Below are 87907 nucleotides of genomic sequence, written 5' to 3'. Positions count from 1 at the left end.
GCTCGGGCTCGATCGAGGACGCCGGGAGCGCTCCACAAGCCCGGCTTCGCCTTCCGAAAGATAGCGGGCGATCAGCTTATGGCCGCACGTCCGCCCGATCCCGAACTGTCGGCAAAGCGCGCTTACATTCGCGCCCTCCATCGACGCCAATCGGACAAATTCCAGTCTCTGGCTCACCACGCTTCTGTCCCCGAACGGCATCCCGAATCTCCTGCGCCAAACGCAAGAAACTGTTCGCGATGTCTCCGAACACCTGTTCGCGATGTCTCCGGTCCAAACACACTATATGGGGAGAAGGTGCCGGCAGGCGGATGAGAGGCAGCGCAGACGTCGAAATTGACGTTTGACCTAGGATGTCATCTACCCAACCGCCTTTGCAGGTTCACCCTGTTGAAACGCGGCCAGCGCCGCCTTCAACCCATCCGGTCCCGCCGCGACCATCTGCGGCGTCGGTGAGAAGCCGGCGCCGAGCATCTTGCGGCCGAGCATGTGGTCGCCGGGGCGGTTGACCGATTCGATGCCGAGCATCCGGTCGCCGGCATAGTGGTAGATCGAGAACTTGTTGTCGGGCAGGTCGCCGAGCACGACATGGCTGTCGCCGCCGGCGGTCAGCCCGACCATCTGCAGCTTCATGTCGCCAATGTCCGACCAGAACCATGGTACCGCCGAATAGGCGTCCGCGTGGCCTGATATCGTGCGGGCCGCGAGGCGCGCCTGGTCGGTGGCGTTCTGCACCGATTCCAGCCGCACGTCGCCGCCGGTGAACCAGTGCCGGTAGGACGCGGCGTCGCCGATGGCCAGGATTTCCGGCACCGAGCTGCGCATCTGGTGATCGACGCGGATGCCGTTGGCGATGGCAAGGCCGGCATCTTGCGCCAGTTCGACATTCGGCACGGCGCCGATGCCGACGATAACCATGCGCGCCGGCAGCCTTTCGCCTGACGAGGTGATCGCGGCCGTGGCATGGCCGTTTTCGCCTTCGAGCCTTGCAATCGAGGTGCCGGTGAGGATGCGCACGCCTGCCGCTTCCAGCCTGTGCCGGACATGGCTCGCCACCAACGGTGCCACGGCGCGGCCGAGCAGCCGGTCGACCGCTTCCACCACCGTTACCGTGCGGCCGGCCGCGCGCAGCGTCGCGGCGATTTCCAGCCCGATAAAGCCACCGCCGAGGATGACGACATCCTGGCTACGCACGCTCAAGTCCCGGATCAGCCGCGCATCGGCAAGCGAGCGCAGCGACAAGACGCCGAACAGGTCCGAGCCGGGCAGTGGCAGGACACGCGGGCGCGATCCGGTTGCCAGGATCAGATGGTCGAAGGCGAGCGCACCGCCGCCCGATATTTCCAGGCGGCGTCCGCCGGCATCGATACGCTCGATCCGAACGCCCGCCCGGTAGTCGATGGCGCTGCCGGTATAAAAGGCCTCGCCACGCAAGGGCTGCGGTTTGGCCTCGGCATCCTTGATGAAGGTCTTCGACAGCGGCGGCTTGTGGTAGGGCAGCTCGTTCTCGTCACTGATCAGGATCACCGGTCCGTCATAGCCGTCCTCGCGCAGACTGGCGGCCGCCTGCACGCCCGCATGACCCGCACCGACAATGACCACGCCGTTCTTCATCGCATTCCAATCCCGATTCGATTCTAGGACGCCTCACCAGGTGGCAATTGTCTGACGCCGCCGCAAGACGGCGTTTGCGGGTCGCACCCGGAATGGCGGCTGTCAATCATACAGTTCCGAAGTCAGCTCGGTGCAGCAAAGGTGTAAAGTTGAGCATTCTAGTTTAGAATAATTCTAAACTATTGTTTCAATTGGATTTTCCTGTCGATTTTCATTGACTTCCATCGGCGTCGAAGCTTTATGGAAGCCTGCGCATTGGCGCATCCCTTTGATGTCTGGGCCTTGAACCCGTTCGATTGGAGGCATTTTGGTGTCTTTCTTCCCTGAACCGCGCGACAGAGCGGCACGCCTTTTGGCAGGTGGCATGCACATGGCCTCGCGCCGGTCGCCGCGCGCGCCTTTTATGGAATTCCCAAAAAACTGGAGAGCGATAATGACAGCACGATATGGCTGCAGGCTTGCGGCAATTGGTGCCACGGCGCTGCTGACGGCGGCGGTGTTCGTGCTGCCTGCCAGGGCGGAAACCGATGCGAAAGCGGTTATCAAGACCTATGCCGATATCGGGCTCGCCAAATATGAGGATTCGCTGACCACGGCGCAGGCGCTCGACAAGGCAGTCGATGCGTTGCTTGCCAATCCGTCGGCTGAAACCCTCGGCGCTGCGCGCGACGCCTGGAAGGCATCGCGCGTGCCCTACCAGCAGACCGAGGTCTATCGCTTCGGCAACAAGATCGTCGATGATTGGGAAGGCAAGGTGAATTCCTGGCCGCTGGACGAAGGCCTGATCGACTATGTCGCCAAAAGCTATGGCACAGAGTCGGACGCGAATTCGCTCTATACGGCCAATGTGATCGCCAACAAGGAAATCGAGATCAACGGCAAGAAGGTCGACGCCTCGAAGCTTTCGCCGGAGTTCCTGTCCGGCACGCTGCAGGAGGCCGGCGGGATCGAGGCCAATGTCGCCACCGGCTATCACGCCATCGAATTCCTGCTCTGGGGCCAGGATCTGCACGGCACCGGCCCGGGCGCCGGCGAGCGCCCCTACACCGACTACGACCTCAAGAACTGCACCGGCGGCAATTGCGACCGCCGGGCCGAGTATCTGAAGTCGGCCAGCACGCTTCTGGTTTCGGACCTGCAGGAAATGGTCGGAAACTGGAAGGAAGACGGCGCGGCGCGCAAGAACCTGGTCGATGGCGAGCCGAACACGGCGATATCTGTCATCCTCACCGGCATGGGTTCGCTGTCCTATGGTGAACTGGCGGGCGAGCGCATGAAGCTCGGCCTGTTGCTGCACGATCCGGAAGAGGAGCAGGACTGCTTCTCCGACAACACCCACAATTCGCATCTCTATGACGCCATCGGCATTCGTGCCGCCTACCTCGCCAGTTACACACGCCTCGATGGCACGGTGGTTTCTGGACCTTCGGTGCATGACATGGTCAAGGCGGCTGATCCGGCGATCGACAAGGAACTGTCCGACAAACTCGATGTCACCGTCGCCAAGATGGAGGCGATCAAGGCGCGGGCCGAGGCCGGCGAGGCCTATGACCAGCAGATCGCCGAGGGCAACACCGAGGGCAATGCGACGGTGCAGGCAGCGATCGACGCGCTGATCGACCAGACCAAGTCGATCGAACGCGCCGTCGGCTCGCTGAAACTCAATGCCATCGCCTTCGAGGGTTCCGACAGCCTCGACGCACCCGACAAGGTGTTCAAGTAAGGCCTGGAGCCCGATCCGGAGCCGCGCGATCGGCTTCGGAATAGGGTTCCGGCAGAAAATTAAGCCACACGGCGCGGGAGGCGCCGTCAGCCATCCGAGCACTGTAAATGCTGATCTGCCATTGCAACATCATCACGGAGAAGGAGATCGAGCAGACGATCATCGGGCTGCTGGACCAGGATCCCTGGCAACTGATTGTGCCGGCAAAAATCTACCACACGATGCAAAAGCGCGGTCGCTGTTGCGGCTGCTTCCCGAATGTGGTGGAAACGATCATTCGGGTCACCGAAAATTACCACGCCCGCTCGGAGGCGAGCGGCGTGGATATCGTTTCACACCTGGATCGCGTCAGAGGCCTGCGCGTCCAATACGGGAGCAGAATCCATGAAAGGCGAAAGTCAGATCATCGAGCGGCTTAACGAGGCGCTCTTTCTGGAACTCGGTGCCGTCAACCAATATTGGGTGCATTTCCGTCTGCTGGAGGACTGGGGATACACCAAGCTCGCAAAGAAGGAGCGGGCGGAATCGATCGAGGAAATGCATCATGCCGACAGGCTCATCGCCCGTATCATCTTCCTTGAAGGCCATCCGAACCTGCAGTCCGTGGCGCCGCTGCGCATCGGGCAGAACGTCAAGGAAGTGCTCGAATCCGACCTTGCCGGCGAATATGACGCGCGCACTGCCTACAAGCGTTCGCGCGAGATCTGCCACGAAGTGGGCGACTACGTGACGATGAAGCTGTTCGAGGATCTGCTGGCTGACGAGGAAGGTCACATCGACTTCCTCGAGACGCAGCTCGACCTGCTCGCCTCGATCGGCGAGGAGAAGTATGGCCAGCTCAACGCCGACCCGGCCAACGAGGCGGAGTAAAGGCATGCAGGAATGCGGCGCCTCTTAGAATTCTTGCGCCGCTTGCGGCGGGCCGCCGGCTCGCCGCCTCTCCTGAAAAGACCAGCCGTACCGGCTCGTCGGCGCTACACCATTCCAACTTCTTGTTTTGGCGCGATTCCCAAGGGAAAGGGCTATGCGCTTTTCCCGGGAAGACCGTTTCACACCTTTCCTGGAATTGCTCTTGTGTTGGCGCTGACATCGTCCGCGATTGCCGGCGACCTTCAGCCGGCGGGGCTCACCACTGTGCGCAGCGACCTCAATGCCAAGGATCAGGCGCGTGTCACCGCCGTCACCAGGCCAACCACGGATTTCTCCAGACCCGAGCCGTTCGAGTTGATGCAAGGTGGTGCCGGCACATCTGAGAAAGACGTCGGCCGCGACGCCTTCTCGCAATCCTCGGCCAACCTCACCTTCGAGGAAGAGGGCACCTTCAAGCTCGGCAACGCTTTGTTTCGCAAGAACTGGGTGTCGTCGCCATCCTCGACACAGGCGTCGGACGGGCTTGGTCCGCTGTTCAACGAACGCGCCTGCCAGAACTGTCATCTGAAGGACGGCCGCGGCCGTCCGCCGCAAGGCGATGCCGGCACCACCTCGATGTTCCTGCGGCTCGCGCGGGAGGCGAGTAGTGCTGAAGAGAAGGCAGCCATCGCCGGCCATCGACTGCTCAATTTCCCCGATCCCGTCTATGGAGCGCAGTTGCAGGAGCTGGCGGTGCCCGGACTGCGCGGCGAAGGCCGCATGCATGTCGATTATCAGGAACGTAAGGTGGAACTGACGGATGGCGCCGTGGTTTTCCTGCGCAAGCCCAGCTACTCCGTCACCGAGCTCGGCTACGGGCCGCTCGATACGCGCACGACGCTATCGCCGCGCCTGACACCGCCAATGATCGGCCTTGGCCTGATAGAGCAGATCGCTCCAGCTGACATTCTCGCTCACGCTGACCCGGATGATCGTGATGGTGGCGGGATTTCCGGCAAACCGAACATCGTGCGCGACAGCCATAGCGGGGAGTTGACGCTTGGCCGTTTCGGCTGGAAGGCGCAGACCGCGTTGATCCGCCAGCAGGCGGCGGATGCCTTTGCCGGCGACATCGGCATCTCGACACCGGAAGAGCCGAAACATTGGGGCGATTGCACCGCCGCCGAAGCAAAATGCCTCGCAATGCCGAACGGCGTGCAGGCGCGCCTGGGTCAGGTCGAGGCGCCGTCACCCGTGATGGATCTCGTCATCTTCTATTCGCAGAACCTTGCCGTACCGGCGCGCCGCGATCTCGCTGCGCCTGATGTGCTGGCCGGCAAGAAGGTCTTTTATGAGATCGGCTGCGCTTCCTGCCACACGCCGAAATTCGTTACTCGTCGCGATGCGCCCAACAAGGCGCAGGCCTTCCAGCTGATCTGGCCCTATTCCGATTTCCTGCTGCACGACATGGGGCCGGACCTTGCCGACGGCCAGTCGGTGGGCGATGCGACGGGCAGCGAGTGGCGCACCCCGCCGCTGTGGGGGATCGGCCTCACCCAGACCGTCAACGGCAATTCCTTCTTTCTGCACGATGGCCGCGCGCGCAGCCTGACCGAGGCGATCCTGTGGCATGGTGGCGAGGCGCAGAGCGCGCGCGACCGCTTTGCCGCCGCCAATGCGGGCGAGCGTGATGCGCTGGTCAAATTCCTGGAGTCACTGTGATGCTGAAGCGCTCTGCCCTGCTTTTCGTCCTGCCGCTGGCCTTGCTGGGCGTTTCCCCGGCATCGGCTGCGGTGAAGGCCTCCGACATCATCCAGAGGGCGATCGACGGCTTTGTCCGGCCAGCCTATGCCGACCTGCACGAGCATGCACAAGTTCTGGCGAAAGCGGTGCACAAGCTCTGCGAAGCGCCCTCCCAAGGCGAACTCGAAACCGCACGGGCTGAATTCTCCGCCACCGTCCATGCCTGGTCGTCAGCCGAGATCATCGGCTTCGGGCCGATCAAGGAGAACAACCGGCTGGAGCGCATGCTCTACTGGCCGGATCGCAAGGGCCTCGGCCTGAAGCAGGTGCAGGCGGCGCTGGCGGACAAAGACCCGAGCGCCACCGATCCAGCACAACTGGCAGGCAAGAGTATTGCCATGCAAGGGCTCGGCGCGCTGGAATTCGTGCTATACGGCGACGGCGCCGATGCGCTGACTGGCAAGGATAATCCCTATCGCTGCGCCTACGGCGCCGCGGTCGCCGGCAATATCGAAGCCATGGCCGGCGAGGTCAGCGCAGCCTGGAACAAGCCGGATGGCTTTGCCGCGCTCTGGGCCAATCCGGGGCCACAGAACGCGCTCTACCGCGACGGCAATGAAGCGGTGACCGAACTGGCCGGTGTTTTCATCAACGAACTGGAAATGGTGAGGGATGTCCGCCTGAAAGGCTTCCTTGGCGGCAAGCCCGGTGCGGACAAGCCGAAGCAGGCGATCTACTGGCGGTCGCAAAACACCGCCAATTCGCTGGCCGGAAATCTCGCCGGCATCGATACGCTGTTCCAGGCCTCGAAGCTTGGCGATGCATTGCCTGAAGATGAGCGCTGGATGGCAGAGTCGATCCATATCCAGCTGGCCAACGGTGTCGCTACGGCGAACTCCATTCAGGGTCCGATCGACAAGACGCTTGCCGACCCGGCTCTGCGCGAAAAACTCGAGCATCTCGCTCTGATCACCTCCAGCCTGTCGACCCTTATCGGCACCAGGCTGACCGCCGAATTCGGCCTCACCGCCGGATTTTCATCGCTGGACGGGGATTGAGCCTTGAAAACCTCGCTCATCGATCGCCGGGACTTCCTCAGAGCCGCGGGCATCGGCTTTGCCGCCGCGATGGCGCCGCCGGCATGGGCGGCAACGCTTGCTGCTGACGCTGTCTTCGCCACCGCTTTCGTCAAGCGCGACGGTAGTTTTGGCGCCGCCGTCCTGTCCGAGGCCGGCAAGGTGTTGCATGCGATCGATCTGCCCGACCGCGGCCATGACGTCACCTTCGATCCCATATCGAGGCGTTCGGTGGTCTTCGCCCGCCAGCCCGGCACATTTGCCGTGGTGTTCGATCATTCGGGCCGTGACGCGCCGCAGACCGTCGCCAGCGTCACCGGCCGACACTTCTTCGGCCATGGCGTGTTCTCGCCCGACGGCGCCCTGCTCTATGCCACCGAGAACGACTTCGACAATGCTGCCGGCGTCGTCGGAGTCTACGATGCGCGGGCGAAATTCAGTCGCATCGGCGAGTTCCCGACCCATGGCATGGGGCCGCACGAGCTTCTGTTGCTGGGCGATGGCAGGACGATCGCGGTCGCCAATGGTGGCATCGAGACCCATCCCGACTACGGTCGCGCCGAGCTCAACATCGCCACCATGAAGCCGTCCTACGTGTTGATCGACCGCGTCTCCGGCGATCTCATCGAAAAGCATGAATTGCCTGCCGCGCTGCACCAGCTGTCTATCCGCCACATGGACACCGACCCATCCGGCACCGTCTGGTTCGGCTGCCAGTATCGGGGGGCGGCCACTGACCGGCCGCTGCTGGTCGGCCGCGCTGCCCGTGGCAAGGAGTTGGCTTTGCTCGACATGCCGCAGGACATATTATCCGGCTTCCGCAACTATATCGGTTCGGTCGCCGCCAATCCTTTGGCCGGCACCGTCGCCGTCTCGTCACCGGAAGGCAATTCGCTTGTCGTGATCGATGCCGCCAGCGGTCAGGTCGCATCGTCGAGCGCGCTGGTCGAGGTTTGCGGCCTTGCGCCGGACGGGTCGGGCTTCATGGCAACGACGGGAGCAGGCGAGATCGTCGAGGGCAGCGGCGCGATACGGCTGGAACCGGACTATGTCTGGGACAACCACATGCTGCGCATCGAACAGGTCTGACAGCGCGCCGGCTGAACCGAAGCCGCTTAACAAATTGTGCTTGCGGTGGCGCGCCTTGGCGGGCACAGGGAGTTGTTTCTCGGAACCGGTCGTTTCATGAAAGTGCTTGCCATCGACTGTGCCGCCAGCCTCTGCGCCGCCTGCGTCTACGACGCGGCGGCCGGGCGGGAGCTTGGCCGCTCGGTGCTCGATCTCGGCAAGGGCCATGCCGAGCACCTGATGGCCGTCATCGCCGAGGCGCTGACAGGGGGCGCGACCGACTACGCCGAACTTGGCGCCATTGCCGTCTCGGTCGGCCCCGGCTCCTTCACCGGTTTGCGCGTCGGCGTGTCCACGGCGCGTGGTCTGGCGCTGGCGTTGAAAATCCCGGCGATCGGCGTCACGACGCTCGAAGCGCTGGCCGCTGAGGCCGCGGCGGCTTTTCCCAGCCGCGCCGTGCTCGCGGCGCTCGATGCCGGTCGCGAGGAAATCCACGCCGCACTGTACGACAAAGCGTTAGGCTTGACTTACGGTCCGGCAGTGATCGCATTGCCGGAAGCTACCGCCCTGGCGATGGAGAGCTCCGCGGTGCTTGCCGGTACCGCGGCGGTGCAGATCGCCGCATCGTCGGGCCTTGCTTGCGATATCGGGCCTCGGACGGCCACCGCCGACATTCTCACTTACGCCCGCTTGGCTGCGGCCAGGGGTGAGGGCGAGAGGCCAAAACCGCTTTATCTGCGCGGCGCCGACGCCAAGCCGCAGGCGGGGTTCATTTTATCAAGGCAACAAAATTAATGCGCATACCTTTTCTCCAGCCGCGCCGCCGGGACTATGCGCTCGAGCCGCTCAGGATCACCGACAGCCCCGCGGTCTCCGTGCTGCACCGCGAGGACTTTGTCCGTCCATGGACCGATGGCGAGTTCGCCGCCTTGCTCGAACAGGACACCGTGTTCGGCTACGCCGCGCGCGAGACCGGGCAGGGCGCCAAGCCGCCGGTCGGCTTCGTGCTGGCCCGGTTGGCAGCCGGCGAGGGTGAGATCCTGACCGTCGCGGTGGCCCGCTCGCATCGCCGACAGGGGCTCGGCTGGCAACTGATGGATGCGGTGCTGCGCGAACTGCATGCGCAGCGGGCCGAAGCGCTGTTCCTCGAGGTCGACGAGACCAATGTCGCCGCGATCGCCCTCTACCGTCGGCTAGGCTTCCGCGAAGTCGGCAAGCGCCCGGATTACTACAAGTCGCCCGACCGCGGGCCGACCGGTGCGCTTGTCATGCGCCGCGATCTTCGCTAGCCAGGGGCCGGGACAAGGCCAGAGAGTATGATAGGAAAAATCAGGATCTTCCTGGCCCTGGGCCTTGTCGTTGCCGGTTCGCTGGTCCTGGTACCATTGCAGATCCTGTCGATGAAGACCGGCTGGTGGCCGGAAACCGTCATCCTCAAGATCTGGCACAGGCTGATCCTCAGGGCGCTCGGCATGCGCGTCCATGTCAAGGGTGCGCTGTCGGACAAGCGGCCCTTGCTGGTTGCCGCGAACCACATCTCCTGGACCGACATCATGGTTCTGGGCTCCTTTGCCGATGTGAAATTCATCGCCAGGGCCGATATGGAAGGCTGGCCGCTGATCGGCATGCTGTCGAAACTGCAGCGTACCGTCTTCATCGAACGCGAACGCAAGCGCTCGTCCGGCGACCAGGCCAGCGAGATCGCCAGCCGCATGGCAAAAGGCGATGCCATGGTGCTGTTCGCCGAGGGTTCGACCGGTGACGGCAATGCCGTCCTGCCGTTCAAGAGCACGCTGTTCGGTGCCGCTTCGATGGCGATTTCGGAGGGGGCGGCCGAGCAGGTGTTCATCCAGCCGGTGGCGATCGCCTACACGCGCCTGCACGGCGTGCCGCTCGGCCGCCGCCACCGGCCGATCTCGGCCTGGATCGGCGACGAGGATTTGATGCCGCATCTGAAAGTGCTGATGGCGGAGGGCGCGCTCGACGTCGAGGTGCATTTCGGCGAGCCGATCGCCTTTGCCAAAGGCTCGAACCGCAAGGAAACAGCCCGGCTGATGGAAGGCCAGGTGCGCGAAATGATGCGGACTGCACTCGCCGATCCGCGCCCGAGCCGCTAGCGCGGGCCACGCGCCTGCGAATGCATGTCGAGAATCGTCTGTTTTTTGTCACGGAAAGGCGTTAGAAGCCGGCCGATGGACTTGAACACGATTGAAAGCGACGACATCGGCACAGTGGCCGGGCAGCCGGCTGCGCGCGCCACGGCAGCGAAAAAGGTCTTCATCAAGACCTATGGCTGCCAGATGAACGTCTACGATTCACAGCGCATGGGCGATGCGCTGGCCGCCGACGGCTATACGGCGACCGATGCCATCGACGAGGCCGATCTGGTGCTGCTCAACACCTGCCATATCAGGGAGAAGGCTGCGGAAAAGGTCTATTCCGAGCTCGGTCGTATCCGCGACATGAAGGCCGAGCGCGCCAGTGCCGGCCGCGAGCTGCTGATCGGCGTCGCCGGCTGCGTGGCGCAGGCCGAAGGTGCCGAGATCATCAGGCGGTCGCCGGCCGTCGACCTCGTCATCGGCCCGCAGACCTATCACCGTCTGCCCGACGTGCTGGCCAGAGTCCGCGGCGGCGAAAAGATCGTCGAGACCGACTACGCCATCGAGGACAAGTTCGAGCATCTGCCGCAGCCGAAGCGCGCCGAGGTGATCAAGCGCGGTGTCACCGCCTTCCTCACCGTGCAGGAAGGCTGCGATAAATTCTGCACCTTCTGCGTCGTCCCCTATACGCGCGGCTCGGAAGTGTCGCGGCCGGTGGCGCAGATCGTCGCGGAAGCCGAGCGCCTGGCCGAGGCCGGCGTACGCGAGGTGACGCTGCTCGGCCAGAACGTCAATGCCTGGCACGGCCAGGGCGACAATGGCGAGGAATGGGGCCTTGGCCGCCTGCTGTTCCGTCTCGCCGAAATCCCCGGACTGGCGCGGTTGCGCTATACCACCAGCCATCCGCGCGACATGGACGACGAGCTGATCGCGGCACACCGCGATTTGTCCGCGCTGATGCCGTATCTGCATCTGCCGGGGCAATCGGGCTCCGACCGCATCCTCAAGGCGATGAATCGCAGGCATACCGCCAGGGATTATCTGGCATTGCTCGACCGCATCCGCGCCGCGCGCCCTGATATCGCGTTGTCAGGCGACTTCATCGTCGGCTTCCCCGGTGAAACGGACGCGGATTTCGAGGCGACCATGGAACTGGTGCGCCAGGTGAACTACGCCTCGGCCTTTTCGTTCAAATATTCGCCGCGTCCGGGCACGCCGGGCGCCGAAATGCCTGATCACGTGCCGGAAACGATCAAGGACGAGCGCTTGCAGCGCCTGCAGGCACTGCTCCTGAAACAGCAGCAGGATTTCGGCTTGAGCCTTGTCGGCAGCACCATCGGCACGCTGATCGAGAAGCCCGGCCGCCAGGCTGGCCAGAAGGTCGGCCGCTCACCTTGGCTGCAGCCCGTTATTGTTGATGAAAAGGCCGGCGAAATCGGTGACATTATCCAGGTGCGAATCACGAAGACGGGCTACAACAGCCTGTTCGCCGAGTTGGCCTGATGCCTGTCGCTCAAAAGTGCCCGCAGTTATGGGACAACGACATGCATAGCCACAAGCCTCGGCAGATGAGGAGAGACGGTTGAGCGCAGCAGAGCTGAAGAACCTGCCCCCGGTACCGGCATCTGGGGCTTCTGACATGGCGCACATCGTTCTGACTTTCGACAACAACAAGCTTGCCAGCGCCCTTTACGGTCAGTTCGACGAGAACCTCGCCCGGCTCGAGCAGAAGCTTGGCGTCGACATCCGCTCGCGCGGCAACCAGCTGACCATCAAGGGCTCGGCTTCGGCGGCCGAACAGGCGCGCCGCGCCTTGGACAACCTCTATGGGATTCTGCAGAAGGGCGTCGATATCGGCCAGTCCGACGTCGATGGCGCCGTGCGCATGGCGGTCGCCGCCGACGATCAACTGACGCTGCCGACGCTTGAGCGCAAGGGCAAGGTTTCCGCCGCCCAGATTGCCACCCGCAAGAAGACGATCTATGCCCGCTCGCTCAACCAGGACGCCTATATGCGCGCGCTGGAGCGGTCGGAACTGGTGTTCGGCATCGGTCCGGCCGGTACCGGCAAGACCTATCTGGCGGTGGCGCACGCGGCGATGCTGCTCGAGCGCGGCATGGTCGAGCGCATCATCCTGTCGCGGCCGGCCGTCGAGGCCGGCGAACGGCTGGGCTTCCTGCCGGGCGACATGAAGGAGAAGGTCGATCCGTATCTGCGGCCGCTCTACGACGCGCTTTACGACATGATGCCCGCCGACAAGGTCGAGCGCGCCATTGCTGCGGAAGTGATCGAAATCGCGCCGCTCGCCTTCATGCGAGGCCGCACGCTGGCGCATGCCGCCGTCATCCTCGACGAGGCGCAGAACACCACGCCAATGCAGATGAAGATGTTCCTGACGCGTCTTGGCGAGAACTCGCGCATGATCGTCACCGGCGATCCGACCCAGATAGACCTTCCTCCGAGCACCAAATCGGGTCTGGTCGAGGCCTTGCGTGTGCTCGACGGGGTGGCCGGCGCGGTCACCGTGCGCTTCAACGATGTCGATGTCGTGCGCCATCCGCTGGTGGCGGAAATCGTTCGGGCCTATGACCGTGACGCCAAGCTGGCGCGCGGCCTGGGCGCCGAGAATTGATTTTGACGATGCAGGTTCATGCCTGAGGACAATTTATCCGGCGACGGGGCTGCTCTCGTCGATATCGATATATCGGTCGAAGCGGGCGATTGGCCCGATGAGGCCAGCCTGACGCGGCTGGTCGATCGCGCGGCTGACGCTGCTTTTGCCGAAACCGGCGTGACGGGCCGTTCCGAACTCAGCGTCGTTTTTTCCGACGATGCTCATATACGAACCCTCAATGCGGACTGGCGCGGCAAGGACAAACCCACCAACGTCTTGTCTTTCCCGGCTTTTCCGCTTGTACGAGGCGGCCCATTGCCGCCGATGCTGGGCGATATCGTGCTCGCCGCCGAGACGGTTTCGCGCGAAGCGGCACTGGAAGACAAGCCCGTGCGGAACCATATCACCCATCTCGTCATCCATGGCCTGCTGCATTTGCTGGGCTACGATCACGAGACCGACACGGAGGCCGAGGAGATGGAGGCCATCGAACGCGCGGCGCTCGCAAGGCTTGCCATTCCCGATCCCTACGCGTAACTACATCTGATAATTGACCGGACGACGATGAACGACAAACCAGAGACTGCCGCCCGCCCCGACGCCGGCAGTGCGACCAAGGCTTCCGATACGTCGGAAGAGGGGTCAAGTCCGAGTACCGTTACCCCTGTTGTTGCCAACACCGGCAGCGCCGCCAGCGAAGCTTCGCCTGCCGGACCCTCCTTGTTCGACCGCGTTCTGGGCCTGTTCAGGCAACGCAACGGCACCAGCCTGCGTGAGGAAATCGCCGGTGCGCTGGCCGAGACCGCGAGTGACGCGGAATCGTTCTCGCCTGGCGAGCGCGCCATGCTCAACAACATATTGCGGCTGCGAGAGGTGCGCGTCGAGGACGTCATGGTGCCGCGCGCCGACATCGAGGCGGTCGAGATCACGACGACGCTCGGCGACCTGCTTGGCACCTTCGAGCAATCCGGCCATTCCCGCATGCCGGTCTATTCCGAGACGCTCGATGATCCACGCGGCATGGTTCATATTCGCGACGTGCTGGCCCACATCACCAAGCTTGCGCGCGTCAAGAAGGGCCGCGCGACCAGGAAAGCCCCCGTCGCCACGCAGTTGGACCTCGCCCAGGTCGACCTGGCACGCACCATCGGCGAGCTCAATCTGATCCGCCAGGTTCTCTTCGTACCGCCGTCGATGCTTGCTTCCGACCTGATGGGCCGCATGCAGACGACACGCACGCAGATGGCGCTGGTCATCGATGAATATGGCGGTACGGACGGGCTTGTCTCGCTCGAGGACATTGTCGAGATGGTCGTCGGCGACATCGAGGACGAGCATGACGACGACGAGCCGATGATCACCCAGGCCGGTGACGGCGTCTTCATCGTCGACGGCAAGGCTGAGATCGACGAGGTCGCCAAGATGATCGGTGGGGATTTCGCCGCCGGCGAACATGGCGAATATGTCGACACCATCGGCGGCATGATCTTCAACACGCTCGGCCGCGTGCCGGCGCGCGGCGAGGTGGTGCAGGCCATTCCTGGCTTTGAGTTCCACGTCCTCGATGCCGATCCGCGCCGCGTCAAGCGCGTGCGCATCGTGCAGAGCCAGAAGGGCGAGCGCCGCCGGCGCGCCACGGCGCGCACCGAGCAGGCCTGAGCTGCCCGCTCCCCCGATGACGATCGACGATCCGTTCAAGCACGCGAGCCTTGGGTCCGGTGTCTTCTACAGGGATCCTCGCGCGGCGCTGACGTGGCTGGAGGCGGCTTTCGGCTTCGAGCGCAGCATGGTGATCAGTGATGCCGAGGGCAAGCTCGTCCACGCCGAGATGCGATTCGGCGAGTGCACCATCATCGTCGATTCCGAATGGGCCGACTACATCGCCAGCCCGGCTTCGGTCTCGGGCAAGAACACGCAGTCGGTCTATGTCAGGCTCAAGGATGGCCTGGACGCCCATTGCGAGCAGGCACGGGCGGCCGGTGCCGACATAATCCAGGAGCCGGCGGACCAGTTCTACGGCGAACGCCAATATCGGGCCCGCGATCCCGAGGGCCATGTCTGGACCTTCTCACAGCCCATCCGTCGTGTGTCTCGCGAAGAGGCCGAGTTGTTGAGCGGTCTGCGCATCGACCGCTGGCACCGGTAGAGCGGCGATCGAGATAGCGCGGCCGACAGGCGTTTGGAGCGCGGACCGCGGCCTGTTAAATCTTGCGTCCTGATTCGCGCGACTCGGAAGTTTGCATGGAGCGCTTGGCCGGCCGGATAATTCTGCTTTGGGGTTGGCGCCGTGCGCTCGTGGCGTTTGTCGCCGGGGCGTTGGCGGTTTTGGGTCAGGCGCCCTACGACTTCTTCGCCGCCTGCTTCATCTCCTTTCCGCTGCTGGTCTGGCTGCTCGACGGCGCCACCGGCGAGGCCTCGGGCAGCCTTTTCAAACGCCTGCGGCCGGCCTTCGCCGTCGGCTGGTGGTTCGGCTTCGGCTATTTCCTCGCCGGACTCTGGTGGATCGGCTCGGCGCTGCTGGTCGAGGCCGACGATTTTGCCTGGGCGCTGCCCTTTGCCATGGTCGGCATTCCCTTCGCGCTCGCCTTTTTCTACGGCTTCGCAACGATGGTCGCCCGGCTCTTGTGGAGCAGCGATATCGGCCGCATCGCAGCCCTTGCCTTCGGTTTCGGGCTGGCGGAGTGGCTGCGCGGCTTCCTGTTCACCGGGTTTCCCTGGAATGCCATCGGTTACGCTGCAATGCCCGTGCCTCTTCTGATGCAGAGCGTCTCGGTGACCGGCATGATCGGCATGAACGTGCTTGCGGTGTTTCTCTTTTCGTTGCCGGCGCTGCTGGCGGCTCGCCGGCATCTTCGCCTGGGCGCCGCGCTGTTCGTCCTGCTTGCAGCGGCGCATGTCGGCTTCGGTTATGTCAGGCTTGCCGCTCCTGAAAAGCCGGCGGAGCGCAGCCTGGAAGTCCGCATTGTCCAGCCTGCCGTCGATCTCAGTGAAAAGTGGGACGCCTCGGTGCGCGACCGCATCTTCGCCACCTTGCTTGGCCTGTCCGCCAAGGCGCCGGACCCCGGTCATGGTAAGCCACAGCTCATTCTCTGGCCCGAAACCTCGGTGCCGTTCCTCTTCACCGAACGCCCGGACGCGTTGACGGCGCTGGGCGACATGCTGGCCGATGGCCAGATGCTGATCGCCGGCGTCGTTCGCGAGGAAGGCGGCTCGGCGGCCGGCGCCGACAGCCGCTATTACAATTCCGTCGTGGCGATCAACGACAAGGGCGAAATCGCCGACGCCGTCGACAAGGTCCATCTCGTGCCCTTCGGCGAGTATCTACCTTTCGCCGACCTGCTCAACCGCTTCGGTATCGCCCAGCTTGTCGCCGGACCGGTGACTTTTGCCGCCGGCAACGAGCGTCATGCCATCACCCTGCCGGGCGGCATCCGCGCGCTGCCATTTATCTGTTATGAGGTGATCTTTCCCGATCTTGTGGCTGTTGACGCAACGTCAGCGCAGCTTATTGTGAACGTTACCAATGATGCCTGGTTCGGGGACACGCCGGGACCGTATCAGCATTTCAGGCAGGCTCAGATTCGCGCGGTGGAGAACGGATTGCCCTTGCTGCGTGCTGCCAACAACGGCATCTCGGCCGTCGTCGATCCACGTGGACGCATCGTCGATGCGCTGGCAATCGACGCGCGCGGAGCCATCGATGTGACGGTGCCGATTTCGGGACAGACGGTCGTTTCTTCGGGCCAGCGGCGCATTAACGGAATGCTGATCATGTTGCTGTTTGCGCTTGTGGGAGCGTTGTTGAACGTAAGGCAAAGGCTACGGGTGAATTGACAGTCGACACATTAGAAACTCATACTGTATCGCCTGAAAATTTCTCGAAGCTGGTGGATCGTTCTGTTGGGGCAGTCGCCTCCGGCTTTTTTTGGGCGGGAAAAAATCACAAAGCCGAAAAAATTCGGCGAGGAAAAAATGACAGAAGAAAACAAGAAGAAACCCAATCCCATCGACATCCACGTTGGAAGCCGCGTCCGGCTTCGCCGCAATATGCTCGGAATGAGCCAGGAAAAGCTGGGCGAAAATCTCGGCATCACATTTCAACAGATCCAGAAATATGAAAAAGGCACCAATCGCGTCGGCGCCAGCCGGCTGCAGGCGATCGCCTCCATACTCGGCGTGCCCGTCGCCTTCTTTTTCGAGGATGCGCCAGGCCAGGAGGCGGCGGCCGGCCGTGGCTTTTCGGAGGATGCCTCGATGGCTTTCGCCGTCGAGTTCTGCGGCAGTCCCGAAGGCCTTCAGCTCAACCGGGCCTTCGTCAAGATCGCTGACGTCAAGGTGCGCCGCAGGATTATCGACCTGGTGAAGTCGCTCGCCGCGGATGATCTCGACTGATCCTCGATGCGCCTCGATCCGGCGGCATTTGCCGCCGGTGGCACAAGATACCGACATCGACAGTCGTGCCAGAAGAGCGGCAACGCTTGACGAGCGGCGCTTTGCCCCGCTAACACGTGGCGCGCCAAAATCGGCAGCCTGCCGATCGTTTTTCAAGAGGGGACACCCGTGACGCGGCAGAATTACTTCTTTACCTCGGAATCCGTTGCCGAGGGCCATCCCGACAAGGTCTGTGACCGGATCTCCGACGAGATTGTCGATCTGGTCTACCGTGAAGCCAAGAAGACCGGCATGGACCCGTGGAAGGTCCGTGTCGCCTGCGAGACGCTCGCGACCACCAACCGTGTCGTCATCGCCGGCGAAGTGCGCGTCCCCGAGACGCTGCTGAAGAAGGACAAGGCCGGCAATGTCCTCAAGGACGCGGCCGGACATTCGATCATCAACCCGGCCAAGTTCAAGTCGGTTGCTCGCAAGGCGATTCGCGAGATCGGCTATGAACAGGCCGGCTTCCACTGGAAGACCGCCAAGATCGAGGTCCTGTTGCATGGCCAGTCGCCCGACATCGGCCAGGGCGTCGACAACGCCGCCGACCGTCAGGGCGAGGAAGGTGCCGGCGACCAAGGCATCATGTTCGGCTATGCCTGCCGCGAGACGCCGGACCTGATGCCGGCGCCGATCTACTACAGCCATAAAATCCTCGAACTTCTGGCCGCCGCCCGTCACGAAAACAACGGCGAGGCCGGCAAGCTCGGGCCGGACGCAAAGAGCCAGGTCACTGTCCGCTACATCGACGGCAAGGCCGCCGAGGCAACGCAGATCGTGCTGTCGACCCAACATCTCGACCCGACCTGGGACTCCAAGAAGGTGCGCAAGGTCGTGGAACCCTACATCCGCGAGGCGCTTGGCGATCTCAAGATCGCCGACGATTGCATGTGGTACATCAACCCGACCGGTAAGTTCGTCATCGGCGGCCCGGATGGCGACGCCGGCCTCACCGGCCGCAAGATCATCGTCGATACCTATGGCGGTGCTGCCCCCCACGGCGGCGGCGCCTTCTCCGGCAAGGATACCACCAAGGTCGATCGTTCGGCTGCTTATGCGGCACGCTACCTGGCCAAGAATGTCGTGGCGGCGAAGCTTGCCGACCGCTGCACCATCCAGCTTTCCTACGCCATCGGCGTTGCCCAGCCTCTGTCGGTCTATGTCGATCTGCACGGCACCGGCAAGGTCGACGAGGCAAGGCTCGAGGACGCGCTGCGCAACGTGATGGATCTGTCGCCGTCGGGCATCCGCCGTCATCTCGACCTCAACAAGCCGATCTACGCCAAGACGTCGTCCTACGGCCATTTCGGCCGCAAGGCCGGCCGTGACGGGTCTTTCTCCTGGGAGAAGACCGATCTCGCCAAGGCGCTCAAGGATGCTGTCGCGGCCTGAGGCCACGACAGACCCTGCGCCACCAGATGAGCCCGCAAGACAGGCCAGGCCGCGCGACCGAAGCGTTCTTCGGTCGCCGGCGCGGCAAGCCGGTGCGCCCGCAGCAGGCGGCGGCGCTGGAAAGCGGGCTTGGCGCCTATGGGCTCGATCTGAAGGCCGAGGCGCCGCCGGATCTGCGCACCCTGTTTGAGACCGACCTTTCGGCTGTCCGGCTCGAGATCGGCTTTGGCGGCGGCGAACATCTTCTGCACCGCGCCATCGAAGCGCCGACGACCGGCTTCATCGGCGTCGAGCCCTTCGTCAACGGCATGGCCAAGATGATGATGGCGGTGACGGCAAGGCCGCTCGCCAACCTGCGCGTTTTTGATGACGATGCCACGCAGTTGCTCGACTGGCTGCCGCCGGCCACGCTCGACGGCATCGATCTTCTCTATCCCGATCCGTGGCCGAAGAAGAAGCACTGGAAGCGGCGTTTCGTCAGCCCGGTCAATCTCGACCGTTTCGCGCGCGTCCTGAAGCCGGGCTCAAAATTCCACTTCGCGTCCGACATCGATACGTATGTGAACTGGACCTTGCTGCATTGCCGAGCGCATGGCGCCTTCGCGTGGCAAGCGGCTGAAGCAGCCGATTGGCACCGCCCATATGAGGGCTGGCCGGGCACGCGTTACGAGGCGAAGGCCATTCGCGAAGGCCGTCAGCCTGCCTATCTGACCTTCGTCCGGAAATAGGCGCCTATTTCCTGAATTTTCAGAAACGGCCGATCCTGTTGAAGATGGCCGGATCCATTCCGAGCTTACGCAAATCGTCGGCCCGCGGCTTGCGGCCGGCTTCCACGGCGCGCGATGCGGCGACCGCGCTGCCAAATGTCGTGAAGAGATCGCCCAGGGCGGAAAATAATCTGCGATTGCTCATGATCTTGTCCTCTCGCGCGCCACCGCGCGCCGCTTGTGTTCGTGTCGTGGCTAATAAATAAGAGCGCCCCGCCTCCGCTCACAGGGGGATTGCCGCATGGCGGCCATGCGCCCGGAGCAATGCTGACGCGTCAGCGCTTTTGCCGACCCGCCACGGCGGGCTTGAAACGCCGGCCGTGTTCGTCTATATCAGCGTCAAATTCTTGGTCGGTATGACGAAGAGTGGGTCCCACCGGTCCCGCTCTTTTTTATTACCTGGCGGGTGCATCGGACCGAAAAGTGCGAAGCTGTTTTCGGATGGTTCCGATGCGCAAACTAAAGAACATTTCGAAACGAACGACAGGCAATTGATGACTGCAACGGCAAGCGAAGGTGACGACCGCATCATCCGCGAAAGCGGCATCGATGCGCGCATTGCGCTGATCGTCCAGCCGGTGCTGCGCGGCATCGGCTTTCGCCTTGTGCGGGTGCATCTGTCCGGTCAGAACGGGTTGACGCTGCAGATCATGGCCGAACGCGAGGACGGCACCATGACCGTCGAGGATTGCGAAGAGGTCAGCCGCGCCGTGTCGCCGGCGCTCGACGTCGATGATCCGATCGAAAAGGCGTATCATCTCGAAGTGTCTTCGCCCGGCATCGATCGGCCGTTGGTGCGCAAATCGGATTTCGTGACCTGGACCGGTCATCTGGTGAAGATGGAGACGTCGGTCATCGTCGCTGATCGCAAGCGCTTCAAGGGCAAGATCGCCGAGGCTGGCGAGAACGACGTCTTGATCGAGCGCGACAAGGCAGCCTATGGCGAGGAGCCGACGGTACGCGTGCCCTACGACGCCATTGCCGATGTCAGGCTGATCCTGACCGACGACCTCATCCGCGATGCGTTGTCGAAGGACAACAGGGCGCGCAAGGAAGCCAAGAAACGCCGCGGCGAGCCGGAAGACGATATTTCCGAAGACGCCACGGAAGAACACGAACAGGAATAACGATTGAGCTGCCGGGCGCAAACGTCCGGCAAACAGGCTCGGGAGAAAAAACATGGTTGTAAGCGCCAACAGACTTGAACTGCTGCAGATTGCCGACGCGGTCGCGCGTGAAAAGTCGATCGACAAGTCGATCGTCATCGCCGCCATGGCCGATGCGATCCAGAAGGCGGCGCGTTCGCGTTATGGCCAGGAGACCAACATCCGCGCCGACATCAACCCCAACACCGGCGAGATGAAGCTGCAGCGGCTGATGGAAGTTGTCGAAGAGGTCGACGACTATGCCACCCAGATCGCCATTTCCTCGGCCCGCGAGCGCAATCCCGACGCCCAGCTCGGCGATTTCATCGCCGAACAGCTGCCGCCGATGGATTTCGGCCGCATCGCCGCCCAGTCGGCCAAGCAGGTCATCGTGCAGAAGGTGCGCGAGGCCGAGCGCGACCGCCAGTACGACGAATACAAGGACCGCATCGGCGAGATCGTCAACGGCACCGTCAAGCGCGTCGAATACGGCAATGTCATCGTCGACCTCGGCCGTGGTGAAGCCATCATCCGCCGCGACGAGCTGATCCCGCGCGAGAACTACAAATATGGCGATCGCGTCCGCGCCTATGTCTATGACGTGCGCCGCGAGCAGCGCGGCCCGCAGATTTTCCTGTCGCGCACCCATCCGCAGTTCATGGCCAAGCTCTTCACCATGGAAGTGCCGGAAATCTATGACGGCATCATCGAGATCAAGTCGGTCGCCCGCGATCCGGGCTCGCGCGCCAAGATCGCCGTTATTTCGCGCGATTCCTCGATCGACCCGGTCGGTGCCTGCGTCGGTATGCGCGGCAGCCGCGTCCAGGCCGTCGTCGGCGAACTGCAGGGCGAGAAGATCGACATCATTCCATGGTCGCCCTCGGCTGCCTCCTTCATCGTCAACGCGCTGCAGCCGGCGGAAGTCGCCAAGGTCGTGCTCGATGAGGATGCCGAGCGCATCGAGGTGGTGGTTCCCGACGATCAGCTGTCGCTGGCCATTGGCCGCCGCGGCCAGAACGTGCGTCTCGCCTCGCAGCTCACTGGCTGGGACATCGACATCCTGACCGAGGCCGAGGAATCCGAGCGCCGCCAGAAGGAATTCGTCGAGCGCTCGGCGCTGTTCATGGAAGCCCTCGACGTCGACGAGATGGTCGGCCAGGTGCTGGCCTCGGAAGGCTTCACCAGCGTCGAGGAAGTCGCCTATGTCGACGCCGGCGAGATCGCCTCGATCGACGGCTTCGATGACGACACCGCTTCGGAGATCCAGACCCGTGCCCGCGAATATCTCGAAAAGATCGAGGCTGAGCATGACGAGAAGCGCAAGGCGCTGGGCGTCAAGGACGAGCTGCGCGAAATCCCCGGCATCACCACCGCAATGATGGTGACGCTCGGCGAGGACGGCGTGAAGACGATCGAGGATTTCGCCGGCTATGCCGCCGACGACCTGACCGGCTGGAAGGAACGCAAGGACGGCGAGACCAAGGTCTATCCGGGCGTGCTGGCCAATCATGGTGTTTCGCGCGCCGATGCCGAGCAGATGGTGCTCAATGCCCGTCTCAAGGCCGGCTGGATTTCCGAGGACGAGCTTGCAGCCGAAGAAGCATCGGCTGACGAAGCCGTTGGTGCGTGAGGTGAAACCGCATCGCACACAACCCGCCCTTGGACGAGATGAACGATCGCACCTGCATCGTTACCCGCAAGCAGGCCGAACCGGATGAACTGATCCGGTTCGTCGTCGGCCCGGATTCGGCCGTCGTTCCCGATCTCAAGAGAAATCTGCCCGGCCGCGGTTGCTGGGTGAGTGCCGACCGCCTACATATCGACAAGGCGGCGGCCAAGAACCTTTTTGCCCGCGCCTTCAAGGCACAGGTGGTCGTGCCGCCGGATCTTGGCGGCATGGTCGATGGGCTGCTTTCCAGATCCGCTCTGGGCATGCTGGGTCTCGCCCGCAAGGCAGGCGCGATCGCGCTGGGCGCTACCAAAGTCGAGAGCGCGGTGCGCAGTGGCCTGGCGCTTTTCGTGCTCCACGCGACCGAAGCGTCGGACGATGGCGTACGCAAGATCAGTCAAGCACGGCGGGCGACCGTCCATATTGGCGGGCCATCCGTCCTTGCCTACAAACTTTTCTCCGAAGCCGAGTTGAGCTTGGCATTGGGGGGTACAAATGTGATACATGCTGCCGTCCTCGCGGGAGACGCGGGTAAGGCGGTCCTGAAGCGCATGGTTGCGCTCGACCGATATCGGGGCGGTACCCCGGACGATCTTGCAATGCTTGTGGCCGTTGCTGACGAAGATGATGCCGCAGAGGATATGGAATGAGCGATACGAAATCGGGCGACGACAAGACGTTGAGTGTTACACCGAAGAAGACCTTGACGCTGAAGCGCCCCGGCATGGAACAGGGCACTGTGCGTCAGAACTTCTCGCACGGCCGCACCAAGCAGGTCGTCGTCGAGACCAAGAAGCGCAAATTCTCGATGCCCGGCGACAAGCCGGAGCCGGTTGCTGCACCCGTCTTCACGCCGAAGCCGGCGGCTGTCGCCGCGCCTGTCGTGCAGGAAGCGCCGAAAGCACCGCCCGCGCCACCACCGCCACCGCCGCCGGCCCCGGTCGAACGCGGCGGCATGGTGCTGAACGAACTGTCGCGCAGCGAGATGGAAGCGCGCCGCAGGGCGCTCGAGGGCTCGAAGGTCCGCGAGGTCGAAGACCGTCAGCGCGCCGCGGAAGATGCCAAGCGCCGGGCCGAGGACGAAGAGCGCCGCAAGCGTGAGCGCGAAGAATCCGCGCGCCGCCAGGCCGAGGAAGAAGCACGGCTGCAGACCGAGGCCGAATCGCGCCGTCGCGCCGAGGAAGAGGCACGCCGTCGCGCGCCGCAGGCCGCGGAACTGGCAACGGCTGACGAAGAGGAAGAGGTCAAGCCGAAGCGCACTGGCGCCGGTACCCCGGTGCGCCGTCCGATTACTGCTGAAGTGCCGCGTCCGGCCAAGCCGACCAAGGCCGAGGAAGATCGCCGTCGCGGCAAGTTGACCCTGAACACCGCGCTTTCCGAAGAGGATGCGCGAGCCCGCTCGCTGTCGTCGATGCGTCGCCGCCAGGAGAAGTTCAAGCGCGCGATGCACAATGAGCCGCGCGAGAAAGTCATGCGCGAAGTGATCCTGCCCGAGACCATCACCATCCAGGAACTGGCACAGCGCATGTCCGAACGTGCGGTCGATGTGGTCAAGTTCTTCATGAAGCAGGGCCAGATCCTGAAGCCGGGCGACGTCATCGACGCCGACACGGCCGAGCTGGTCGCCACCGAATTCGGCCACACGGTCCGCCGCGTCGCCGAGTCCGACATCGAGGAAGGCCTGTTCAACATCGCCGACAATGCCGAGGACCTGGTATCGCGTCCGCCGGTCGTGACCATCATGGGCCACGTCGACCACGGCAAGACCTCGCTGCTCGACGCCATCCGCAATGCCAACGTCGTCTCCGGCGAGGCCGGCGGCATTACCCAGCATATCGGCGCCTATCAGGTCGAGAAGAATGGTCAGAAGATCACCTTCATCGACACCCCCGGTCACGCCGCCTTCACGGCGATGCGCGCCCGCGGCGCCCAGGCCACCGACATCGCCATCCTGGTGGTGGCGGCTGACGACAGCGTCATGCCGCAGACGATCGAATCGATCAGCCACGCCAAGGCGGCCGGCGTTCCGATCATCGTGGCGATCAACAAGATCGACAAGCACGGCGCCGATCCGCAGAAGGTTCGCTCCGAACTGCTGCGCCACGAAGTCTTCGTCGAATCGATGGGCGGTGAAGTGCTCGACGTCGAAGTGTCGGCGACCAAGGGCACCAATCTCGACAAGCTGCTCGAGGCGATCCTGCTGCAGGCCGAAATCCTCGACCTGAAGGCCAATCCGGACCGTACCGCCGAAGGCGTCGTCATCGAGGCGCAGCTCGACAAGGGCCGTGGCCCCGTGGCCACCGTGCTGGTGCAGACCGGTACGCTGATGCCAGGCGACATTCTTGTCGCCGGCAACGAATGGGGTCGCGTGCGCGCGCTGGTCAACGATCGCGGCGAGCAGATCAAAGAAGCGCCGCCGGCGATGCCGGTCGAGGTGCTCGGCCTTCAGGGAACTCCGCAGGCGGGCGACCGCTTTGCCGTGGTCAACAACGAGGCCCGCGCCCGCGAGATCACCGAATATCGCCAACGTCTGGCGCGTGAGAAGGCGGTGGCCAAGCATGCCGGCCAGCGCGGTTCGCTCGAACAGATGATGTCGCAATTGCAGACGAGCGGGCTGAAGGAATTCCCGCTGGTCATCAAGGGCGACGTGCAGGGTTCGATCGAGGCGATCAACGCGGCGCTCGACAAGCTCGGCACCGACGAGGTGCGTGCGCGCATCGTTCATGCCGGCGCCGGCGCCATCACCGAAAGCGACGTCTCGCTGGCGGAGACTTCGGGTGCTGCGATCATCGGCTTCAACGTTCGCGCCAACGTGCAGGCACGTGCCGCGGCCGCGGCCGCCGGCATCGAGATCCGCTACTACTCGATCATCTACAATCTCGTGGATGACGTGAAGGCGGCTCTGTCGGGCCTGCTGTCGCCGGAGCGTCGCGAGACCTTCATCGGCAATGCCGAGATCCTCGAGATCTTCGACATCACCAAGGTCGGCAAGATCGCCGGCTGCCGTGTCACCGAAGGTAAGGTCGAGCGTGGTGCGGGCGTACGCCTGATCCGCGACAACGTCGTTATCCACGAAGGCACGCTGAAGACGCTGAAGCGCTTCAAGGACGAGGTTTCGGAAGTTCCCGGCGGCCAGGAGTGCGGCATGGCCTTCCAGAACTACGAAGACATGCGCGTCGGCGACATCATCGAGTGCTTCCGCGTCGAGATGGTGACCCGGACACTCTGAGTTCGAGTGACTTGTCGGTTTCGGGCGGTGGTCGAGAGGCCGCCGCCCCAAGCCTGTCGAGAATGACCCCGTATGAGACATGCGGCACGGTCCCATCCCGCGCCTCACGCTTTCAGGATTGAGAAAAATGCCTCGTTCAACCACGTCCAGCCCGTCCCAACGCATGCTTCGCGTCGGCGAACAGGTGCGCCATGCGCTGTCTGAAACCCTGCAGCGCGGCGAGATCATCGATCCGGTGATTGAAAATTCCGTGGTTTCGGTCTCGGAAGTGCGCATGTCGCCCGATCTGAAAATCGCCACGGCCTTTGTGTCTCCGCTCGGCGCCAAGGATGCCGACGCGGTGATCGAAGCACTGAACAAGCATGCGAAATTCGTCCGCGGGCGTGTCTCCGGCGCGCTCAGGCAGATGAAGTACATGCCGGAATTCCGCTTCCGGCTGGACACCTCCTTCGACAATTTCGCCAGGATCAACGATCTCTTGAAGTCGCCCGAAGTGGCGCGTGATCTGGATGCGGACGGTCAAGGCAAAGACGACGATGGGGACAGCGAATAATGGGCCGCCGCGGCAAGAAGAAGGGCCGGCCTGTCTCCGGCTGGGTGGTGCTGGACAAGCCGGTCGGCATGGGGTCGACCGAGGCCGTGTCCAAGATCAAATGGCTGTTCCAGGCCGAAAAGGCCGGCCATGCCGGCACGCTCGATCCGCTCGCTTCCGGCATGCTGCCCATCGCCCTCGGCGAAGCCACCAAGACCGTGCCCTATGTGCAGGACGGCGCCAAGATCTATCGCTTCACCGTTGCCTGGGGGCAGGAGCGCTCGACGGACGACCTTGAAGGGCCGGTGACGGAGAGCTCAGACCTGCGTCCGCCGGAAGCCGAGGTCAGGGCGCTGCTGCCGAAATATACCGGCGTCATCATGCAGACGCCGCCGCAATTCTCGGCCATCAAGATCGCGGGCGAACGCGCCTACGATCTCGCCCGCGAAGGCGAGACGGTCGACATTCCCGCGCGCGAGATCGAGATCGGCCGCCTCGACATCGTCGAGCACCACGCCGACCACACCGTTTTCGAGGTCGAATGCGGCAAGGGCACCTATGTGCGCTCGCTGGCCCGCGACATGGGCCGCGACCTCGGCTGTTTCGGCCATATTTCCGACTTGCGCCGGGTCGAGGTCGAACCGTTCACGCCCGAGGATTTCGTCACCATTGCCGAACTCGAGGCAGCCCGCTTCGGGGACCAGGGCGATGAGGGACCGGAAGCGGCCGGGGGATCGGACCAGGCCGAGGCGGTGACCAAGCCGGTCGACTTCGGCGCGATCGATGCGCTTCTCGTCGATACGTCGGCGGCTCTCGACTGCTTGCCACAGATCGCCATCAGCGACGACGCGGCGACGAAGATCCGTCTCGGCAACCCGGTCATCATCCGCGGCCGCGACGCGCCTGTCGAAGCCGAAGAAGCTTGCGCCACGGCACGTGGCAAACTGGTTGCCATCGGCGCGATCGAGCAAGGCATGTTCAAGCCCAAGCGGGTCTTTGCCGGGTGACGGCTCTGGTCTAACTTCAGGTTGACGTTACGCTCGAGGAGCAGATGGCAAAGGCCGAGGCGATGAAAAAGCGGGCGCCGGTGAAAACGCGGCGGCCGCCCGTCGGCGCTTCGCCGGGTACGCTGATCGCCGATCCGGCGGCGCGGCGCAGCGAACTCAGGCTGACGCTGATTTCGCCCGAAAAATTCAAGACCATCGACAATGCCAGCATCGACGATCTCAATACCCATTGCGACCGCTGGCCGGTCGTCTGGCTGGACTGCACGGGCTTGGCCAACATCCCGCTGATCGAGGAGATCGGCCGGATCTTCAGCCTGCATCCGTTGGCGCTGGAAGACGTGGTCAACACCGGCCAGCGGCCGAAGGTGGATTTCTTCGAGGACCATGCCTTCGTTGTCCTGCGCATGATCGACGATGTGACCTCACACCGTTACGAGCAGGTCGCCGTCTTCTTCGGCAAGAACTTTGTCGTTACCTTCCAGGAGCGCGAAGGCGATCCGTTCGATCCCGTGCGCAAGCGCATCGCTGCCTCGATGCCCAACCGGTTGCGCACCCGCGGCGCCGACTATCTCGCCTATGCGCTGATCGACGCCATCGTCGACAGCTATTTTCCGCCGATCGAGGCGGCCGGCGACGTGGTCGACGGTATCGAGGACGAGATGCTGCATTCAACGCACAAGCATCAGATGCGCCAACTGCATGAATTGCGGCGCGACGCCAATGTGCTGAAAGGCGTGCTGTGGCCGATGCGCGATGCGCTGGCGACACTGATCCGCAACGATGTGCCCTACGTGAAGGCTGAAACGAAAATCTTCTTCAATGATACGCTGGACCATGCATTGCGGCTGATCGAGCTGGTCGAGACCCAGCGTGACATGTTGACCGGCCTGATCGAGATGCATCTGTCCCTGAGCCAGGCGCGCACCAACGACGTCATCAGCTATCTCACCATCGTCTCGGTCATCTTCATGCCGCTGACCTTCCTGGTCGGCGTCTGGGGCATGAACTTCAGTCCCGACGCCTCGCCATGGAACATGCCGGAGCTGCGATCCTATTATGGTTATCCGGCGGCACTCGTCTTCATGCTGCTTGTCGCGGTGGGACTGATCGTCTTCTTCAGATGGAAGAAGTGGCTTTAGCCGCGGCAAAAGTCTCTTTCGTGCCGCAAAAACCACGCCGAAGCCGGCTTCGTGAATTAGGCTGGTGTTTTCAGGGGAATTGCACTATATGCGCCGCAGCATAGCGCCACGACGCTTTGCTTGCACCGGCCCCTGCTGGACGACATCCCGGCTGAGGGCGACCCGTTTCCTCAAACAGATAAGGAAAAACACGATGTCGATTACTGCCGAGCGCAAACAGGAATTGATGGGCGAATTCGCAACCGCCAAGGGCGATACCGGGTCTCCGGAAGTCCAGGTGGCTATCCTTTCCGAGCGCATCAAGAACCTGACCGACCACTTCAAGGACCACAAGAAGGATAACCATTCCCGCCGTGGTCTGCTCGCTCTCGTCTCCCAGCGCCGCAGCCTGCTTGATTATCTCAAGCGCAAGGACGACGCGCGCTACCAGACGTTGATCGAGAAGCTCGGTCTGCGCCGTTGACGAATTGACCGGCGGGCTTTCTTCGGAGGGCCCGCCGGTCGCGCATTCTGCCAGTCGTAGAGACTGGCCAGACCCGGTTTCGAGCGCGCAGAGGGCCACTCGAAACCGCCCATGGACGGTCATGGGGCAGGATTGCAGGACGCTCGCGCGCTTAGCCCGCGCTGAAATCACCCGAGCTTCCCGTTGTCTTGCCCGTGGCTGCCCGAGAAAGGAAGCCAGGGAAAGGGCATCCGCGCACCGTGAAACGGCGCGGCCCTTTCCGCTTATTAAGGACAAGATATGTTCAATCACCACAAAGTGGAAATCGAATGGGGCGGTCGTCCGCTCACCCTCGAAACCGGCAAGATCGCGCGCCAGGCTGACGGCGCTGTGCTCGCCACCTACGGCGAGACCAAGGTTCTGGCCACCGTCGTTTCGATGAAGGAGCCGAAGCCCGGCCTCGATTTCTTCCCGCTGACCGTCAACTACCAGGAAAAGACCTACGCCGCCGGCAAGATCCCGGGCGGCTATTTCAAGCGCGAAGGCCGTCCGAGCGAGAAGGAAACGCTGGTTTCCCGCCTCATCGACCGTCCGATCCGCCCACTCTTCGCCGACGGCTACAAGAACGATACCCAGATCGTCGTCACCGTCGTTCAGCACGATCTCGAGAATGACCCGGATATCCTGTCGATCGTTGCCACCTCGGCTGCTTTGACGTTGTCGGGTGTTCCCTTCATGGGCCCGGTCGGCGGCGCCCGCGTCGGTTACATCAACGGCGAATACGTGCTCAACCCGCACATCGACGAGATGCAGGAATCCAAGCTCGACCTCGTCGTCGCCGGCACCGCAGACGCCGTGCTGATGGTCGAGTCCGAAGCCAAGGAACTTGGCGAAGAACTGATGCTCGGCGCCGTCATGTTCGGCCACAAGGGCTTCCAGCCGGTCATCGATGCCATCATCAAGCTGGCCGAGGTTGCCGCCAAGGAGCCGCGCGACTTCACCGCGCCGGACTATTCCGCGCTTGAAGCCGAGATGCTGAAGATCGTCGGCGACGAACTCAGCACTGCCTACAAGAACGTCGACAAGCAGAAGCGCTACGCCGCCGTCGACGCCGTCAAGGCGAAGGTCAAGGCAGCCTTTGCTCCGGCCGAAGGCGAAGACGCCAAGTACACCTCCGAGCAGATCGGCTCCGTCTTCAAGGAGCTCCAGGCCAAGGTCGTGCGCTGGAACATCCTCGACACCGGCTCGCGCATCGATGGCCGCGACCTGAAGACGGTCCGCAAGATCGTCTCCGAAGTCGGCGTCCTGCCGCGTACCCACGGTTCGGCGCTGTTCACGCGCGGCGAGACCCAGGCGCTGGTCGTTGCCACGCTCGGCACCGGCGAGGACGAGCAGTATGTCGATTCGCTGACCGGCATGTACAAGGAGAAGTTCCTCCTTCACTACAACTTCCCTCCCTATTCCGTCGGTGAGACCGGCCGCATGGGTTCGCCGGGCCGCCGCGAAATCGGCCACGGCAAGCTCGCCTGGCGCGCCATCCGTCCGATGCTGCCCAGCGCTGACCAGTTCCCCTACACGCTGCGTGTCGTCTCGGAGATCACCGAGTCCAACGGTTCGTCGTCGATGGCCACCGTCTGCGGCACCTCGCTGGCGCTGATGGATGCCGGCGTGCCGCTGGCCAAGCCCGTTGCCGGTATCGCCATGGGCCTGATCAAGGAAGGCGAGCGCTTCGCGGTCCTCTCCGACATTCTGGGTGACGAAGATCATCTCGGCGACATGGACTTCAAGGTCGCCGGTACCGCCAACGGCATCACCTCGCTGCAGATGGACATCAAGATCGAGGGCATTACCGAAGAGATCATGAAGATCGCGCTGGACCAGGCCAAGGATGGCCGCCAGCATATCCTGGGCGAAATGGCGCATGCCCTGACCGGCGCCCGTCCCGAACTCGGCGAGTTCGCGCCGCGCATCGAGGTCATGCACATTCCGACCGACAAGATCCGCGACGTCATCGGTTCGGGCGGCAAGGTCATCCGCGAGATCGTCGAGAAGACCGGCGCCAAGATCAACATCGAGGACGACGGCACGGTGAAGATCGCTTCCTCGAACGCCAAGGAGATCGAGGCGGCGAAGAAGTGGATCCACACCATCGTCGCCGAGCCGGAAGTCGGCGAAATCTACGAAGGCACGGTCGTCAAGACCGCCGACTTCGGCGCCTTCGTCAACTTCTTCGGCCCGCGTGACGGTCTGGTCCACATCTCGCAGCTCGCCAACGACCGGGTCGCCAAGACCTCGGACGTTGTCAAGGAAGGCGACAAGGTCTGGGTCAAGCTGATGGGCTTCGACGAGCGCGGCAAGGTCCGCCTGTCGATGAAGGTCGTCGACCAGGCCACCGGCAAGGAAGTCGCTCGCGACAAGAAGACCGAAGGCGAAGAAAACGCTGCCTGAGCGACCTGACAGAAAATCGACGCGGGCGCGGCTTATGTCGCGCCCGTTTTCGTTTGAAGCAATTCCAGGAAACGTGCAGCGCTTTCCCTTGGGAATTGCCTAATGCCTGTCGCCCAGAAGTGTGCAGCGGTTCTGGGACAACGACAATGCATCAAAACAAAGACTTGAAGCGCGTTGCGTGAATCCGTTTCAGAGCGACGCGCTTTAAGACCCTGGGGAGCATATCGATGTCCATTGAGGCGCTGAAGACGCTTTTCCATCCGTTCGAAGCCGAGGCTCTGTCCCTGCCACGAACGGGCGAGCGCGTCCTCTTCCTCGGCGCCGAGCCCGGCCTGCGCTGGCCGCCAGGCTTCGAGGCGGCGCTGCATCTCGTGCAGGGCTTCCGGCCGCATTTCCGCGCCTTGCAGGCGGCTGGTTTCGCCGTCACGCCGAGAACCGAGGGCGACGATTTTGATGCCGCGCTGGTGCTCGCGGGCCGTCATCGCGGACAGAACGAACTGCGCATAGCCGAGGCTCTCGAACGCGCGGCTCCGGGCGGACTGGTCGTCGTTGCCGGTGGCAAGGAAGACGGCATTGCCAGCCTGCGCAAGCGCGTCGGCGAACTTGTGCCGCTCGACGGCTATCTGCCGAAATATCACGGCATCGCCTTCTGGCTGCGCCGCCCGGTGGATAGCCAGGCCGCCGACGCGCTTCGCGCCGCCAATCCCGCTGTGCTGGTCGAGGGCCGGTTCCACACCGCACCCGGCATGTTCTCCTTCGATCGCGTCGATGCGGGTTCGAAACTGCTGGTCGACAGCCTGCCCGGTGACCTGCGCGGCAATGCGGCCGATTTCTGCGCCGGCTGGGGTTATGTCGCAGCTGAAATGGCTGCCAGCTCGCCAGGCCTGTCCGGCGTCGATCTCTACGAGGCCGATTTCGATGCGTTGGAGGCAGCCAAGAGCAATCTCGGCAACACCGTGGCGCGCGGCTTCTTCTGGACCGATCTGCTCGCTGATCCTGTCGAGCGCCGCTATGACGTCATCGCCATGAACCCGCCCTTTCACCGCAGCCGGGCGGCGGAGCCGGAGATCGGCGCCGGCATGATCCGCGCCGCGGCCAAGGCGTTGAAGCCCGGTGGCAGGCTGTTCATGGTCGCCAACCGCCAGCTTCCCTACGAGCCCGTGCTGTCGGCCGCCTTTTCAAGCCATGCGGAGCTTGCCCGCGATGGCATGTTCAAGGTGATTTCCGCCCGTCGTTGATTGCTCAATGAAGATTGGCGACGCGCCGCACGTCCTCACCGGCGTGCTTGTCGCCAAGCCCGATCTTGAGCGGCGCCGGCCGGCCGAACAGGTAGCCCTGCACCACCTCGCAGCCGGCTGCTCTCAGCAGCGTCGCCTGGTTTTCGGTCTCCACGCCTTCGGCAATGATGCTGACGCCGAGCGCGCGCGACAGCCCGACAATCGTCGAGACGACGGCGCCGGAGCTGGAATCGGTATCGATGCGGCTGACGAAGGAGCGGTCGATCTTCAGCTTGCCGAACGAGAAATCGATCAGATAGCTGAGGTTCGAATAGCCGGTGCCGAAATCATCGACGGCAACGGAGATGCCCATCTCGGCAAGCTCTTTCAGGATGGCAGCGGCGCGGTCGCGGTCTTGCATCATCGCCGTCTCGGTCACTTCCAGCTCAAGCCGCGACGGCTTGATGCCGGTGGTCCTCATCGTGTCGCGCACGACCCCGACGAAATCCTTGGTCATGAACTGGACCGGCGAGATGTTGACGGCGACAAAGCAGTCGTCCGGCAAATGGCGGGCGTCGCTGCAGGCCTTGCGCAGAACCCATTCGCCGATCGGGTTGATCATCCCGGTTTCCTCGGCGATCTGGATGAACTCCATCGGTGGGATCATACCGCGTTCGGGATGGTTCCAGCGGATCAGCGCTTCATAGCCGATGATACGGCCGGTCGGCAGGTCGAGTTGCGGCTGATAGTGGAGGTCGAAGTCCCCGCGCTCGAAAGCGGTGTGCAGTTCGGCTTCGACCCATTGGCGATAATCGGCGACACGCCCCATCTCGCTGTCGAACACCGACCAGTTGCCGACCCCGCTGCTGCGTGCATGCTGCAGCGCCAGGTTGGAGCGGCGCAGGATAAGGACCGGATCGACGCCATCCTTGGGCATGGCCACGATACCCACCGACAGGCTCACCGATTGCTGATGGCTGCTGAGCTCGTAGGGCTCCATCATCTCGTCGATGAGCCTTTCGACCATGCTTTCCATCGTTCCCTGGATCTGGTGATCCGGAAGCAGCACCGCGAACTCGCCGGCGCCGATACGCCCGATCAGGGCACGTGCGGGCACGCAGCTCTGCAGCCGCTTGGTAAAGGCGCGGATCAACTCGTCGCCCTGTGTATAGCCGATTGCGTCGTTGATCTGCTTGAACCGGTCGATGTCGATGTCGATCAGGAACATCGGTTCCCCGGTTCGGCTTGTCGCGCACGCCGCCTCCGCGACCCTGCCCACCATCGCCGGCCGAGCCAGCAGTCCGGTCAGCTTGTCGAAATGGGTTTCATTGAACACGAAATCCGCCGATTCATCGATGCCGGCGAAGAATGACATTGCCGCCACCGACGCCGCCAGCGCGCAAAGCGCGGCCATGATCGCGACCATCATGTCCACCGAGATGCCGCCAAACCCGTCGCCGAAGCCGTGCTTCAAGCCCCAGATGCCGAGGATGAAACTGCCAATGCCCGAACTTGCTATGGTGAGCAGTCGGAACACCGGTGTTCGCTTCGGGTTGCTGACGACAGGCATTCAAGGATCCCCAGAATGCGGGACTCTATAGCGGAAATCTTCTTAAAATGAGTTTCCGCGAATGCGTCCAATTTTACTGGAGAAGACTATTTTGTAGTCGGAAACGGCAATTTCTCCGAAACAGCCCCATGCATCTTGCCAAAAGCATGTGACCTTGGTTCGTCTCAGGACCTGTCAGCCATCCGTCTGCTTCAACTCATCGAGCGTCGGCATCGAGACGATGTGATAGCCGGAATCGACATAGTGGATTTCGCCGGTGACGCCTGAAGACAGGTCGGACAGCAGATAAAGCGCGGAGCCGCCGACCTCGTCGATGGTCACGGTGCGACGCAGCGGTGAGTTGCGCTGCTGGTAGGAGAACATGTGGCGGGCGTCCGAAATGCCGGCGCCGGCCAGCGTGCGCACCGGTCCCGCCGAGATGCCGTTCACGCGGATGCCGCGCGGGCCGTAGTCGTTGGCGAGGTAGCGCACGCTGGCCTCGAGGCCGGCCTTGGCGACACCCATGACATTGTAGTTCGGCATGACGCGGACCGAGCCGGCGTAGGTCAGCGTGATCATCGAGCCGCCCTGCGTCATCAGTGGCGCGGCATTGCGGGCCACTTCGGTGAAGGAGTAACAGGAGATCACCATGGTGCGGACGAAGTTGTCCCGGCTGGTGTCGGCGTAAAGGCCCTTCAATTCGTTCTTGTCGGAGAAGCCGATGGCATGGACGACGAAGTCCAGTCCGCCCCAGGCCTTGCCAAGCGTCTCGAACGTGGCGGCGACCGAAGCGCTGTCTTCGACATCGCAGGGAACGACAAGCGAGGCGCCGAGCTTGTCGGCAAGCGGCTTGACCCGCCGGCCGAAGGCCTCGCCCTGGTAGGTGAAGGCGAGTTCCGCCCCGTGTTCGGACAATTTTTGGGCGATGCCCCAGGCGATCGAATGATCGTTGGCGACACCCATGACAAGCCCGCGCTTGCCCTTCATCAGTCCGTCCATGGCTGGCAATCCTTTTAGAAAAACGCTGGCCTTATGCGGAATAGCGCTGGAAAACGAGCGTTGCGTTGGTGCCACCGAAACCGAAGGAATTTGACAGGACGGTGTCGATCTTGGCGTTGTCGATGCGCTTGCGCACGATCGGCATGCCCTCGAATTCAGGGTCGAGTGTGTCGATATGGGCGCTTTCGCCGATGAAGCCGCCTTGCATCATCAGGATCGAATAGATGGATTCCTGCACGCCGGCAGCACCGAGCGAATGGCCAGTCAGCGATTTCGTCGAGGTGATGAAAGGCATCTTCTCGCCGAACACCTCGCGGATGGCGCCCATTTCCTTGGAATCTCCGACCGGCGTCGAGGTGCCGTGGGTGTTGATGTAATCGACCGGCGTGGAAACCGTCGCCAGCGCCTGGCGCATGCAGCGCACCGCGCCTTCGCCGGAAGGCGCGACCATGTCGTGGCCGTCCGAGGTCGCGCCGTAGCCGACGATTTCGGCGTAGATCTTGGCGCCCCGCGCCTTGGCATGCTCGAGCTCTTCCAGCACCAGCACGCCGGCGCCGCCGGCGATGACGAAGCCGTCGCGATCGACGTCATACGCGCGCGAAGCCGTCGATGCCTTGTCATTGTACTTCGACGACATGGCGCCCATGGCATCGAATAGGTCCGACATGGTCCAGTCGAGATCTTCATGGCCGCCGGCAAAGACGATGTCCTGCTTGCCCCACTGGATCAGTTCATAGCCATTGCCGATGCAATGCGCCGAGGTCGAGCAGGCCGACGAGATCGAATAGTTGACGCCGTGAATCTTGAACCAGGTGGCCAAAGTGGCCGAGGCCGTCGACGACATCGCCTTCGGCACGGCAAAGGGGCCGATGCGCTTGGGGCTGCCGTTCTTCAGCGTCGTTTCGGCCGCCTCGACGATGGTGCGGGTGGAGGGGCCGCCCGAGCCCATGACGATGCCGGTGCGCTCATTGGTGATGTCGCTCTCGCCCAGACCCGCATCGGCGATCGCCTGATCCATGGCGACGTGGTTCCAGGCGGCACCCTGCGACAGGAAGCGCATCGCACGGCGATCGATCATGGCGGTCGGGTCGAGCGTCGGTGCGCCCCAGACCTGGCAGCGGAAACCGTGCTCGGCGAAGGAATCGGAAAAGCTGATGCCCGATCTGGCGTCATGCAGCGACGTCTGCACCTCGTTGGCATTGTTGCCGATCGACGACACGATGCCGAGGCCTGTGACTACGACACGTCTCATTCGCAACTCCTTCCAAGGATGCTGGCCAGTGGGCAGGCCAAGGCTGCGGTCAAGCGACCGCCGACTGCTTGGACAGACCAACCTTCAGGTCCGTCGCCGCATATATGGGCTCGCCATCCGCCTTCATCCAGCCATCTGCGATGCCCAGAACCAGCCGGCCGCGCATCACGCGCTTGAAATCCACGCCATACTCGACCTTCTTGACCGATGGTGTGACCATGCCCTTGAACTTGACCTCACCGGTCGACAGCGCCATTCCCTTGCCAGGTTCGCCGAGCCAGCCGAGATAGAATCCGGTCAACTGCCACAAGGCATCCAGGCCGAGGCATCCTGGCATGATCGGATTGCCGATGAAATGGCAGGCAAAGAACCACAGGTCCGGCTTGATGTCGAACTCCGCACGGATGAAGCCCTTGTCGAAGGCGCCACCGGTCTCGCTGATTTCGGTGATACGGTCGAACATCAGCATGGGTGGGTAGGGCAGCTGGGCATTGCCCGCTCCAAACAGCTCGCCGCGGGCGCAGGCCAGCAATTCTTCGTAGTCGTAGCTGGATTTACCCGCCATCAATCTCGTCCCCATATCGTCCGGGCGGTAGCGCGCCCTTGTCGTTGGTGTCCTAACACAATCTGTTTCGGGCCGGAAACCGGCGTTTGCGCTTAACCCGCCAGTCTGCCCGGGTCAATGCGCGCTATTGATCGCTTTCCGACGACAGAATATATGTCAACAGGGGTCCGGTTTCGGCAGACAATCATTTTTTTGCCATCCTGGGCGTGTCTTGAAGCGGGACTGCGAGCTTGGAAGACAAGATGGACCGGGGCTGCCGGAAGGAAAATGTCGCTGTGGACAAGCGGGTACGTGAAGCCGGCCTGAGGCCGACGCGGCAGCGCATCGCGCTGGCCGACCTGCTTTTCGCCAAGGGCGATCGCCATTTGTCGGCCGAGGAATTGCACGAGGAGGCGCTGGCCGCCGGCGTGCCGGTGTCGCTGGCCACCGTCTACAACGCGCTCCACCAGTTCACCCAGGCGGGTCTGCTGCGCATCTTGGCTGTCGAGGGCTCCAAGACCTATTTCGACACCAACATCTCCGACCACCACCATTTCTACATTGAAGGCGAGAACCGGATTTTCGACATTGCCAACGGTCCGGTGACGGTCACCAACCTGCCGGATCCACCCGAGGGCATGGAAATCGCCAATGTCGATATCGTGGTGAGGCTGCGCCACAAGCGCCAGGAATGAGCGGCCAGCGCCGAACAATCTGTCAGGAATGAAACCTCTCGACCTGACAATCCGGCTCGAATGGGCCGTCGTGGCGGTTGCCGCCATCGTCTTCTATGCTTCGACAGGCGTTTCCTGGTGGCTCTTCGGGGTGCTCATCCTGGCACCGGACCTGTCGATGTTCGGCTACCTCGGCGGGCCGCGCATCGGCGCCCTTACCTACAACGCCTTGCACATCCTCGTCGTACCGGTGCTGCTGCTGATCGCCGGGTACCTGTCCGGTCATGCCGTCGCGATCGCGGTCGCCCTGATCTGGATCGCGCACATCGCCATCGATCGGGCGCTGGGTTACGGCCTGAAATTGTCAACGGGCTTTCAGGACACCCACCTTGGCCGAATCGGCCGTTGATTCGAGCCTTGGCTCGCAACGAACCCGCTGAAACGGCGGCAAAGAATCAGTCCTTGACCCGCTCGCCGGGATAGGCGCCCCAGACCGTCGATTGGGCAAGCCAGCCGGTATGGCCATCGAGCGTCATTTCGCACCACTGGCCGTCACAAGTCTTGATCGTGCCCATGACACCCGGCTCGACGATCGCCACGACCCTGGCGTCCTTGTCCGGGCTTTTCATGAGACTGATCTGGCCGCCCTTGCCGCGTTGCCAGGGGGCGATGATGGCGGTACGCCGTCCCGAAAGCATCGACTGGTTGATCCAGCCTTCCGAACCGTCCGCGTCACGGACGCGGCGCCATGTGTCGAATTCCTGGATGACCTCCATCGGCAGGCCGGCCCTGACATACATCCAGTTGACGGAGTAGTTGGCGCCGGGACCGACGCGCGAGTTGACGCGCGCTGGCTTCAGGCTGACGAATCGCGGCAGCGGCAGGCCGCTCGGTCCGAGTGTGACTACGCCCTGGGCGGGCGCTGCCGCGCTCTGCGCGCCAGCGGCCGGAGAACAAAGGAGAGCGCCAAGAAATGCCGCGCTGAGGCTCAGGCGAAGCGACGCGAAACCAGACACTTTCGTTCCTTTCGGCGCCGGCCCGATGGTTGCGGCGCCCCTTTTTCTTTGTCTTCGGCGGCACCGCTTGTTACATGGGTAAATCGGCTACCGCGACCGGCTTTCAGTTTCGCCGGTCTTGGTTAAAGAGGTCTCAACGAGGGAAACAATGGTAGGCAAAAAGAAGCCTCTCGTCGTCATCACGCGAAAGCTGCCCGACCCGGTCGAGACCCGCATGCGCGAGCTGTTCGACGCCAGGCTGAATGTCGAGGACAGGCCGATGACGCAGCCGGAACTGGTCGCGGCGGTCAAGGAAGCCGACGTGCTGGTTCCGACGGTGACCGATAACATCGACGCCGCGCTGATCGCTCAGGCCGGCGACAACCTCAAGCTGATCGCCAATTTCGGCAACGGCGTCGACAAGATCGACGTTGCGGCCGCCGCCAAGAAGGGCATCACCGTCACCAACACGCCCAATGTGCTCACCGAGGACACCGCCGACATGACCATGGCGCTGATGCTGGCGGTGCCGCGCCGGCTCGCGGAAGGCGCCAACGTGCTCACCGGCGACAAGAAATGGGCCGGATGGTCGCCGACCTGGATGCTTGGCAGGCGCATCTGGGGCAAGCGGCTCGGCATTGTCGGCATGGGCCGCATCGGCACGGCCGTTGCCAGGCGGGCCAAGGCTTTCGGCCTGTCCATCCACTACCACAACCGTCACCGTGTGTTGCCGGCGGTCGAGGACGGGCTGGAGGCGACCTATTGGGAAAGCCTCGACCAGATGCTGGCCCGCATGGACATTATCTCGGTCAATTGTCCGTCGACGCCCGCGACCTTCCACCTGTTGTCGGCACGGCGGCTGGCGCTGTTGCAGCCGACGGCCTATGTCGTCAACACCGCGCGTGGCGACATCATCGATGAGGAAGCGCTGGTCAAGCTGATCCAGGACGGCAAGATCGCCGGCGCCGGTCTCGACGTCTATGAGCATGAGCCGGCGCTCAATGCCAAGCTGCTCAAGCTCGCCGCCAAGAACAAGGTCGTGCTTTTGCCGCATATGGGCTCGGCCACGCTCGAGGGCCGCATCGATATGGGCGAGAAGGTCATCATCAACATCAGGGCCTTCGTTGACGGTCACCGTCCCCCCGACCGCGTGCTGCCGCTCAGAACCTGACGCCGCGTTGTCCCAGAGAAATTCCAGGAAAAGTGTGTAGCGGTTTTCCCGGGAGAAGCGCATAGCGCTTCCCCTTGGGAATTGCTTAAAAACAAAGAGTTGGAACGGTTCGGCGGTTCCATCAAACGCTGAACCGCTCTCTACGGAAGTCAAGGCTTACGAAAGAGTCTTACGCATGGTGATCGAAGTTGGCCTGGCGTAGCCCTCATGCGCCGTCCGGTCGGTTTCGTGAAAGCCGAGGCGGGCAAAGGCGGCGTGATTGGCGGTGAGTTCGATGCGTGTCTGCAGCTCCAGCGCCGCCTTGCCGCGGTCGAGCGCCAGATTTTCGACCGCCCGCATCAGCCGCCGGCCGAGGCCCTGCCCCTGGCAGTCCGGGAGGACGGCGAGTTTGCCGACGTAAAAGTCGTCAGCCCTTTCGAGGGCAAAGACGCAGCCGACGATCCTGTCGCCATCGAGGGCCACGAAACCGGTCTCGCGCCCGGCCTTGTCGCGCAGTGCGTCGACAGTGAGCAGGTGAGCCGAGGACGGCGGGTCGATGATGCCGTCCATGAAGGCGAAGGCACGCATGATCAGGGCAAGCACTTCGTCCCAGCGGCCGAAATCGGCCGGAATGCGGTCGATGGTGACGGTCATGGTCCGCTCCAAGGTCAGCGCCTGCCGTAGCGGATCGTTTCGAAGCGCGCGGCGAGCGCATCGTAGAGCAGCAGCCGGCCGACCAGCGGCTCGCCGATGCCGGTGATCAGCTTGATCGCCTCCATCGCCTGCAGCGTGCCGATGACGCCGGTCAAGGCGCCAAGCACCCCTGCCTCGGCGCAGGATGGCACCAGGCCCGGCGGCGGGGCTTCGGGAAAGAGATCGCGATATCCAGGATTCGGTCTGCCGTCCTTACCGTCCTCGAAAGGCTTCAGCACCGTCACCGAGCCGTCGAAACGGCCGACGGCGGCATGCACAAGAGGTTTGTGCGCGCTCGCGCAGGCATCGGCTACCGTATAGCGGGTCTGGAAATTGTCGGAACCATCGACGACGATGTCATAGCGGGCGACAAGGGCAGGGGCGTTCTCCGCGCTCAGCCGCACCGTGTGCGTCTCGACCGCGGTGTTGGGATTGATGCGGGCGATTGCCGCTTTGGCGCTCTCGGTTTTCAGCATGCCGACCGCATCGGTGTCGTGGATGACCTGGCGTTGCAGATTGGAGAGCGACACGATGTCGTCGTCGACGATGCCAAGCGTGCCGACGCCGGCGGCCGCGAGATATTCGAGCACCGGAGCACCCAGCCCGCCGGCGCCGATCACCAGGACGCGCGCCTGCTTGAGTTTCTGCTGGCCCGCGCCGCCGACCTCGGGCAGCACGATGTGGCGGGCATAGCGTTCGATCTCGTCGGTCGTGAGCGCAGTAGTCATGTGAGAACCATATCGCGCCCAAAAAACCTTGTCAGGCGTCTTCGGTTGGCCCAACCGTGCCGTGGTCGACGGTCAGGAACTGCGCACGCCCCCTGAGGCTGGAAAACAGCGCGGCATCGGTTCCCGTCATGAACGCCTGGCAGTTCAACTCCTCCAGGATCGAAAACAGCGCTGCCCGCCGTCCGCCATCGAGGTGTGCCGCGATCTCGTCGAGCAGCAGTATCGGCGTCATGCCGGACATCTCGCCGGTCAGCCGGGCGTGCGACAGGACGATGCCGACCAGCAATGCCTTCTGTTCTCCGGTCGAACAAAGTTCGGCCGGCATTGCCTTTGGCCGGTGCCTTACCAGGAGATCGGAACGGTGCGGCCCCTCGAGCGTGCGCCCGGCAGCGCGGTCGCGATCACGGCCATTGGCAAGCGCCCGCCGGAACCGCTCCTCGACATCGACCGCCGGCGCGGTGGAAATCTCGGTTTCCAGATCGCCCGAAAGGCTGATATCGGCCTGCGGGAACGGCCCTGTGTCGGGCAGCCTGTCGATCATGGCGGCGAGCAGGCGAACGAGTTCGGCGCGCGCCGCGGCAATGGCGACACCGGTTTCGGCCATCTGAGTCTCGATCGCATCGAACCAACGGTCGTCCCTGGTTCCATCCGTAAGCAAGCGGTTACGGCCGCGCATCGCCTTCTCGTAGTCGAGGGCGCGCTGGCCGTGGCCGGGATCGATCGCCAGAACGAGTCGGTCGAGAAAGCGCCGGCGATCCGCGGCCGGTCCGGTGAACAGTGCATCCATGGCTGGCGTCAGCCACACGACTCGCAGCCATTCCAGCATGTCTTCGGCCGATCTGGCAGCGGCGCCGTTGATGCGAACCCGTCTGCCGCCTTCGCCCTCGCCAACCGAAATGCCCGTACCGATCTCGGCCTGGCCATCGGGCCCGTCGAGCCGGGCATGCAGCGCAAAGCCGCCGCCGCCGCCTTCGCGTGCGACATCGGCGTAAGGCGCACGGCGCAGGCCGCGCCCGGGCGTCAGGAAGGAAATCGCTTCGAGGAGGTTGGTCTTGCCTGCGCCATTGTCGCCGGAAAACACCACGGCACCGGGGGCGAGATCGAGCGCCAGCGTTGCATAGTTGCGAAAATCAGTAAGTGTGAGCTTACTTATATGAGTTTGTGCCGGCAACCGCTATCCGCCTGTAGTAGTCGCCATTGTTTCCGCTGCCGGTCCCGTCGCGGAGCCGGCTCGATGATGCAGTGCCGGCTATACCCGCATAGGCATCAGCACGTAAAGCGCGGTCTCGTCGGCCATATCGTGGATCAGCGTCGGCGAACCTGCATCGGCCAGCATGAATTTGGCTTCAGTGCCGGTCAGCTGGGCGGCGACATCTAGCAGATACTTGGCGTTGAAGCCGATTTCGATAGGATCGGAAGAATAGTCGGCCGCCAGTTCCTCGGTGGCGCTTCCGGAATCCGGATTGTTGACCGCAAGCGTCACTTGGCCTTCGCTGATCGAAAGCTTCACCGCCCGTCCGCGTTCGGAGGAAATGGTCGAGACGCGATCGACGGCTGCGGCAAAGCTCTGGCGGTCGAGGATCAGCTTCTTGTCATTGCCGGTCGGAATGACCCGCTGATAGTCGGGGAAGGTGCCGTCGATCAGCTTCGAGGTCAGGACCACGCTGCCGATGGTGAAGCGGATCTTGGTATCGGACAGCTCGGTGGTCACGGCGACATCCGGATCATCGACCAGTTTCTGCAGCTCGCTCACCGTCTTGCGCGGGATGATGATGCCCGGCATGCCTTCGGAGCCTGCTGGGGCGTCGATTTCGGCGCGCGCCAGGCGGTGTCCGTCGGTCGCCACCGAGCGCAGCTTCAGCTTGCCGCCGACCTCATGCGTGTGCAGGTAGATGCCGTTGAGATAATAGCGTGTCTCCTCGGTGGAGATGGCGAACTGCGTCTTCTCGATCAGCCCCTTCAGGGCAACCGAGTCGAGCCGGAAGATATGGGAGAAGGATCCGGCCGAAAGCTCGGGGAAGTCGGATTGCGGCAGGCACTGCAGCCGGAAGCTCGAGCGGCCCGACGTCACCGTCATGGCGTTGCCGTCCTCGTCCGTCTTCAGCATCACCTCGGCGCCGTCGGAAAGCTTGCGCACGATGTCGTAGAGCAGATGCGCCGGAACCGTCGTCGCCCCGCCGCGCTCGACCTTGGCGGGCGTCGCTTCCGTCACTTCGAGGTCGAGGTCGGTGGCCTTCATTTCCAGGCTGGCGCCCTCGGCACTGAGCAGCACATTGGACAGGATCGGTATCGTGTTGCGCCGTTCGACCACACGGTGGACGTGGTTGAGCGACTTCAGGAGATTTGACCGTTCCAGGATAACACGCATGACGAAACAGGCTCGCTTGAAAGGATGAGCGGGTCTCCGGCTGGCGGCGCCCCGCGAAAGGTCTGAACAGGCTCAGAATCTGCGTAAACTGACAGGAAAAAGCCAGCAAACGCAAGCCCGCGCCACTGGTTCGGGCCGGCTGCGCGGGCTTTCTGGGGATAAACGCCACGAAGACCGCTGGCCAGGGCGCCGAATCCGGAATCCGGACCATCGCCCGACTTTGTTTTGTCTCGATTCCGAAGGAAACGCGCTACGCGCTTTCCCGGGAAAAGCGTTTCACACTTTACAGGAATTGCTCACGCGCGCGAGCCTGCTCGAGCTCGTGGCCGGGCAGGCAAGCCATTGAATTCCAGTGCGGTTCTGGCTTGCCTGTCGCGGATCGGTCAAGCCTGGTCGTTGATCAGCCGTCGCAGCAGTTCGAGTTCCTGGGCCAACGTATTGTCATTGCCGGACAGGTCCTCGATCTTGCGCACGGCGTGCAGCACCGTGGTGTGGTCGCGGCCGCCGAAGCGCCGTCCGATTTCGGGCAGGGAGCGCGGCGTCATCACCTTGGACAGGTACATGGCGACCTGCCGTGGCTTGACGATTGTGCGCGTACGCCGGTTGGACAGCAATTCGGTCTTCGACACGTTGTAGTGGCGCGCCACGATGCGCTGGATATCCTCGATGCGGACCCGCTTCGGCTCGCCAGTGCGATAGATGTGGCCGAGGATTTCGTCGATGCGGTCGATGGTGATCTGTGGTTCGAACGACTGCCGAAACAGCAGCTGATTAAAGGCGCCCTCCAGTTCGCGACCGCTGCCGGTCACTGTGCGGGCGACGTGATTGAGGATCTCCTCGGAAATGTCCAGCGACGCGTCGTCGACCCTGGCCGTGGCCAAGCGCAGTTTGAGCATGCCGAGGCGCATGACGAAATCGGGCGCCGACATTTCGAGCGCGACGCCGCCATTGAGGCGCGAACGGACGCGCGGCTCGAGCGATTCCAGCTCCGACGGCGGCCGGTCGGCGGCGACAACCACCTGCTTGGCGCTGTCGAGCAGCATGTTGATCAAATGGCAGAATTCATGCTGGATCGACTTTCCCTGCAGGAACTGCATGTCGTCGATGATCAAGAGGTCGATGTCGCGCAGCTGCTCCTTGAGCGTCAGCGCGTTGTTGTCGCGGATCGCCGTGGCGAAGCGCCACATGAAGTATTCCGCGGTGAGATAGACGACGCGGGATTTAGGGTTCTGCTTCAGCGATTCCGCCGCGATGGCCTGCAGCAGGTGGGTCTTGCCGAGCCCGACGGTCGCGTGCAGGAACAGCGGATTGAAGCGCACGGCGCTCGACTGCGATTCCGCCACGGCCTTGGCGGCAGCGAAGGCCACCCGGTTCGACGGCCCCTCGATGAAGGAGCCGAATGTGTAGCGCGGGTCAAGCGGCGACCCCAGCACGTTGTGGCGGAATTCGCTCTCGGCTGCAGCACCCGGACGTGGCACGGGAGGCCGTTCCACCCTGCTGGGGCTCACGGTGCCGGCGGCCAGCGCCGTCTGCGTCTGCCGTGTCATCTTGCGCGCCGGCGCCAATTCCGGTTCGGCATGGCTGCGCCCCTGGCGGGTGGCCGTGCGCACCACGATCTCGATCTTGAGCAGATCGGCGTCCTCCTGCTTCCACAGTTCAGAGATGAGGTCGAGATAGTGGCCGTTGATCCATGAGCGCAGGAACGCGGTGGGCACCGAGATGCGTACAATGCCCTTGGACGCCTCCGCCACTTTCATGCGGCCGAACCAGCTCGAATAGACCTCAGCCCCCAGACGCGCCTTCAACTGGATCTTGACCCGGTCGAACTTCTGCTCCGCGTCGCTGGAGACCGCCATCTCGTTTGCTCCGATCAAAGTTCCAGGAAATGGGAGGTCGCCCGTAAGCTCCCTTTCGATGCCGCTCTGCATGATCGAGTTCCTTGCCTTTCTGTACCTGTTTTCCGCCGGGGATGCGCCTCCTGCATCCTTGTTTCCAGCGACTGCGTCTTCGCCACGATGCTCGTCGCCGCCGCCGGCAATGAGCATCGCCCACTATCTCAGGGAACCGGTGCCGGCCCGTGAAGCCAGTCCGCGTTGGGTATGTCACGGCAATACAACATCGTCCGGCGAAAACCGCCGGCGCGCTGTCGACCTGCCATGTCTCGTTACGCCAGTCCCCTACCGTATCGAAAAAAGAGCAAAACCAGACCACCCGCGGACTTGATCCACGTCGCAAATCCCGCCAATTTAAGCTGGCTGCGTCAGGCTGGGTTAAGGGCCAGAGGCCCGTCCCTTTCGATGGATCGACATTACCGAAATCGCTGTGGATAGGGCAAGGCCACATCTAACCAATTTTTAAGGAATCAGGTTACCTCGGGCGCGTTCGAGCGTCGTGCCGCAACGGCACATTTTGACAAAGCCATTGTGATTCAAACCCTTTTCCGACGAATATGAAAAAGCCGGGCCGACGCGAAATATTCTGAAATAATTTGCTTGACAGCCGGTTGTCCTCCCGTCCCTTCGTCGCGCTGTGGACAAGGTGTGGATGACCATAGATAACTAACTGAAAAATATTGATTATTTTTGACAGTGGACAATTTTCAAGCTGTCGCTTTTCGAGCATGCCAACCATCAGAAGGCATGCATGTGCCGGCAAAGCATTTCCAAGTCGGGAATCCGCTTCGGGCGCCGTTTCCGGGCATTCTTTTTAAGTACTTGCCGGCAAACGAAAAAACCCGGCACTATCGGCCGGGTTTCAAAGACGCTTAGTCTGTATTGGCGATGTTAGGCCGACAGAACCTTGAGCCGTGCGGCCAGGCGCGACACTTTGCGGGACGCGGTGTTCTTGTGGATGACGCCCTTGGTCGCGGCACGCATCAATTCCGGCTCGGCGGCCTTGAAGGCGGCCTGTGCGGCAGCCTTGTCGCCGGAGGCGAGTGCCTCCTCGACCTGGCGGACATAAGTGCGCACGCGCGAGCGGCGGTTCTTGTTGATCGCCGCGCGGCGGGCGATCTTGCGCGTTGCCTTTTTGGCCGAGGATGTGTTGGCCATGATGCCTCTCTTCTGATCTGGTCGGCGCACGCGGCATGCCGCAGGGCGCAAAAAACAAACGGGCAGCAACGGGGCCGCCTCGGTTGGTGCGGCTTATAGTTCAGCTTTTCCGGCGCGTCAACGCTGCCTGGCGTTCTTTTTGGCCGCCGCCATGGGGTTTCGATCGCGAGCCGGCAGCGCTCTACCGATTGGTGAAATTCGGCTTTCGCTTTTCGGCGAAGGCGGCCATGCCTTCCTTCTGGTCCTCGAGCGCGAAAAGCGAGTGGAAGAGGCGGCGTTCGAACCGCAATCCCTCAGCCAGGGTCGTCTCAAAGGAACGATTGACGGCTTCCTTCGCCATCATCACCGACGGCAGCGAGAAATCGGCGATCTTGGCCGCCGCCTTGACGGCGTCCTCGACAAGCTCGGCGGCGGGCACGACACGCGATACCAGGCCCGAGCGCTCGGCTTCCGCCGCATCCATCATCCGCCCGGTCAGGCACATGTCCATCGCCTTCGATTTGCCGACGAACCGGGTCAGCCGTTGTGACCCGCCCATGCCGGGAATGACGCCGAGCGTGATCTCGGGCTGGCCGAATTTGGCGGTGTCGGCGGCAATGATGAAATCGCACATCATCGCCAGCTCGCATCCGCCGCCCAGAGCATAGCCGGCCACCGCGGCGATCACCGGCTTGCGCGTCCGCGTCAACTCTTCCCAACCGACAAAGAAATCCTGCGTGTAGGCATCGACATAGGCAATCGACTGCATTTCCTTGATGTCGGCACCGGCCGCGAAGGCCTTTTCGGAACCGGTGATGACCATGGCGCCAATGGCGGCATCGGCTCCGAACGCATTTGCGGCAGCCACCACATCGGCCATGACCTGGGAATTCAGCGCGTTGAGTGCCTTCGGCCGGTTCAGCGTGATCAACCCGACCTTGCCGCGGGTCTCGGCGATGATCGTTTCATAGGCCATGGCTGCTTCTCCTCGCTTGATCCGGTCTATTCTTTGTTCATGCGTCCCAAAGCGCTAGGCGCTTTTGTCGGGCTCTAACTCAGCTCTGACAGGTCCGGCAATAGAAGGTCGAGCGTCCGCTCTGCACGATACGCTCGATATGGCCGCCGCAACCGGGCTTTGGGCACGGCTCGCCCTCACGGTCGTAGACAGCGAAGGAGTGCTGGAAATAGCCCAGCGATCCATCGGTATGCATGTAGTCGCGTAGCGACGAGCCGCCGGCGGCGATGGCATCCGATATGACCGAGCGGATGGCTTCGGCCAGGCGTTCGCTTTGTTGCCTGGCCTTCTTGCTCGGTTTGGCGATGGTGCCCGCCTCGCGCAAGGGCGACAGGCCGGCGCGCCAAAGCGCCTCCGAGACATAGATATTGCCAAGCCCCGCGATCAGCCTCTGGTCGAGAAGCGCTGCCTTCAACGGTGCCCGGCGGTCTTTCAGCAGCGAGGCGAGCAGCACGCCGTCCAGCGTGTTGCCCGTGGGCTCGACGCCCAGCCCGGCGAGCATCGGGTGCGTGTCCGGCGATCCTTCCGCAAACAGCATGAAACCGAAGCGCCGCGGGTCGTTGAAGATCACGCGCGACCGGACGCCGTTGGCGGTGACGACATCGAACACGACATGGTCGTGCGCCGTGCTCTTCGAGCGTTCATGGTGGAACACGCCAGGTGTCTCTCCGCCGTCGTCGGTCTCGATGCGAAAGGAGCCCGACATGCCGAGATGGCAGATCAGCACCGGGCCATCCTGCACATGCATGGTCAGATATTTGGCCCGGCGGCCGAGCGCCGTGATGGTCCTGCCGGTCAGCCGTTCCGAAAACCGTTCGGGGAAGGGAAAGCGCAGATCCGGCCGCCGCGCCTCGACCCTGGCCAGACGGGCACCTTCCAGCACCGGCTGCAGGCCACGCCGGACCGTTTCGACTTCGGGCAATTCAGGCATGGCCACCAATCATCGTATGGAAAGAAGTGCCGTGGCGGCCGGGTGCCAGCCCGAGATGTTCGGCAACGGTCTCGCCGATATCGGCGAATGTCGCTCTCAGTCCGACGTCGCCACCTCTGAGACCGGGTCCCGTGCCGATCACCGGGATGCGTTCACGCGTGTGATCGGTGCCTCTCCAGGTCGGATCATTGCCGTGGTCGGCCGTCAGGATAAGAAGATCGCCCTGCCGTAGCCTTGCGAATGCTTCCGGCAGCCGCCGGTCGAAGGCCTCGAGCGCGGCGGCATAGCCGGCGACGTCGCGGCGATGGCCGAATTCGGTGTCGAAATCGACGAAATTGGCGAAAACCAGATCACCGTCGCCGGCATCGTCCATCGCACCGAGCGCCTTATCGAACATGGCCATGTTGCCGGCGGCCTTGCGCACTTCCGAAATCCCGCGATGGGCGAAGATGTCGCCGATCTTGCCGACGGCGATGACGCGGCTTCCCCGCGCCGTCAGCCGGTCAAGCAAGGTCGGCTGCGGCGGCGGCACGGCATAGTCATGGCGATTGTAGGTCCGCTGGAAGGTGCCGGCGGTCTCGCCGACGAACGGCCGTGCGATCACGCGTCCGATTCGGAGCGGATCAACCAGCCGGCGCACCACCTGACAGAATTCATAAAGTCGCTCCAGGCCGAAATGGACTTCATGCGCGGCGATCTGCAGGACCGAGTCGACGGAGGTGTAGCAGATCGGCTTGCCGGTGCGGATGTGTTCCTCGCCGAACCGTTCGATGATCTCGGTGCCTGGCGCATGGCAGTTGCCGAGGATGCCTGAAACCTCGCCCTCGCGGATCATCGCCGCGGTCAGATCAGCCGGGAAGGCGGGAACCGTATCCGGGAAATATCCCCAGTCGAAACGCACCGGCAGGCCCGCGATCTCCCAATGGCCGGAGGGTGTGTCCTTGCCGCTCGAAACTTCCTGCGCCGCGCCATGGAAGGCGTTGGCGAGCAGATCCGTCCCGAAATGGGCAAAAGCCAATCCTGTCGCCGTCCCGGCTGCCTTGCCAAGCCCGAGCGATGCCATGTGCGGGACGAACAACGGCCCCTGTCTAAGCCGCTCGCGATCCGCGCGCCCTTCGGCGCAAGCTTCGGCGATGTGCGCGAGCGTGTTGGCGCCGGCGTCGCCATAGCGTTCGGCGTCGGCCGCGCCGCCGATACCGAAAGAATCCAGGACGAAGAGGAAAGCACGCGCCATCGGTCATTATCGCCAGTGTGGACGCCCTGACATAGGATCCCACGGTGGCATTGGCAATTCGGAAACCAAACGGCAATTGCTTGTCGCGATAGTGCCAGTGCATGTCGCCCAAAAGTGCATAGCGTTTTTGGGGCGACCACAAGCTCAATCCAGGATGTACAGTATCGCGCGCAGCGGGCATGGATGTGGATCGAAGAAAGCACAGGACGGTCTTGTCATGAAAGCGGCGCGGAAGGCATGCGCTGCCCTGGTGATGGTGCATGGGGCGCTCTGGTGTGGTCCGGCGCGGGCCGACTGGCGCGATGATATCGGCACGTTTCGCATCGGCATCGTCGCCGAGCCCGGCGCCGCCAACACCGTCCCGGGGCTGGCGCTGTTGACTCAATCCTTTACCAACGCGCTTGGCATGAAGGTGGAGTTCGTCGTTGCGCGCGACTATGCGGCACTGATCGAGGCGCAGGCCAACGCCCGGATCGAATACGCCATCTATTCGGCGACGGCCTACGCCACGGCGCTGCAACGTTGTGGATGCGTCGAGCCGCTTGTGGCTCCGGTCGATTCCGACGGCGCGGCCGGCATCCGCTCCGTGCTGCTGACCAGGGACGGCAAGCTGCCCGACCTTGCGGCTATGGCGACGCACCGCATCGCCATGTCGCCGCCGGACAGCGTCGGGGGCTCGCTTTTGCCGCTGGCGGAGCTGGCGGCCGAACACGTCAAGATCGCCGAAGATTCACCGTTTCTGGTCCATGCCGATTCAGCGTCGGCAGCGGAAAAAATGCTCTTCGACGGCCGGGCCGACGCTTTGTTTGGTTGGGTGACGGCGACGGCCGACGGCCAGCCATTATTGTCCAACGGCACGCAGGCAAGGTTGGAAGAGGCCGGGCTTTCGCCGTCGGCATTTCAGGTCGTGTGGACCTCAGGCTTGCTGAGATACGGTCCCCATGCCGTACGCAGCGATCTCGACCCGGAAGCCAAGCGCCGGCTGACCGTCTTCCTCACCAACCTCAAGTCGACGACCCCGGATGTCTATGATCTGCTGGAATCGAAGCACTCCGGCGGCTTTTTGACCGTTGCCCCACAGGACTATGCGGCGGCGCAAGCCATCGTGCGCCTGGTCTCGACAGAAGGTGGTCGGCAGTAGAGATCTTCAGCAATCGGCGCAGGGGATCGTCAGGCTTCTGCGCGGGCGCAGATAGTACGTCTCACCCATCGGGATCGTGGTGGTGAGGGATTGGGTCAATCCAAGCTTCTGCGGGCTGTCCGTCGACCAGCTGATGATCGGCGCATAGCTGAGATTGCTTTCGACGCGGATCAGGAAGGTGCCGGCGACGTTGAGCGTTGCCGGAACCGTGGTCGCGGTACCTGCGGTGGCCCCGACGCTGTTAACGCCGCTGGCCACCTTGCGCGACCACACCACTTTCACCTGGGGCGGCGTATCGGTGGTGACCTGTATCGCCGTGATGGTGATGTTCGGCACCGAGCGGTTGTAGGGCTGAATGGTCGAGGTGCCGATCTTCATGATGGCGTCGAGATCCGCCTTGACGATGGTCGGCTGCTGCGTGACCAGATCGGCAACCATGCTGCCGATACGGCTGACCTTCTTGCTGGTCTCGATGGCCTGCGACGCCTCCATGGTCATGAAGTACATGATGAGCAGGATCGGCACGATAAGAGCGAACTCGACCGCTGCCACCCCACGGCGATTGGAGCAGAACCCGGCAGCCTTGCGCCAGATCCCTGCAATTCCCGGATGTGCCCCCGCACGCATCATGTCATTGCCTTTTTCTTGTTGGTGCTTCTTAATTGCCGAACGGCTCGTTCTGCCAGGTCACCGAGGCAAAATGCAGCGTCCGGCCGCCGCTCAGATTGGCCATCGACTTGGCCATCAGATCGGTCATGACGGGCCATTTGTAGAAGACCCGCAGCATGTTCTTCGATTCCGCCAGACCAGGCGTGTTTGCGAAAGTCTGTGAGTTCGTGCCTTGCATCAGAACGACATCGCCGTTCTGGATAGTGAAGGTCGCGGTGGCCGCGTCCGCGAAAGTCGGATACTCGCGAAGGTCCACGAGCAACTGATCGGGACAATCCGTGGAGACGATGATCTCCAGCCTGCCGCAGATCAGGGTCGTCAACTTGGTCCCCGCGACATCAGCCGGCCGCAACTGGCCCGTGCGCAACTGGCGCGCGACATCGTCGGTGATGTTGGCCATCACCTCCTGGCCGGCAAACGAGATGCAGCTTTCAAGGATGGCGAATACGAGGAGGGCGAAGGGCAATGCGAGCAGCGCGAACTCCAGGGCCGTGCTGCCACCCCGGTCGCGAACGAAGCGCTCGAAAAACCTGGCGCGCTTCACCTTATGCTGACCTGTTGCGCTGAATTCGTTGCACATGCCCTGTTCCTGCCACCCCTGGACGGTTCCGACAGGTCTATTAGCGCAAACCAATTGAGGCCCAGTGTGAATGATCGTTAAAGTCCGCGCGGGCCTCTTAACTGGCTGGTAACTTGGATGGCTGCTGAGAGGCCGCGCAGCCTATTTGCTCACGCTCATCTCGGCTTCGGAGGATTTTTCAGCCTCGCTCTTGTAGGAGCTTTCGCAATAGGGCGTGCAAGACATGGTCTGGACCTCGGCGCGCCGGTAAATGCGAACCGACGAGGCTGCCTGCCGCACGACTGTAACCTGCGCGTCGACGATCGGGCTGCCCTCCTGGTCGAGAACGACGAGGTTGGTGACACCAAACCCCTTGCCGGTGAGCACGATCGTCGACGCGTCCTGGACGGAGGCATCGGCGATTGCCGGATTGCCGACGACGATCGTGTCGGCGGGGCGGGACAGTTTCACGATCTTGGCTTGATTCATGATGACGTCGATATCGGCGCCGGCTCTGGCTGGCGTGATCAAGCTCGTGGCGGCAAGAAGCACGGCAATCAGGACTGAGGATCTCTGCACGGCCATCGAGGCGCTCCACGGCAAGCGAACTGTTCAACGGAACATGAACGAGATTGGTGAACCAACGGTTAAGTCGACTCGCCGGTGCCGGATGTAGCGAGCGGCATGGCAACCCGCATGGCCGGATCCGGGCCGGTCGCGGGTTTACTTGAGCCCTTGCCTTTTGCGGTATTGGCCTGGGAAACGGTACTTTAGCCCGGACTTAGCATGCAGTTAACCACGCACTCTGTTCGAGCCGGGAAAGGAATCGGTAAGGCTGTTTATTAAGCCGATCGAAAGAGCTTCTCCCTAGATTGGCAGCATCCGATCAACCATCACAGAAGTTGACGGAAGTGCTGTAACACGTGGAGTAGGAGCTCTCGAATGTCTAACCTTTTTGCACGTTTCGTGAAGGACGAATCCGGCGCGACCGCTATCGAATATGGTCTGATCGCCGCTCTCATCGCGCTCGCCATCATCACCGGCGCCGGCGCTCTCGGCAATGCGATCAACGCCAAGTTCACCTCGATCGGAACCACGCTGAACTCCAGCGGCAGCTGATCTGCCGTATTGCTGGGTATCCAGATTGCGTTCTGGAAAAGGGCCGCCACGCTGCGGCCCTTTTTCTATTTCGCAGCCAATATAGACGTCTCTGGTTTACGGGTCTCATCAATCGTTAATCGAGACAGCCTAGATTGAGCCCCTTGCAATTCGCACAATAGGCATGAGCGCCGATGCTTGAAGCCCTGATCTTCGTCGTCTTTCCGTTCTGCATGCTGTTTGCCGCGATCTCGGACATGCTGTCGATGACCATCGCCAACCGCGTGTCGGTGCTGCTCGTCGTCGTCTTCGCGCTGGTTGCGCCGCTGACGGGTATGGAATGGGCAGCCTATGGCTGGCACTTCGCCGCAGGCGCCCTGGTCCTGTCTGTGACGTTTGGACTGTTTGCAATGGGTGGCATGGGCGGAGGCGATGCCAAGCTGCTGGCCGCCACGGCCGTGTGGATGGGGCTGAACATCCATCTCGTCGAGTACCTTGTTGCCTCGACAATGATCGGCGGTCTGCTGACGCTCGCCATCCTGGTTTACCGGAAGTCGCCGCTGGCGACTATTACCGGCCGCAATCCCTTCCTGCGTCATTTCGCGGATGACAAGACCGGGGTTCCCTATGGGATCGCGCTCGGCCTCGGCGGGCTGCTGACCTATCCGGATTCGCCTTTGATGGTATGGGCGCTGGCAAGGCTTGCCGGCTGAGCACGATCTGATTTCCGTTACCCCTGGCCGCGTTGCCTGACCGAGCTTCGAAGGGAGCCCATCAGGCCATTTGCACGCGTGGCGGCGGGATCGAGCTAATTTATGTAAACCTTAAATTAATCACGATCGTAAGCATTACATTAACCTTGTTTTGACGATTGCCGCTGCAAAGTCCGGCTTGGCTACGTGGTTTGCCAAGGGCGAGGGTTCGGACAGATGCCAGCATCCCGACTGATTATTCTGAGCGTGGCGGTGGCCGCGGCGGGAGGCGCTGGCTATGTCGCAAAAAACATGGTCGCGGCGCCGCCCCCACAGATCGTCGTCGATTCGGGGCCTCAGGCTCCCGCCGTACCCCTGCAGGACGTGCTTGTGCTCTCGGGCGATGTCGCGATGGGCAACGCGCTGCAGAACAACATCTCCTGGCAATCCTGGCCGGCCGACGGCGTCAACGCGAATTTCATCACCAAGGCCACGGCTCCCGACGCTCTGGAGAAGTTGAAGGCGTCGATTGCCCGTGTGCCGATGTACGCTGGTGAGCCCGTGCGACGTTCCAAGCTGATCGGCGAGGGGCAGAGCTTCATGTCGTCCATCCTGCCTTCAGGGATGCGGGCGGTCGCCACGACCATATCGGCCGACACTTCGGCCGGCGGCTTCATCCTTCCAAACGATTTCGTCGACGTCATCATGACCCGCAGGGCGGATGCCAGCAGCGGCGGCACCGGTTTCAACACCGAAACCATCCTCAAGAACATCCGTGTCCTGGCAATTGACCAGACCATCCAGGAGGACGAGGAGGGCAAGAAGACCAGGGTGGGCCAGACGGCCACGCTGGAGCTCACGCCCAAACAAGCCGAGATCATCACCGTCGCCCAGCAAATGGCCGATCGCCTGACCCTGGCGCTGCGGGCGATCACGGACACCCAGGAAAAGAATGTGGGCGAGGCCGACTATCTCGTTTCCGGCAATGGCCGCAAGGGAACGGTGAGACTGATCAAGTCCGGTGAAGTTTCCGAAATAGGGGCAAGGAAATGAGGCTAAGCGGTAAACTGCCGGCAATCGTAGCCGCGGCATTCGGCCTGCTGCTCGTCGGAACGAATGTGCACGGCATTGTCGAGGCAAAGAGCACGCGGGTGACGGCCACGACCGCCAACCAGCGCGTCAAGCTTGGGCTCAACAAATCGGTGGTCATAGACCTGCCGAGCGATGCCTACGACATTCTTGTCGCCAACCCGACCGTTGCCGATGCGGTAACCCGCACCGCAAGGCGTATCTACCTGTTCGGCAAAGCGGTCGGCGAGACCAATATCTTCGTCTTCGGGCCGAACGGCGAACAGATCGCCAGCCTGGATCTGGCCGTCGAACGCGACGTTGCCGGCCTGGAGGACTACATCAAGCGCTTCCTTCCGACCTCGACCGTCAAGGTGGAACTGCTGAACGACAACGTCATACTGACCGGAACGGTCGACACGCCTCTGGACGCGAAGCGGGCGGTCGATCTGGCGACGATCTTCGTCTCGGGCGGTGAAGCGACGACCGGGCAGTATTCGCAGACGGCGGCCGGCGGCTCGGCCCAGAGCGGTGTCGACATCAACAACCCCGACCAGCAACGCCGTACCAGCAAGATCGTCAATCTGCTGCAGATCATCGGTGACGACCAGGTCACGCTGAAGGTTACCGTCGCCGAGGTCAGCCGCTCGGTGATGAAACAGCTTGGTGTCAATATGATCGGCAGCGGCGGCAGCAACGGCATCAGCTACGGCGCCCTCAGTGACCCTTTCACGGGTCTCGGCAAGCCGCTGTCGAACGCGGGCCTCGGTATCAGTGCGTCGGGGCTGCAGGCCTATATCAACGCAATGGAGCAATCCGGGGTCATGAAGACCTTGGCCGAGCCAACCTTGACTGCGGTATCCGGTGAGAAGGCGACCTTCAAGGTCGGCGGCGAATACAATATGGTGAGCTCGGTCTCCGCCAACGTATCCACCGACAATCAGACCGGTCTGAAGAACTATACAGTCGACAAGATCGAGTACGGCATCGGCCTGGAATTCCAGCCGGTGGTTCTGTCGCCCGGTCGCATAAGCCTGAAAGTCAGAACCTCGGTTTCCGAACCGACGACCGAGGGGTCCGTGTCGGCATCAACGGACAATAAGAGTATCGGCATGAATGCCCTGTCACTGCGCAAGCGTCTTGCCGATACGACGGTCGAACTGCCCTCGGGCGGCTCGATGATGATCGCCGGCCTGGTTCGCGACGATGTCAGGCAAGCCGTCACCGGCTTGCCTGGGCTGACAAAAATCCCAGTGCTCGGCGCGCTCTTCCGCAGCAGGGATTTCGTGCGCAATGAGACCGAACTCGTCATCATCATCACGCCCTATCTGACGAAGCCGGTGGCGCGCAACGATCTTGCCAAGCCGGACGACAATTTCAATCCTCCGAGCGACGGCGCCGGCATGTTCCTTGGCAAGGTCAATCGCGTCTACGGCACCATGCAGACCGACAAGCCCAACGGCCGCTACCACGGCGTTGTCGGCTTCATCTACAAGTGAATGGGAAAGCGGACATGTCTCAGTCAGCGTTGAAGACAAGCACCACCGTAGCAACGATGCGCACCAGCCGTTCGCGGGTGGGCCTGCGGGCGTTGCCGCTCCTGGCGGTCGCGGTGACGGCCTTGCTGGCCGGCTGCGCCCAGCGCGACAGCATCACCGTTGGCGCCATTCCGGACGACTACCGCACCAATCATCCGATCGTCATCGCCGAGAAGAACCAGAAGATCGACCTGCCTGTCGGCGCCGGCGACCGCGGCATGACCGGTTCGCAGCGCGACACGCTGCTCGGTTTCCTCGACGGCTATGACAAGAGTGCCTCTCCGACTCTGACGATCCAGATTCCGAGCGGATCGGCGAATGAGGTTGCCGCAAGGGCGGCCGGCCGTGATTTTGCCAGGCTCGCGGTCGCGAGCGGCATCAAGCGCAACCGCATCGTCGTTGTCTCCTATCAGGCTGGATCGAGCGAGTCGTCCGCCCCGGTTCGCGTCTCCTTCATCGCGGTGAGGGCCCAGACCGACAAATGCGGCCGCTGGCCCGACGATCTGACCGAGACGTCGGAGAACAAGCACTACGCCGACTTCGGCTGCTCCTATCAGAACAATCTTGCCGCGCAGATGGCCAACCCTGCCGACCTGCTCGGGCCACGCAAGCAGACCACCATCGACGCGGAAAACCGTGGCGCGGTGATCGATGTCTACCGCAGCAGAGGTATTTCGGGTGAATTCCTCGGCAATTCGGAAGTGACGTACTGAGCCGAGCCCTCGAGGAAAAGAAGCCACGGAAAGAACAGGCCACGGAAAAGAGCATGACCATGAGCAACCTTGCCTATGACGCCACCGTGGACGGCGATACATCGCCGCAGGACATCGCCGCGATGCAGGCGTTGCGCCCGGTTCCGCGCATCTCGATCCAGGCATTCTGCGAGACCGAGGGCGTTGCCAATCCGGTCGAGCGCGCCGGCGAGGACCGCCGCATGACCAAGGCGCATCTCAAGGTCCATATGGGCGGCGTTCCCACCGCGATCGAGTTCTATCAGTCGGCGCCGACGCCGAACCTGATCCTGCTGGAGTCACGCAGCGAACCAAAGCAATTGCTGGAGCAGCTCGCCCAGCTCTCGGAATACTGCGATCCATCCTCGAAAGTGGTGGTGATCGGCCACTACAACGACGTTGGTCTCTATCGCGAGCTTATCCGCTCCGGCATCTCCGAATATGTCATCGCGCCGGTGTCGATGGCCGACATCGTCAGTGTCGTCTCGTCGATTTTCGTCGATCCGGAGGCCGAACCGCTCGGCCGCTCCGTGGCCTTTGTAGGCGCCAAGGGCGGCGTCGGCTCTTCCACCATCGCCCACAATGTAGCCTGGGCGATGTCCTCCCTGTTCAAGTCCGAGGTGGTCGTCGCCGACCTCGACCTCGCCTTCGGCACGGCCAACATCAATTTCGACCAGGATCCGGCACAAGGCATCGCTGAAGCGGTGTTCTCGCCCGAACGCATCGACGAAGTCTATCTCGACCGGTTGCTGACCCAGTGCGCGGAGCACCTGTCGCTGCTCGCGGCGCCCTCGACACTGGAACGCGTCTACGACTTCGATCCCGATGCCTTTACGCAACTTGTCGATACCGCGCAGCGCAGCGTGCCGCTTCTGGTGCTGGACGTTCCCCATGTCTGGACAGGCTGGGCCAAGAACACGCTGGTCAAGGCCGACGAGATCGTCATCACCGCGACGCCGGAACTGGCCAATCTGCGCAACACCAAGAACCTGGTCGACATGCTCAAGCGGCTTCGCCCCAACGACCCGCCGCCGAAGCTGATCATCAATCAGGCCGGCGTTCCCAAGCGGCCGGAAATTTCGCCGTCCGATTTCGCCGAACCGCTCGGCCTGACGCCGATGTCGGTCATCGGCTTCGATCCGTTGCTGTTCGGCAATGCCGCCAACAACGGGCGTATGCTCGGTGAAATGGACGCCAAGAACCCGGTTGTCGCGACCATCAACGAGATTGCCCATGTGCTGACCGGGCGAAGCGAGATCCGGGCGAAAAAGAAGGCTGGCCTGGGCAGTCTGCTCGGCAAACTCTCACGCAACAAGAAGTGACGCTTTGGAACCGGTAGTCGATCATGTTCGGTAAAAGAGGCAACGACGACGGCAACCGGTTCACGCCGGAATTCCGCCAGCCAGCACCGGCGCCAGCCGCGCCGCCGCCTGCGGGTCCGGCGGATACGGCGGTTCTTGCCCGGCCAACGGCGTCGCCGCAGCCAAGCGCACCTGTCGCGCCGCCGGCTCGCCGCGCGGTCGAAGCGCCGCCCATCGCGCCGGAGCCGAAGCGGGGCCGAGAGAAAAGCGAAACCTACTACGACACCAAGAGCCAGGTTTTCTCGGCGCTCATCGACACGATCGACCTGTCGCAGCTCGCCAAGCTCGACCCCGAAAGCGCGCGCGAGGAAATCCGCGACATCGTCAACGACATCATCGCGATCAAGAATTTCGCGATGTCGATCGCCGAGCAGGAGGAACTGCTCGAGGACATCTGCAACGATGTGCTTGGTTATGGACCGCTCGAGCCATTGCTCGCCCGTGACGATATCGCCGACATCATGGTCAACGGGTCCAAGAACGTCTACATCGAAGTCAACGGCAAGGTCGAGCAGACCACCATCCGCTTTCGTGACAACCAGCAGCTTCTGAACATCTGCCAGCGCATTGTCAGCCAGGTTGGCCGCCGTGTCGATGAATCCAGCCCGATCTGCGACGCTCGTCTTCCCGACGGCTCCCGTGTCAATGTCATCGCGCCGCCGCTCGCCATCGACGGCACCGCGCTCACCATCCGCAAATTCAAGAAGGACAAGCTGACGCTCGATCAGCTGGTCAGGTTCGGCGCGATCTCGCCGCAGGGCGCCGAAGTCCTCAAGATCATCGGCCGCGTCCGCTGCAACATCGTCATCTCGGGCGGTACCGGTTCGGGCAAGACGACGCTGCTCAACTGCCTGACCAACTACATCGACCGCGACGAGCGCGTCATCACCTGCGAGGACTCGGCTGAATTACAATTGCAGCAGCCGCACGTCGTGCGCCTTGAAACCCGTCCGCCCAACCTCGAAGGCGAAGGCGAGGTGACGATGCGCGACCTGGTCAAGAACTGCCTGCGCATGCGGCCCGAGCGCATCATCGTCGGCGAAGTGCGCGGACCCGAGGTGTTCGATCTTCTGCAGGCGATGAACACCGGCCATGACGGCTCGATGGGGACGATCCACTCGAACAGCCCGCGCGAATGCCTGAACCGCATCGAATCCATGATCGCCATGGGTGGTTATTCGCTGCCACAGAAAACCGTGCGCGAAATCGTCGTCGGCTCCGTCGACGTGATCATCCAGGCGGCACGTCTGCGCGACGGATCGCGTCGCATCACCCACATCACCGAAGTGATCGGCATGGAAGGCGACGTCATCATCACCCAGGATATCGTCCTCTACAACATCAAGGGTGAAGACGCCAACGGCAGGCTGCTGGGCGAACACGTCTCGACCGGCATCGGCCGCCCGCATTTCTGGGAGCGTGCTCGTTACTACGGCGAGGAACAACGCCTCGCCACCGCGCTCGAGGCGATGGAGAAACGAGCTGACTGAGGTATCCGCGGGCGTGAAGGTTCTGGTCGATGTTTGGAATTGACGGCACCGTATTGGCGTTTGTCGTGCTCGCCGGCTTCAGCGCCGGCGCGGTCGCCTATGCTTTCCTGTTCAACCAGATCAGCAACGAGAAACATGCGGGTAAGCGGCTTGAAACGATCAAGGCCGCGGAGACGGACCGCTCCGTCGTCAAGGCAACGCGCGACCGCGCGGTGGACGCTGCCAAGCGCCGTAAATCGGTCCAGGATTCCCTGAAGGAACTCGACGAGAAGCAGAAAACCAAGGACCTTGCCGTCAAGAAGCCGCCACTGAAGGCCCAGCTTCGCCAGGCTGGGATGAAGGTTACGGTCGAACGTTTCTACATCTATTCCGCCATATGCGGGCTCGCGCTGACAATTGTCGCCTTCATGGCCGGGGCGCCGATGCTTGTTCTGCCAGGCGTGTTGTTGGCTGGCGCGCTCGGCCTGCCGCGCTGGTTCGTCTCGTTTCGCCGCACGCGCCGGGTCAAGGCTTTCCTCAACGAATTCCCAAACGCCCTCGACATCATCGTGCGCGCGGTCAAGTCCGGCCTGCCGCTGAACGATGCCGTGCGCCTGATCGCCAACGAATCCCCTGAGCCGGTGAAGACCGAGTTTCGCCGTATCGTCGATTCGCAGCAGATGGGCCTGTCGATACCCGATGCGACCTTGCGCATGCCCGAAACCATGCCGTGCACAGAGGCAAGTTTCTTCGGTATCGTCATCCAGATCCAGTCGCAGGCGGGCGGCAATCTGTCCGAGGCACTGGGCAACCTTTCGCGCGTGCTTCGTGATCGCAAGAAGATGAAGGCAAAGGTTCAGGCGCTGTCGATGGAGGCGAAAGCGTCCGCCGCCATCATCGGTGCGCTGCCCTTCATCGTTGCCTTCCTGGTGTACCTCTCTAGCCCGAATTACATGTTGCCGCTGTTCACAACCAGCATCGGCAATCTGATCCTCGGCGTCTCGGGTGTCTGGATGATGATTGGCATCTTCGTGATGCGCAAGATGATGAACTTTGATGTCTAGGGCCGCGACATGAGCGAACAAGTCGTCAAGTCACTGACTGATCCCAGCCTGCTGATCGCGCTGCTGGTCGCCATCGCCGTGTTCGCGACCGTCTTTACTCTGCTGCCGGCGTTTGGCGGCAACCAACTGAAGGCACGCATGAAGTCGGTCGCGCTGGAGCGTGACGAGCTTCGCGCCAAGCAACGCGCGCGGCTTGCAAGCGAGGCCGATCGCCGTCGTAAGGGTCTGCGTGAAGAGCAGTCGGTCGGCATGCGCAACATCGTCGACCGGCTCGATCTGCGCCGCGCACTGGCCGACGAGAGCACCCTGCAGAAGCTCAAGGTTGCCGGCTTCCGGGGACAGAACCCGCTGACGCGGTTTCTCTTCTTCCGTCTCGTGCTGCCTTTCGTCGGCTTCGCGCTGGCTCTGGTCTACATATTCGTGATGGGAGGGTTGCCGGACAAGCCGCTGGTCGTCCGGTTGTTCGTTTGCATCCTCGTTGCCTATGGCGGCTTTTACGCGCCGGTCGTCTATGTCAACAACCGCGCCACCAAGCGCAAGCAGTCGATCCAGATGGCTTGGCCCGATGCGCTCGATCTCATGCTGATCTGCGTGGAATCAGGCATGTCGGTGGAGGCAGCGCTGCGCAAGGTCGCCGACGAGATCGGCGCGCAGTCGGTGGCTCTGGCGGAAGAATTCATCCTGACCAATGCCGAGCTCTCCTATTTGCAGGAGCGCAAGCAGGCCTACGAGAATCTTGCGAGCCGTACTGGGCTGGAATCGGTCAAATCGGTGTCGCAGGCGCTTGTCCAGGCCGAGCGTTACGGCACGCCGGTGGCGCATGCGTTGCGTGTTCTCGCTGCCGAGAGCCGTGACCAGCGCATGAACGCCGCCGAGAAGAAGGCGGCCGCCTTGCCGCCCAAGCTCACCGTGCCGATGATCCTGTTCTTCCTGCCTGTGCTTTTCGCCATCATCCTGGGCCCTGCCGGTATCCAGGTCAGCCAGCGCGGCATCTTCGGCGATCATTCGGGGGCGGCGGCGTCAACCAGCCAATAAACGCCACGGAAAATTCCTGTGAAAAGTACGAAAGCCGCGCTTCATGCAGCGCGGCTTCAACTTGATGCCGAAATCGCCGTGTCAGTTGGTTGCCGGCTTCGACTTGTCCTGATCCTTGAGCTGGCTCCAGGCATTCTGCTGGGCCAGCATCTGCCTCAGATAGGCGACATTGGCCTGTGCCTGCTCGGGCGAAAGTTCCTGCGAGGCGATCTTCTCGGCCTCGTCGAAGCGTCCCTGCAGGCCGACGACCAATGCCAGGTTCTGGCGCACACGGCTGTCGGCGCCCGGCTGCTGGGCGGCCGAACGCATGTAGGTCTCGGCGGTGCGCAGATCCCCCTCCAGCACATAGGACATGCCGAGGTTGGAGAGAACCGAGGGTTCGTTCGGCTTGAGTTCAAGGGCCTTGCGGTAGAGCTGGCGAGCCTCGTCCTTCTGACCGATCTGATCAAGGATGGCGGCTTCCGCCGACACCAGCTTCCAGTCGGGATATTCCGGCGTCTGGGCGCGGCGCACGGCGTCGAGCGCGGCCTCGAACTGGCCGTTGGCGGCGAGCGCCTTGCCGTAGGCCGCGAGCACGTCGCGGTCCTTGGGGTAGACGATTGCCAGCTTGCGCATCACGGCAAGCGACTGGTCGGCATCGCCGTCCATCTGCAACGCCGCGGCGAAATTGGTCGCGATGCGCTTGTCGTTGGGATTTTTCGCATAAGACTGGCCAAGCACGGCGGTAGCATTGTGCAATTCGCCCGCCGACATCGTGTCCAGCGGCTTGCCGCTGGTTCGGCCGATCGAACCGGTGCTCATTTTGTCGGTGCCGCAACCGGCGACGCCAGCGGCGAGCGCCAGCATGAGAGCCGTGGTGATGAGCCGCTTTCCCCTGAGAGTCATCGTGCGGTTGGTCGGCATCGGCACCCTGGCCTCCATTCATGCGCGCGGCCATTGCGTGGCCATCTTCCCTCCCGCAGAAATATTCTGTTAACCCTAACGGAGAGTTAAGAAGCGCCGACTCGCGAAGGGTCGGCAGGAGAACATCGGATGCCTGTCGAACTCGTCGAGACGAAATTGCAAGCTGCGCTGCCGGTACATCTGGTGGCCCGTGATGGTCTGGAGACCGCGGGCCTTCCGCCACCTGCCGTCGCATGGGCCAAGGCCAATGGCTTTTCCGGCGAGGCAGCCAGGACGTTGGCCGTGCCCGGCGAAAACGGCGCGCTTGCCGGCGCGCTGTTCGGTATCGGTGACGGGGAGGGCGCGTTGGCGCTCGGCGCATTGTCGAAAGCCTTGCCGGAAGGCGACTGGCATTTCGCCTCGACCCCTGCCGAGCCGGAACTCGCGGCAATCGCCTTGGCGCTCGGTGGCTATGTCTTTACCCGCTACGGCAAGAAACCGGGCAAGGCGCTGCGCTTCGGCCTTCCGGCCGGTGTCGATGCGGCGCGCGTTCGCCGCATCACCGATGGCGTCTTTCTGGCCCGCGACCTCGTCAACACACCGACCAGCGACATGGGGCCGGATGACCTGGAGACGGCGGCGCGGACCCTGGCCGGCGCTCACAAGGCCGAAGTCTCGGTGGTCAAGGGCGACGAGTTGCTGACGCGGAATTTTCCGATGATCCACGCCGTCGGCCGGGCCTCCGTTGGGGCGCCGCGCCTGATTGACATGATCTGGGGACAAGAGGGCGCGCCGAAGGTGACGCTGGTCGGCAAGGGCGTCTGCTTCGATACCGGCGGTCTCGACATCAAGCCATCATCCGGCATGCTGTTGATGAAGAAGGATATGGGCGGCGCGGCCAATGTGCTTGGCCTGGCCTCGATGATCATGGCGGCTGGGCTGAACGTGCGGCTGCGCGTGCTGATCCCCGCGGTGGAGAATTCGATTGCCGGCAACGCTTTTCGGCCCGGTGACGTGCTGACGAGCCGCAACGGCATCACTGTCGAGATAGGCAACACGGACGCCGAAGGGCGGCTCGTGCTCGGCGATGCGCTGGCGCTGGCCGACGACGAGGAACCACAGCTCCTTGTCGACATGGCGACGCTGACCGGAGCCGCCCGTGTCGCGCTTGGCCCGGACCTGCCGCCTTTCTACACCGGGGACGAGGCGCTGGCCTCGGATCTGGCGGCGGCATCGCTCGCGGTCGAGGATCCGCTATGGCGCATGCCGCTGTGGCGGCCTTACGACGCGAAACTGTCGTCGAAGATCGCCGACATCAACAACGTCACCACGGACGGGTTCGCCGGTTCGATCACGGCGGCGCTGTTCCTCAAGCGTTTTGTCGAGAAGACGGCGAACTGGGCGCATTTCGATATCTTCGCCTGGAATCCCGCCGACCGTCCCTATGGTCCCGCCGGTGGCGAGGCGCAGGGCATTCGGGCCCTGGAACGGATTATCTCGACACGATTTGGCTGATGTGGCAGCCGCAGGCCGGCAAATCGCTTAAACTGAAACGGAACCGAAACAATTTGCCGTCATGCTGGCGCGATGTCGATTGCGATGCGCCCGAGCCAGGCCTTGCGACTGTGGCAGCAGGTGATGCTGTCGCAGGTGCGCGACGACGAGCCCGATCTGACCATGCGCCAGACGGCAATCCTGTTCACCATCTATCTCGATCCGCCGCCGCATACGGTTCGCGGGCTCGCCGCCCGCCTCAACGTCACCAAGCCGGTCATCACCCGCGCGCTCGACACGATGGGCGCGCTGAAGCTGGTATCGCGCCATCGCGACGAACTCGACAAGCGCAACGTGCTGATCAAGCGCACGGTGGAGGGCGCGCTCTTTGTCGAGCGCTTCGGCGATGGTATCATCGCCAGGGCCCATGAACTGCCCATCTGACCAACCAACCTTTACCGAGTTGCCGCTTTGACCGCCCACGACGCCCGCCTTCATGCCTTTCGTTCCGATCTTGCCGATGCAAGGCTGAAGGGCGAGGTCGTTGCCGACCGCTTCGTTGCCGGCCGGCCGGCACGTATTTCCGCTCCCGTGGCTGATGTGCGCAAGGCGCCACGACCTGATGCCGGCGTCAACACGCAACTCCTGTTCGGCGATGATGTCCTCGTCTTCGAGGTCGCCGAAGGCTGGGCCTGGATCCAGGCCGAACGCGACGGCTATGTCGGCTATGTCGCCGACACCATGCTGGGCGGGCGGGAGCATGCACCCACCCATGCCGTCATGGTTCCCCGCACCTTCCTCTATCCCGGTCCCGACCTGCGTTTTCCGATCGCGGGACAGCTGTCGATGGGGGCGACCGTGACGGTGACGGGTGCTGCCGAGACGCGCGGCACGGCCTATGCCATCCTGCCCTCCGGCGAGACGATCATCGCCGGTCACCTCAGGCCTATCGGCGACGTTGCCGCTGACTATGTCGCGGTCGCCGAGACGTTTCTTGGAACACCCTATCTGTGGGGTGGCGCCTCCGGCTTCGGCATCGATTGCTCCGGCCTGGTGCAACTGGCGATGCGCATGGCCGGCAGAAACGTGCTGCGCGATTCCGACATGCAGGCGGCATCGATCGGCGAACCGCTCGAACCTGGCCCGGACTATGCCGGATTGCGTCGGGGCGACCTCGTCTTCTGGAAAGGCCATGTCGCCGTCATGACCGACTCCGACACCATGATCCACGCCAATGGCCACACCATGCTGGTCTCGCGAGAAGGCCTGAAGGACGCCATCGCCCGGATAGGTTATCTCTATGGCGGGCCGACAGGGTTCAGGAGGCCGTGATTTTCTTTCTCCCCGTTCACGGGGAGAAGGTGCCTGAAGGGCGGATCAGGGGCAGCGCGAACCTCTGACCGTTAGCGCCGCCCATCACCTGCCTGCCGGTATCCTCTCCCCGTAAACGGGGCGAGGAAATGCTTCCACGATCCCGTTTTGTTCCGATTCTTCTTGGCGATTGCCCCTGGCCGCGCTACCTCTGGCGCGTGACAGTTGAGCCGCGCCTAGCCGAACAGAATGCCACCATCGCCCTGCCCGAGCCATTCGTCAGATGGTTCGGCGAAAAGGGCTGGTCGCCGCGCGCCCATCAGATCGAATTGTTGGCCAAGGCCCGGAGCGGGCAATCCGTCCTCCTGATCGCGCCGACCGGGGCCGGCAAGACATTGGCCGGCTTCCTGCCCTCGCTGACTGAACTCGCCGTCAGGCCAAGGCGAAAGCCGGGGCAGGCGCATCGCGGCATCCACACGCTCTACATCTCGCCGCTCAAGGCGCTGGCCGTCGACATCGAGCGCAATCTCGGCAAGCCGGTCGAGGAGATCGGACTGCCGATCTCGATCGAGACGCGCACGGGCGACACGCCATCCCACAAGCGCCAGCGGCAGAAGCTGGTGCCGCCTGACATCCTGCTCACCACGCCGGAGCAATTGGCACTGTTGATCGCCGCCTCCGACGCCAGGCGGTTCTTCGAGGACCTGCGCTATGTCGTGCTCGACGAATTGCATTCGCTGGTGACGTCGAAACGCGGCCATCTCTTGGCGCTTGGCCTGGCGCGGCTGCGCAGCTTCGTCCCAGGCCTTCAAACGATTGGCCTTTCGGCGACCGTGGCCGAACCGGACGAACTGCGGCGATGGCTGGTCAGCCAGAATCCACCGGGTGATATGTCGGAACTTATTGTCGTCACCGGCGGCGCGAAGCCCGAGATTTCCATCCTCGATTCCGAGGAGCGTGTGCCGTGGGCGGGGCATTCGGCCCGCTACGCCACGCCCGAGATCTATCGCGAGATCAAGCGCCACAAGACGACCCTGCTGTTCGTCAACACCCGCAGCCAGGCGGAACTGCTGTTCCAGGAATTATGGCGGGTCAACGAGGACACCTTGCCGATCGCACTACACCACGGCTCGCTAGACGTCGCCCAGCGCCGGCGCGTCGAGAAGGCGATGGGCGACAACGCGCTGCGCGCCATCGTCGCCACTTCTACGCTCGATCTCGGCATCGACTGGGGCGATGTCGATCTGGTGGTGCATGTCGGCGCACCGAAAGGGGCGAGCCGGCTGGCGCAACGCATCGGCCGCGCCAACCACCGCATGGACGAGCCTTCAAAGGCGATCTTGATCCCCGCCAACCGGTTCGAGGTGCTGGAATGCCGGGCCGCGCTCGATGCCAACTATCTCGGCGCACAGGATACGCCCCCGCTGGTCGATGGCGGCCTCGATGTGCTGGCGCAGCATGTGCTCGGCTGCGCCTGCGGCGCACCGTTCCGTGCCGATGATCTCTATGAGGAGGTGCGAACGGCGGCACCCTATGCAAGCCTCGACCGGCCCACATTCGACCGCGTCATCGATTTCGTCGCCACCGGCGGCTATGCGCTGAAGAATTACGAGCGCTACGCCCGCATCCGCCTGAACAAGGATGGCCTTTGGCGGGTTTCCAATCCGCGCGTTGCCCAGCAATACAGGCTCAATGTCGGCACCATCATCGAAGTGCCGGCGCTCAATGTGCGTTACGTCAAGGCTGGCAGCAAAGGATCGGCTGCGCGCGGCGGCGCGGTCCTCGGCAAGATCGAGGAGGCCTTCCTCGAAACGCTGACGCATGGCGACACCTTCATGTTTGCCGGCAAGGTGTTGCGCTTCGAAGGCATTCGCGAAAATGAGTGCTTCGTGTCGAATGCTCCCGGCAGCGACGCCAAGGTGCCCTATTATGGCGGCGGCAAGTTTCCGCTTTCGACCTATCTCGCCGAACAGGTCCGCATCATGCTGGATGACCCGCAACGCTGGAGGGAGCTGCCGGAACAGGTAGCTGACTGGCTGCGGTTCCAGGCCGACAAGTCGATCCTGCCCAAGCGCGATGATCTACTGATCGAGACCTTTCCACGTGGCAACCGCTATTATCTGGTCGCCTATCCCTTCGAAGGCAGGCTGGCGCACCAGACGCTCGGCATGCTCTTGACCCGCCGCCTGGACCGGGCGGGCGCCAGGCCGCTTGGCTTTGTCGCCACCGACTATGCGCTGGCCATATGGTCGCTGGGCGACATGGGCGCGATGTTCAAGGCCCGAAAACCCTCGCTCGGCGCGCTGTTCGACCAGGACATGCTGGGCGACGATCTCGAAGCCTGGCTGGCCGATAGCTGGCTTCTCAAGCGTACCTTCCGCAATTGCGCGCTGATTTCGGGGCTGATCGAGAAACGTCATCCCGGCCAGGAGAAAAGTGGCCGCCAGGTCACCGTGTCGACCGATCTCGTTTACGATGTGCTACGCAGCCACGAGCCCGACCATATCCTGCTTCAGGCGACACGTGCCGACGCGGCGGCCGGTCTACTCGATGTCAGCAGACTTGCCGACATGCTCTCGCGCATACAGGGTCGAATCATGCATAAGAATCTGGAGCAGATTTCGCCGCTTGCCGTGCCGATCATGCTTGAGATCGGCAAGATGCCGGTCAACGGCGAAGCCGATGAAACACTGCTGATGGACGCGGCCACGCTGGTCGAAGAGGCCATGGGGCCGGAAATGGTCGAGGAATGAATTTCTCACTGGCGCGCACATCGCTGATCGCCGAGGCCGACTTGGTCCGCATCGCCGGCGAGCGCGCGGTCTGCGATCCGCGCGGCGTGCTCTATTTTCCCGAGCTCAGGCTTCTGGCCGTTTCCGACCTCCACTTGGAAAAGGGCTCGTCGCTGGCACGGCGCGGCACGCTGATCCCGCCTTACGACACCGGTGCGACCTTGCTCAGATTGCAGGCGGTCATATCGGACTACCAGCCGTCGATCGTCATCAGCCTGGGCGATAGCTTCCATGATGAGGGGGGCGCCGAACGCATGCATGCGAGTTTTCGCGAGCGGCTGGAAGCGCTGATGGCAGGTCGTGACTGGTTCTGGGTCGCCGGCAATCATGATCCGGAAGCACCGGCCGATCTGCCGGGCGAAACAGTGCGGGAACTCGCCATCGGCTCGCTGCTGTTCCGGCACGAGCCGTCGAAAGCGCGCGTCGAGGGCGAGATCGCAGGCCATCTCCATCCCTGTGCGCGTATCGTCCAGCGCGGCCGTTCTGTGCGGCGGCGCTGTTTCGCGGGCGATGGCGGACGCATGATAATGCCGGCCTTCGGCGCCTATACCGGTTCGCTCAATGTGCTCGATCGCGCCTATGCCGGCCTGTTCCGCCTGGAATCCCTGATGGCCTATATGCTTGGCACCGACCGGATCTTCGCGATCTCCCGCTCGATGCTGCGGCCCGGCTGACTTCAACGTCCGTAGTACAGGGTCACCGTATGCTTCGCCTCGGCGAAGAAGAGCCAGCGCTCGACCAGCATGCCGGCGAACTGGACCATCACGGCTAGCACGGAAAAGATTGCCGCAAACGGCCAGGGCAAGGCAAAGGTGGCGGCTAGGAGCAGGACCGGCAGGGCGAAGGCCAGCAATTGCGTGATCTGGCGCAGGCGTGCACTGTGCTTGCGCGCGATGCGAAAGCCCATTTCCTTGAGCAGATAGTTCTCCTCGGTATGCGGCCATTCCAGCGACCGCACGGTGCCGCCGGCCAACCCCGTCGCGGTGTTGGCGGTGGTCGGGATCTCGAGCCGGTCATTGTACCGCCAGGTCGCCAGCTTCCAGCCCCAGCCGGCAAGAGTGGTGAGCAGTGAGAACGCCAGCACGGCCATCGAGGCGGCGCCGAAGGCTTGCAGTAGCGCGTTCAACAGAACGCTCCCGGTCATGGCGGAGAAGATGAGATAACCGGGCAGTGTATAGCGGCTGTGCCATTGGGCGATCGGCCTTAGCGATGCGTAGATCATGCCGGTGGTGCAGACGGTGACGACCGCGGCGCAGGCCGCCAGAAATCCGGCAATGGCCACCCAGCCTCCAGTGTGGCCAAGAGACACCCAGCCGATGCCGAACAGTCCCGCCGGGATGAAGGTGATGACCGAGGCGACACCTTCGCGCGACAGCCATGAGCTGCGCCATTGCGAGAAGGCGCGCCAAGCGCGTTCCGGCCTGCCGAGATGACCGGTTGAGGACAACAGCCCGGCCGCGATCAGGCCGAGCGCCAGCCCCAGACCGACGAAGCCGAGCCAGAAATCGGGCGCAATGACCTGGAAGCCTCCAAGCACGCCAAGCAGTGCGAGCAGGCCGTAGCCGGCGCCCGTGGCGGTGGTGAAGAAGACGACGGAGAAGGCTGGATGCATCGGCTAGTTCGAAAGCATGCGGTCGACCCAGCCCAGGAAACCGCCTTCGGCGCGCACCGGCTCCAGCGCCTTCGCCGGCACCGATGCGGCGCGCTGGGTTTGGGCGCGGGGCGGCAGGTACTTGTTGGTTGGGTGGTAACCCAGTTCCGGCATCAGGTCGACGCCGCCGCGTTCCATCACCAATTGCGAGACGGCGGAGTGGGGATCGCCGAGGTCGCCGAAATGCCGGGCGCTGGTCGGGCAAGCGGCGACGCAGGCCGGTACGCGGTCTTCTTCGGCCAGATTGTCATTGTAGATGCGGTCGACGCACAGCGTGCATTTCTTCATCACGCCGACATCGGTATCGAATTCGCGTGCGCCATAGGGGCAAGCCCAGCTGCACAGTTTGCAGCCGATGCACTTGTCCTCGTCGATCAGCACGATGCCGTCCGAAGCCCGCTTGTAGGAGGCGCCGGTCGGGCAGACGGTGACGCAGGCCGGTGTGTCGCAATGCAGGCAGGAGCGGGGGAAATTGACCGTGCGCCCGCCCATCTCGGTCGTGTGCTCATAGCTGTGCACGCGATTGAACCAGACGCCGTCGACATGGCCGCCATAAGGGTCGATGTCGGTCAGCGGCGCCATGTGCCCGCCGGTGTTCCATTCCTTGCAGGCGGTGACGCAGGCCTGGCAGCCGACGCAAGTGTCGAGATCGATGACGAGACCGAGCTTCTTGTCGGTGTTGGCGGGAAGACAGGTCATTCGGCGGCCTCTCTTGCCCGGCGGAACTCGGCGCCGAAGCTCAGTCTGTCGGGCGAAGGCTGGAAATGCGGTGGCTGGTGGAAACGCTCGAATTGCGGCTCGGTGAAGCCGGCCTCCTCACCAGCGCATTTGACGATGCGCACGCGCAGGTCGAACCACGCCGCCTGGCCGGTGACCGGATCGGAGTTCGAATAGCGTTTGCCCTGCGCATCTGCCGAGGTCTGGTCGCCGATGATGTGGTTGAGCAGGAAGCCGCGATTGCTCTCGGCGGCATCGTCCTTCAGCCCCCAGCTGCCGCGCCTTTTGCCGATCGCATTCCAGGTCCAGACCGTGCTTTCGTTCACCCCGTCGACCAGCTTGATCTGCCCCTTCACCCGGCCATTGATGCTTTCGATCCACACCCAGTCGTCGTCGGCAAGGCCGAGACCGGCGGCGGTCAGGTGATGCACGAACAGCCGGTTCTGGCTGGTGATCTGCCGCAGCCACGCATTTTGCGAGCCCCAGGAATGATACATGTGCATCGGCCGCTGCGTCAGCGCGTGCAGCGGGTATTTTTGCAGGTCGACCACGGCTTCCTCGCAGGGCATGTACCAGAACGGCAGCGGGTCCATGTAGGTCTCGATGCGCTGGCGCTCGCCCTTGGGCGGCAGCACGCTGCCATGGCCGCGCGCGGCAAGCCGGAAGCGTTGCAACGGCTCGGAATAGAGCTGGAAGACGATCGGCTCGGCTTTCGGGATAAAACCCATCTGCACCGCGAAATCGAGATAGGAGCGATTGGCCATCTTGTAGTAGCGCTGGTCCTCAGTGAAGTCGTGATGCCAGAAGCCGCCATTGTCGATGTAGCGCTGCAACTGATCCGGATTGGCCTCGCCCTTGCCGATCGCAGTGCCGTCCTTGCCGCGCCAGCCCGCCAGCGGGCCGATGCCCGGCGTACGTTCATGATTGACGATGTAGTCGGCATAGTCGGCATATCTGGCCGATCCATCGTCCCTGACGAAGCCGGGCAGGCCAAGCCGCGCACCCAGCTCGATCAGCACCGACTGGAACGGCCTGACGTCGCGGTCCGGCTCGACGACGGGATGGCGGATGGCGTCACCCGGCCCGTCGGCATGGCTGATCGGTCGGTCGAGCAGGCTGATGCAGTCGTGCCGTTCGAGATAGGTGGTGTCGGGCAAAACCAGATCCGCAAACGGCACGGTCTCTGAATAATAGGCGTCGGAATAGATGATGAAGGGGATCTTGTAGCGGCCCTCCTGATCATGGTCGGTCAGCATGGCAATGGTCTCGACGGTGTTCATCGAGGAATTCCACGCCATGTTCGACATGTACATCATCAGCGTGTCGATCGGGTACGGATCGCCGGCCCAAGCATTGCGGATGACGGTGTGCATCAGGCCGTGCGCGGCCAACGGCGCCTCCCAGGAATACGCCTTGTCTATGCGGAGCGGCGTACCGTCTTCATCGACCAGCAGATCGTCCGGCCCGCAGACAAAGCCTAGCGGCATGCCGTCGAGCGGCGTCATCGGCTTGACGGTCTTGCCTGATGGCTTCGGACCCGGCGGCGCCGACCGGGGGTAGGGCGGCTTGAAGCGGAAACCGCCGGGAACATCCACTGTGCCCAGAAGCACTTGCAGCAGGTGGATAGCGCGGCAGGTATGAAAACCGTTCGAATGGGCTGAAATACCCCGCATGGCGTGCATCGACACCGGCCGCCCCTTGATCGTGTCGTGCCGGCGTCCGGCCCAGTCGGTCCACGCCACCGGCAGTTCGATCGTCTGTTCGAAGGCGACATGGGCGAGTTCGGCGGCGATCCGGCGGATCGTATCGGCTAATATGCCACAGCGCTCGGCCACGGCATCGGGTGCGTAGCTGTCATCGAGGTAGCGGTCGGCGATCAGCTGGAACACCGGCGTACAGCGGTGGCCGCCGACTTCGAAGCTGCCGGTCAGCGCCGGCTTCGCCTCTGGATCGGCGCCCTTGACGGCGCTCTTCGTCACCCTGTCCCAGGCCAGCGGATTGCCGTCGCCATCGCGGACGAACAGCCCATCGTCGGCGGCCCCAGGCTCCTGCACGACGAGGACATGGGCATTGGTGTAACGGAGCAAATAATCGAGATCGACGCGGCCAGCTTTCAGCAATTCGTGGATGAGCGCGAAGACGAACAGGCCGTCGGTGCCGGGCCGGATGCCGATCCAGTCGTCGGCAATCGCATTGTAGCCGGTGCGGCACGGATTGATCGACACCACCTTGGCGCCGCGCGCCTTGAGCTTGCCGAGGCCGATCTTGATCGGATTGGAATCATGGTCCTCGGCGACGCCGAACAGCATGAAATATCTGGTGTTGTCCCAGTCGGGTTCGCCGAACTCCCAGAACGAGCCGCCGATCGAGTAGAGCCCGCCGGCCGCCATGTTGACCGAACAGAAGCCGCCATGGGCGGCGAAGTTGGGCGTGCCGAACTGGCTTGCCCACCAGCCGGTCAAGGATTGCGACTGGTCGCGGCCAGTGAAGAAGGCGAGCTTCTTGGGATCGGTGCGACGAACCGCCGAGAGCCGCTCTGTCGCGATCGAAAGAGCCTCCTCCCACTCGATCTCGTGGAATTCGCCCGAACCGCGAGGGCCGCTGCGCAGCAGAGGTTTCTTCAGCCGTGCCGGGCTGTAGTGCTGCATGATGCCGGAACTGCCCTTGCCGCAGATCACGCCGCGATTGACCGGATGATCCTTGTTGCCGTTGATGTAGCGGACCTTGCCGTCCTTGATGTGGACGTCGATGCCGCAGCGGCAGGCACACATGTAGCAGGTGGTCTTGGCGATGCTGTCGGAAATGCCAGGCGAGGTGTCGACGCCGTCGCCTTCGTCGGGCGCGCGCGTGTCGGCTAGCGGGCGTTGCGATGGTGCAGAATTCGCGCCGCGCGGCGGTCGATGCCTCATGAGCCGGCGGTACCCCTGGACTTGGCCCGCGTTTTCGGCCCCGGGCCGCGCATGTAATGCTCTTCCGGGTGATAACGATCGCCGGCGAGCCGCCGCCTTATGCCACGGGCCCAATGCGTAAAAAGGGATCTGAACCGCCCGATCATTTTATTCGTCGCGACCTGATGGCCAATTTTTTCTAACTTCGCCTCAAAAAGTAGAATAATGATATCGATCCGTCTAATCAGTTGTTCTTGTAAATTCGATCGATATTGGTTCTTAATACCGATATGACCCTGGATCAGTTGCGCATTTTCGTCGCCGTCGCCGAGCGCGGCCATATGACCAAGGCGGCGGAGCTTTTGGGCATCTCCCAATCCGCGGCATCGGCCGCCATCCGCGCGCTCGAGGAGCAGCACGGCGTCCATCTGTTCAACCGCGTCGGCCGTAACATCGAGCTCGCCCAGACCGGCCATCGGTTCCTGCCGGAGGCCAAGGCCGTGCTGGAGCGGGCTGCCGCCGCCCGCAACGTGCTGGAACATGTCTCACAGACGGTCGCCGGCAGCCTCTCCATCGCCGCCAGCCTGACCATCGCCAGCTACTGGCTGCCGCGCCGGCTGGCCTCCTTCCATGAGGCCTATCCCGCGGTAAGGCTGAGCGTCAGCATCGGCAACACGAGGCAGGTAGAGGCTAGCGTGCTGGATGGTACCGCCGATCTCGGCCTGGTCGAGGGGCGTACCGAATCCGACATATTGCGCCGCGCCAAGGTCGACACCGACCGGTTGATGCTGGTGGTCGCCGCATCACATCCCGAGATCGCCGAAATTGCGCCGGGCCGCCCCGACATCAGGGGCCTGCGCTGGATCATCCGCGAGGGCGGTTCGGGTACGCGAGAAGTGCTGGAGGATCTGGCGCGGCGCGAGGGGATTTCGCTTGCCGATTTGCAGGTATTCCTGGTGCTGCCCAGCAACGAGGCGGTTCGCCAGGCGGTCGAGGCAGGTGCCGGCGCCACCATCATTTCGGAACTCGTCGTCGGCCGTGCCGTCGCCGAAGGCAGTTTGAGAGCGGTGCCGATCGAGCTGCCGAAGCGCGACTTCGCCATGATCACCCATCGCGACCGCCAGGCCAGCCTGGCCCAGATGGCGCTCAAGGCGCATCTCGGCGCCGAAACGACTGGAAACGGTTCGGCGTGATCAGCCGAACTTGCGCTGGGCATCCAGCGCCAGGCCAAGTCCGACCGAGCCGAACATGTCACCGTCGATGACGGAAGCCTGCGGCACCAGCGACAGGATTTCCCGTCTCGCCAGCGGGATCGCGGTCGAGCCGCCGGTCAGGAACACCGCCGTGATGTCAGACGGCTTGACGTTAGCGTCGCGGATGGTCTCAGCCACCGTTGCGGTAACCCGCTCGATGTCCCGGGCGATGGTGGCGTCCAGCCCCTCACGCGTGATCCCGGCGGCGAACGCCACGTCGGACAACTTCACCGCGACTTCGGCCGACGATCGGTCGGTCAGCTCTATCTTGGCCTTTTCGACCAACGCCGCCAGTGCGTGCCCGTAACGGTGCTCGACGATGTGGATGAAGCGGTCGACCAGGTCGGCGCGGGCGGCTTCGTAGCGGATCTGGCGCAGATGCGTCATCGCCTTGGCGGTATAGACCAGGTTGATGCGCTGCCACGTCGCGAGATCGACGAAATAGCTGGCCGGCAGGTTGCGCTTGCCGTCCTTGGTCGGGGTTAGGTAACCGAGCTGCGGCATCACATGGGCGATGCTGAGCAGCCGGTCGAAATCCGTGCCACCGATATGCACGCCCCGGCTGGCCAGGATATCGTCCTTGCGGTCGGCGGATCGGGCCCGCTCCGGCGAGACGCGCACGACCGAAAAGTCGGACGTGCCGCCGCCCATGTCGATGATCAGCGCCAGTTCCTCGCGCGTCACCCTCTGCTCGTAGTCGAGTGCGGCCGCGATCGGCTCGAACTGGAAGGCGACGTGCTTGAAGCCCTGGGCGTGCGCGGCCTGTTCCAGGTCGCTCTGGGCATTCGCGTCGGCTTGCGCATCGTCATCGACGAATTGCACCGGCCGGCCGAGCACCACGGTCTCGACCAGATCGCCGCCATCCTCCTCCAGCTTTTTCCTGAGATGCCCGAGGAACAGGCCGATGATCTCCATGAAGCCGATCGAGCGCGCCTTGATGCGCGTCTTTTCATGCGCCAGCGAGCTGCCGAGCACGCTCTTCAGCGAACGCATCAGCCGGCCTTCCACGCTGTCGGTGTAGTTGGCGATGGCCTGGCGGCCAAAACCGATGCGGCCGTCCTCGAAGTTGAAGAACACCGCGCTTGGCAGCGTGACCTGGCCGTCCTCGAGCGTGACGAGGCGAGCTTGTCCGTTGCGGACCACACCGACAGTGGAGTTCGAAGTGCCGAAATCGATACCGGCGAATGCTGGTCGCAACGCAGCCTCCTGTGTCATTGGCGGCAGGCAGCGGATCGGCGCTCGCGGGCGACGCGTGCGCTGCGGTTTCGGGCGACCGGACCGCTCTGCCGAATTGACCACTCTGCCGGATTGAAATGTGCGTGCTTGCCCGTTGGGCGGGGAGGTGCGGTCTATAGCATGACGCGGAAAAGGGAAACCCCTTTTGGACGCCTCAATCCTTGCGGAAGATCAGCCTGCCGAGCCAGCCCGTCAGCATGGCCAGGGATATGGCGAAGACGCCATAGAGGAAGGAGTAGTCGTGGGCGACACGGAAGATCGACTGTTCGAAGCCGGACTTGCGGATTTCGAGCTGAGCCGAGCTCTCCTTGATGAACAGGCCGCTCTTGAACAGGAAGGCGCGGGCCTTGTGGGTGCCGACAGGCACGTTCGGCGCCAGCCTGACGGTAGCGCGGAACAGATTTTGCGACAGGAACTGCACACCGCCGACATTCTCGCTGTAGAGGCCGGTGGCCGTCTTGCGTTCGCGCAACGCAGCGGTGAATTCCTCGATCGTCGCCGGGCTGTCGCCGGGATCGGCGGGTTGCATGTAGAGGTTTGAGGCACCGAGCGACAGCTGTTTGTAGCTGTTGGGTTCGGTGATGTCCTGCAGCGGCCGCGTCGTCGCCACCGAATAGGACATCGGCACATTCTCGAAGGCTTCGGAATCCAGGTTGACCCAGACGCCAAGCACCCGGTCCTTGCGGCGCACGACCACCGGTCGCGGCGGGCCTTCGAGCACGACGATGACATCGTAGCGGTTCTGGCGGGCGACCAGCGGGTCGGGGTTTTCCAGCGAGCCGAAGATGGTCAGGTCGGCGCCGGAAAAGCCGGCGGTGATCGAGACGTTGTCGGTGGAGAGCCCGATCTGGATGCCTTCCGGCAGCGGCGACTGTGCCTTCGCCGGGGCGGCGGCGGCAAGCAGTGACAGGGCAATCGCGGCTGCGAACGCTTTCGGGCCTGCCATCAGTTGAGGCCCGCGCCGGACAGCGAATAGAGATTGGGTGGGGTGACGAAAAGATCGATGGCGAGCCGGATCGCCACAGCCAGTACCAGCAAGGCCAGCAGCGCCCTGAGCTGCTCTCCGCGCAGCCGCTGGCCGGCCTTGGCGCCATATTGCGCCCCGGCCACGCCACCCGCCATCAAGATGAAGGCCAGCATCACGTCGACGGTCTGGTTGGTGCTGGCATGGACCAGCGTCGTGAAGGCCGAAGTGAAGATGATCTGGAACAGCGACGTGCCGATAACGACGTTCGTCGGCACTTTCAGCAGATAGATCAGCGCCGGCACCATGATGAAGCCGCCACCGACGCCGGTGACTGACGACAGAAAGCCGATGCTGGCACCAAGGCCAAGCACCGGTATGACACTGACGAACAACTTCGACGCCCTGAATCGCATCTTAAGCGGCAGACGATGGATCCAGTTGTGCTGGCCGGATTTCTTCAGCACCGGTGCGGCGCCGCTTCGCGTGGCACGCAGCACGCTGACGCTCTCGATCAGCATGATCGTACCGACGGTGCCGAGCAGCACGACGTATGAGAGCGAGATGAACAGGTCGAGTTGGCCGAGCTGGCGCAGGAAGCCGAAGACAAAGATACCGCCGGTGGAGCCGACGATGCCGCCGGCCAGCAGCACCCCGCCGAGCTTGAAGTCGAGCGTACCTCGCTTCATGTGCGACAGCGCGCCGGAGAACGACGAAGCGATGACCTGGTTGGCGCCGGTGGCGACCGCGATCGCCGGAGGAATGTTGTAGAAGATCAGCAGCGGCGTGATGAGGAACCCGCCACCGACGCCGAACATGCCCGACAGGAAGCCCACCGCCGCACCCATGGCCAGCAGCACGAAGACGTTGACGGAAATTTCCGCAATCGGGAGATAGATGCCCACCCGTCAGTCTCGATCAGTTTGCCCGTCGGCGAATACAGCCGTTGTTGGCAGTCTCGCACCGAAAAGCCAATTTTTCCTTGCGCCGACGCGGCGGCGGGGTCAAACCCCGTCGCCGCGCCGAAACAAAAAATATCTCAATCAGTTAACAGGCAAATGTGTGGCGGGAGCGTCGTGGAAACGACGCTCCCCTGTTATTTGCGCGCCAGCAGCGCCTGGACCAGTTTTTCATCGACGGCGCCGGTCGCCGGCAGCTTGTTGTCTGTCTGGAAAGCGATAATCGCGTTCTTGGTCTTGTCGCCGATGACGCCGTCGGCGCCGCCGGCATCGTAGCCGTTCTTGTTGAGGATGAGCTGGATGTTCTTGACCGCCTTCTTCATGTCGATGCCGGCGGTCGTCTGTGGCGTGCCCTCCTGCCAGGATTCGGGAATGTCGGCCGAATTGGTCGCGGCATTGAGTGGCTTGGCCTTCCACAATTCGGTGGCCGCACGCGCCCGCTGGAGCTGCTCGGGCCGCAGGGCGTTGGCGATCTCGTCGCGCTTGGCGGCCGCGTCCTTGTCGCCGGTCTTGGCCACGAGCGCGAACCATTTGTAGGATTCCTCGAGGTTCTGCTTCATGCCGACGCCCTTGGCGGCGAGGATGCCCAGATTGAACTGGCTGTCCTTGACGCCGAGGTCGGCGGCCGCCTGGAACCAATGCGCGGCCGATTCATTGTCAGTCACGCCGTCCGCGGCCATGGCGAACAGCACGGCCAGATTGTGCATGGCGCTGGCATTGCCCTGCTCGGCGGCGAGTTGGTACCAGGTCTTTGATTTCTTGATGTCGCGGGCCACGCCGATGCCCTTTTCATAGAAATTGCCGATGCGGTATTCGGCGGGTGCGAAGCCGAGTTCCGCCGATTTCTCGTACCACTTGGCCGCTGCCGCCATGTCTTCCTTGACGCCGCGCGACTCGGCGTAGCGCGAGCCGACCTCGAACAGTGCCTTGGCGTCGCCGCCCGCGGCGGCTTCACGCAGAGCGGCGGGGCCGGCATCCGCCGGAATGTCGAACTTGGCCGTCGCCGCCGCCGCCGGGGCATCCGTCGGCGCTACGGCACCGGTGGTCTCCTTGGCGATGGCCTCGCTGGCTGCCGTCGGCGCGGCCGGCTCGGAAGCCGTCGCATCCATCGGGGTCGTGGCAATGGGCGCGGCTGGCGCCGCAGTGGCCGAAGCCATTGCGTTGGATGCCGCGCTCGGGCCAGAAGAGTTGGCCGAAGCGGCAGGGGCCGCGGCGGGCTCTGCAACCGGCGCTGTATTCGCCATTGCGTCCGTGTCCGACGGCATCGCCAGGGCGGTCTGCGCTACCATCTCGTCCTTGCTTGCCGGCGCTGAGGGTTCGGCCTGCCTGACGGCGCGGGCCGGCGCGCTGTCCGCCGCGGCCGGCTGGGCTTCCGCCTTCGGCTGGCTCGCTGTGTCGACGGATGCCGTTTGCACCGGTTGCGCGACGGCGATCGGCGCGGCGTCGTTGCTTGCCATTTGGGCGGGATCTGAGAGAAACGCCTTGCCGAGCTGCAGTCCGGCAAGCGCCAGCATGATCGCTGCCGCCGCCATCAGGATCGGCTTGCGCCGCGCCTTGAGCAGGTCGCCGATCCTCAGCGCCTTCACCGGGCCTTTGACCGTCGACTGGCGCTTCAAGGCGTCGGCCTCCGCGGCGGCGGCCTGCGCCGCGCGCCGCGCGGCTGCGATGAAATCCGATTTCGCGGCGTCGCTTTCGCTGAGCTTTGCCGGCTGCCCGCGCTCATCGCGCACCCGCTTCATGATGGCATTAAGGTCGGGTGCGCCGGAGCCGGGCTCCAGCGGCCGGTTGGCCACTTTCGGGTCGAGCGGCTCGTCGAGATCGACACTTGGGATGTCGTCGCTCGGCGCCGAGCCGGCCAGTGGCGGAAGTTCAGCCGACTTCTTGCCCTTGAAGGCGCGGGCCAGCCCGCCGAACAACGATTTACGGCCCGCCGGTTGTTCCTTCTCGGCAATGGTGTCGGACCCGAGCGCGGCCATGGCGGCGGCGGCGGCGGCTTCAGCCGGCGAGCGAGTGCTTAAGTCACCGCGTGGCTCGCTGCGCGTGCCCAGGTCGCTACGCGTACCGAAATCGCCACGTAGGCCCGGCTCTCCGCCCAAAATGGCGGCGGCGCGGCCGTCGAGATCCGCCATGTCGCCGGTCAGCGGCATCGGCTCGTCGATATCCAGGGACGGCGCCTCGACAGCCATCTTGGCGGTGCGCGCGCGGCGCTTGCCGGCGACCTCTTCCTGGCGCGTCTCCAGAAGCTCGCTGACCGCCTCCGACGGTTCGCTGGTTTCCAGCGAACCCAGCCTGTCGACGATCTTGAGCAGCGTGTCGTGGATGGCCTCGAAGGTTCTCGAATTGCGCTCGTCGGAACGCCGCGTCAGCGCTTCCAGCGTCTTCAGGTCCTGGGCGAGGCCGGAAACGGCCGTCGTGTTGGCGTTCGAACTGCCCAGCGAGCGCACCGCGCTCTCGGCCGCCTCGCGAGCCGCGCCAAGGATGGAATCGCGGGTGCCGGCCAGCGCCTTCTCGATTTCGTCGAGGCGCGGGCTGATGTCCTCGAATTCCGGCAGCGGCGTGCTCGGCCTGGACAGATGGGCTGAAAGGCCGGCGACCTGTGCCTCCAGGCTGCGGATCAGCGCCGGATCGATGCCCGCCACCTGGGCCGCCGATGCGTCGAGCCGGCTGGAGATGTCCTCGAGCCGGCTTTCCAGTCCACGGATCGCCGCATCGCCGGCAGGATCGGGAGCACGCGTCTCCATGCGCGTGGCGAGTGCGGTGAAGCGGGCGTCGATGGCTTCCATGATGCCGGCGCTGTCGACCTGCGGCACGATGCGCTGGTCGAGCCGGTCGGCAACCTCGTCGAGACGGCGCTCGAGATCGCGGAACAGTATGTTGCCCTGTTCGATGGCGTCGCCCTGGCGGCGTTCCATCATCCCGGACAGCACGTCGAAGCGCTGCTCGAGCCCATGGAAGATGTAGTCGGCGTCGGGCATGGCCGGCGCCTGGTCGATCTTGTCGGCGATGAGGGTGATCTGCTTGGCCAGCCGTTCCATCGCCTGTTCGGGCAGATTGGCGCGGCCGGCGAGTTCGTCGACCCGGTTCGACAACGTGCTCAGGCGATCCATGACTGCGTTGCCGGGGTGGTCCTGCGCCACTTCCTCGATCTGCCGGGCAAGCGAATCGATGCGCTTCTCGATGCGTTCAATGGCCTCGTGGTCGACCGAATTGGCCTGTGCCGCGACGGTCGAGGCAACGATGGCGCGGGAAATCTCGTCCAGACGCTCGTCGATCATGGCAAGCGTGTCGCCGCCGCGATTATCCTGCTGGCCCGCAAAGTGCTCGACGGCGCCGGCGAGCGTACGCACCTTCTCCTCGAGCGAGCGCAGCGACAATGATTCGGGCAGATTGTTGACGGCGTTGCTGATCTGCTCCAGCCGGTCGGTCAGTGCCGCAAGGGCGGGATCGTCGGAACGTTTGCGCTGGTCGGCGTCGACGCGGTCCTCGAAAGCGGTCCAGCGACGGTCGAATTCGTCCCAGCGGCGGTCGACTTTCTGGACGCTCTCCTCGCGTGCCAGCGTGTCGAGCGCGGCCTTGACCTGCTCGAGTTCCAGCCGCAACAGGTTGACGCTTCTGTCGTCACTCTTCTCCGACAGCGACTTGATGGCACCGGAAAGCCGCTCGAATTCCACGCCGAGTTCGGCGCTGCCCTTGCCTGCCACGCCGGGCTTGGCGTTCGCCTGGAAGGCGCGGTCTATATCCTTGCGCAGCGCATCGAATTCGCGCTGCAGGCCTGCCGTCATCTGGTGGCGCAGTTCCTCGCGCATGCCGCGCAGCTCGCCGGCGATCTTGCCGACCATGGCGACGCTGTCTTCCTGGCCGCGCACGCGGTCGATGTCGCGGGCGATCGCCTGGTAGTTCTGGTCGAAGCTGGGGGCCGGCGCCGGGCCCTGCGGCCGCGGTACCGGCTGCGGACTCTCGTACCAGCGCTGCTGGGCGGTTGGCTGGGCGGCAGGATAACGCGGGTCCGCGGTGGCCGAGCGCGGATCGGTGACGGGATAGCGAGGGTCGGCGCCGTATTGGCGCGGAGCCGGACGTGCCGTCACTTCCTCGCGGCTCTGTCCCAGCCGCTGTTCCAGCGTTTCCAGCGAGCGGTTCAGTTGCTCGAGCGTGGTCTGCGGCCTGCGCTGCCTGCCGGCGTTGAGTGTATCGAGATAGGACCGCTTGCTGTTCATCGGTGCGTCCGTCTTTCAGATTGGCCGGCTTGCGACCAGCTCCCCAAGTCCCTGCCGGAACGAAGGCGACCGCGCTGCGACGGTGGAAGACAAGCTTCCCGGGGTTTACCCGCGCTCCGAAAAACCGTGAAAAATTCGATACAGGATAAACACGGGTAACCGACGCGCCCACATTTCCCCCAACGTGGTAAACAACGCGTTAACCAAGCTTAAGAAGTTGCAAGGAAGTTGGCTTCCGCTGCCGGCGGTGCGGCATAAAGCACCTTCTGCGAACGCCCCTTGCGTCATGATGCGGCTATCGGTATAGAATTGACGTAAACGTAAAAGGCGCAGTCGAGTGTGCTGTTTGCGATTTTGTTTGTCGAAACCACGGCTGGAAGCACGCCCCCGCTTCCAGCCAGGCGACGCATGGTCCAGGACCGCGACGCCACCAGACGGGGAAAGCCAGTGACCATGAAGCTTATCTCGGCCGGCGAGACCGCGGCCAATACCAATAATGCATCTGTCGAATCCGGCGAGGATCTCGCCCGCATTGGCGAAATGGCCAAGAAATACGGCGTGACGCTGCGCACGCTGCGTTTCTACGAAGACAAGGGCCTGCTCAACCCGCAACGCGACGGTTCGACCCGTCTCTACACGCGCCGCGACAAGGCCCGGCTGAAGCTGATCCTGCTTGGCCGCAAGGTCGGGTTCTCACTGCGTGACGTTAAGCAGATGATGGATCTCTACGATCCGACCGGTTCCAACACCAAGCAGTTGCGGCTGGCGCTGGACAAGTCGGAGAAGCAGCTTGCCCGCCTGCAGAAGCAGCGGGCGCTGATCGACGACGCCATCAGCGAGCTCTCGGGCTCGATGTCGGCGGTGCGCCAGATGTTGACCGAGCGCACGGCGCCGCAGGCGAGCGTCGCCAGCTAAATATACCGCCAGTTCCGACCTGTCGGATTTCTGACCATTAAAGCCGCGTGGCTCCGCCGCGCGGCTTTTTCGTTGTTCGCATCCATTCCTTTGGTTCCGCGGTGCTGGCCTGCACGACGTTGCGCCGCTGGCTTCACCGGTCATGGGCAGAGCGGCAATCTTGTCGCATCGAGAAAATTGACGTTTACGCAAACGTCAATTTTTGCTACTCCGAATTCAACATTGGTCCGATGCTGCCCTGACATGAATTCGGGGCTTTCGGATCAGGTCCGCAGGGTGGAGAAAAAGCATGCCGACATACAGGGCTCCGGTCCAGGATACGCTGTTCGTACTCAACGAGGTGCTGGGCTATCAGCGCTATTCGAACCTTCCCGGATTTGCCGACGCCACGCCCGACGTGCTGGAGGCGATCCTCGCCGAAGGCGCCAAGCTTGCCGAAAACGTCATGCATCCGCTCAACCGCGTCGGCGACATGGAAGGTTGCGTGCGCCACGACGACGGCTCGGTGACGACGCCGAAAGGTTTCAAGGAAGCCTTCGACCAGTATCGCGAGGGCGGCTGGATGGGGCTGGCAGCGCCGGTCGAGTTCGGCGGCCAGGGCCTGCCCTATGCCGTCCACACCGCCGTCGCCGAATACATGGTCTCGGCCAACATGTCGCTGATGATGTATCCCGGCCTGACGCAGGGCGCGATCGCGGCGATCATCACCCACGGCACCGACGAGCAGAAAGCCCAATGGCTGCCCAGGATGGTCGAGGGCGCCTGGACCGGCACCATGAACCTGACCGAGCCGCATTGCGGCACCGATCTCGGCCTGCTGCGCACCAAGGCGGTGCCGAATGGCAATGGCACCTACAGGATTTCAGGCCAGAAGATCTTCATCTCGGCGGGCGAGCACGACATGTCGGACAACATCGTCCATCTGGTGCTGGCCCGCATCGAGGGCGCCCCGGAAGGCGTCAAGGGCATCTCGCTGTTCGTCGTGCCGAAGTTCAAGCTCGACGCATCGGGCAATCCAGGCGAGCGCAACACGCTCTCCTGCGGCTCGATCGAGGAAAAGATGGGCATCCATGGCAATTCGACCTGCGTCATGAATTATGACGAGGCCGAAGGCACGCTGCTGGGCGAGGCAAATGGCGGCCTCAAGGCGATGTTCACGATGATGAACGAGGCGCGCCTAGGCGTCGGCCTGCAAGGCCTGTCGCTGTCGGAGATCGCCTACCAGAACGCCGTCGCCTACGCCAAGGACCGCTTGCAGGGCCGCTCGCTGTCGGGCGCCAAGGCGCCGGACAAGAAGGCCGACCCGATCATCGTCCATCCCGACATCCGCCGCTCGCTGATGACCATGAAGGCCTTCAACGAGGCTGGCCGGGCGCTGGCGCTGTGGACGGCGATCAAGTCCGACATCGCGCATCGCTCCGCCGACGACAAGGACCGCCAGGCGGCCGACGACTACACCGGCCTGATGACGCCGGTAGTCAAGGGCGTGCTCACCGACAAGGGTTTCGACCACGCCGTCATGGCCCAGCAGGTGTTTGGCGGTCACGGCTACATCGAAGAGCACGGCATGAGCCAGTTCGTGCGCGATGCCCGTATCGCCATGATCTATGAAGGCGCCAATGGCATCCAGGCGCTCGACCTCGTTGGCCGCAAGCTCGGCCTGAATGGCGGCCGCGCCATCCAGGCGTTCTTCAAGGAAGTCGGCGAGTTCTGTGAGGAGAACCGTTCCGACGAAAAGATGGCGCCGTTCACCAAAGCATTGAAGAAAGGCCTCAACGATCTTCAGGCCGCCACCATGTGGCTGCTGCAGAACGGCATGGCCAAGCCGGACAATGCCGGCGCCGCCTCCACCGACTACATGCATCTCTTCGGCCTCGTCGCCCTGGGCTACATGTGGGCGCAGATGGCCAAGGCTGCGCAGGGCAAGACCGGCGCCAACGGCTCTCAATCTTTGCACGAAAACAAAGGGGCGTTCTACGACAACAAGGTCGTGACGGCGCGCTTTTTCATGGAGCGGATCATGCCGGAGACCTCGGCGCACCTCGCCCGCATTTCGAGTGGCGCGGACACGCTGATGGCGCTGCCTGCGGAAGCGTTCTAGGTTCGGCGGGCCGGCGGCGCCGGCCCACAATGTCGGAACGCGGAGGAAATCGTGGCGACAAATCCAGCCGAAGTGCTCTCTTTGCCGAAGCCCGCCTGGGCGGCGGACGAGGTCGGCATGCTCTACGACATGGCGACCCGCTTCATGGCGGAGGAGATCGCGCCGCGCTACGACGAGTTCGAGAAGAACGAGATGGTCGACCGCGAGAGCTGGCTGAAGGCAGGGGCCGCGGGCCTGCTCTGCGCTTCGATGCCGGAGGAATATGGCGGCTCGGGCGGCACCTTCGCGCATGAGAGTGCCATCATCGAAGCCATCGGGCATGTCGGCGTCGACGGTTTCGGCATCGGCCTGCACAATTCGATCGTTGCGCCTTACATCCTCCATTACGGCTCCGAGGAGCAGAAGAAGAAGTGGCTGCCGAAGCTCGCCACCGGCGAACTGATCGGCGCCATCGCCATGACCGAACCGGGCGCCGGTTCCGACCTGCAGGGCGTCAAGACGCGCGCACAGAAGGATGGCAACCAATACAAGGTCAATGGCTCCAAGACCTTCATCACCAATGGTCAGCTTGCCAACTTCATCATCGTCGTCACCAAAACCGATCCGGACAAGGGCGCCAAGGGCACCTCGCTCATCGTCGTCGAGACCGACGAGGTCGAGGGTTTCGAGCGCGGCCGCAACCTCGACAAGATCGGCCTGAAGGCCAACGATACCTCGGAACTGTTCTTCAACGATGTGCGCGTGCCGACCTCTAACCTGCTTGGTCTCGAGGAAGGGCAGGGCTTCGTCCAGCTGATGCAGCAACTGCCGCAGGAGCGGTTGCAGATCGGCACGGGCGCCATTGCCATGATCGAGCGGGCGTTGGCGCTGACCATCGACTATGTCAAGGAGCGCAAGGCCTTCGGCAAGGCGATCATCGATTTCCAGAATACCCAGTTCAAGCTGGCCGAACTGAAGACCGAGGCCACCATAGGCCGCGTCTTCTACAATGATTGCGTCACCCGCCACATCAATGGCGGGCTCGATCCGGTGACGGCCTCGATGGCGAAATACTGGCTTTCCGATCTGCAGGGCAAAGTCGTCGACGAATGCCTTCAATTGCATGGCGGCTATGGCTACATGAATGAATATCCGATCGCCCGCATGTTCCGCGACGCTCGCGTCCAGCGCATCTACGGCGGCACCAACGAGATCATGAAATTGCTGATCGGCCGCTCTCTTTGAGCGTGACGTCAGGCGAACCCAAGGAGCACGAAAATGGCTGACGCTTATGTCTACGACGCCGTGCGCACGCCGCGCGGCAAGGGCAAGAAGGACGGATCGTTGCACGAGGTGCCGGCGGTGCGGCTTGCCGCCAAGACGCTGGAAGCGCTGCGCGACCGCAACGGCCTGGATACCGGCAACGTCGACGACATCATCTTCGGCTGCGTCGATCCGGTCGGCGAAGCCGGCTCGGTCATTCCGCGCGCCGCCGCCTTCGAAGCCGGCTACGACACCAAGGCGCCCGGCATGCAGATCTCGCGCTTCTGCGCTTCGGGGCTGGACGCCATCAATTTCGGCGCCGCCAAGATCGCGCAAGGGGCGGACGAGATCGTCATTGCCGGCGGCGTCGAATCCATGTCGCGCGTCGGCATGGGTGCCTCCGGGGGTGCCTGGTTCATGGACCCTTCGGTCGGCCTGCCAGGCTGGTTCGTGCCGCAAGGCATCTCGGCCGACTTGATCGCCACCAAATACGGTTTCTCGCGAGACGATGTCGACGCCTATGCGGTCGAGAGCCAGAAGCGCGCCGCCAAATCCTGGGCCGACGGACGCTTCAAGAATTCGGTCATCCCGATCAAGGACCAGAACGGACTGACCATCCTCGACCATGACGAGCACATGCGTCCTTCGACCGACATGCAGTCGCTGGCCTCGCTCAACCCGTCCTTCGTCATGCCCGGCGAAATGGGTGGCTTCGATGCGGTCGCGGTGCAGAAGCACCCCGAGGTGGAAGAGGTCAACCACGTCCATCACGCTGGCAATTCGTCGGGCATCGTCGATGGCGCCGCTGCCGTGCTGCTCGGCTCCAAGAAGGCAGGCAAGGCGATGGGCCTGAAGCCGCGCGCGCGCATCCGCACCTTCGCCAATATCGGCTCCGAGCCGGTGCTGATGCTGACCGGCCCTGTCGACGTCACCGAGAAGCTGTTGAAGCGCGCCAAGATGAAGTTGTCGGACATCGACCTGTTCGAACTCAACGAGGCCTTTGCCTCCGTGGTGCTGCGCTACATGCAGGCCTTCGAGATCCCGCATGACAGGATCAACGTCAATGGCGGCGCCATCGCCATGGGCCATCCGCTCGGTGCCACCGGCGCGATGATCTTCGGCACGGTGCTGGACGAACTCGAGCGCCGCGACCTCAACACCGCGCTGGTGACGCTGTGCATCGGCGCCGGCATGGGCACCGCAACGATCATCGAACGCGTCTGACGGGGAGAGAAATCATGAGCTACAGCAATTTCACCCTCGACACCGATGCTGACGGCATCACGTTGGTCACCTGGAACAGCCCGGACCGCTCGATGAACGTCTTCACCGAGGAGGTGATGCGGGAGTTGAACAGCATCGTCGATCATGTGGCGGGAGATGCCGCCATCAAGGGTGCGGTGATCACCTCCGGGAAGGATACCTTCTCCGGCGGCGCCGACATCACCTTGCTGCAGAAGATGCTGGCGACCTACGCTGCCGAAAAGAGCAAGGA

80 protein-coding genes (1 of these 80 running past the window's edge) are annotated in these 87907 nt (G+C 63.2%); 52 read left to right on the top strand and 28 right to left on the bottom strand.

Features of this window, described 5'->3' with window-relative positions; genetic code table 11:
• Together A3AU_RS1000000138095 and A3AU_RS0120510 are read right to left on the bottom strand one after the other, a co-directional pair.
• On the bottom strand, nt 1–201 hold a 201-nt coding region (locus A3AU_RS1000000138095; protein ID WP_154674621.1), incomplete at its 3' end, for a helix-turn-helix domain-containing protein.
• A gap of 159 nt (nt 202–360) precedes the next feature.
• Nucleotides 361–1614: an NAD(P)/FAD-dependent oxidoreductase gene (locus A3AU_RS0120510; protein ID WP_027054543.1), complete on the bottom strand. Its 1254-nt coding sequence runs from the start codon at nt 1612–1614 to the stop codon at nt 361–363.
• 433 nt (nt 1615–2047) lie between these two features.
• On the opposite strand from A3AU_RS0120510, the gene A3AU_RS0120505 reads away from it, so the two are divergent.
• The 18 genes from A3AU_RS0120505 (at nt 2048) to trmB (ending at nt 19340) form a co-directional block, all read left to right on the top strand.
• Nucleotides 2048–3337 (top strand): imelysin family protein, encoded by a 1290-nt coding sequence (locus A3AU_RS0120505; protein WP_032917762.1) that lies wholly within the window; start codon nt 2048–2050, stop codon nt 3335–3337.
• Between the two features lie 107 nt (nt 3338–3444).
• Nucleotides 3445–3756, top strand: coding sequence for a hypothetical protein (locus tag A3AU_RS0120500; RefSeq protein ID WP_027054541.1), 312 nt, complete (start codon nt 3445–3447; stop codon nt 3754–3756).
• Nucleotides 3722–4207, top strand: a complete 486-nt coding sequence (gene bfr / locus A3AU_RS0120495) for a bacterioferritin (protein ID WP_027054540.1) — start codon at nt 3722–3724, stop codon at nt 4205–4207. The genes A3AU_RS0120500 and bfr overlap by 35 nt, the downstream gene beginning before the upstream one ends.
• A 12-nt stretch (nt 4208–4219) precedes the next feature.
• The gene (locus tag A3AU_RS0120490; protein WP_027054539.1) at nt 4220–5908 is read left to right on the top strand and encodes a di-heme oxidoreductase family protein; all 1689 of its coding nucleotides are present in this window, start codon (nt 4220–4222) and stop codon (nt 5906–5908) included.
• Nucleotides 5908–6987 carry an imelysin family protein gene (locus tag A3AU_RS0120485; RefSeq protein WP_027054538.1) on the top strand — a complete coding sequence of 360 codons (1080 nt, stop codon included), beginning with the start codon at nt 5908–5910 and terminating at the stop codon, nt 6985–6987. Before A3AU_RS0120490 ends, A3AU_RS0120485 begins: the two co-directional genes overlap by 1 nt.
• A 3-nt stretch (nt 6988–6990) precedes the next feature.
• Nucleotides 6991–8094: a DUF1513 domain-containing protein gene (locus A3AU_RS0120480; RefSeq protein WP_027054537.1), complete on the top strand. Its 1104-nt coding sequence runs from the start codon at nt 6991–6993 to the stop codon at nt 8092–8094.
• Between the two features lie 96 nt (nt 8095–8190).
• Nucleotides 8191–8868, top strand: coding sequence for a tRNA (adenosine(37)-N6)-threonylcarbamoyltransferase complex dimerization subunit type 1 TsaB (gene tsaB, locus A3AU_RS0120475; protein WP_027054536.1), 678 nt, complete (start codon nt 8191–8193; stop codon nt 8866–8868).
• Nucleotides 8868–9362: a ribosomal protein S18-alanine N-acetyltransferase gene (gene rimI / locus A3AU_RS0120470; protein WP_010913305.1), complete on the top strand. Its 495-nt coding sequence runs from the start codon at nt 8868–8870 to the stop codon at nt 9360–9362. Before tsaB ends, rimI begins: the two co-directional genes overlap by 1 nt.
• A gap of 27 nt (nt 9363–9389) precedes the next feature.
• Nucleotides 9390–10190: a lyso-ornithine lipid O-acyltransferase gene (gene olsA, locus A3AU_RS0120465; RefSeq protein ID WP_027054535.1), complete on the top strand. Its 801-nt coding sequence runs from the start codon at nt 9390–9392 to the stop codon at nt 10188–10190.
• A 75-nt stretch (nt 10191–10265) separates the two neighbouring features.
• Complete coding sequence (miaB, locus tag A3AU_RS0120460; protein ID WP_027054534.1) at nt 10266–11675, top strand: tRNA (N6-isopentenyl adenosine(37)-C2)-methylthiotransferase MiaB; 1410 nt, start codon at nt 10266–10268, stop codon at nt 11673–11675.
• 136 nt (nt 11676–11811) lie between these two features.
• Nucleotides 11812–12804, top strand: a complete 993-nt coding sequence (locus tag A3AU_RS0120455; RefSeq protein WP_019863063.1) for a PhoH family protein — start codon at nt 11812–11814, stop codon at nt 12802–12804.
• Nucleotides 12805–12822: 18 nt separating this feature from the next.
• Nucleotides 12823–13323, top strand: a complete 501-nt coding sequence (gene ybeY / locus A3AU_RS0120450; protein WP_027054533.1) for an rRNA maturation RNase YbeY — start codon at nt 12823–12825, stop codon at nt 13321–13323.
• Between the two features lie 27 nt (nt 13324–13350).
• Nucleotides 13351–14445, top strand: a complete 1095-nt coding sequence (locus A3AU_RS0120445) for a hemolysin family protein (protein ID WP_027054532.1) — start codon at nt 13351–13353, stop codon at nt 14443–14445.
• Nucleotides 14446–14461: 16 nt separating this feature from the next.
• Nucleotides 14462–14932 (top strand): VOC family protein, encoded by a 471-nt coding sequence (locus A3AU_RS0120440; protein ID WP_032917753.1) that lies wholly within the window; start codon nt 14462–14464, stop codon nt 14930–14932.
• A gap of 95 nt (nt 14933–15027) precedes the next feature.
• Entirely contained in the window at nt 15028–16620 is a 1593-nt protein-coding gene (lnt, locus tag A3AU_RS0120435; protein ID WP_027054530.1) for an apolipoprotein N-acyltransferase, read from the top strand.
• Between the two features lie 138 nt (nt 16621–16758).
• On the top strand, nt 16759–17178 hold the full coding sequence (locus A3AU_RS0120430) for a helix-turn-helix domain-containing protein (RefSeq protein ID WP_027054529.1): 420 nt from the start codon (nt 16759–16761) through the stop codon (nt 17176–17178).
• Between the two features lie 168 nt (nt 17179–17346).
• Nucleotides 17347–18612, top strand: coding sequence for a methionine adenosyltransferase (gene metK, locus A3AU_RS0120425; RefSeq protein ID WP_027054528.1), 1266 nt, complete (start codon nt 17347–17349; stop codon nt 18610–18612).
• Between the two features lie 26 nt (nt 18613–18638).
• Nucleotides 18639–19340, top strand: coding sequence for a tRNA (guanine(46)-N(7))-methyltransferase TrmB (gene trmB, locus A3AU_RS0120420; RefSeq protein ID WP_027054527.1), 702 nt, complete (start codon nt 18639–18641; stop codon nt 19338–19340).
• A gap of 19 nt (nt 19341–19359) precedes the next feature.
• Here the strand turns inward: trmB and A3AU_RS1000000139920 are convergent, their stop codons facing one another.
• Nucleotides 19360–19524: a hypothetical protein gene (locus tag A3AU_RS1000000139920; RefSeq protein WP_081294167.1), complete on the bottom strand. Its 165-nt coding sequence runs from the start codon at nt 19522–19524 to the stop codon at nt 19360–19362.
• A 349-nt stretch (nt 19525–19873) separates the two neighbouring features.
• Here A3AU_RS1000000139920 and rimP point away from each other — a divergent pair, with 349 nt between their 5' ends.
• The 10 genes from rimP (at nt 19874) to A3AU_RS0120365 (ending at nt 32228) form a co-directional block, all read left to right on the top strand.
• Complete coding sequence (rimP, locus tag A3AU_RS0120410) at nt 19874–20506, top strand: ribosome maturation factor RimP (protein ID WP_027054526.1); 633 nt, start codon at nt 19874–19876, stop codon at nt 20504–20506.
• Nucleotides 20507–20558: 52 nt separating this feature from the next.
• Nucleotides 20559–22154, top strand: coding sequence for a transcription termination factor NusA (nusA, locus tag A3AU_RS0120405; protein ID WP_027054525.1), 1596 nt, complete (start codon nt 20559–20561; stop codon nt 22152–22154).
• Between the two features lie 38 nt (nt 22155–22192).
• Nucleotides 22193–22843: an RNA-binding protein gene (locus A3AU_RS0120400; RefSeq protein WP_027054524.1), complete on the top strand. Its 651-nt coding sequence runs from the start codon at nt 22193–22195 to the stop codon at nt 22841–22843.
• Complete coding sequence (infB, locus tag A3AU_RS0120395) at nt 22840–25422, top strand: translation initiation factor IF-2 (protein WP_027054523.1); 2583 nt, start codon at nt 22840–22842, stop codon at nt 25420–25422. The genes A3AU_RS0120400 and infB overlap by 4 nt, the downstream gene beginning before the upstream one ends.
• Before the next feature lie 127 nt (nt 25423–25549).
• The gene (rbfA, locus tag A3AU_RS0120390) at nt 25550–25975 is read left to right on the top strand and encodes a 30S ribosome-binding factor RbfA (RefSeq protein WP_027054522.1); all 426 of its coding nucleotides are present in this window, start codon (nt 25550–25552) and stop codon (nt 25973–25975) included.
• Nucleotides 25975–26961, top strand: coding sequence for a tRNA pseudouridine(55) synthase TruB (gene truB, locus A3AU_RS0120385; protein ID WP_027054521.1), 987 nt, complete (start codon nt 25975–25977; stop codon nt 26959–26961). Before rbfA ends, truB begins: the two co-directional genes overlap by 1 nt.
• A 44-nt stretch (nt 26962–27005) precedes the next feature.
• Nucleotides 27006–28100, top strand: coding sequence for a magnesium/cobalt transporter CorA (gene corA / locus A3AU_RS0120380; protein ID WP_027054520.1), 1095 nt, complete (start codon nt 27006–27008; stop codon nt 28098–28100).
• Nucleotides 28101–28188: 88 nt separating this feature from the next.
• Entirely contained in the window at nt 28189–28563 is a 375-nt protein-coding gene (gene rpsO / locus A3AU_RS0120375; RefSeq protein ID WP_272481095.1) for a 30S ribosomal protein S15, read from the top strand.
• A 279-nt stretch (nt 28564–28842) separates the two neighbouring features.
• Nucleotides 28843–30990 (top strand): polyribonucleotide nucleotidyltransferase, encoded by a 2148-nt coding sequence (gene pnp, locus A3AU_RS0120370; protein WP_027054519.1) that lies wholly within the window; start codon nt 28843–28845, stop codon nt 30988–30990.
• Nucleotides 30991–31217: 227 nt separating this feature from the next.
• Nucleotides 31218–32228 (top strand): class I SAM-dependent methyltransferase, encoded by a 1011-nt coding sequence (locus A3AU_RS0120365; protein WP_027054518.1) that lies wholly within the window; start codon nt 31218–31220, stop codon nt 32226–32228.
• Between the two features lie 4 nt (nt 32229–32232).
• Here A3AU_RS0120365 and A3AU_RS0120360 read toward each other — a convergent pair whose 3' ends face one another.
• The 4 genes from A3AU_RS0120360 to fabA all read right to left on the bottom strand — a co-directional run bounded on the left by A3AU_RS0120360 (nt 32233) and on the right by fabA (nt 36572).
• Nucleotides 32233–33777, bottom strand: a complete 1545-nt coding sequence (locus A3AU_RS0120360) for a putative bifunctional diguanylate cyclase/phosphodiesterase (protein ID WP_027054517.1) — start codon at nt 33775–33777, stop codon at nt 32233–32235.
• 174 nt (nt 33778–33951) lie between these two features.
• Complete coding sequence (gene fabI, locus A3AU_RS0120355; protein WP_027054516.1) at nt 33952–34755, bottom strand: enoyl-ACP reductase FabI; 804 nt, start codon at nt 34753–34755, stop codon at nt 33952–33954.
• Nucleotides 34756–34786: 31 nt separating this feature from the next.
• The gene (gene fabB / locus A3AU_RS0120350; RefSeq protein WP_027054515.1) at nt 34787–36007 is read right to left on the bottom strand and encodes a beta-ketoacyl-ACP synthase I; all 1221 of its coding nucleotides are present in this window, start codon (nt 36005–36007) and stop codon (nt 34787–34789) included.
• 49 nt (nt 36008–36056) lie between these two features.
• Nucleotides 36057–36572: a 3-hydroxyacyl-[acyl-carrier-protein] dehydratase FabA gene (fabA, locus tag A3AU_RS0120345; RefSeq protein ID WP_027054514.1), complete on the bottom strand. Its 516-nt coding sequence runs from the start codon at nt 36570–36572 to the stop codon at nt 36057–36059.
• A 242-nt stretch (nt 36573–36814) separates the two neighbouring features.
• On the opposite strand from fabA, the gene irrA reads away from it, so the two are divergent.
• Both irrA and A3AU_RS0120335 read left to right on the top strand, forming a co-directional pair.
• Nucleotides 36815–37246, top strand: a complete 432-nt coding sequence (gene irrA, locus A3AU_RS0120340) for an iron response transcriptional regulator IrrA (protein WP_027054513.1) — start codon at nt 36815–36817, stop codon at nt 37244–37246.
• 28 nt (nt 37247–37274) lie between these two features.
• Nucleotides 37275–37634, top strand: coding sequence for a DUF4260 domain-containing protein (locus A3AU_RS0120335; RefSeq protein ID WP_027054512.1), 360 nt, complete (start codon nt 37275–37277; stop codon nt 37632–37634).
• Between the two features lie 46 nt (nt 37635–37680).
• On the opposite strand, the gene A3AU_RS0120330 is transcribed toward A3AU_RS0120335, so the two are convergent.
• Nucleotides 37681–38241, bottom strand: coding sequence for an SH3 domain-containing protein (locus A3AU_RS0120330; protein WP_027054511.1), 561 nt, complete (start codon nt 38239–38241; stop codon nt 37681–37683).
• 148 nt (nt 38242–38389) lie between these two features.
• Here A3AU_RS0120330 and A3AU_RS0120325 point away from each other — a divergent pair, with 148 nt between their 5' ends.
• A complete protein-coding gene (locus tag A3AU_RS0120325) occupies nt 38390–39391 on the top strand; it encodes a 2-hydroxyacid dehydrogenase (protein ID WP_027054510.1) in 1002 nt (333 codons plus the stop codon).
• Nucleotides 39392–39547: 156 nt separating this feature from the next.
• Here the strand turns inward: A3AU_RS0120325 and A3AU_RS0120320 are convergent, their stop codons facing one another.
• The 9 genes from A3AU_RS0120320 to A3AU_RS0120280 form a co-directional block, all read right to left on the bottom strand.
• Nucleotides 39548–40024, bottom strand: a complete 477-nt coding sequence (locus tag A3AU_RS0120320; protein ID WP_032917773.1) for a GNAT family N-acetyltransferase — start codon at nt 40022–40024, stop codon at nt 39548–39550.
• 14 nt (nt 40025–40038) lie between these two features.
• A complete protein-coding gene (locus A3AU_RS0120315) occupies nt 40039–40791 on the bottom strand; it encodes a molybdopterin-synthase adenylyltransferase MoeB (protein WP_027054508.1) in 753 nt (250 codons plus the stop codon).
• Nucleotides 40792–40822: 31 nt separating this feature from the next.
• Nucleotides 40823–41962 carry a DNA replication/repair protein RecF gene (recF, locus tag A3AU_RS0120310; protein WP_027054507.1) on the bottom strand — a complete coding sequence of 380 codons (1140 nt, stop codon included), beginning with the start codon at nt 41960–41962 and terminating at the stop codon, nt 40823–40825.
• A 78-nt stretch (nt 41963–42040) separates the two neighbouring features.
• Nucleotides 42041–43159 carry a DNA polymerase III subunit beta gene (gene dnaN, locus A3AU_RS0120305; RefSeq protein ID WP_010913340.1) on the bottom strand — a complete coding sequence of 373 codons (1119 nt, stop codon included), beginning with the start codon at nt 43157–43159 and terminating at the stop codon, nt 42041–42043.
• A gap of 383 nt (nt 43160–43542) precedes the next feature.
• Nucleotides 43543–45087 carry a chromosomal replication initiator protein DnaA gene (gene dnaA, locus A3AU_RS0120300; RefSeq protein WP_027054506.1) on the bottom strand — a complete coding sequence of 515 codons (1545 nt, stop codon included), beginning with the start codon at nt 45085–45087 and terminating at the stop codon, nt 43543–43545.
• 855 nt (nt 45088–45942) lie between these two features.
• Nucleotides 45943–46209 carry a 30S ribosomal protein S20 gene (gene rpsT, locus A3AU_RS0120295; protein ID WP_010913342.1) on the bottom strand — a complete coding sequence of 89 codons (267 nt, stop codon included), beginning with the start codon at nt 46207–46209 and terminating at the stop codon, nt 45943–45945.
• A gap of 181 nt (nt 46210–46390) precedes the next feature.
• Nucleotides 46391–47164 (bottom strand): enoyl-CoA hydratase, encoded by a 774-nt coding sequence (locus A3AU_RS0120290; protein WP_027054505.1) that lies wholly within the window; start codon nt 47162–47164, stop codon nt 46391–46393.
• 79 nt (nt 47165–47243) lie between these two features.
• Nucleotides 47244–48134 carry a bifunctional DNA-formamidopyrimidine glycosylase/DNA-(apurinic or apyrimidinic site) lyase gene (mutM, locus tag A3AU_RS0120285; RefSeq protein WP_027054504.1) on the bottom strand — a complete coding sequence of 297 codons (891 nt, stop codon included), beginning with the start codon at nt 48132–48134 and terminating at the stop codon, nt 47244–47246.
• Nucleotides 48127–49368 carry a phosphopentomutase gene (locus A3AU_RS0120280; protein WP_027054503.1) on the bottom strand — a complete coding sequence of 414 codons (1242 nt, stop codon included), beginning with the start codon at nt 49366–49368 and terminating at the stop codon, nt 48127–48129. Before A3AU_RS0120280 ends, mutM begins: the two co-directional genes overlap by 8 nt.
• A gap of 217 nt (nt 49369–49585) precedes the next feature.
• On the opposite strand from A3AU_RS0120280, the gene A3AU_RS0120275 reads away from it, so the two are divergent.
• Entirely contained in the window at nt 49586–50509 is a 924-nt protein-coding gene (locus A3AU_RS0120275) for a phosphate/phosphite/phosphonate ABC transporter substrate-binding protein (protein ID WP_027054502.1), read from the top strand.
• Nucleotides 50510–50515: 6 nt separating this feature from the next.
• Here the strand turns inward: A3AU_RS0120275 and A3AU_RS0120270 are convergent, their stop codons facing one another.
• From A3AU_RS0120270 to A3AU_RS0120260, 3 genes are all read right to left on the bottom strand, one after another.
• Entirely contained in the window at nt 50516–51139 is a 624-nt protein-coding gene (locus A3AU_RS0120270; protein WP_027054501.1) for a TadE/TadG family type IV pilus assembly protein, read from the bottom strand.
• A 28-nt stretch (nt 51140–51167) separates the two neighbouring features.
• Nucleotides 51168–51758, bottom strand: coding sequence for a TadE/TadG family type IV pilus assembly protein (locus A3AU_RS0120265; protein WP_027054500.1), 591 nt, complete (start codon nt 51756–51758; stop codon nt 51168–51170).
• 141 nt (nt 51759–51899) lie between these two features.
• A complete protein-coding gene (locus A3AU_RS0120260; RefSeq protein WP_027054499.1) occupies nt 51900–52322 on the bottom strand; it encodes a pilus assembly protein N-terminal domain-containing protein in 423 nt (140 codons plus the stop codon).
• A gap of 357 nt (nt 52323–52679) precedes the next feature.
• Between A3AU_RS0120260 and A3AU_RS0120255 the strand changes: the two genes are divergently transcribed.
• The 9 genes from A3AU_RS0120255 (at nt 52680) to A3AU_RS0120215 (ending at nt 61793) form a co-directional block, all read left to right on the top strand.
• The gene (locus A3AU_RS0120255; RefSeq protein ID WP_027043512.1) at nt 52680–52856 is read left to right on the top strand and encodes a Flp family type IVb pilin; all 177 of its coding nucleotides are present in this window, start codon (nt 52680–52682) and stop codon (nt 52854–52856) included.
• Nucleotides 52857–53029: 173 nt separating this feature from the next.
• Nucleotides 53030–53548 carry an A24 family peptidase gene (locus A3AU_RS0120250; RefSeq protein WP_027054498.1) on the top strand — a complete coding sequence of 173 codons (519 nt, stop codon included), beginning with the start codon at nt 53030–53032 and terminating at the stop codon, nt 53546–53548.
• 216 nt (nt 53549–53764) lie between these two features.
• Nucleotides 53765–54580, top strand: coding sequence for a Flp pilus assembly protein CpaB (gene cpaB, locus A3AU_RS0120245; protein ID WP_027054497.1), 816 nt, complete (start codon nt 53765–53767; stop codon nt 54578–54580).
• A complete protein-coding gene (locus tag A3AU_RS0120240) occupies nt 54577–56094 on the top strand; it encodes a type II and III secretion system protein family protein (protein ID WP_027054496.1) in 1518 nt (505 codons plus the stop codon). The genes cpaB and A3AU_RS0120240 overlap by 4 nt, the downstream gene beginning before the upstream one ends.
• A 14-nt stretch (nt 56095–56108) precedes the next feature.
• The gene (locus A3AU_RS0120235; RefSeq protein ID WP_027054495.1) at nt 56109–56846 is read left to right on the top strand and encodes a CpaD family pilus assembly protein; all 738 of its coding nucleotides are present in this window, start codon (nt 56109–56111) and stop codon (nt 56844–56846) included.
• Nucleotides 56847–56899: 53 nt separating this feature from the next.
• Entirely contained in the window at nt 56900–58186 is a 1287-nt protein-coding gene (locus A3AU_RS0120230) for a CpaE/TadZ family protein (protein WP_032917747.1), read from the top strand.
• A gap of 23 nt (nt 58187–58209) precedes the next feature.
• Nucleotides 58210–59715 carry a TadA family conjugal transfer-associated ATPase gene (locus tag A3AU_RS0120225; protein WP_027054493.1) on the top strand — a complete coding sequence of 502 codons (1506 nt, stop codon included), beginning with the start codon at nt 58210–58212 and terminating at the stop codon, nt 59713–59715.
• A gap of 29 nt (nt 59716–59744) precedes the next feature.
• The gene (locus A3AU_RS0120220; protein ID WP_027054492.1) at nt 59745–60758 is read left to right on the top strand and encodes a type II secretion system F family protein; all 1014 of its coding nucleotides are present in this window, start codon (nt 59745–59747) and stop codon (nt 60756–60758) included.
• A 9-nt stretch (nt 60759–60767) separates the two neighbouring features.
• Nucleotides 60768–61793 carry a type II secretion system F family protein gene (locus tag A3AU_RS0120215; protein WP_027054491.1) on the top strand — a complete coding sequence of 342 codons (1026 nt, stop codon included), beginning with the start codon at nt 60768–60770 and terminating at the stop codon, nt 61791–61793.
• Nucleotides 61794–61874: 81 nt separating this feature from the next.
• On the opposite strand, the gene A3AU_RS0120210 is transcribed toward A3AU_RS0120215, so the two are convergent.
• The gene (locus A3AU_RS0120210; RefSeq protein WP_027054490.1) at nt 61875–62696 is read right to left on the bottom strand and encodes a tetratricopeptide repeat protein; all 822 of its coding nucleotides are present in this window, start codon (nt 62694–62696) and stop codon (nt 61875–61877) included.
• Between the two features lie 129 nt (nt 62697–62825).
• Between A3AU_RS0120210 and A3AU_RS0120205 the strand changes: the two genes are divergently transcribed.
• From A3AU_RS0120205 to pdeM, 5 genes are all read left to right on the top strand, one after another.
• Entirely contained in the window at nt 62826–64190 is a 1365-nt protein-coding gene (locus tag A3AU_RS0120205; RefSeq protein ID WP_027054489.1) for a leucyl aminopeptidase family protein, read from the top strand.
• Nucleotides 64191–64262: 72 nt separating this feature from the next.
• The gene (locus tag A3AU_RS0120200) at nt 64263–64613 is read left to right on the top strand and encodes a MarR family winged helix-turn-helix transcriptional regulator (RefSeq protein ID WP_027054488.1); all 351 of its coding nucleotides are present in this window, start codon (nt 64263–64265) and stop codon (nt 64611–64613) included.
• A gap of 27 nt (nt 64614–64640) precedes the next feature.
• Nucleotides 64641–65501, top strand: a complete 861-nt coding sequence (locus A3AU_RS0120195) for a C40 family peptidase (protein WP_027054487.1) — start codon at nt 64641–64643, stop codon at nt 65499–65501.
• Nucleotides 65502–65698: 197 nt separating this feature from the next.
• On the top strand, nt 65699–68233 hold the full coding sequence (locus A3AU_RS0120190; RefSeq protein WP_027054486.1) for a ligase-associated DNA damage response DEXH box helicase: 2535 nt from the start codon (nt 65699–65701) through the stop codon (nt 68231–68233).
• Nucleotides 68230–68946 (top strand): ligase-associated DNA damage response endonuclease PdeM, encoded by a 717-nt coding sequence (pdeM, locus tag A3AU_RS0120185; protein ID WP_027054485.1) that lies wholly within the window; start codon nt 68230–68232, stop codon nt 68944–68946. The genes A3AU_RS0120190 and pdeM overlap by 4 nt, the downstream gene beginning before the upstream one ends.
• A gap of 2 nt (nt 68947–68948) precedes the next feature.
• Here pdeM and A3AU_RS0120180 read toward each other — a convergent pair whose 3' ends face one another.
• From A3AU_RS0120180 to A3AU_RS0120170, 3 genes are read right to left on the bottom strand one after another with little or no spacing between them, the layout of a single operon-like run.
• The gene (locus tag A3AU_RS0120180; protein WP_027054484.1) at nt 68949–69884 is read right to left on the bottom strand and encodes a dimethyl sulfoxide reductase anchor subunit family protein; all 936 of its coding nucleotides are present in this window, start codon (nt 69882–69884) and stop codon (nt 68949–68951) included.
• Between the two features lie 3 nt (nt 69885–69887).
• Nucleotides 69888–70622, bottom strand: a complete 735-nt coding sequence (locus A3AU_RS0120175; protein ID WP_027054483.1) for a 4Fe-4S dicluster domain-containing protein — start codon at nt 70620–70622, stop codon at nt 69888–69890.
• A complete protein-coding gene (locus A3AU_RS0120170) occupies nt 70619–73549 on the bottom strand; it encodes a molybdopterin oxidoreductase family protein (RefSeq protein WP_027054482.1) in 2931 nt (976 codons plus the stop codon). Before A3AU_RS0120170 ends, A3AU_RS0120175 begins: the two co-directional genes overlap by 4 nt.
• 269 nt (nt 73550–73818) lie before the next feature.
• Between A3AU_RS0120170 and A3AU_RS0120160 the strand changes: the two genes are divergently transcribed.
• Entirely contained in the window at nt 73819–74721 is a 903-nt protein-coding gene (locus A3AU_RS0120160) for a LysR family transcriptional regulator (RefSeq protein ID WP_027054481.1), read from the top strand.
• On the opposite strand, the gene A3AU_RS0120155 is transcribed toward A3AU_RS0120160, so the two are convergent.
• From A3AU_RS0120155 to A3AU_RS0120140, 4 genes are all read right to left on the bottom strand, one after another.
• Nucleotides 74722–75978 carry an Hsp70 family protein gene (locus A3AU_RS0120155; RefSeq protein WP_027054480.1) on the bottom strand — a complete coding sequence of 419 codons (1257 nt, stop codon included), beginning with the start codon at nt 75976–75978 and terminating at the stop codon, nt 74722–74724.
• A 193-nt stretch (nt 75979–76171) separates the two neighbouring features.
• Entirely contained in the window at nt 76172–76963 is a 792-nt protein-coding gene (locus tag A3AU_RS0120150; RefSeq protein ID WP_027054479.1) for a TIGR02186 family protein, read from the bottom strand.
• Nucleotides 76963–77886, bottom strand: coding sequence for a sulfite exporter TauE/SafE family protein (locus tag A3AU_RS0120145; protein ID WP_027054478.1), 924 nt, complete (start codon nt 77884–77886; stop codon nt 76963–76965). The genes A3AU_RS0120150 and A3AU_RS0120145 overlap by 1 nt, the downstream gene beginning before the upstream one ends.
• 191 nt (nt 77887–78077) lie before the next feature.
• Complete coding sequence (locus A3AU_RS0120140; RefSeq protein WP_027054477.1) at nt 78078–82154, bottom strand: peptidoglycan-binding protein; 4077 nt, start codon at nt 82152–82154, stop codon at nt 78078–78080.
• A 453-nt stretch (nt 82155–82607) separates the two neighbouring features.
• Between A3AU_RS0120140 and A3AU_RS0120135 the strand changes: the two genes are divergently transcribed.
• The 5 genes from A3AU_RS0120135 to A3AU_RS0120115 all read left to right on the top strand — a co-directional run.
• Nucleotides 82608–83069 carry a MerR family transcriptional regulator gene (locus tag A3AU_RS0120135; protein WP_081709601.1) on the top strand — a complete coding sequence of 154 codons (462 nt, stop codon included), beginning with the start codon at nt 82608–82610 and terminating at the stop codon, nt 83067–83069.
• Nucleotides 83070–83358: 289 nt separating this feature from the next.
• Nucleotides 83359–85170: an acyl-CoA dehydrogenase gene (locus A3AU_RS0120130; protein ID WP_027054475.1), complete on the top strand. Its 1812-nt coding sequence runs from the start codon at nt 83359–83361 to the stop codon at nt 85168–85170.
• A 51-nt stretch (nt 85171–85221) separates the two neighbouring features.
• A complete protein-coding gene (locus A3AU_RS0120125; RefSeq protein ID WP_027054474.1) occupies nt 85222–86394 on the top strand; it encodes an acyl-CoA dehydrogenase family protein in 1173 nt (390 codons plus the stop codon).
• Between the two features lie 33 nt (nt 86395–86427).
• On the top strand, nt 86428–87636 hold the full coding sequence (locus A3AU_RS0120120) for an acetyl-CoA C-acetyltransferase (RefSeq protein ID WP_027054473.1): 1209 nt from the start codon (nt 86428–86430) through the stop codon (nt 87634–87636).
• 14 nt (nt 87637–87650) lie between these two features.
• Nucleotides 87651–87907, top strand: partial view of a 3-hydroxyacyl-CoA dehydrogenase NAD-binding domain-containing protein gene (locus A3AU_RS0120115; protein ID WP_027054472.1) — the 5' portion only. It continues 1963 nt past the right edge of the window; only the first 257 of its 2220 coding nucleotides appear in the window; it begins with the start codon at nt 87651–87653; its stop codon lies off the right edge, out of view.

Origin of the sequence: Mesorhizobium erdmanii USDA 3471, assembly GCF_000472705.1 — a bacterium.
Classification (GTDB): Bacteria; Pseudomonadota; Alphaproteobacteria; order Rhizobiales; family Rhizobiaceae; genus Mesorhizobium; species Mesorhizobium erdmanii.
The sequence above is the reverse complement of the archived record's forward strand: the minus strand, read 5'-3'. Positions and strand labels throughout refer to the sequence as shown.

Excerpts from the sequence above, each read along its gene's own strand:
- A3AU_RS1000000139920 (WP_081294167.1), bottom strand. The coding sequence starts at position 19,524 with ATGAGCAATCGCAGATTATTTTCCGCCCTGGGCGATCTCTTCACGACA.
- A3AU_RS0120315 (WP_027054508.1), bottom strand. The coding sequence starts at position 40,791 with ATGACTACTGCGCTCACGACCGACGAGATCGAACGCTATGCCCGCCAC.
- rbfA (WP_027054522.1), top strand. The coding sequence starts at position 25,550 with ATGCCTCGTTCAACCACGTCCAGCCCGTCCCAACGCATGCTTCGCGTC.
- A3AU_RS0120120 (WP_027054473.1), top strand. The coding sequence starts at position 86,428 with ATGGCTGACGCTTATGTCTACGACGCCGTGCGCACGCCGCGCGGCAAG.
- bfr (WP_027054540.1), top strand. The coding sequence starts at position 3,722 with ATGAAAGGCGAAAGTCAGATCATCGAGCGGCTTAACGAGGCGCTCTTT.
- A3AU_RS0120205 (WP_027054489.1), top strand. The coding sequence starts at position 62,826 with ATGCCTGTCGAACTCGTCGAGACGAAATTGCAAGCTGCGCTGCCGGTA.
- A3AU_RS0120130 (WP_027054475.1), top strand. The coding sequence starts at position 83,359 with ATGCCGACATACAGGGCTCCGGTCCAGGATACGCTGTTCGTACTCAAC.
- A3AU_RS0120400 (WP_027054524.1), top strand. The coding sequence starts at position 22,193 with ATGAACGATCGCACCTGCATCGTTACCCGCAAGCAGGCCGAACCGGAT.
- A3AU_RS0120445 (WP_027054532.1), top strand. The coding sequence starts at position 13,351 with ATGAACGACAAACCAGAGACTGCCGCCCGCCCCGACGCCGGCAGTGCG.
- A3AU_RS0120200 (WP_027054488.1), top strand. The coding sequence starts at position 64,263 with ATGTCGATTGCGATGCGCCCGAGCCAGGCCTTGCGACTGTGGCAGCAG.
- A3AU_RS0120510 (WP_027054543.1), bottom strand. The coding sequence starts at position 1,614 with ATGAAGAACGGCGTGGTCATTGTCGGTGCGGGTCATGCGGGCGTGCAG.
- A3AU_RS0120455 (WP_019863063.1), top strand. The coding sequence starts at position 11,812 with ATGGCGCACATCGTTCTGACTTTCGACAACAACAAGCTTGCCAGCGCC.
- dnaA (WP_027054506.1), bottom strand. The coding sequence starts at position 45,087 with ATGCAGAGCGGCATCGAAAGGGAGCTTACGGGCGACCTCCCATTTCCT.
- miaB (WP_027054534.1), top strand. The coding sequence starts at position 10,266 with ATGGACTTGAACACGATTGAAAGCGACGACATCGGCACAGTGGCCGGG.
- A3AU_RS0120140 (WP_027054477.1), bottom strand. The coding sequence starts at position 82,154 with ATGAACAGCAAGCGGTCCTATCTCGATACACTCAACGCCGGCAGGCAG.
- A3AU_RS0120240 (WP_027054496.1), top strand. The coding sequence starts at position 54,577 with ATGAGGCTAAGCGGTAAACTGCCGGCAATCGTAGCCGCGGCATTCGGC.
- A3AU_RS0120505 (WP_032917762.1), top strand. The coding sequence starts at position 2,048 with ATGACAGCACGATATGGCTGCAGGCTTGCGGCAATTGGTGCCACGGCG.
- truB (WP_027054521.1), top strand. The coding sequence starts at position 25,975 with ATGGGCCGCCGCGGCAAGAAGAAGGGCCGGCCTGTCTCCGGCTGGGTG.
- A3AU_RS0120290 (WP_027054505.1), bottom strand. The coding sequence starts at position 47,164 with ATGGCCTATGAAACGATCATCGCCGAGACCCGCGGCAAGGTCGGGTTG.
- A3AU_RS0120335 (WP_027054512.1), top strand. The coding sequence starts at position 37,275 with ATGAAACCTCTCGACCTGACAATCCGGCTCGAATGGGCCGTCGTGGCG.
- irrA (WP_027054513.1), top strand. The coding sequence starts at position 36,815 with ATGGACCGGGGCTGCCGGAAGGAAAATGTCGCTGTGGACAAGCGGGTA.
- A3AU_RS0120260 (WP_027054499.1), bottom strand. The coding sequence starts at position 52,322 with ATGGCCGTGCAGAGATCCTCAGTCCTGATTGCCGTGCTTCTTGCCGCC.
- A3AU_RS0120490 (WP_027054539.1), top strand. The coding sequence starts at position 4,220 with ATGCGGCGCCTCTTAGAATTCTTGCGCCGCTTGCGGCGGGCCGCCGGC.
- nusA (WP_027054525.1), top strand. The coding sequence starts at position 20,559 with ATGGTTGTAAGCGCCAACAGACTTGAACTGCTGCAGATTGCCGACGCG.
- fabB (WP_027054515.1), bottom strand. The coding sequence starts at position 36,007 with ATGAGACGTGTCGTAGTCACAGGCCTCGGCATCGTGTCGTCGATCGGC.
- lnt (WP_027054530.1), top strand. The coding sequence starts at position 15,028 with ATGGAGCGCTTGGCCGGCCGGATAATTCTGCTTTGGGGTTGGCGCCGT.
- A3AU_RS0120265 (WP_027054500.1), bottom strand. The coding sequence starts at position 51,758 with ATGTGCAACGAATTCAGCGCAACAGGTCAGCATAAGGTGAAGCGCGCC.
- A3AU_RS0120215 (WP_027054491.1), top strand. The coding sequence starts at position 60,768 with ATGAGCGAACAAGTCGTCAAGTCACTGACTGATCCCAGCCTGCTGATC.
- A3AU_RS0120230 (WP_032917747.1), top strand. The coding sequence starts at position 56,900 with ATGACCATGAGCAACCTTGCCTATGACGCCACCGTGGACGGCGATACA.
- A3AU_RS0120135 (WP_081709601.1), top strand. The coding sequence starts at position 82,608 with ATGAAGCTTATCTCGGCCGGCGAGACCGCGGCCAATACCAATAATGCA.
- A3AU_RS0120255 (WP_027043512.1), top strand. The coding sequence starts at position 52,680 with ATGTCTAACCTTTTTGCACGTTTCGTGAAGGACGAATCCGGCGCGACC.
- dnaN (WP_010913340.1), bottom strand. The coding sequence starts at position 43,159 with ATGCGTGTTATCCTGGAACGGTCAAATCTCCTGAAGTCGCTCAACCAC.
- A3AU_RS0120280 (WP_027054503.1), bottom strand. The coding sequence starts at position 49,368 with ATGGCGCGTGCTTTCCTCTTCGTCCTGGATTCTTTCGGTATCGGCGGC.
- A3AU_RS0120430 (WP_027054529.1), top strand. The coding sequence starts at position 16,759 with ATGACAGAAGAAAACAAGAAGAAACCCAATCCCATCGACATCCACGTT.
- olsA (WP_027054535.1), top strand. The coding sequence starts at position 9,390 with ATGATAGGAAAAATCAGGATCTTCCTGGCCCTGGGCCTTGTCGTTGCC.
- A3AU_RS0120220 (WP_027054492.1), top strand. The coding sequence starts at position 59,745 with ATGTTTGGAATTGACGGCACCGTATTGGCGTTTGTCGTGCTCGCCGGC.
- rpsO (WP_272481095.1), top strand. The coding sequence starts at position 28,189 with ATGCGCCGCAGCATAGCGCCACGACGCTTTGCTTGCACCGGCCCCTGC.
- A3AU_RS0120235 (WP_027054495.1), top strand. The coding sequence starts at position 56,109 with ATGTCTCAGTCAGCGTTGAAGACAAGCACCACCGTAGCAACGATGCGC.
- corA (WP_027054520.1), top strand. The coding sequence starts at position 27,006 with ATGGCAAAGGCCGAGGCGATGAAAAAGCGGGCGCCGGTGAAAACGCGG.
- cpaB (WP_027054497.1), top strand. The coding sequence starts at position 53,765 with ATGCCAGCATCCCGACTGATTATTCTGAGCGTGGCGGTGGCCGCGGCG.
- tsaB (WP_027054536.1), top strand. The coding sequence starts at position 8,191 with ATGAAAGTGCTTGCCATCGACTGTGCCGCCAGCCTCTGCGCCGCCTGC.
- A3AU_RS0120365 (WP_027054518.1), top strand. The coding sequence starts at position 31,218 with ATGTCCATTGAGGCGCTGAAGACGCTTTTCCATCCGTTCGAAGCCGAG.
- rimP (WP_027054526.1), top strand. The coding sequence starts at position 19,874 with ATGACTGCAACGGCAAGCGAAGGTGACGACCGCATCATCCGCGAAAGC.
- ybeY (WP_027054533.1), top strand. The coding sequence starts at position 12,823 with ATGCCTGAGGACAATTTATCCGGCGACGGGGCTGCTCTCGTCGATATC.
- A3AU_RS0120440 (WP_032917753.1), top strand. The coding sequence starts at position 14,462 with ATGACGATCGACGATCCGTTCAAGCACGCGAGCCTTGGGTCCGGTGTC.
- A3AU_RS0120270 (WP_027054501.1), bottom strand. The coding sequence starts at position 51,139 with ATGATGCGTGCGGGGGCACATCCGGGAATTGCAGGGATCTGGCGCAAG.
- A3AU_RS0120360 (WP_027054517.1), bottom strand. The coding sequence starts at position 33,777 with ATGCCTGTCGTCAGCAACCCGAAGCGAACACCGGTGTTCCGACTGCTC.
- trmB (WP_027054527.1), top strand. The coding sequence starts at position 18,639 with ATGAGCCCGCAAGACAGGCCAGGCCGCGCGACCGAAGCGTTCTTCGGT.
- A3AU_RS0120170 (WP_027054482.1), bottom strand. The coding sequence starts at position 73,549 with ATGAGGCATCGACCGCCGCGCGGCGCGAATTCTGCACCATCGCAACGC.
- A3AU_RS0120225 (WP_027054493.1), top strand. The coding sequence starts at position 58,210 with ATGTTCGGTAAAAGAGGCAACGACGACGGCAACCGGTTCACGCCGGAA.
- A3AU_RS0120485 (WP_027054538.1), top strand. The coding sequence starts at position 5,908 with ATGCTGAAGCGCTCTGCCCTGCTTTTCGTCCTGCCGCTGGCCTTGCTG.
- pnp (WP_027054519.1), top strand. The coding sequence starts at position 28,843 with ATGTTCAATCACCACAAAGTGGAAATCGAATGGGGCGGTCGTCCGCTC.
- A3AU_RS0120150 (WP_027054479.1), bottom strand. The coding sequence starts at position 76,963 with ATGGCAGGCCCGAAAGCGTTCGCAGCCGCGATTGCCCTGTCACTGCTT.
- A3AU_RS0120320 (WP_032917773.1), bottom strand. The coding sequence starts at position 40,024 with ATGACCGTCACCATCGACCGCATTCCGGCCGATTTCGGCCGCTGGGAC.
- mutM (WP_027054504.1), bottom strand. The coding sequence starts at position 48,134 with ATGCCTGAATTGCCCGAAGTCGAAACGGTCCGGCGTGGCCTGCAGCCG.
- A3AU_RS0120250 (WP_027054498.1), top strand. The coding sequence starts at position 53,030 with ATGCTTGAAGCCCTGATCTTCGTCGTCTTTCCGTTCTGCATGCTGTTT.
- A3AU_RS0120500 (WP_027054541.1), top strand. The coding sequence starts at position 3,445 with ATGCTGATCTGCCATTGCAACATCATCACGGAGAAGGAGATCGAGCAG.
- rpsT (WP_010913342.1), bottom strand. The coding sequence starts at position 46,209 with ATGGCCAACACATCCTCGGCCAAAAAGGCAACGCGCAAGATCGCCCGC.
- A3AU_RS0120275 (WP_027054502.1), top strand. The coding sequence starts at position 49,586 with ATGAAAGCGGCGCGGAAGGCATGCGCTGCCCTGGTGATGGTGCATGGG.
- rimI (WP_010913305.1), top strand. The coding sequence starts at position 8,868 with ATGCGCATACCTTTTCTCCAGCCGCGCCGCCGGGACTATGCGCTCGAG.
- infB (WP_027054523.1), top strand. The coding sequence starts at position 22,840 with ATGAGCGATACGAAATCGGGCGACGACAAGACGTTGAGTGTTACACCG.
- pdeM (WP_027054485.1), top strand. The coding sequence starts at position 68,230 with ATGAATTTCTCACTGGCGCGCACATCGCTGATCGCCGAGGCCGACTTG.
- A3AU_RS0120180 (WP_027054484.1), bottom strand. The coding sequence starts at position 69,884 with ATGCATCCAGCCTTCTCCGTCGTCTTCTTCACCACCGCCACGGGCGCC.
- A3AU_RS0120325 (WP_027054510.1), top strand. The coding sequence starts at position 38,390 with ATGGTAGGCAAAAAGAAGCCTCTCGTCGTCATCACGCGAAAGCTGCCC.
- A3AU_RS0120160 (WP_027054481.1), top strand. The coding sequence starts at position 73,819 with ATGACCCTGGATCAGTTGCGCATTTTCGTCGCCGTCGCCGAGCGCGGC.
- A3AU_RS0120210 (WP_027054490.1), bottom strand. The coding sequence starts at position 62,696 with ATGCCGACCAACCGCACGATGACTCTCAGGGGAAAGCGGCTCATCACC.
- fabI (WP_027054516.1), bottom strand. The coding sequence starts at position 34,755 with ATGGACGGACTGATGAAGGGCAAGCGCGGGCTTGTCATGGGTGTCGCC.
- fabA (WP_027054514.1), bottom strand. The coding sequence starts at position 36,572 with ATGGCGGGTAAATCCAGCTACGACTACGAAGAATTGCTGGCCTGCGCC.
- A3AU_RS0120175 (WP_027054483.1), bottom strand. The coding sequence starts at position 70,622 with ATGACCTGTCTTCCCGCCAACACCGACAAGAAGCTCGGTCTCGTCATC.